The 113814-nt window shown below is 74.4% G+C and carries 97 protein-coding genes and 3 pseudogenes (1 of these 100 running past the window's edge); 40 read left to right on the top strand and 60 right to left on the bottom strand.

What is annotated here, in order from left to right:
- The 12 genes in view from MF672_RS20880 to MF672_RS20935 are tightly spaced (at most 53 nt apart) and all read right to left on the bottom strand, a layout consistent with a single transcriptional unit that may run on beyond the window.
- On the bottom strand, positions 1-539 hold the 5' portion of the coding sequence (locus tag MF672_RS20880) for an ester cyclase (protein WP_242383252.1). 310 nt of this gene lie to the left of the window's left edge; the window shows 539 of its 849 coding nt (coding positions 1-539); the start codon lies at positions 537-539; its stop codon lies beyond the left edge, outside the window.
- Complete coding sequence (locus MF672_RS20885) at positions 536-1129, bottom strand: holo-ACP synthase (RefSeq protein WP_247815350.1); 594 nt, start codon at positions 1127-1129, stop codon at positions 536-538. The genes MF672_RS20880 and MF672_RS20885 overlap by 4 nt, the downstream gene beginning before the upstream one ends.
- A complete protein-coding gene (locus MF672_RS20890; protein ID WP_242383256.1) occupies positions 1126-2034 on the bottom strand; it encodes an ACP S-malonyltransferase in 909 nt (302 codons plus the stop codon). Before MF672_RS20890 ends, MF672_RS20885 begins: the two co-directional genes overlap by 4 nt.
- Positions 2035-2052: 18 nt before the next feature.
- On the bottom strand, positions 2053-2925 hold the full coding sequence (locus MF672_RS20895) for an alpha/beta fold hydrolase (RefSeq protein ID WP_242383257.1): 873 nt from the start codon (positions 2923-2925) through the stop codon (positions 2053-2055).
- A complete protein-coding gene (locus MF672_RS20900; RefSeq protein WP_242383259.1) occupies positions 2922-4169 on the bottom strand; it encodes an FAD-dependent oxidoreductase in 1248 nt (415 codons plus the stop codon). The genes MF672_RS20895 and MF672_RS20900 overlap by 4 nt, the downstream gene beginning before the upstream one ends.
- Positions 4166-4915, bottom strand: a complete 750-nt coding sequence (locus MF672_RS20905) for a nitroreductase family protein (RefSeq protein WP_242383261.1) — start codon at positions 4913-4915, stop codon at positions 4166-4168. Before MF672_RS20905 ends, MF672_RS20900 begins: the two co-directional genes overlap by 4 nt.
- Complete coding sequence (locus MF672_RS20910; RefSeq protein ID WP_247815351.1) at positions 4912-5100, bottom strand: hypothetical protein; 189 nt, start codon at positions 5098-5100, stop codon at positions 4912-4914. Before MF672_RS20910 ends, MF672_RS20905 begins: the two co-directional genes overlap by 4 nt.
- A 53-nt stretch (positions 5101-5153) precedes the next feature.
- Positions 5154-7184, bottom strand: coding sequence for a beta-ketoacyl-[acyl-carrier-protein] synthase family protein (locus MF672_RS20915; RefSeq protein WP_247815352.1), 2031 nt, complete (start codon positions 7182-7184; stop codon positions 5154-5156).
- A 30-nt stretch (positions 7185-7214) separates the two neighbouring features.
- Positions 7215-8279, bottom strand: a complete 1065-nt coding sequence (locus MF672_RS20920; RefSeq protein ID WP_242381519.1) for an aminomethyl transferase family protein — start codon at positions 8277-8279, stop codon at positions 7215-7217.
- A gap of 2 nt (positions 8280-8281) precedes the next feature.
- The gene (fabZ, locus tag MF672_RS20925; RefSeq protein WP_242381518.1) at positions 8282-8821 is read right to left on the bottom strand and encodes a 3-hydroxyacyl-ACP dehydratase FabZ; all 540 of its coding nucleotides are present in this window, start codon (positions 8819-8821) and stop codon (positions 8282-8284) included.
- Entirely contained in the window at positions 8818-9108 is a 291-nt protein-coding gene (locus MF672_RS20930) for an acyl carrier protein (RefSeq protein ID WP_242381517.1), read from the bottom strand. The genes fabZ and MF672_RS20930 overlap by 4 nt, the downstream gene beginning before the upstream one ends.
- Positions 9109-9157: 49 nt before the next feature.
- Positions 9158-9907, bottom strand: a complete 750-nt coding sequence (locus tag MF672_RS20935) for an SDR family oxidoreductase (protein WP_242381516.1) — start codon at positions 9905-9907, stop codon at positions 9158-9160.
- Positions 9908-10050: 143 nt separating this feature from the next.
- Between MF672_RS20935 and MF672_RS20940 the strand changes: the two genes are divergently transcribed.
- Positions 10051-11673, top strand: coding sequence for an FAD-dependent monooxygenase (locus tag MF672_RS20940; protein WP_242381515.1), 1623 nt, complete (start codon positions 10051-10053; stop codon positions 11671-11673).
- Positions 11674-11735: 62 nt separating this feature from the next.
- Here MF672_RS20940 and MF672_RS20945 read toward each other — a convergent pair whose 3' ends face one another.
- From MF672_RS20945 to MF672_RS20970, 7 genes are all read right to left on the bottom strand, one after another.
- Positions 11736-12173, bottom strand: coding sequence for a lasso peptide biosynthesis B2 protein (locus MF672_RS20945; RefSeq protein ID WP_242381514.1), 438 nt, complete (start codon positions 12171-12173; stop codon positions 11736-11738).
- Positions 12170-12427 carry a lasso peptide biosynthesis PqqD family chaperone gene (locus MF672_RS20950; RefSeq protein ID WP_242381513.1) on the bottom strand — a complete coding sequence of 86 codons (258 nt, stop codon included), beginning with the start codon at positions 12425-12427 and terminating at the stop codon, positions 12170-12172. Before MF672_RS20950 ends, MF672_RS20945 begins: the two co-directional genes overlap by 4 nt.
- 76 nt (positions 12428-12503) lie before the next feature.
- A complete protein-coding gene (locus tag MF672_RS20955) occupies positions 12504-13745 on the bottom strand; it encodes an asparagine synthase-related protein (protein WP_302893239.1) in 1242 nt (413 codons plus the stop codon).
- Positions 13640-14383, bottom strand: a complete 744-nt coding sequence (locus MF672_RS51440) for a macrolactam cyclase family protein (RefSeq protein WP_302893240.1) — start codon at positions 14381-14383, stop codon at positions 13640-13642. Before MF672_RS51440 ends, MF672_RS20955 begins: the two co-directional genes overlap by 106 nt.
- Positions 14384-14443: 60 nt before the next feature.
- Positions 14444-14551: a keywimysin-related RiPP gene (locus MF672_RS20960; RefSeq protein WP_242381511.1), complete on the bottom strand. Its 108-nt coding sequence runs from the start codon at positions 14549-14551 to the stop codon at positions 14444-14446.
- A 222-nt stretch (positions 14552-14773) separates the two neighbouring features.
- On the bottom strand, positions 14774-16222 hold the full coding sequence (locus tag MF672_RS20965) for an AfsR/SARP family transcriptional regulator (protein WP_242381510.1): 1449 nt from the start codon (positions 16220-16222) through the stop codon (positions 14774-14776).
- Complete coding sequence (locus tag MF672_RS20970; RefSeq protein WP_308210508.1) at positions 16207-17409, bottom strand: macrolide family glycosyltransferase; 1203 nt, start codon at positions 17407-17409, stop codon at positions 16207-16209. Before MF672_RS20970 ends, MF672_RS20965 begins: the two co-directional genes overlap by 16 nt.
- A 168-nt stretch (positions 17410-17577) precedes the next feature.
- Between MF672_RS20970 and MF672_RS20975 the strand changes: the two genes are divergently transcribed.
- A complete protein-coding gene (locus MF672_RS20975) occupies positions 17578-18693 on the top strand; it encodes a DegT/DnrJ/EryC1/StrS family aminotransferase (protein WP_242381508.1) in 1116 nt (371 codons plus the stop codon).
- Here MF672_RS20975 and MF672_RS20980 read toward each other — a convergent pair.
- Genes MF672_RS20980 through MF672_RS20990 form a run of 3 tightly spaced genes read right to left on the bottom strand, consistent with a single transcriptional unit; the run spans position 18681 to position 21126 of the window.
- Positions 18681-19250: a dTDP-4-dehydrorhamnose 3,5-epimerase family protein gene (locus MF672_RS20980; protein WP_242381507.1), complete on the bottom strand. Its 570-nt coding sequence runs from the start codon at positions 19248-19250 to the stop codon at positions 18681-18683. The two genes, MF672_RS20975 and MF672_RS20980, sit on opposite strands and share 13 nt — an antisense overlap.
- 3 nt (positions 19251-19253) lie before the next feature.
- Positions 19254-20474 (bottom strand): class I SAM-dependent methyltransferase, encoded by a 1221-nt coding sequence (locus tag MF672_RS20985; RefSeq protein ID WP_242381506.1) that lies wholly within the window; start codon positions 20472-20474, stop codon positions 19254-19256.
- Between the two features lie 10 nt (positions 20475-20484).
- Positions 20485-21126: a DUF1707 SHOCT-like domain-containing protein gene (locus tag MF672_RS20990; protein ID WP_242381505.1), complete on the bottom strand. Its 642-nt coding sequence runs from the start codon at positions 21124-21126 to the stop codon at positions 20485-20487.
- Between the two features lie 169 nt (positions 21127-21295).
- Here MF672_RS20990 and MF672_RS20995 point away from each other — a divergent pair, with 169 nt between their 5' ends.
- On the top strand, positions 21296-22672 hold the full coding sequence (locus MF672_RS20995; RefSeq protein ID WP_302893300.1) for an NDP-hexose 2,3-dehydratase family protein: 1377 nt from the start codon (positions 21296-21298) through the stop codon (positions 22670-22672).
- Here MF672_RS20995 and MF672_RS21000 read toward each other — a convergent pair.
- Together MF672_RS21000 and MF672_RS21005 are read right to left on the bottom strand one after the other, a co-directional pair.
- On the bottom strand, positions 22656-23489 hold the full coding sequence (locus MF672_RS21000) for a TIGR03621 family F420-dependent LLM class oxidoreductase (protein WP_242381503.1): 834 nt from the start codon (positions 23487-23489) through the stop codon (positions 22656-22658). The two genes, MF672_RS20995 and MF672_RS21000, sit on opposite strands and share 17 nt — an antisense overlap.
- Positions 23490-23519: 30 nt before the next feature.
- The gene (locus tag MF672_RS21005; RefSeq protein WP_242381502.1) at positions 23520-24206 is read right to left on the bottom strand and encodes a 4'-phosphopantetheinyl transferase family protein; all 687 of its coding nucleotides are present in this window, start codon (positions 24204-24206) and stop codon (positions 23520-23522) included.
- Between the two features lie 292 nt (positions 24207-24498).
- Here MF672_RS21005 and MF672_RS21010 point away from each other — a divergent pair, with 292 nt between their 5' ends.
- Positions 24499-25464 (top strand): aldo/keto reductase, encoded by a 966-nt coding sequence (locus tag MF672_RS21010; RefSeq protein WP_242381501.1) that lies wholly within the window; start codon positions 24499-24501, stop codon positions 25462-25464.
- Here the strand turns inward: MF672_RS21010 and MF672_RS21015 are convergent.
- The 3 genes from MF672_RS21015 to MF672_RS21025 form a co-directional block, all read right to left on the bottom strand.
- Positions 25440-26108, bottom strand: a complete 669-nt coding sequence (locus tag MF672_RS21015) for a response regulator (RefSeq protein WP_242381500.1) — start codon at positions 26106-26108, stop codon at positions 25440-25442. The two genes, MF672_RS21010 and MF672_RS21015, sit on opposite strands and share 25 nt — an antisense overlap.
- The gene (locus MF672_RS21020) at positions 26089-26799 is read right to left on the bottom strand and encodes a sensor histidine kinase (RefSeq protein ID WP_242381499.1); all 711 of its coding nucleotides are present in this window, start codon (positions 26797-26799) and stop codon (positions 26089-26091) included. Before MF672_RS21020 ends, MF672_RS21015 begins: the two co-directional genes overlap by 20 nt.
- Positions 26800-27271: 472 nt before the next feature.
- Entirely contained in the window at positions 27272-28168 is an 897-nt protein-coding gene (locus MF672_RS21025) for a UbiA family prenyltransferase (RefSeq protein ID WP_242381498.1), read from the bottom strand.
- A gap of 348 nt (positions 28169-28516) precedes the next feature.
- On the opposite strand from MF672_RS21025, the gene MF672_RS21030 reads away from it, so the two are divergent.
- Positions 28517-30370, top strand: coding sequence for a 2-isopropylmalate synthase (locus MF672_RS21030; RefSeq protein WP_247815354.1), 1854 nt, complete (start codon positions 28517-28519; stop codon positions 30368-30370).
- 177 nt (positions 30371-30547) lie between these two features.
- Positions 30548-33262, top strand: a complete 2715-nt coding sequence (locus MF672_RS21035) for a helix-turn-helix transcriptional regulator (protein WP_242383049.1) — start codon at positions 30548-30550, stop codon at positions 33260-33262.
- Between the two features lie 35 nt (positions 33263-33297).
- Here MF672_RS21035 and MF672_RS21040 read toward each other — a convergent pair whose 3' ends face one another.
- Together MF672_RS21040 and MF672_RS21045 are read right to left on the bottom strand one after the other, a co-directional pair.
- Positions 33298-33507, bottom strand: coding sequence for a DUF5988 family protein (locus MF672_RS21040; RefSeq protein WP_242383050.1), 210 nt, complete (start codon positions 33505-33507; stop codon positions 33298-33300).
- 36 nt (positions 33508-33543) lie between these two features.
- Positions 33544-34992: an acyl-CoA carboxylase subunit beta gene (locus tag MF672_RS21045; protein ID WP_242383052.1), complete on the bottom strand. Its 1449-nt coding sequence runs from the start codon at positions 34990-34992 to the stop codon at positions 33544-33546.
- Between the two features lie 175 nt (positions 34993-35167).
- Between MF672_RS21045 and MF672_RS21050 the strand changes: the two genes are divergently transcribed.
- Both MF672_RS21050 and MF672_RS21055 read left to right on the top strand, forming a co-directional pair.
- On the top strand, positions 35168-38377 hold the full coding sequence (locus MF672_RS21050) for a GH92 family glycosyl hydrolase (protein WP_242383053.1): 3210 nt from the start codon (positions 35168-35170) through the stop codon (positions 38375-38377).
- 135 nt (positions 38378-38512) lie between these two features.
- Entirely contained in the window at positions 38513-39469 is a 957-nt protein-coding gene (locus MF672_RS21055; protein WP_242383055.1) for an NAD-dependent epimerase/dehydratase family protein, read from the top strand.
- A 25-nt stretch (positions 39470-39494) separates the two neighbouring features.
- Here the strand turns inward: MF672_RS21055 and MF672_RS21060 are convergent, their stop codons facing one another.
- Positions 39495-40487 (bottom strand): LysR family transcriptional regulator, encoded by a 993-nt coding sequence (locus tag MF672_RS21060; RefSeq protein ID WP_242383056.1) that lies wholly within the window; start codon positions 40485-40487, stop codon positions 39495-39497.
- A 118-nt stretch (positions 40488-40605) separates the two neighbouring features.
- Between MF672_RS21060 and MF672_RS21065 the strand changes: the two genes are divergently transcribed.
- The 4 genes from MF672_RS21065 to MF672_RS21080 all read left to right on the top strand — a co-directional run bounded on the left by MF672_RS21065 (position 40606) and on the right by MF672_RS21080 (position 44471).
- The gene (locus tag MF672_RS21065; protein ID WP_242383058.1) at positions 40606-41097 is read left to right on the top strand and encodes a cupin domain-containing protein; all 492 of its coding nucleotides are present in this window, start codon (positions 40606-40608) and stop codon (positions 41095-41097) included.
- A complete protein-coding gene (locus MF672_RS21070; protein ID WP_247815355.1) occupies positions 41094-42476 on the top strand; it encodes an MFS transporter in 1383 nt (460 codons plus the stop codon). The genes MF672_RS21065 and MF672_RS21070 overlap by 4 nt, the downstream gene beginning before the upstream one ends.
- A 77-nt stretch (positions 42477-42553) precedes the next feature.
- Positions 42554-44173 carry an IS1634 family transposase gene (locus MF672_RS21075; protein ID WP_444861108.1) on the top strand — a complete coding sequence of 540 codons (1620 nt, stop codon included), beginning with the start codon at positions 42554-42556 and terminating at the stop codon, positions 44171-44173.
- A 133-nt stretch (positions 44174-44306) separates the two neighbouring features.
- The gene (locus MF672_RS21080) at positions 44307-44471 is read left to right on the top strand and encodes a hypothetical protein (protein WP_247815357.1); all 165 of its coding nucleotides are present in this window, start codon (positions 44307-44309) and stop codon (positions 44469-44471) included.
- Between the two features lie 39 nt (positions 44472-44510).
- On the opposite strand, the gene MF672_RS21085 is transcribed toward MF672_RS21080, so the two are convergent.
- Complete coding sequence (locus tag MF672_RS21085) at positions 44511-45290, bottom strand: TetR/AcrR family transcriptional regulator (protein WP_242382705.1); 780 nt, start codon at positions 45288-45290, stop codon at positions 44511-44513.
- 53 nt (positions 45291-45343) lie between these two features.
- Here MF672_RS21085 and MF672_RS21090 point away from each other — a divergent pair, with 53 nt between their 5' ends.
- The 4 genes and pseudogenes from MF672_RS21090 to MF672_RS21100 all read left to right on the top strand — a co-directional run bounded on the left by MF672_RS21090 (position 45344) and on the right by MF672_RS21100 (position 54610).
- On the top strand, positions 45344-45685 hold the full coding sequence (locus MF672_RS21090; RefSeq protein WP_242382704.1) for a hypothetical protein: 342 nt from the start codon (positions 45344-45346) through the stop codon (positions 45683-45685).
- 376 nt (positions 45686-46061) lie between these two features.
- Positions 46062-53963, top strand: coding sequence for a polymorphic toxin-type HINT domain-containing protein (locus MF672_RS21095; protein ID WP_242382703.1), 7902 nt, complete (start codon positions 46062-46064; stop codon positions 53961-53963).
- A 44-nt stretch (positions 53964-54007) separates the two neighbouring features.
- A pseudogene (locus tag MF672_RS52190) lies at positions 54008-54106 on the top strand (hypothetical protein); the annotation flags it as partial.
- A gap of 18 nt (positions 54107-54124) precedes the next feature.
- Entirely contained in the window at positions 54125-54610 is a 486-nt protein-coding gene (locus MF672_RS21100) for a HEAT repeat domain-containing protein (RefSeq protein ID WP_242382701.1), read from the top strand.
- Positions 54611-54935: 325 nt separating this feature from the next.
- Here MF672_RS21100 and MF672_RS21105 read toward each other — a convergent pair whose 3' ends face one another.
- Positions 54936-55598 carry a cysteine hydrolase family protein gene (locus tag MF672_RS21105; RefSeq protein WP_242382700.1) on the bottom strand — a complete coding sequence of 221 codons (663 nt, stop codon included), beginning with the start codon at positions 55596-55598 and terminating at the stop codon, positions 54936-54938.
- Positions 55599-55706: 108 nt separating this feature from the next.
- Between MF672_RS21105 and MF672_RS21110 the strand changes: the two genes are divergently transcribed.
- Together MF672_RS21110 and MF672_RS21115 are read left to right on the top strand one after the other, a co-directional pair.
- On the top strand, positions 55707-56651 hold the full coding sequence (locus MF672_RS21110; protein ID WP_242382706.1) for a glycosyltransferase family 9 protein: 945 nt from the start codon (positions 55707-55709) through the stop codon (positions 56649-56651).
- Positions 56652-56705: 54 nt separating this feature from the next.
- The gene (locus MF672_RS21115; RefSeq protein WP_247815358.1) at positions 56706-57734 is read left to right on the top strand and encodes a glycosyltransferase family 9 protein; all 1029 of its coding nucleotides are present in this window, start codon (positions 56706-56708) and stop codon (positions 57732-57734) included.
- A 70-nt stretch (positions 57735-57804) separates the two neighbouring features.
- Here the strand turns inward: MF672_RS21115 and MF672_RS21120 are convergent, their stop codons facing one another.
- From MF672_RS21120 to MF672_RS21150, 7 genes are all read right to left on the bottom strand, one after another.
- Positions 57805-59019: a cytochrome P450 family protein gene (locus tag MF672_RS21120; protein ID WP_242383353.1), complete on the bottom strand. Its 1215-nt coding sequence runs from the start codon at positions 59017-59019 to the stop codon at positions 57805-57807.
- Positions 58976-60271 (bottom strand): cytochrome P450 family protein, encoded by a 1296-nt coding sequence (locus MF672_RS21125; RefSeq protein WP_242383352.1) that lies wholly within the window; start codon positions 60269-60271, stop codon positions 58976-58978. Before MF672_RS21125 ends, MF672_RS21120 begins: the two co-directional genes overlap by 44 nt.
- On the bottom strand, positions 60268-60861 hold the full coding sequence (locus MF672_RS21130; RefSeq protein ID WP_242383351.1) for a GTP-binding protein: 594 nt from the start codon (positions 60859-60861) through the stop codon (positions 60268-60270). The genes MF672_RS21125 and MF672_RS21130 overlap by 4 nt, the downstream gene beginning before the upstream one ends.
- On the bottom strand, positions 60842-61201 hold the full coding sequence (locus tag MF672_RS21135) for a DUF742 domain-containing protein (protein WP_242383350.1): 360 nt from the start codon (positions 61199-61201) through the stop codon (positions 60842-60844). Before MF672_RS21135 ends, MF672_RS21130 begins: the two co-directional genes overlap by 20 nt.
- Positions 61198-61638 (bottom strand): roadblock/LC7 domain-containing protein, encoded by a 441-nt coding sequence (locus MF672_RS21140; protein ID WP_242383349.1) that lies wholly within the window; start codon positions 61636-61638, stop codon positions 61198-61200. Before MF672_RS21140 ends, MF672_RS21135 begins: the two co-directional genes overlap by 4 nt.
- Positions 61635-63176: a histidine kinase gene (locus tag MF672_RS21145; protein ID WP_242383348.1), complete on the bottom strand. Its 1542-nt coding sequence runs from the start codon at positions 63174-63176 to the stop codon at positions 61635-61637. The genes MF672_RS21140 and MF672_RS21145 overlap by 4 nt, the downstream gene beginning before the upstream one ends.
- 170 nt (positions 63177-63346) lie before the next feature.
- A complete protein-coding gene (locus tag MF672_RS21150; protein ID WP_242383347.1) occupies positions 63347-63976 on the bottom strand; it encodes a TetR/AcrR family transcriptional regulator in 630 nt (209 codons plus the stop codon).
- A gap of 91 nt (positions 63977-64067) precedes the next feature.
- Here MF672_RS21150 and MF672_RS21155 point away from each other — a divergent pair, with 91 nt between their 5' ends.
- A complete protein-coding gene (locus tag MF672_RS21155; protein ID WP_242383346.1) occupies positions 64068-65300 on the top strand; it encodes a cytochrome P450 in 1233 nt (410 codons plus the stop codon).
- Between the two features lie 58 nt (positions 65301-65358).
- The gene (locus MF672_RS21160) at positions 65359-65874 is read left to right on the top strand and encodes a hypothetical protein (protein WP_242383345.1); all 516 of its coding nucleotides are present in this window, start codon (positions 65359-65361) and stop codon (positions 65872-65874) included.
- 9 nt (positions 65875-65883) lie between these two features.
- On the opposite strand, the gene MF672_RS21165 is transcribed toward MF672_RS21160, so the two are convergent.
- The 4 genes from MF672_RS21165 to MF672_RS21180 all read right to left on the bottom strand — a co-directional run bounded on the left by MF672_RS21165 (position 65884) and on the right by MF672_RS21180 (position 69549).
- Positions 65884-66291 carry a hypothetical protein gene (locus tag MF672_RS21165; protein ID WP_242383344.1) on the bottom strand — a complete coding sequence of 136 codons (408 nt, stop codon included), beginning with the start codon at positions 66289-66291 and terminating at the stop codon, positions 65884-65886.
- 84 nt (positions 66292-66375) lie between these two features.
- Positions 66376-67101: a L,D-transpeptidase family protein gene (locus tag MF672_RS21170; RefSeq protein WP_247815359.1), complete on the bottom strand. Its 726-nt coding sequence runs from the start codon at positions 67099-67101 to the stop codon at positions 66376-66378.
- Positions 67102-67186: 85 nt separating this feature from the next.
- Complete coding sequence (locus tag MF672_RS21175) at positions 67187-68686, bottom strand: aminotransferase class V-fold PLP-dependent enzyme (RefSeq protein ID WP_302893302.1); 1500 nt, start codon at positions 68684-68686, stop codon at positions 67187-67189.
- A 338-nt stretch (positions 68687-69024) separates the two neighbouring features.
- Positions 69025-69549 carry a hypothetical protein gene (locus MF672_RS21180; protein WP_247815360.1) on the bottom strand — a complete coding sequence of 175 codons (525 nt, stop codon included), beginning with the start codon at positions 69547-69549 and terminating at the stop codon, positions 69025-69027.
- A 675-nt stretch (positions 69550-70224) separates the two neighbouring features.
- On the opposite strand from MF672_RS21180, the pseudogene MF672_RS52195 reads away from it, so the two are divergent.
- The 6 genes and pseudogenes from MF672_RS52195 to MF672_RS21210 all read left to right on the top strand — a co-directional run.
- Positions 70225-70773: pseudogene (locus MF672_RS52195) on the top strand (histidine kinase); the annotation flags it as partial.
- 197 nt (positions 70774-70970) lie between these two features.
- Complete coding sequence (locus MF672_RS21190) at positions 70971-71234, top strand: sensor histidine kinase (protein WP_247815362.1); 264 nt, start codon at positions 70971-70973, stop codon at positions 71232-71234.
- Entirely contained in the window at positions 71231-71866 is a 636-nt protein-coding gene (locus MF672_RS21195) for a response regulator (protein ID WP_242384177.1), read from the top strand. The genes MF672_RS21190 and MF672_RS21195 overlap by 4 nt, the downstream gene beginning before the upstream one ends.
- Before the next feature lie 84 nt (positions 71867-71950).
- Positions 71951-72466 carry a hypothetical protein gene (locus MF672_RS21200; protein ID WP_247815363.1) on the top strand — a complete coding sequence of 172 codons (516 nt, stop codon included), beginning with the start codon at positions 71951-71953 and terminating at the stop codon, positions 72464-72466.
- On the top strand, positions 72463-72921 hold the full coding sequence (locus MF672_RS21205) for a hypothetical protein (RefSeq protein WP_242383008.1): 459 nt from the start codon (positions 72463-72465) through the stop codon (positions 72919-72921). The genes MF672_RS21200 and MF672_RS21205 overlap by 4 nt, the downstream gene beginning before the upstream one ends.
- A gap of 1 nt (position 72922) precedes the next feature.
- Positions 72923-74377 (top strand): multicopper oxidase family protein, encoded by a 1455-nt coding sequence (locus MF672_RS21210; protein ID WP_242383006.1) that lies wholly within the window; start codon positions 72923-72925, stop codon positions 74375-74377.
- A gap of 16 nt (positions 74378-74393) precedes the next feature.
- Here MF672_RS21210 and MF672_RS21215 read toward each other — a convergent pair whose 3' ends face one another.
- Entirely contained in the window at positions 74394-75401 is a 1008-nt protein-coding gene (locus tag MF672_RS21215) for a LacI family DNA-binding transcriptional regulator (RefSeq protein ID WP_242383004.1), read from the bottom strand.
- Positions 75402-75604: 203 nt separating this feature from the next.
- On the opposite strand from MF672_RS21215, the gene MF672_RS21220 reads away from it, so the two are divergent.
- Together MF672_RS21220 and MF672_RS21225 are read left to right on the top strand one after the other, a co-directional pair.
- Entirely contained in the window at positions 75605-77896 is a 2292-nt protein-coding gene (locus MF672_RS21220; RefSeq protein WP_242383003.1) for a beta-xylosidase/alpha-l-arabinosidase, read from the top strand.
- Positions 77897-77898: 2 nt separating this feature from the next.
- Positions 77899-79923 (top strand): beta-galactosidase, encoded by a 2025-nt coding sequence (locus MF672_RS21225; protein ID WP_242383001.1) that lies wholly within the window; start codon positions 77899-77901, stop codon positions 79921-79923.
- Between the two features lie 46 nt (positions 79924-79969).
- Here MF672_RS21225 and MF672_RS21230 read toward each other — a convergent pair whose 3' ends face one another.
- The 5 genes and pseudogenes from MF672_RS21230 to MF672_RS21250 all read right to left on the bottom strand — a co-directional run bounded on the left by MF672_RS21230 (position 79970) and on the right by MF672_RS21250 (position 85535).
- The gene (locus MF672_RS21230) at positions 79970-80440 is read right to left on the bottom strand and encodes a hypothetical protein (RefSeq protein ID WP_242383000.1); all 471 of its coding nucleotides are present in this window, start codon (positions 80438-80440) and stop codon (positions 79970-79972) included.
- Positions 80441-80658: 218 nt separating this feature from the next.
- A pseudogene (locus tag MF672_RS21235) lies at positions 80659-81618 on the bottom strand (RNA polymerase sigma factor); the annotation flags it as partial.
- A gap of 205 nt (positions 81619-81823) precedes the next feature.
- Entirely contained in the window at positions 81824-82972 is a 1149-nt protein-coding gene (locus tag MF672_RS21240; RefSeq protein WP_242382998.1) for a winged helix DNA-binding domain-containing protein, read from the bottom strand.
- A gap of 16 nt (positions 82973-82988) precedes the next feature.
- Positions 82989-84419 carry a WS/DGAT/MGAT family O-acyltransferase gene (locus tag MF672_RS21245; protein WP_247815364.1) on the bottom strand — a complete coding sequence of 477 codons (1431 nt, stop codon included), beginning with the start codon at positions 84417-84419 and terminating at the stop codon, positions 82989-82991.
- Between the two features lie 69 nt (positions 84420-84488).
- Positions 84489-85535 carry a winged helix DNA-binding domain-containing protein gene (locus tag MF672_RS21250; protein ID WP_242383366.1) on the bottom strand — a complete coding sequence of 349 codons (1047 nt, stop codon included), beginning with the start codon at positions 85533-85535 and terminating at the stop codon, positions 84489-84491.
- A gap of 9 nt (positions 85536-85544) precedes the next feature.
- Between MF672_RS21250 and MF672_RS21255 the strand changes: the two genes are divergently transcribed.
- Positions 85545-86723, top strand: a complete 1179-nt coding sequence (locus tag MF672_RS21255) for a cysteine desulfurase-like protein (protein ID WP_242383367.1) — start codon at positions 85545-85547, stop codon at positions 86721-86723.
- Between the two features lie 98 nt (positions 86724-86821).
- A complete protein-coding gene (locus MF672_RS21260) occupies positions 86822-87796 on the top strand; it encodes a tyrosine-type recombinase/integrase (RefSeq protein WP_242383368.1) in 975 nt (324 codons plus the stop codon).
- A gap of 639 nt (positions 87797-88435) precedes the next feature.
- On the opposite strand, the gene MF672_RS21265 is transcribed toward MF672_RS21260, so the two are convergent.
- Both MF672_RS21265 and MF672_RS21270 read right to left on the bottom strand, forming a co-directional pair.
- A complete protein-coding gene (locus MF672_RS21265) occupies positions 88436-90118 on the bottom strand; it encodes a SulP family inorganic anion transporter (RefSeq protein ID WP_242383369.1) in 1683 nt (560 codons plus the stop codon).
- Between the two features lie 223 nt (positions 90119-90341).
- Positions 90342-91004 carry a TetR family transcriptional regulator gene (locus tag MF672_RS21270; RefSeq protein WP_242383370.1) on the bottom strand — a complete coding sequence of 221 codons (663 nt, stop codon included), beginning with the start codon at positions 91002-91004 and terminating at the stop codon, positions 90342-90344.
- A 67-nt stretch (positions 91005-91071) separates the two neighbouring features.
- Between MF672_RS21270 and MF672_RS21275 the strand changes: the two genes are divergently transcribed.
- Together MF672_RS21275 and MF672_RS21280 are read left to right on the top strand one after the other, a co-directional pair.
- Entirely contained in the window at positions 91072-93099 is a 2028-nt protein-coding gene (locus MF672_RS21275) for a HelD family protein (protein WP_242383371.1), read from the top strand.
- Between the two features lie 30 nt (positions 93100-93129).
- A complete protein-coding gene (locus MF672_RS21280) occupies positions 93130-93573 on the top strand; it encodes a hypothetical protein (protein ID WP_247815365.1) in 444 nt (147 codons plus the stop codon).
- Positions 93574-93589: 16 nt separating this feature from the next.
- Here MF672_RS21280 and MF672_RS21285 read toward each other — a convergent pair whose 3' ends face one another.
- From MF672_RS21285 to MF672_RS21300, 4 genes are read right to left on the bottom strand one after another with little or no spacing between them, the layout of a single operon-like run.
- Positions 93590-94810 (bottom strand): ABC transporter permease, encoded by a 1221-nt coding sequence (locus tag MF672_RS21285; RefSeq protein ID WP_242382577.1) that lies wholly within the window; start codon positions 94808-94810, stop codon positions 93590-93592.
- On the bottom strand, positions 94807-95541 hold the full coding sequence (locus MF672_RS21290) for an ABC transporter ATP-binding protein (protein ID WP_242382578.1): 735 nt from the start codon (positions 95539-95541) through the stop codon (positions 94807-94809). Before MF672_RS21290 ends, MF672_RS21285 begins: the two co-directional genes overlap by 4 nt.
- Positions 95538-96605 (bottom strand): efflux RND transporter periplasmic adaptor subunit, encoded by a 1068-nt coding sequence (locus tag MF672_RS21295; RefSeq protein WP_242382579.1) that lies wholly within the window; start codon positions 96603-96605, stop codon positions 95538-95540. Before MF672_RS21295 ends, MF672_RS21290 begins: the two co-directional genes overlap by 4 nt.
- On the bottom strand, positions 96602-97138 hold the full coding sequence (locus tag MF672_RS21300; protein WP_242382580.1) for a hypothetical protein: 537 nt from the start codon (positions 97136-97138) through the stop codon (positions 96602-96604). Before MF672_RS21300 ends, MF672_RS21295 begins: the two co-directional genes overlap by 4 nt.
- A gap of 140 nt (positions 97139-97278) precedes the next feature.
- On the opposite strand from MF672_RS21300, the gene MF672_RS21305 reads away from it, so the two are divergent.
- The 5 genes from MF672_RS21305 (at position 97279) to MF672_RS21325 (ending at position 102355) form a co-directional block, all read left to right on the top strand.
- On the top strand, positions 97279-97932 hold the full coding sequence (locus MF672_RS21305; RefSeq protein WP_242382581.1) for a response regulator transcription factor: 654 nt from the start codon (positions 97279-97281) through the stop codon (positions 97930-97932).
- Complete coding sequence (locus MF672_RS21310) at positions 97929-99131, top strand: sensor histidine kinase (RefSeq protein ID WP_242382582.1); 1203 nt, start codon at positions 97929-97931, stop codon at positions 99129-99131. The genes MF672_RS21305 and MF672_RS21310 overlap by 4 nt, the downstream gene beginning before the upstream one ends.
- A gap of 36 nt (positions 99132-99167) precedes the next feature.
- Complete coding sequence (locus tag MF672_RS21315; protein ID WP_242382583.1) at positions 99168-99764, top strand: NUDIX hydrolase; 597 nt, start codon at positions 99168-99170, stop codon at positions 99762-99764.
- 243 nt (positions 99765-100007) lie between these two features.
- Positions 100008-100715 (top strand): lysophospholipid acyltransferase family protein, encoded by a 708-nt coding sequence (locus MF672_RS21320; RefSeq protein ID WP_242382584.1) that lies wholly within the window; start codon positions 100008-100010, stop codon positions 100713-100715.
- A 65-nt stretch (positions 100716-100780) separates the two neighbouring features.
- Positions 100781-102355: a penicillin-binding transpeptidase domain-containing protein gene (locus MF672_RS21325; RefSeq protein WP_242382585.1), complete on the top strand. Its 1575-nt coding sequence runs from the start codon at positions 100781-100783 to the stop codon at positions 102353-102355.
- A gap of 24 nt (positions 102356-102379) precedes the next feature.
- Here the strand turns inward: MF672_RS21325 and MF672_RS21330 are convergent, their stop codons facing one another.
- The 3 genes from MF672_RS21330 to MF672_RS21340 form a co-directional block, all read right to left on the bottom strand.
- The gene (locus tag MF672_RS21330; RefSeq protein WP_242382586.1) at positions 102380-103264 is read right to left on the bottom strand and encodes an alpha/beta fold hydrolase; all 885 of its coding nucleotides are present in this window, start codon (positions 103262-103264) and stop codon (positions 102380-102382) included.
- A gap of 137 nt (positions 103265-103401) precedes the next feature.
- Positions 103402-104046: a PadR family transcriptional regulator gene (locus MF672_RS21335; protein ID WP_242382587.1), complete on the bottom strand. Its 645-nt coding sequence runs from the start codon at positions 104044-104046 to the stop codon at positions 103402-103404.
- Between the two features lie 77 nt (positions 104047-104123).
- Positions 104124-104552, bottom strand: coding sequence for a hypothetical protein (locus MF672_RS21340; RefSeq protein WP_242382588.1), 429 nt, complete (start codon positions 104550-104552; stop codon positions 104124-104126).
- A gap of 219 nt (positions 104553-104771) precedes the next feature.
- On the opposite strand from MF672_RS21340, the gene MF672_RS51445 reads away from it, so the two are divergent.
- The 3 genes from MF672_RS51445 to MF672_RS21355 all read left to right on the top strand — a co-directional run bounded on the left by MF672_RS51445 (position 104772) and on the right by MF672_RS21355 (position 109818).
- Positions 104772-108707 (top strand): ATP-binding protein, encoded by a 3936-nt coding sequence (locus MF672_RS51445; RefSeq protein WP_302893242.1) that lies wholly within the window; start codon positions 104772-104774, stop codon positions 108705-108707.
- A 17-nt stretch (positions 108708-108724) separates the two neighbouring features.
- Complete coding sequence (locus MF672_RS21350) at positions 108725-109054, top strand: hypothetical protein (RefSeq protein WP_242379318.1); 330 nt, start codon at positions 108725-108727, stop codon at positions 109052-109054.
- A 164-nt stretch (positions 109055-109218) separates the two neighbouring features.
- A complete protein-coding gene (locus MF672_RS21355) occupies positions 109219-109818 on the top strand; it encodes a hypothetical protein (protein ID WP_242379316.1) in 600 nt (199 codons plus the stop codon).
- 21 nt (positions 109819-109839) lie between these two features.
- Here MF672_RS21355 and MF672_RS21360 read toward each other — a convergent pair whose 3' ends face one another.
- Together MF672_RS21360 and MF672_RS21365 are read right to left on the bottom strand one after the other, a co-directional pair.
- Positions 109840-111270: a glycosyl hydrolase gene (locus MF672_RS21360; protein WP_242379314.1), complete on the bottom strand. Its 1431-nt coding sequence runs from the start codon at positions 111268-111270 to the stop codon at positions 109840-109842.
- Between the two features lie 13 nt (positions 111271-111283).
- Complete coding sequence (locus MF672_RS21365; protein WP_242379312.1) at positions 111284-113755, bottom strand: cellulase family glycosylhydrolase; 2472 nt, start codon at positions 113753-113755, stop codon at positions 111284-111286.
- Positions 113756-113814: the final 59 nt, after the last annotated feature.

The raw sequence follows: 113814 nt of genomic DNA on the forward strand, positions 1-113814 counted from the left end.
CTGAGCAGGTCCACCTCGGCGGCCTCGGCGTCGTCGCGGACCTCCAGCCAGGTCAGGACGAGCGCGCCGGGCCGCTCGGTGCGGGCGGTGCCGGCGCGGGCGCTGACGCCGAACTCGCGGACCTCGTCGGCGGCGGGCACGAACCGCGCGCCGTAGCCGAGGGATGCGGCGAGCGCCAGCCGGTCGTAGGTGCGGCGCACGTGCGCGCCGCGCTCGTCCACGGTGACCAGGTCGGTGCCGCCGACCTCGGCGCGCCCGCCGGTGGCGGGCATGCCCAGGTACGGCTCGCGGTGGTCGGCGCGCAGGCTCCAGCCGAGCGCGGCGGCGTCGGCGTCGCCGATCAGCCGCTCGGTCTCGAAGGCGGGGGCGCGGAAGCGGGCCAGCGTGGCGGCGGCGTGCGCGGCGAGCGCGGGGCCGGTCAGGACGCCGCCGGAGTCGGGGTCGGCGTAGCTGGCGGCGGTGGCGGCGACCGCCTCGGGGTCGCCGTCGCGCCAGGCCTGCAGGTGGTCCTGGGCGAGCTTGCGGGCGTCGCTGGTCATGGTGCCTGGTCCTCCGGCGGGGGCGGCGCGTGCAGGGCGACGGCGAGGGCGTGCCGGGCGGTGTGGCTGAGCGAGAGGCGGATGTGCTCCCCCGCTCCGGCCAGCCCGGACAGCTCGCCGGTGAGGCGGACGGCGGGCGGGTGCCCGTCGAGGCAGGCGGCGTCGCCGCGGCAGGCGGCGGTGGGCCGGGGCAGCACCTCGACCTGGCCGAGCGCGGCGGGGGTGGCGGGCAGCCCGAGCAGGCGCAGCACGGCCTGCTTGGCGGCCAGCCGGCCCGCCCAGTGCTGCAGGGTGCGGCCGCGGGCGGAGCGGACGCGTTCGGCGGGGGTGAAGACGTCCTCCACGGCGACGCCGGCGGCGAGCAGGTCGCCCGGCCGGGCGAGCCCGGCGTGGCCGACGACCGCGCTCCCCCACCGGTGCGCCGCCGCCGGAGCGGAGGCGGGCCCAGGAGCAGGGGCGGGCCCAGGAGCAGGGGCGGGCCCAGGAGCAGGGGCGGGCCCAGGAGCAGGGGCGGGCCCAGGAGCAGGGGCGGGCCCAGGAGCAGGGGCGGGCACGGCAGCGGGGGCGGGCACGGCAGCGGGGGCGGTCACGCGGCCACCGCCTTGGCCAGGCGGCGCAGCGTGCCGGGGTCGGACATCGACAGGCACCGGGCCTCGGCGCGCCGCGACAGCCCGGTGAGCACCTTGCTGTCGCCCACCTCCACGCCGGCGGCGGCCGCGTCGACGGCGGCGACCGTGCGGGTCCACAGCACCCGGCCGGTGAGCTGCGCGATCAGGGCCTCGCGCAGGGCGGCGACGTCCGTGGTGGGCTCGCCGGTGACGTTGGGGACGACGGGCACGCGCGGCTCGCGCATCGGCGTGGCCCGCACCGCCGCCGCCCAGCCGGCCACGGCGGGGGCCATGAGCGGCGAGTGGAAGGCGTTGCCGACCTGGAGCGGGACGACCTTGCTCGCGTCGGTGGCGAGCGCGCTCACCCGGTCCAGCGCGGCCGGGGAGCCGGAGACGACCACGTGGCCGGGGGCGTTCTCCAGCGCCACGACGACCGGCTCGCCGGGCGCGGCGGCGGCCGCGGCCAGCTCCTCGACCCGGTGGACGGGCAGCCCCATGACGGCCCGCATGCCGCCGCGCTCGCCGACCGCGGCCATCAGCGCGGCCCGCGTCTCGACCAGCCGGACGGTGTCGGCCAGCTCCAGCACGCCGGCCGCGTGCAGCGCGCTCAGCTCGCCCACGCTGTGCCCGGCGACGACGGCGGGCGCGTGGCCCTCCTCGTCCAGGACGGCGAGCGCGGCCAGGTTGCACGCCGTGACCGCGATCTGGGCGTGCTCGGTGGCGACCAGCCGGTCGAGCGGCCCGCGGGCGCACAGCGGCGTGATCGGGCGGGCCAGCAGCGCGTCCACCAGGTCCAGCCGGTCGCGCGCGACGGGCCGGCGGCGCAGCCACGCGCCCATGCCGACGCGCACGGTCCCCTGGCCGGGGAAGAGATAGCCGAGCTTCACGATGCGTCTCCCGGGGAGCTAGAGGCGGCGGCGCGGCCGTCGTTCCTCGTGGGCGGGCCGCTCGGTGCCGAGGAAGCCGAGCAGCAGCTTGTTGACCTGGTCGGGGGCGTCGAGCGGCAGCCAGTGCCCGGCGCCCTCGACGCGCTCGTAGCGCCAGGGGCCCTTGACGAACTTGCCGGAGCCGGTCATGCCCTCCTCCAGCAGCGCCTTGTCGCCGTCCCCCCAGATGCCGAGCGTGGGGGCGAGCACGGGCGGGAAGGGCCGCGAGGGCCGCAGCTCGGCGGCCGGGGAGCGGTTGGCGCGGTACCAGTTGAGGCCGGCGGTGAGCGCGCCGGGGCGGGCCAGGTCGCGCAGGTAGCGGTCGTGGTCGCCGTCGCGGCCGATGATCTCCTTGAACAGCCGCCAGCCGTTGCGCCGCAGCAGCTCCTCGCTGACGCCGGGGAACTGGTAGAAGAGCATGTACCAGGAGGCGGCGCGCTGCTCGATGGACGGGGTGGCGAAGACGCCGGGGTGGCCGACCGACAGCACGGCGAGGTGGTCGATCCTGCGGGGCATGAGGAAGGCGTACATCCAGGCGATGGCCGCGCCCCAGTCGTGCCCGACGAGGTGCGGGCGCTTGACGCCGAGCTTCATGGTGAGGGCCACGACGTCGTTGACGATGGTCTGCATGCCGTACGCCTCGATCTCCTGCGGCTTGCCGGAGTCGCCGAAGCCGCGCAGGTCGGGCGCGATGACCCGGAAACCGCCCTCGACGAGGGCCGGGATCTGGTGCCGCCACAGGTAGGAGGAGTCGGGGAAGCCGTGGAGCAGGATGACGGGGTCGCCCTCGCCCTCGTCCACGTAGGCCAGGTCCACGTCGTTGACGCGGACGACTTTCTTCTCGGTGGTCATGCTGTCTCCCTGAACAGCCGCTCAGCGAAGAACTCGCTGAAGCCGAACTCCGGTACGTCCTCGGGGGCGACCATGTTGAGCAGCCCGGTGACCTGGGCGGCGAAGTTGCGCGCCATGAGCCGGCGGACCCGGCGGCGGCGCTCCAGCGCGGCGGGGCCGAACTCGACGTGCAGCCTGCTGACGATGGAGGCGCCGAAGTCCAGCCGTTCCAGCCGGAAGTCGCGCTCCTCCACGTACGGGGTGAACGCCTCCGGCGACCAGTCGTCGGAGGCGAGCAGGATGTCGCAGACGGTGCGGGCGTCGCGCATCGCGCACGACAGGCCGGTGCCGAGCACGGTGTCGGCGTTGCCGGCCTCGTCGCCGATCAGCACCACGCCCTCGGTCAGCGGCGGCCCCTCGGGGACGCTGGAGACCGACGGCCACACCGACAGCGGGCCGGCCGGGATCGCCGCGGTGACGGCCTTGCCCCGGTCGGGCAGGCAGTTCAGCTCGAACGCGGCGAGGAAGCGCTCGACGCCGCCCGGCCCCCGGTAGCGGTGCTTGTTGACGGTCGGGAAGTTGAGGTAGAGGCGGGCGCGGCCGTAGCCCTGGGGGAACACCATGAACATGACGTCGCCCTCGGTGCCCATGGCCTGGACGTCCTGCGGCCAGTCGTCGAGGCCCTCGACCATCATGCCGCCGCCCCAGTGGTGCATGGAGTTGCGCATGGTGACGCCGATCTGGCGGCCCACGGTGTTGCCGCGGCCGGTCGCGCCGAGCACCAGGCGGGGGCGCAGCTCGTGCTCGCCTTCCGGGGTGCGGTAGGTGACGACCGGCCGCGGCCCGGCCGTGACGGTGATCTTGGCGGCGTCCATGACCAGCTCGGCGCCGCCCGCGACGGCCTGCTCGGCCATCAGCTCGCACACCCGGTGGTGGGGGAAGGAGTACGGGCCGCCGATGCCGGGGATGAAGCGGGTCATGTCGACCGCCTCGACCTCGTCCTCGCTGACGGCCTCGTCCCAGGTCATCCACTCGCGGATCTCCCAGGCGCCGCCGGCGGCGAAGCAGTCGTGGACGCCGAGCCGCTGGGCCTCCCTGATGCCCCAGGGTGCCAGCCACTCGCCGCGCACGAGGTCGCGGTAGGCGTCCTGCTTCTCCAGCAGCGTCACCGACAGCCCGCCGGCGACCAGCCGGCAGGCGGCCGACGCGCCGGAGATGCCGCCGCCGACGATGACGACGTCGGGCTGTTCTGGTCGTCGGGTCACGTGCCCCACCTCTCCCAGTAGGTGCGCTCCTTGGCGCTGTAGCGGTCGGCGGGGCGGAAGTCGGTGCCCACCGTGTAGGCGACCGGGATCATGCACACCTGCGTGACCCCGGAGGGGATGCCGAGCAGCCGCCCCACCTCGCGCTCGTGGGGCACGTGCAGGCAGGTGATGGTGCTGCCGAGGCCGCGGCTGCGCAGCGCGAGCTGGAAGGACCAGACGGCCGGGAAGATCGAGCCGTAGAAGATGCTGGCGCGGGTCTCGCCGTGCTGGACGAGGTGGCCGGGGTCCTCGGCGACCTTGTCGGCCATGCGCCGCCGCCACGCCTCGTTGATCGCCGTGATGTCCGGCGGGCGGCCCAGCACGCACGGGATCACCAGGGCGGGCACCGCCGCGATGGTCTCGGTCAGCGCCTGCGCGGAGGCGTGGTTGCGGCGGGCCTGGGCGTCGTGGCGGCGGCGGCCGGCCCTGGTCCAGATGTCGTTGAGGTGGAACTGCCAGGAGGAGCGGATCAGCTCCGCCAGCTGGGCCTTGGTGGCGGGCTCGGTGAGCACCAGCCAGCGCCAGTTCTGGTGGTTGTTGGCGGTGGGCGCCTGGACGGCGACCTGCAGCGCCTCCTGGATGACCTCGCGCGGGACGGGCCGCTCCAGGTCGAGGCGGCGGCGTACGGACCGGGTGGTGGTCAGCAGCCGGTCGGTCTCGGCCACGTCGAACGGCGTGCCGGTCTCGGGCGCGCGGACGGCGGTCATACCGCCTCCAGCAGGACGGCGCCGCGCACCGAGCCGGGCGCGGCGGTCAGCGCGAGCGCGCGGCGCGCCGGGCCGGGCAGGCCCGGCTTGGTGAGGTAGGCGGCCAGGTCCCCGGCGAGCGGGGCGGTGAGGCCGGTCAGCGCGGGCGCGGTCCCGTCGCGGACGGCGAGCGCGGCGAGCGCCACGTTGAGCGCGCCGGTCGCCGCCTGGCAGTCGCCGGTGAGCGCGGCGGTGCTGGTCAGCGGCGCGCCGGGGCGGCGTCGAGCACGGCGGCGGCCTCCTCGGCGTCCTGCGGGCGGCCGGTGGCCGCGCCGACGACCAGCTCGGGCGGGCGGCCGTCGAGCAGCGCGAGGCTGCGCGCGAGCGGCCCGGCGCCCTCGCCGGCGGCGTGGCGGGTGGCGGCCACCTTCGCGTACGGGGTGCCGCCGCGCTCCGCGCAGTGCCCGGCCGACTCGACCACGAAGGCCACGGCGGCCGATCCGGCGACGGGCCCCTCGGGGTTGTCGCCGTACGGGACCGGGCCGGGCCCGTCCGCGCCGAACCCGGCGGCCGCGCCACCGGGCCTCTCGTCGGCGGCCACCACCAGGACCACCTCGGCCTTGCCCGCCCGGATCAGCTCCAGCGCGCAGTCCAGGGCGATCGAGGCCGACGCCCCGCCGTTGCAGATGGTGGTGGTCGGCCCGCGCAGGCCCAGCGTCTGGCAGACCGCGCCGCCGGTGGCGTTCAGCACGACGTTGGAGAAGCTGAGCACGGCCGGCTTGTTGGGGTTGACCGCGATGCTCTCGTCGAAGCCGCCGGTGCTCTCGGCCGACCCGGCGCCGGTGGCGAAGACCAGCGCCACGTCGTCGAGCGCCTTCCTCGGCAGCTTCAGCCCCGAGTCCTCCCAGGCCAGCCGGGAGGCGGCGATCGCCATGCGGGACAGGTGGTTCATGTGCCGCCACAGCGAGCGCGGCGCGTACGTGCGGCCCTCCAGCGACGGCGGCGCGCCCGGGGCCTGGCGGCCGGCGGCGACCGCCTCGGCCACCTCGGCGATGCCCGCGCCGACGCCCGTCACCGGGCCGAGGCCGGTGATGACGGCGTCCCGTCCGGGCAGTTCCTCGTACGGGCGGGGGCCGCCCGGCGCGGTCAGCACGAGCGAGACGTTGTTGCCGCCGAAGGCGTAGTTGTTCGACACGACGGTGCCGATCGGCATCGGCCGCGCCTGGTTGGGCACGAAGTCCAGGTCGCCGGTCACCTCGTCGCCGTCGAACCCGATGGTCGGCGGGGCGGCGCCGTTGCGCAGCGCCAGCACGCTCGCGACCGCCTCCACCGCGCCGGCCGCGCCCAGCGTGTGGCCGACGAACGACTTGATGCTGCTGGTCGGCACCTGTCCGGCCCGCTCGCCGAAGACCAGGCGCATGACCTTGGCCTCCATGGCGTCGTTGGCGGGCGTGCCGGTGCCGTGGCCGCTGACGTAGTGCACGTCGGCGGTGGTGAGCCCGGCGTCGGCCAGGGCGCGGCGCACGGCGCTGGCCCCGCCGCGGCCGGTGGGGTCGGGGGCGGTGGCGTGGTAGGCGTCGGCGGACAGGCCGTAGCCCGCGACCTCCGCGAGCGGGGTCGCGCCGCGGGCGAGCGCCAGGTCCAGCGGCTCCAGCAGCAGGAAGGCGGCGCCCTCGCCCAGGTTGAGCCCGTCGGAGTGGCTGTAGGGCCGGCACGGGCCGGTGCTGAGCGCCTGGAGGCCGGCGAAGCCCGCGTACGTGCCGAACAGCAGCGGGTCCACGCCGCCCGCGAGGACGGCGTCCGCCTCGCCGGTGAGGATCTTGTCCTTGGCCAGGCCGACCGCGTTGCCCCCGGCGGCGCAGGCCGTGGAGACCAGGACGCGCGGCCCGCCGAGGCCGAGCCGGGCGGCCACCACGTCGGCGGTGCGGTGCATGGGCTGGTAGCGGCCCGCCGCGTCGGGGGTGGCCTGGCATTTGCCGAGGATGATGCCGAACCGCTCCGGGGCGGGGCCGCCCGCTGTCAGGCCCGCCTGGGCGATCGCCTGGCGGGCGGCGACGAGCGCGAGCCTGGCCGTGCGGTCGTACCCGGTGTCCTCAGGGGGGAGCTGGGCGTCGATCCACGCGTCCGGCACCTGGCCGGCGTGCCTGGCCGTGAACACGGCGAACGCCTCGTCCTCGATCGGGGTGAGTCCGCCCTGGCCGGCCAGCAGCCGGCTCCAGAACTCGGCGGGGTCGCGCCCGGCGGCGCAGATGATGCCCAGGCCGGTGACCACGACGGGCCGCAGCGCCATGCTTGTCTCCTTCTCCAGCGCACCGGACGATCAGATGATCGGGATGCTCCAGCTCTTGGGCACGATGTACGGGCTGGTCAGCGTGGTCACGCTGAGGCCGCCGACGGTGAGGTCCAGCCCGGCCGCGGCCAGGTCGGCGTCCACCCGGGCCAGGCCGAGCGTGGCGTCGAGCCCGACGCTGTGCACGGCGTGCACGATCTCGCCGACGTCCTGGCCGCCCGCCTGCACGCGGGTGCCGGGCGCGGGGACGCCCGCGCAGCCGGTGAAGCCGACCGTGCGCCGGCCGCCGCCGCCCTCGAACGCCTCGACCACGGCGTCCTTGCCGACGAAGTCGTCCTTGGTGATGTCGACCAGCCAGTTCGCGCCGATCTCGATGACGGTGGCGCCGGGCGTGGCCTCGTGCCGCGGGATCGGCTGGCGGACCTCCAGCATGGCCAGCTCCAGCGCCTCCAGGCCGGCCGGGCTCGCGTGCTCCAGCGCGCCGGTCCACAGGGCGGCGGCGGCTTCGATCGGGACGATCATCTGGTAGCCGTACTCGCCGGTCAGCCCGGTGCGGGCGAAGACGATCTCGACGCCGTCCCAGGTGGCCTCGGCGACCGACTCGAACGGCAGCGAGGCCAGCTCGGCGTCGATCAGGCGGCCCACGACGCCCCAGGCGTACGGGCCCTCCAGGCCGATGACGGTCAGGTCGCCCGAACGGTCGGTGATCTCGACGCCGTCCTCCTGGTGCGCCCGCAGGTGCGCGAGCAGCCGCGCGCCGGCGCCGCACGAGCTCTCCAGGAGCAGGCCGTCCTCCCGGCCGAAGGCGACGACCTGGTCGACGACCTGGCCGTCCTCGTCCAGGACGAGGCTCATCATGCAGCGGTCGGAGGTGAGGTACTCCACGTCGCGGGCCAGCAGGCGCTGGGCGAAGTCGACGGCGGCCGGGCCGGTGATCTCGATGAGGCCGTGGCCGCCGAGGTCGATGACGGCGGCGCGTTCCCTCAGCACGCCGTACTCCTCGCTCGTCGAGGAGAAGCGCAGAGGCACGGTGGCGTCGCCCACCTCGCCGTACACGGTGTCCGTCGGATGCGTGGTCGCGAGGACGCTTGCCATGTTCACACCTTTCGCGAAGAGCGTTGCGACGCCGGGTCGGCGATCGTGAGGTTTCCTTCGGCGGCGACCTGGCCCTCGACCCGGGCCGCGACCCGGAACTCGGCGAAGCCGCCGCCGCCGGCGGTCCGCTCGGCCGTCAGGGTCACCTGGTCGCCCGGGACGATCGGGCGGCGGAAGCGCATCGAGCGGACCCCCGCCAGGTAGCTGATCTCGCTGGCGCCGGCCAGGGCGAAGACCACGCCCGAGAGCTGCGCCATGGCCTCGACGATCACGACGCCGGGCAGCACGGCCTCGCCGGGGAAGTGGCCCTGGAACCACAGCTCGGTGCCGGCGACGTTCTTGGTGGCCGTGCCCTTGACGCCGGGGACGACCGGGCCGACCCGGTCGAGCAGCAGCATGGGCCAGCGGTGCGGCAGCACCTGCCGCACCTGGTCGTGGGTGAGCCCGGCGACCGGCTCCGCCTTCCCCGGGACGCCTGGCTTCCCCGGAGCGGCCTCCTCCTCGCCGGAGGTGGGGGCGGGCGCCTGCTCGGCGATCGTCATGCCGTCGCCCGCAGGGCCGGGTTGACCTCGTCGGCCAGGCGCGACACCGAGCCGAACACCGCCATCTCGCTGTCGTAGAGCGCCACGCCGAACTCGGCCTCGATGGCCACGTACAGCTCCAGCACGTCGAGGCTGTCCAGCTCCAGGCCGCGGCCGAACAGCGGCTGGTCGTCGGTGATCCAGTCGGGCTCGATCTCCAGGTCCAGCCTGGACACGATCATCTTCTTGATCTGGCTGCAGGTCTGCTGCCGCTCGGCGGCCTTGGCGCGCAGCTCGTCGATGGTCATGGCGATGCTCCTTGTGCGGGGGGCGGGGGCGGGAGGGGACGGGGGGCGCTCAGCCGAGGCCGCCGCCGTGGGCGACGACCACCGAGCCGGACATGTAGGAGGCCTTGTCCGAGGCCAGGAAGCTGACGATGGAGGCGATCTCCTCGGGCCGGCCCATGCGGCCCAGCCGGATGCGGGACTCGTACTGCTTCTTGAGGTGGCCGGGCACCTTGCGGGTCATGTCGGTGGCCACGAAGCCGGGGCACACCACGTTGGCGCGCACGCCGTGCGGGGCCGCCTCGTTGGACAGCGCGTGGGTGAAGGCGACGATGGCGCCCTTGGAGGCCACGTAGTTGGTCTGGCCGGGGAAGCCGCCGTCCAGCCCGCTGGAGGAGGACAGCGTGACGATCGAGCCGCTGCGCTGGTGCTGCATCAGCTTCAGCCCTTCGCGGCAGGCCAGGAAGGTGCCGATGAGGTTGGTCTCGACGGGCGCGCGGAACTGCTCCAGGCCCATGGCGATGAGGTAGCGGTCGGCCGTGATGCCGGCGCTGGTCACCAGCACGTCGAGGCGTCCGTGGTCGGCGCGGACGGCGCGGAACATCGCCCGTACGGACTCCTCGTCCGTCACGTCCGCCTGGACGGCCGCCGCGCTGCCGCCCGCCTCCTCGGCGAGCGCCACGACCTCCTTGGCCTCGCGCTCGGAGCGCGCGTAGTTCACCAGGACGTGGGCGCCCTCCCTGGCGAGGTCGAGCGCGACGGCCCGGCCGATCCCGCGCGACCCGCCGGTCACCAGCGCCACGGTGCCCTGCGCAAACAGCATGATGGACTCCAGAAATTCGACATTCGCCGGTCGGCGCGAATCTGAATCTGCATCCACAAGCTACTAAGCCGCGTTATCACGCCTGTATCACGCGGTTATCCCGGCATTGACCGGACCATTCTCGATATATGACTCTGGGCCTCATGAAAGAGCTCGAGGTCGAGGTTTTGGTGGTCGGCGGCGGACCGGTGGGGCTGTGCGCCGCCATCGAGCTCTCCCGTCTCGGAATATCGGCCCTGCTGGTCGAGCGGCACTCGGGAACGTCGATTTTCCCGAAGGCGAGGCTCGTCACCACCAGGACGATGGAGCTCTTCCGCGCCTGGGGGATCCAGGAGGAGGTGGAGTCGGCCGGCATGCCGCGCGAGGAGTACCTCGCGGTGGGCGTCGGCAGCTCGCTGAGCGCGCCCGACTTCGTCCGCTCGGCCGCCGAGCTGGACCGGGACGCCCCGCAGAGCCCCACCTACACCTTCCTGTGCGCGCAGGACGTGCTGGAGGTCATCCTGCGGCGGCTCGCGGCGTCGCGCGCCGACGTGCGGTACGGCACGGAGATGACCTCGATGCGGCCCGGCCCGGACGGCGTGACGGCCGTGGTGTCCGGCCAGGACGGCGAGACGCTGGTGCGCTGCCGCTACCTGGTGGCCGCCGACGGCAGCCGCAGCGGCGTGCGCGACTGCCTCGGCATCGCCTGGGAGGGCCCGCCGACGCTCGGGCACATGATCAGCATCATGTTCGAGGCCGACCTGGGTTTCCTGCCCGCCGACCGGCGGGCCGCGCTGTCGTTCCTGACCGACCCGCCGTGCGCGGTGGAGGCCGTGGACCACCGCCGGCGCTGGATGGTGCAGACCGGCTACGAGCCCGACCAGGGCGGCAGCCCGGACGACTTCACCGAGGAGGTGTGCCTGCGCGCGGTGCGGGACGCCGTCGGCGTGCCCGACCTGCCGGTCCGGCTGCTCGGCGTGATGCCGTGGCTCCAGCAGGCCATGCTCGCCGCCGCCTTCCGCGCCGGCCCCGTCTTCCTCGCGGGGGACGCGGCGCACGTGGCCACGCCGCAGGGCGGGTTCGGGATGAACTGCGGCATCCAGGACGCGCACAACCTGGCCTGGAAACTGGCCGCCGTCCTGCGGTGGGGCGCCGGGGAAGCGCTGCTGGACACGTACGAGGCGGAGCGGCGGCCCATCGCCGGGCGCACCGTGGACGAGAGCCTGGCCAACGCGCTCATCACCTGGCAGATGATGGAGGGCCGGCTGCCGATGGCCGAGGCCATCCAGCGGCAGGCCGACCGGCGCAGCTCGGAGGGGCTGGTGCTGGGCTTCCACTACGACTCGGCGGCCGTCGTCCCCGACGGCACGGCGCCGCCGGCGGTCGCGGACCCGTACCGGACGTACGTGCCGGCCGCCCGGCCCGGCCACCGCGCCCCTCACGTGTGGCTGTCCGCCGATGGAGGGCCGGTGTCGACGCTCGACGTCCTCGTCCCCGGTTTCACCCTCCTGTCCCCGGCCGGCTCCGGCTGGGCCAACGCGGCCACCGCAACCCCCGCCTCGGCGGCCGTCGTCGCGGGCGTTCCGCTGACGGCGGTGGAGATCGCCGACGGCGACACCGCCGGCGCGCTGTCCTCCCCCACCTGGGCGAAGGAGTACGGGCTCGGGCCGAAAGGCGCGGTCCTCGTCCGGCCGGACGGTCACGTGGCGTGGCGGGTCGCCGACGCCGCCCCGTCACCGGACGCCCTCGCCGCGGCCCTCGACACGGTCCTCGCCCGCCACCCCTGACCCCCTGCCGGTCCGGCAGCGCGAGGCCACCAGCCCGGCCGGCCGCAGGCCGCCGTCAGCCGTCAGTGCGGCCGGTGCCGCCGCGGGGCGGTGACCGCGATCAGCGGGATCAGGTAGCCCTCGGGCACGGACTCCTCCACCGGCCGGCCCTCCGCCTCGACCCAGGCGTGCGCCCCGAACGGCGGCCGGGTCCGCGTCCCGGCGCACCAGTCCGGCCACGACCCCCGCATCCGGCACAGCAGGACGGTGGCCAGCGACCGGGGCAGGCAGCCGTGCACCCCGAGGCAGGTCAGGCTGACCGCCAGGACGGCGTCCTTGGCGGCCTTGGCCTCGGCGTACCCGGCGGGCCTGGCGCCCCGGCTGACCAGCGCGAGCACGGCGCGCAGCCGCCGGGGCGGCAGCAGCGTCAGCGGGAACGCGGCGGCCACCGCGAGCCGCGCCGCCGCCCGCGCCCGCCAGGGAACCCCCTGGGGACGTTCCAGCGCGCTGGGGACGCTCACGACACCACCAGCCCGGCCGCCTGAAGCTGCTCCAGCAGCTCCCGCACGTCGCGCAGGGCCTCCTCCGGCGTGACCTCGAACTCGGCGTTGAGCGCCGCGGCGGCCCGCTCGGGGCCCCCGCCGCCGAGCAGGTGCCGCACGGCCAGCGCGGCGCTGGGGTTGAGCTGCCAGAAGTCGCCGCTGCGCTGGTCGAGCAGCACGACGCCGTAGTCGGTCTCGGCGGTGGACACGTCGGCGCGCAGCCGGAGGTTCATCGGTGCTCTCCCTTGCTGGAGTTCGTCGGGTGCGGGCTCTTGGCGGCGAGCCGGGCGCGGGGTCCGGCCGGCGTATTCATCGCTGCGGTCCGCCCGCGGAGGGCTCCAAGGTGCGTAGCCACACCTCGCAGGCGATGGTCGAGTAGAGGACGGCCGTGCGCAGCTCGGGGCTGTCGGGGCGGCCGGTGAGGTCCTTGAGCATCGCGGTGTCCACCAGCCCGAGCCGGGCCAGCCGGGAGTCGGCCCAGAGCTCCTGCAGGTCGGCGGCGTGCCGGCGCAGCCCCTCGGCCGCGTCGAGCGAGGCCTCGGCCTTGCTGGTGCGGCGCAGGCACTCCGCCGGCACGACGCCGCGCATGGCGGCCTTGAGCAGCGGTTTGTACTGCCAGGGCGTGACCCGGTCCTGCGGGCGCACCGACAGGCACGCCTCGATCACCCGGTCGTCCAGGAAGGGGTGGCTCATCGGCAGGCCGGCGCGGGCGCTCATCTGGTCCCACTGCCGGATGACGCGGCAGGTGTCGTGGATGGCGTACAGGTCGGCGTGCCGGCCGCGGTCGGGGCCGAGCGGCCGGGCCTGCGCAAGCGCCTCGGCCAGCGCCTCGGCGGCCAGGGCGGCGGCCTCGTCGGTGACCCAGGGGAACAGCCGCGGCGGCGCGCCCCAGCCGAGGGCGGCGGCCACCGGCGGCGCGGCGGGCTCGCGGAGACCGGCCGCCGCGCCCGCCAGCCAGCGGCGGTAGGAGCGGCCGTCGGCCAGCGTCCTGAGCATCGGGCCGTACGGCCAGTGGAACAGCGCGCGGAACCCGCGCAGCCGCGCCGCCGCCGACAGGGGACGCGTGCGCAGCAGCCGGTGGTAGTGCGCCTCGGAGCACCAGGCCACGTGGTCGCCGCCGATGCCCGTCAGGTGCAGCCTGCTGCCCATGGCGGCCAGCCGCGGCAGGTGCGCCAGCACCCGGGCCCGGTCCATGACGCCGATGCCGGGCTCGTCGAGCGTGTCGTCGACGCGCAGCAGGTCCTCGTAGACCAGCGGGGACTCCTCGGCGGGCCAGATCACGTGCTCGGCGCCGGGCAGGTGGGCGGCGGCCCGCCGGGCCCACTCCAGATCGTCGTCGGCGGGGTCGCGGCCGGGCCAGGTGGAGGCGATGACCCGCGCCTCGCCGCGGGCGGCGGCGAGGAAGCACAGCGAGGTGGAGTCGAGCCCGCCGGACAGGTCGAGGCTCACGGTGCCGCCCGGCCCGGTGCGGACGGCGACCGCCTCGTCGAGCGCCCGCCGCACGTCGGCGGCGGCCTCGGCCAGCGGGCGCACCGGCTCGGGCGGCTCCACCAGCGCCCGTGCCGTACGGCGCCGCCGGCCTCGACGGTCACGTGGTGGCCGGGCGGCACGGCGGTCACGCCCGGCCAGAGCGGCAGGTGGTGCAGCGGATGCGGGACCGGCCACAGCAGCCGCGCGGCCAGCCGGCGCGGCTCGACCTCCGCACCCGCCGCCGGGACCGGCATCCCGGCAGGATCGGCGGCCGACGGCGCACCGGGTCGGTCGGCGGCCAGGATGTCGGCGTGGCCGGCGGCCAGGACGTCGGCGCGGTCGGCGGTGACGGTGAGCCCGGCGAGCCGGGCGTGGAAGACCAGCCGCAGCCCCGAGGCCGTGCCGAGGGCGCGGATGCGGCCGTCGTGGGCGGCCACCAGGTGGAAGCTGCCCGGCAGGGTGCGGGCCAGCCGGTCGAGGTGGTCGAGGCGGTCGAGGTCGTGCAGCCGGGCGGCCTCGGCGGCCAGCCGGGCGGCGCCGATGGGGCAGCGGCCGATGACGGCGAGCCGGGTCGGGCCGGCGGCGGCCACGGTCAGCTCCTCGTCGAGCCAGTGACCGACCAGCCAGGGACGGCCGGAGGCGTGGGTGAGGGTGCGGGCGGTGGGGGTGCGGAGAGCCGCCGCCACGGCGGGCGCACGCTCGTGATCGGGCAGGACCACGAAGTACGCCTCGCCGCGGTGGGGCCGGCTCAGTGGTGGCCGGGCCAAGAAGGGCCTCGGTCAGTTCTTGCTGAGGATGAGGCGGTCGTTGCCGGCGCGTCCGAGGAGGCCGGTGACCTTGCGGAAGGATCCGGTTGCCGTCAGGCGGGGTTTCTCGTAGCGCTTCACGCTTCTTCCCTTCGTCGTGCTCAGGAATGACAACGACGACTTTCGCCCAGGTCCGGGAGTTCGTCCAGGTCAGAAGGTATGGGCCGCTATAACGCTCTTTTCCCGACGAATCGCGGTAAAGAGGGGGTGGGACAAAGCCGCGAATGCCCGCAATTCTCGGTTCAACCGCGCCCTGCCGACACAACTGTCTCGCCGGTGCGCACCCGGGCGTTCACCCCGGGGTCAGGCGGCCGGGGGCCGGGAGTGGAGGCGGGCGGCGGCGAGCCGCAGGGAGAGCGGGTTCCCGCAGGAGGCGGTCACCAGGTCGCGTACCGCCTCGTCCCCGTGCGCCGACGCGCCGACCAGCAGCCCGGCCAGCTCCCGCGCCGCCTCCTCGGGCAGCGGCCGCAGGAACGCCCGGTGCGCCCCCTGCCGGGCCACCAGGTCGTCCAGGGGGTCGGCGGCGGTGACGACGACGCGGCAGCGCGCGCCACCCGGCAGCAGCGGCAGCACCTGGTCGCCGTCCTCCGCGCCGTCCAGCACCACGAGCAGCCGCCGGGAGGCGGTGCAGCTCCGGTAGAGCGCGAGCTTCTCCTCCGGGTCGGCGGGCAGGTCGGGGGCGGGCACGCCGAGCGCGCGCAGGAAGCGGTCGAGCACGGCGTCCGGTCCGGCGGCCCCCGCCATGTCGGCGTGGAGCTGGCCGTCGGGGAAGGCGTCGATGCGGGCGTGCGCCCAGTGCAGGGCCAGGCTGGTCTTGCCGACCCCGGACGGGCCGCTGATGATCATGAAGGGGGCGCTCCGGTCGTCGCCGAGCAGGGCGGCGTCCAGGGCGGCGAGCTCGCGCGCCCGCCCCACGAACGGCAGGACCTGCGGCGGGAGCTGGCACGGCACCACCCCGGCCGCGCTCGGCACGGCGGCCGGCGGGCGCATCAGGTGGGACTCGTCGCGCAGGATCTGCTCGTGCAGCCGCCGCAGCGCGGGCCCGGGCTCCAGGCCGATCTGCTCCAGCAGGTAGCGGCGCGTCTCCTGGTACGTGCGCAGCGCCTCGGCCCGCCGCCCCGCCCGGTACTGGGCCAGCATGAGCTGCGCCCGCACCCGCTCGCGCAGCGGCCACTCCGCCACCAGCGCCAGCAGCTCGGGGATGACCTGGTGGTGACGGCCGAGCCCGATCTCCAGCTCCAGGCAGGTCTCCAGCGCCTCCAGCCGCGACTCCTCCATGCGGGCCGCGTCGTAGCGCAGCCCCCTGATGTCCTCGAACGGCCGCCCCTGCCACAACGCCAGCGCCTCGCGCAGCAGCAGCACGGCCGGCTCGGCCTGCCCGCCGCCGGCCAGCGCGCGGGCGCGCGACACCATGGAGGTGAAGCGCAGCCAGTCGATGCTGCCGGGCGTGGCCCGCAGCAGGTAGCCGGGGCTGGAGGTCTCGATCAGCCCGGCCCCGAGGGTGCGGCGCAGCCGGGAGACGCAGATGGCGACCTGCCGCCACGCGCTCGGCGGCGCGGACCCGGCCCACACGGCCTCGATGAGGCGTTCGACGCTCATCACGCGGTTGGCGTTGAGCAGGAGGCTGGCCAGGATGACCAGCTCGCGGTTGGCGCTCATGGGCAGCTCGACGCCGTCCTTGACGACCTTGAGCGGCCCCAGCACGTGGAAGGCGAACGCGGACGCCGGCGCCGCCATCACGCCGCCGTCCACGACGGGAGGCGTTCCAGCACGTCGGCGGCGCGGGCGGCGCCGCCGGAGGCGCGGATCTCGGCGCTCATGGCGCGCCGCGGCCCGCCGCGCGGCCGGGTGGCGGCCGCGACCGCGGCCACCTGCTCGGCGACCCGGGCGGCGGTGAGCCGGCCGGGGTCGAGCACGCGGCCGAGGCCCAGCTCGGCGACGCGGCGCGCGACCGGCCGGTCCATGGCGGTGGTCGGGACGACCACCAGCGGGCAGGCCAGGTGCAGCGCCTCCATGATGGTGCCGAGGCCGCCGTGGGTGACGGCCACGCTCGCGTGGCGCAGCACGCTGAGGTGCGAGACCCCGTGGCGCGGCTCGACGGTGGGCGGCAGCGGGCCGAGGACGGCCGGGTCGGTGCCGCCGGGCAGCGTGACCACGGTCCGCCAGGGCAGCTCGGCGAGGGCCTGGGCGCAGGTGCGCAGCAGCTCGGGCCGGGTGGTGCCGACGCTGCCGAACGACAGCAGCGCGACCGGCAGCCCGTCGCCCGGCGGCGCCCACTCCGCCAGGAAGCGCCGCTCCCCGAGGCAGGGCCCGACGAAGGTGAACCGCTCGTCGAAGGTCTCCCCGGCGAACTGGAACGAGCGCGGCAGCGCGACCAGGTTGGAGTCCTGGACCTCCCACCACAGCGCGGCCGGGTCGTCGGCCACGCCGTACGCCCGCGCGAGCGCCCCGATCCTGGCCAGCATGCCGTCCACCCAGCCGGGCAGCTCCCGGTCCAGGCGGCCCGCGTCCCCGCCCTCGTAGGTGGCGGCGAGGACCGAGAAGTGGGCGTTGGAGGCGAAGATGGGGATGAGCTGCGTCGCCGGCAGGCCGGTGGTCCTGGCCAGGATGCGGCCGGCGTGCAGGGTCGAGATGTCGTAGGCGACGGCGTCGGGCCGCTCCGGCAGGGCGGTGGCGGCGGCGAGCATGGCCTCGCTCTCGTCCAGCAGCAGCGACAGCAGCGCGAGCGGGTCGTCCTCGGCGGCGCGGGTGCGCACCCGCTCGTACGGCGAGTCGTAGGTGACGACCTCAGCCCCGGCCGCGGCGACCGCGGCCGCCGTGCTCGCCCCGGTGAGATAGGTGACGCGGTTTCCCCGTCGCGTCAATTCGGCGACCACGGCGAGCGTCGGAATGACATGGCCGTGGTCGGGAAAACACATAAAAAAGTGATGCCCCGTCATGTGAATTCTTTCGGCTCATTCGCATGATCTGTGCCAGTGCCACGGTAATGAGCGCCGCCGCCGGGCGTCACCCCCTACCGGTCCCCTCAACGACGCGGCCGTATCTAGGGGTTTCCCGGGCGCGCCGGCAGGGCGTTCACTGGGGCCGGAGTCTCTAGGAGGACGACGATGCCCACCCGTGTCTGGGACTATCTGCCGGAATACGATTCAGAGCGCGCCGACATTCTGGACGCCGTCGAGACCGTCTTCCGCTCCGGCCAGCTCGTGCTCGGCCGGAGCGTGCGCGGCTTCGAGGAGGAGTTCGCCGCCTATCTCGGCGTGCGCCACTGCGCCGGCGTGGACAACGGCACCAACGCCGTCAAGCTGGCCCTGCAGGCGCTCGGGGTCGGCCCCGGCGACGAGGTGATCACGGTGTCCAACACCGCCGCGCCGACCGTGGTGGCGATCGACGCCGTGGGCGCGACGCCGGTGTTCGCGGACGTGGACGCGGAGACGTACCTGATGGACGTCTCCCAGGTGGAGGCGCTGATCACGCCGCGGACGCGGTGCCTGCTGCCGGTCCACCTGTACGGCCAGTGCGTGGACATGGCGCCGCTGGAGCGGCTGGCCGCCGCGTACGGCCTGGTGATCGTGGAGGACTGCGCGCAGGCGCACGGCGCCCGCCACCACGGCCGCACGGCCGGCTCGATGGGCCACGCCGCGGCGTTCTCCTTCTACCCGACGAAGGTGCTCGGCGCGTACGGCGACGGCGGCGCGGTCGTCACCGGCGACGACGGCACCGACCGGGCGCTGCGCCGGCTGCGCTACTACGGCATGGAGCAGACGTACTACGTGGTGGAGACGCCGGGCCACAACTCCCGCCTGGACGAGGTCCAGGCCGAGATCCTGCGGCGCAAGCTGACCCGCCTGGACGCCTACCTCGCCGGCCGCCGGGCCGTCGCCGAGCGCTACGCCGAGGGCCTGGCCGGCACCGGGCTCGTGCTGCCCGTCACCGCGCCGGGCAACGAGCACGCCTACTACGTGTACGTGGTGCGCCACCCCCGCCGCGACCAGATCATCGAGGCCCTGCGCGCCCACGACATCCACCTCAACATCAGCTACCCCTGGCCGGTGCACACGATGTCCGGCTTCGCGCACCTGGGCCTGGCCCCGGGCAGCCTGCCGGTGACCGAGGCCCTGGCGGGAGAGATCTTCTCGCTGCCGATGTACCCGTCGCTGCCCGCGGGGCTGCAGGACAAGGTCATCGCGGCGCTGCGCGACGTGCTCGCCGCTCAGCCGTCGTAGCGGGGCAGCAGCCCCTGGGCCGCCGCCTCGGCCAGCGTGGGGGCCCGCCGGTCGCGTTCCGACAGCACCGGCGGGCCCGGCGGCAGCCGCAGCCCGAGCTCGCGGTCGAAGACCGACAGCGCCAGCTCGTGCTCCTTGCGGTACTCCTCCGACAGCAGGTAGCACACCACCGTGTCGTCCTGCAGCGCGGCGAAGGCGTGGCCGACGCCGGGCGGCAGGTAGACGGCGGCGCCGCCGCGCGGATCGAGCTCCAGCGACTCCCACCGGCCGAACGTCGGCGACCCCGCCCGCAGGTCCACCACGAAGTCGAGGGCCCGCCCGGCGGCGCAGTAGACGTACTTGGCGGTGCCGGGCGGCACCAGCGTGTAGTGCACGCCGCGCACCACCCCGCGCCGCGACACGCTCCTGCTGGCCTGCGCCACGGGGAACAGCCGCCGGCCGGTCGCGGCCAGGAACGCGTGCTCCTGGTACGGCGAGGCGAAGTCGCCCCGCTCGTCGGCGAAGACCTCGGGGAAGAAGGCGTAGGCGCCGGCGACGGCCAGCTCACGGTGCTCCATCGGTCAGGCCCGCACCAGGTGGACCTCGGGCACGTACAGGATCCAGGTGCCGCCGGCCGCGGCGAAGCCGGTCTCCTTCGCCATGATCTCCTCGGCGTGGTTCCACGCGAACAGCACCGCGTAGTCGGGGTAGGGGTCGGCGAACGCGCCGGGGTCGCGGACCGGGATGTGCGAGCCGGGCGTCAGCCGGCCCTGCTTGGCGGGGGTCGTGTCGCTGACGAACGTGATCAGGTCGGGGCCGATGCCGCAGTAGTTGAGCACGGTGGCGCTCTTGGCGGTGGCGCCGTAGCCGTAGACGCGGGCGCCCTGCTCGCGCAGGCCGGTCAGGAGCGCGACCAGGCGCTCGCGGGTGGCGGCGACGCGGTCGGCGAAGCGCTGCAGGGTCGCGGGGTCGTGCAGCGCGGCGGCCCGCTCGGCGGCGAGCAGCTCGGCGACGGCGGGGGCGGGCGTCCGGGCGCCCCGGCGGGCCAGGGTGTAGCGGACCTCGCCGCCGTGCACGGGCAGCCGTTCGACGTCGACCAGCTCGAAGCCGTGCCGGTGGGCCAGGCCGCGGACGGAGGTGGCGCTGAAGTAGTAGAAGTGCTCGTCGTAGATCTGGTCGAAGGAGGCGCGCTCGACGATGTCGCCGAGGTACGGGTCCTCGAAGACGAACACGCCGCCGGGCCGCAGCAGCGTGTCGAGCCCTTCCATGATCGAGTCGAGGTAGGGGATGTGGCACAGCGTGTTGGCGGCGTAGACGACGTCGGCGGGCCCGTCCGCGGCCAGGACGGCGGCGGCGGTGGCGGCCTCGAAGAAGTCCTTGCGCACCCGTACGCCCTTGGCCGCGGCCACGTCGGCGACGCCGCCGGACGGCTCGACGCCCAGGTGCCGCACGCCGGCGTCGGCGATGACCGACAACATGGCGCCGTCGTTGCAGCCCAGCTCCACCACGAACGGGTCGGGCCCGCTCAGCTCGGTGGCCAGCAGCCGCTTGGCCAGGCTCTCGAAGTGCCCGCGCATGACCGACGACCCGGACGACAGGTACGGGTAGCCGGCGTGGAACATGCGCTCGCGCGGCACCTCCTCAAGGAGCTGCACCATGGAGCAGTCCGCGCACACGCCGACGGCGAGGTCGAAGGCGAACGGGTCGGCCGGGCCGCCGGGGGCGGCGAAGGCGTCGGAGAGCGGCTGGCTCCCGAAGTCGGCGAACGGGTGGAGACGGCCCGAACAGATGCGGCACGCCATGCGATCCTCCTCAGGTCAGTGGGCGGCGGTACCTCACCCAGACGTCGCCGGTCTGCACGTAGCCGGTCAGGCGCACGGTCACGCCGTCGGGGGCGAGCGGCACGGACGGGTGATTGTGGACGGCGCCCATCCAGCGGCGCACGACGTCCTCGTCGCGGACCCGCCAGCCTCGCGGGACCAGGACGACGATGTCGCCGAACCAGGAGGTGATCTCGACGTCGAGCACGACCTCGCGGTGGGGGCAGTCGGCGCGGGTGAAGTCGACGCGCACCGTGCCCCACCGGCCCGCCCTGGCGCTCAGGCGCGCCGGGACCGTCCAGCGTCCCGCCTGCTCGATCCGCCCGCTGACGGTGTGCAGCTCCAGCACGTCGCCGTGGGGGACGGCGGGCAGGGCAGGGGACACGGCCGCGGGCGGCGTGGCGGGCAGGGCGGCGGGCAGGGCGGCGGGCAGGGCGGGGTCGGGGACGCCGGGGACCGGGAGGTCGGCGACGACCTCGTCCAGGTCGCCCAGCGTGCGGGCGGTGTAGGCGCGGTCGATGCGCTCGTGCAGCTCCTCCAGGGTGATGCGCCCCTCCGCGACGGCGACCCGTAACAGCTCGGCCACCCGCTCGCGGTCACGGTCGCCGGCCCGCACTTCCCGATGATCGGTCATGGCGTCCACATTAGAAGGCTACGAAGATCCGGCCCAGCCGAAGAACCCCTAACCGGCGGGCAGGGGGCGCGGCCGGGACGGGCAGGGGTTGAGACCCCCGCCGTGCCCGTGACAGCTTCGGCGGCATCGGACCTCGAACGACCGGGCGCTTGGTGAGGGGTGTGTCATCATCGACGTTCACGACTGGCTGCGGGAGGTCGCCGGGCTGACGGCCATGCGGGTCACGCCGGTGCCGCTGGAGGAGCTGGCGGGCTGGCGGGCCGACCCGGCGACGGGCGACCTGCGCCACGCCAGCGGCGGCTTCTTCACCGTCGAGGGCCTGGACGTGCGCCGTCCCGGGTGGGCGGTGCCCGGCTGGACCCAGCCCATCATCAACCAGCCCGAGGCGGGCATCCTCGGCATCCTGCTGCGCCGGCGCGGCGGCGAGCCGGAGCTGCTCATGCAGGCCAAGAACGAGCCGGGCAACCCGGAGGGCGCGCAGCTCTCCCCCACCGTGCAGGCCACCAGGAGCAACTACACGCGGCTGCACCAGGGGCGGGCGGTGCCCTACCTGGAGCTGTTCCGCCGCCCGCGCGGCCGGGTGCTGGCCGACGTGCGGCAGTCGGAGCAGGGCGCGTGGTTCTACCGCAAGCGCAACCGCAACATGGTGGTGGAGGTGGACGGCCACGTCGAGGCCGCCGAGGGCTTCCGCTGGCTGCCGCTGCGGCTGGTGCGGGAGCTGCTGTCGGTGCCCGACCTGGTCAACATGGACGCCCGCACGGTGCTGGCCTGCCTGCCGCTGCTGGGCGGCGAGCCGGAGCGGGCCTGGGACGGCGGCGGCTTCGGCGCGGCGGTCGCCCGTTCGCGCGACCCGCGCGCCGGGGCCCGGCACGGCCTGCCCGAGCTGCTGAGCTGGCTGAGCGGCATCCGGTCCACGGTGGACGTGCACGCCCGTCCCGTCCCGCTGAACCAGGTGCGGCAGTGGCGGCGGGCCGACGGCCGGATCGCGCACGAGAGCGGCCGCTTCTTCGAGGTGATGGGGGTGCGGGTGGAGGCCGGCGGCCGGGAGGTGACGTCCTGGAGCCAGCCGATGCTCGCGCCGGTCGGCACGGGCGTGGCCGCGTTCCTGGTGCGCCGCATCGGCGGCGTGGTGCACGCCCTCGCGCACGCCCGCGTCGAGCCGGGCTACACCGACGTGGTGGAGCTGGCGCCGACCGTGCAGTGCACGCCGGGCAACTACGACGTCCTGCCGCGCGCGGCCCGCCCGCCGCTGCTGGCCGAGGTGCTGGGCGCACCGGCCGGCCGGATCAGGTTCGACACGGTGCTGTCGGAGGAGGGCGGGCGCTTCTTCCACGCCCGCAACCGCTACCAGGTGATCGAGGTGGAGGAGGACCCGCTGCCCGGCCACCCGGCCTTCCGCTGGATCGCCCTGCACCAGCTCGACGAGCTGCTGCGGCACAGCTACTACCTGAACGTGCAGGCCCGCACGCTGAACGCCTGCCTGCACGCCCTGGCGCAGCGGCCCGCCAGCGCGGCGGTGGGCGCGCCGATCAGCGCAGCAGCGTGATGACCTTGCCGAAGTCCTCCATCGCCGCGTCCATGACGGTGACGTAGGAGAAGCCGAAGCGCTCCTCGCCGGCGCGGACCTGCTCGGCGATCTGCGCCGGGGTGCCGGCGAACAGGGTGGGCACCTCCAGCAGCTCGTCGGTGGTGAGGTCGGGGGCGTAGCGGCGCAGGCTCTCCACGCCGGCGCGCCGGTCGCGGGTCAGGACGGTGGCCTTGGACAGCACGTTCAGCTCCATCCGCGCGGCCCGCGCGCCCGCCGCCGCCCGCAGGTACGCCACCCGCTCCAGCAGCGCGGCGGCGGTGACGAGCGCGGTGCGGCCGTACTCGGGGCGGTGCGCGGCGCCGGTGAAGCCGGCGACGTCGGCGTGGCGGGCGGCCAGGCGCAGCACCCGGTCGCCGTGGCCGCCGATCATGAGGGGCGGCCGGGCGGGCAGGGTCTCCACCGCGCGGGCCAGCCCGGCCAGGCGGGCGATCCGGGTGGCCGGGTCGAACGGCAGGCCGGCGGCGGTGAACTCGGCCTCGACGTAGCCGGTGCCGAGGCCCAGCTCGAAGCGGTCGCCGAGGAGGCCGGCGGTGGTGGTGACGTCCCTGGCGAACAGGGCGGGGCGGTGGAAGCTGGCGTTGAGCACGTACGTGCCGATCCTGGGGCGCTCGGTGGCCTCGGCGGCCAGCACGGCGGTGGGGAAGGGCGACAGGAGGTTGAGGTGGTCGGGCACCGCGATCACGTCGTAGCCGAGGGCCTCGGCGCGGCGGCAGCGGTCGAGCCACTGCTTCCTGGTGGCGCGCTCGGCGATGAGCACGACCCCGAATCTCGTCATGGTCGGTCGGCCTTCCTGGCGTCAGGCGGGTCAGGCGGCGGGGCGGGTGGCGGGGCGGGCGCCGGGCGGGGCGGTCACGGCGATGGCGGTCAGCACCAGGCCGCGACCGGCCATCCAGCGGCCGGTGAAGCCGCTCACCCGCCGCCCCTGCCACCGGGGCCCGGTGACGAGGAGGCGGGCCTCGAAGGTGCCGCGCACGGGGTCGAGGTCGATCACCGCGTCCTGGAAGTCGAGCCAGCGCCGGGCCAGCGGGTACCACGCCTTGTACACCGACTCCTTGGCGCTGAACAGGATGCGGTCCCAGCTCGTCCCGGGGTGCTCGGCGGCCAGCCGGCGCAGCTGCTCGCACTCCTCGGCGACCGCGACGGCCTCCAGCACGCCCGGCGGCAGCGGCCCCTCGGGCTCGGCGTCGATGCCGATGGCGCCGGGCGCTGCGCTCACGGCGGCGGCGCGGTAGCCGGCGCAGTGGGTGATGCTGCCGACCACGCCGGGCGGCCAGGCGGGCTCGCCGTGCGCGCCGGTCAGCACCGGCGACGGCGGCACGCCGAGGCGTTCCAGCGCCCGGTGCACGCAGTGCCGCGCGGTGGTGAACTCCCTGCGGCGCTTGTCGGCGGCCCGCCGGACCAGCTCGGCCTCCTCGGGGAAGAGGACGGCCTCGGGCGGGTCGGTGAAGGTGTCGAAGGCCATGACGGTGGCGGGCAGGATCTCCTCGATCACCCCGGCCCCCTCACGTTCGGCTGCTTGGAACACCGGCACAGTAACCAAATCGGATATTTGGCGAAAAGAGCAATCCGGGAGTTCTGTGGGCCGCGCGCCACAAATTAGGGGTTCGCATAGGGGCCGGGAACGCATACCTTCTTGTCGGAACCGTCCCTCGATGTCCTACCATCGCGTAAGGGTTTGCTGTGATTCGCCGCACACCCCTTTACCACTGTCGCTGGTTGACAGTAAATTTGCTCGAACCTGACTGGTCCTGTTGAGGGACAGCCCGCGGCGCGAAGGGGATTTCGTGCGGTACACGAGGTTGGGTCCCGCGGGGCCGGTGGTCTCCGTCATCGGGCTCGGCTCGCTGGCCCTCGGCGGCGCCTACGGCCAGGTCGACCAGGGCGAGGCCGCGCGGCTGGTCCGCAGAGCGATCGACGCCGGCGTCACGCTGGTCGACACCGCCGACTTCTACGCCGGCGGCGCGGTGGAGAGCCTCATCGGGCGCGCCCTCGCCGGCCGGGCGGGCGAGGTGGTGATCAGCACCAGGGGCGGCGTGCGCTCGCCCGGCCCGGCCGGGCCGGTGGTCTACGACGCCGACCCCGACTTCCTGGAGACCTCCTGCGACGCCTCGCTGCGGCGGCTGCGCGCCGACTGCATCGACCTGTACTACCTGCACTGCCAGGACGAGCGGGTGCCGCTGGAGGACAGCATGGCCCGGCTGTCGGAGCTGGTGAAGGCCGGCAAGATCCGCCACCTGGGCCTGTCCGGCGGCACGCCGGAGCAGATCAAGCGGGCGCACGCGGTGCACGAGGTGTGCGCGGTCGGCGTCGAGTTCTCCCTGTGGGGGCCGCCGCCGTCCCCCGTCCTGCTCGACACCGCCCGCGAGCTGAACCTCGCCGTGGTCGCCGCCCGCCCGCTCGGCCGGGGCTTCCTGACCGGGCGCATGCGCCAGCACGCCCGGCTGGCCCCCGCCGACTGGCGGCAGGCCGACCCGCGCTTCCGCCCCGAGCACCGGCGCTTCGCCGACCGGCGGCTCCGCGCGCTCGAGGACGTCGCCGCCCAGCTCGACCTCGGCACCGGGCGGCTCGCGCTGAGCTGGCTGTTCTCCCAGGGCGAGCACGTCGTGCCGGTCCCGAGCACCCGCGACCAGGTGCACCTGGAGATGAACCTGGCCGCCGCGTCGGTCCGGCTGCCGCCGCACATCCTCGACACGCTGGCCGGGCGGCTGCCCGCCGGCCACTACGCTCAGTCGCCCTCGACCCTGCTGTGAGGCTGGATCAGCGACGCGGCCACGGCCTTGTTGACGGCGTCGATCCTGGAGACCGCGTTGAGCTTGACGAAGATGTTGCGCATGTGCCGCTTCACGGTGGCCTCGGCGACGCCCAGGCGGCGGGCGATCTGCACGTTGCTGAGCGCCTGGGCGGCGAGCTGCAGCACCTCCACCTCCTTGTCCGACAGCACGCCGGCGCGCGGCGACTCGACGTGGGCGAGGCTGTTGGTGGAGACGGCCAGCACGACGCGGGAGGCGTCCTCGTGGACGCTGTGCACGGCGGCGATCAGCTCGTGCCGGTGCACGCTCTTGAGCAGGTAGCCGCGGATGCCGGCGACCAGCAGCCGGCTGAGGAGCTGGGGCCCGTCGTACATGCTGAGGATGATGATCCGGGTCTGCGGCGAGGACGTCCGCATGCGGGCGACGGTCTCGGTGACCTCGTCGCCGGGGATCTCCACGTCCAGCAGCACGACGTCGGCCTGGGTGCGCGCCACCTCGGAGACCGCGCCCTCGGAGTCGCCCGCCTCGCCCACGATGGAGATCGCGCGGTCGGACTCCAGGATCTCCCGCAGCCCCTCGCGGAACAGGGCGTGGTCGTCGACCAGGACGACGGAGATGGGCGCCTCAGACGTCGCCGGGACCACGTGGCTGCCTCGCGAGGGGGATGAACAGCTCGACGAGGCACCCCTGCCCCGGCTCGCTGGAGACGACGGCGCGGCCGCCGAGCAGCTCGGCGCGCTCGCGCATGGAGGTCAGGCCGACGCCGCCGTGGCCGCGCACGGCGGCCTGGTCGAAGCCGCACCCGTTGTCCTGGACGGAGGCGAACAGCTCGTGGGGGGCGATGTTGACCCGGACCAGGATCATCGCGGGGCCGCCGTGGCTGAGCGCGTTGCGCACGGCCTCGCGCACGATGAGGAAGGCCTCGTCCAGCACGCGCGGCGCGGCCCAGGACTCGTCGCCGTTGACGGTGAGCGCGACGTTGACGCCGTCGTCCTCGACCGCCTCCAGGAAGCCCATGAGCGCCTTCTCCAGGCCGCGCAGCGGGGTCTGGGGGTGCAGCTCGGAGGTGAGCTGGCGCAGGTTCTCCATGGTCTCCAGGATGGCCTGCTGCACGACGCTGATCTTGGCCGAGGCGCGGGCGCTGTCGGCCACCCGGTAGGCCTCCGACAGGGCGAGCTGCTGGTGCGCGACGCTGATGCCGTGGCCGATGCGGTCGTGCAGCTCGCGGGCGATGCGCCGGCGCTCCTCCTCCTGGGCCCGGTTGACCTGGTTGAGCAGGAAGCTGTGGTAGCTCTCGGCCGACTCGCGGATGCGCCGCGACAGGCTCTCCTCCATGCCGGAGACGGCGAGGACGAACAGCTCGGCGGGGGTGTCGGACTCCTCCGCTATTCGACGGGCGATATGCCGCAGCGCGCACCGGAAAAAAAGTGAGCCCGCCTCAAGTGAGGCCTTCGGATGAGCGCCTTCGGCGGCCCGGATATTGCCGACTTCCCATGCTTGAAATTTGTACTGTTCGCTTACCAGAACCTTCCCGGCACGTAGCGTGGCCGCGACGTCGTCCAGGACATGTCCTGCGGTGGAGAGAGCCTGCTCCCTGGCCCGCTGATCTGCGAAAACGACGCTACCGGCGGATTGGAGGACGGTCGCGAACTCGGCGAGGATTTCGTCACGACATAATTCGACAAATCTCGCCGGGCCGGCCGCCGCCCCGTGAACCGAGCCCAATGTCCCCCCTCCGCCGCCGCGGGACGAGTGTTCGAACGCCCCTAACTATCCCCTGCCCTGAGCAACGGCGCAACATTTGTGGTCATATATGGCACACAAGCGCGGTCAGGTGAACCAGGTGTTGCGTCCCCATGAACGCCCCGTAAGAGCGCCGGCGCGTACTTCGTCCCACTGGCGCGTCCGGCGCGGGAGCGCCGACCCCGGTCGCCGTCACAGCGGCCGCGCCCACGGCCATCGCCAGGGAGACGCCCACGAGCGGCACCCTCAGCAGCACGACCGTCAGCGCGAAGACGACGAGGAGCACCAGCGCCGCCACGACCATCACCCGGCGTGAGCGCCGCTCCCCCACCCGCACGCCGAGCGTGCGCCGGCCGGCGGCCGCGTCGCCCTGAATATCGGACAGGTCCTTGGCCGGCACGCCGACGAACACCATCCAGCAGATGGCCGCCGCGGCGAAGACCATCAGCGCGGGCGGCACGCTGGCGTGCGCGCCGGCGGTCGCGACGACGAACCCGCCCAGGTAGGCGAGCATGCCCGACAGGCACAGCACCGCCATCGTGCCGCCCGCGCTGCCCTTCAGCGGCAGCGGCGGACCCGAGTAGAGGTAGCCGAGGACGAGGTTCGCGGCGACCACCCACAGCATCGGGCCGGGCAGTCCCACGGTGGCCAGCAGCGCCAGCCAGGCCGCGACGGCGGCGGCGGCCATGGCGTGGGCGGGGTCGAGGTCACCGCGGGCGATCGGCCGGCGCGAGCCGTTGATGCGGTCCTCGACGACGTCGGTGACGCCGTTGAAGAGGTAGACGGCGAGGATGGACAGGACCCAGGCGGCCGCGCCCCGCAGGATCACCAGCGGGTGGGCGGCGGCGGCGACGGGCAGGGCGAGGGCGACCCCGGTCAGGAAACGGAGCAGGGAGACCCCCAGCACCAGCGGGCGCGCCTCGGCGACGCAGAGCACGGCAGCGCGAAGGATGGCCGTCATGAGCGGAGTGTGAACCGCCGTCCGGATCAAGGTAAGAGGCGGGAGCCGAAAGCGGTACCCGGCATACTCCTTTCGATACCCCCGTGGTGCTCACCCCGGATATCCTGCCCGAACTCCTGACCCCCCGTCTTGTCCGGCCTCCTGGCCGTCTATAGCTTCGGCCAGTGTCAGCCAGATTTCCACCGGGGACGGACCCGGCCGCCGTGAAAGCCACGGCGGATTCGCGTTTCCGCACCCCGACGCGCCGCGCGTCGCGCTCGTGAAAATCCCCGCCGCAGCCGGCGGGGAATTCGGCGGCCGATGCACGTCATCCGACGACGAGGTCATTCAGGGAAAGGAAATCCGAAGATGCACGGCGCCGAACGTTACGCAGAATTCCGGCCGATCGACCTGACCGACCGCGCCTGGCCCTCCCGGCGGCTCCGCGCCGCCCCGCGCTGGCTGTCGACCGATCTGCGCGACGGCAACCAGTCGCTGGCCCGGCCGATGTCCCCCGAACGCAAGCTCCGGATGTTCGAGCTGCTGGTGGGCATGGGGTACAAGGAGATCGAGGTCGGCTTCCCCGTCGCCAGCCAGGACGACCGCGACTTCGTGCGGCTGCTCATCGAGCGCGACCTCATCCCCGACGACGTCCGCATCACCGTGCTCACCCAGGCCCGCGAGGACCTGATCAAGGCCACCCTGGACACGCTGCGCGGCGCGCCGCGCGCGATGGTCCACATCTACAACGCCACGTCGCCGCTGTTCCGCAGGCTCGTCTTCGGCATCGGCCGGGACGGCTGCCGCGACCTGGCGGTCCGCGCCACCGAGGTGATGATGGAGCACGCCGAGCGCGCCCTGCCCGGCTGCGACCTCGGCTACCAGTACTCCCCCGAGCTGTTCAACGAGACCGAGCTGGACTTCACGCTGGAGGTCTGCGCGGCCGTCATGGACGTCTGGCAGCCGGGGCCCGGCCGCGGCATCATCCTGAACTTCCCCACCACGGTCGAGCGCTCCCTCCCCAACGTCTTCGCCGACCAGGTCGAGTGGCTGGACCGCAACCTGCCGCGCCGCGAGCACGTCTGCCTGTCGGTGCACCCGCACAACGACCGCGGCACCGGGGTGGCCTCGGCCGAGCTGGCGATGCTGGCCGGGGCCGAGCGCGTCGAGGGCTGCCTGTTCGGCAACGGCGAGCGGGCGGGCAACGTGTGCCTGGTGACGCTCGGCATGAACCTCTACGTGCAGGGCGTGGACCCGGGCATCGACTTCTCCGACCTCGGCGCGGTGCGCGACACGGTCGAGCGGTGCAACCAGCTCCCGGTGCACCCGCGCCACCCGTACGGCGGCGACCTCGTCTACACCGCCTTCTCCGGCTCCCACCAGGACGCCATCAAGAAGGGCTTCGACGAGCGCGAGCGGCGGGCGGCCGCGTCCGGGACGCCGGTGGGCGAGCTGCCGTGGACGATGCCGTACCTGCCGGTCGACCCCAAGGACGTGGGCCGCACCTACGAGGCGGTCGTGCGGGTCAACAGCCAGTCGGGCAAGGGCGGCGTGGCGTACGTGATGAGCGCCTGGCACGGGCTCGACCTGCCGCGCGGCCTGCAGGCCGACCTGGCCGTCCGGGTGCAGGCCCGCGCCGACGCCGAGGGCGGCGAGCTGTCGCCGGAGCGGATCGGCGCGCTGTTCCGCGAGAGCTACCTCTACCAGGGCGACCCGTCCGGGCCGCTGCGGGTGGGCGCGGAGCCCATCCGGGCCATCCTGCACGTGGACTTCGGTCCCGGCGGCGAGAGCGGTCGCGGCGGCGACGAGCGGGCGGCGGCCGTGCGCGGGCTCGGCGCGGTGCTCGGCCCCTGGGGCATCCAGGTGGTCGCGGTGCACACGACCACGCCGGTCGGGGACGTCGCCGACGCCGCCACCGCGCCCACCGCGTTCACCGGGCCTGCCGCATCCGCCGGGCCCGCGCGCCGCTCGGCCGGCGAGATCGCGATCTACGCCGAGTGCGCCACCGGCGCGGGCGAGCGGGACGTGGCCTGGGGGGCGGCGGTCGGCTCCGACGTGGCCGCCTGCGCCTTCTCCGCCGTCCGCGCCGCGGCCGGCACCGTGACCGGCACCGTGACCGGCACCGTGACCGGCACCGTGACCGGCACCGTGACCGGCACCGTGCCCGGCGACCGGCCGCAGCCGAGGCCCGCGCCCCGGCCGCGCCTGGCGGCGGCGGGCTGACCGCGGGCCGATGAGCGTGCGGCCGGCCCTCGGCCGCCGGCAGAAAGGAGACCCCGATGCTCCGCATCAGGACCGTACGGGAACGTCCGCGGCGCGCCCGCCGGCTCACCCACTGGCTGGACCTGCGAACCCCCGCGGGACGCCCGCTTCCCTACTGACGTACCAAGGAGGGCCGTCATGGCCGAGCACAACCAGCGGCAGGGGATGGCCCTCCTGCGCGAGCTCCTGGACGACGCGGTCGCCGGCCGGGGCCGCATCGCGGTCGTCACGGGCGCCATCGCGACCGGCAAGAGCCACCTGCTGTACGGGCTGACCGAGCAGGCCTTCGACCACGGGGCGCTGCCCCTCGTCGCGACCGGCTCGCGCGCCGAGCGCGACCTGCCGCTCGGCGTGCTCTCGCAGCTCGTGCACAACACACCGATGATGGAGCAGCACCGCGCGGTCACGCTCGGCCTGCTGCAGGAGGGCGCTCGCGCCGAGCTGGCCGGCGACACCCTCGACCACCTGGACGTGCAGATCGTGGACGCGCTCTGCACGATCCTGCTGGAGCTGTCGGAGCGCTGCCCGCTGCTGATCGCCGTGGACGACGCCCACCACGCCGACCGCGCCTCCCAGCTCTGCCTGACCTACCTGGCGCGGCGGATCAAGTACGCCAAGATCATGCTGGTCTTCGCCGCGCCCGACCACGCCGCCCACCAGCGTTCCCTGCTCCACTCCGACCTGCTGCGCCAGCCGCACTGCCGTCCGGTCCGGCTCGCGCACCTGACCGCCGAGGCGGTGCTGCGGCGGGTGGCCGAGCGCGCCGGCCCGGAGGCGGCCGGCCGGTTCGGGGCGGCGTGCCATGAGCTGAGCGGCGGCAACCGGCTCCTGGTCGACGCCCTGGTGGAGGACTTCCAGGCCGGCGGCGGGCCCGGCGAGCGGTACGCGGAGGCCGTCCTGACCTGCCTGCACGGCACCGACCCCGACCTGCTGCTGACCGCCCGCGGCCTCGCGGTGCTGGGCGAGCCCGACGGCGTGGCGCGGCTGCTGGGCCACGGCCCGGCGGCCGTCGCGCAGGCGCTGCAGGCGCTGAACCGGGCCGGGCTGCTCGCCGGCGGCCGGTTCCGGCACGAGGGGGCGCGCGCCGCGGTGCTGGCCGCGCTCGACGCCACCGACCGCACCGGCCTGCACCGCCGGGCCGCCGAGCTGACCCACGACGAGGGCGCCCCGGTCGCGGTGGTGGCCGAGCACCTGCTGCTGGCCGGATGCGCCGACGACCCGTGGGCGCTGTCGGTGCTGGAGGACGCGGCGGGCCAGGCGCTGCGCGACGGCGGCGTGGAGGCCGCGATCGAGTACTTGAAGCTGGCCTGGCAGGGCTGCGGCGACGAGCGGCGGCGGGCCAGGATCGCCACCAAGCTGGTCCGCGCCGCCTGGCGGATCAACCCGAGCACCCCCGCCGGGCACCTGGCCGAGCTGACCGCGGCCCTGCACAAGGGCCACCTCGGCGGCGGCGACGCGGTGGTGCTGGCCAAGGCGCTGCTGTGGCACGGTCACGTGGCCGACGCCAAGGACGTCCTGCACCACCTGCGGGAGCTGGGCGGCCTGGACCGGGAGGGCCTGGCGGAGCTGGCCGTGGCGCGGGCCTGGCTGCGCGGCGCGTGCCCGTCGTTCCTGGCGCACCTGCCGGAGGCGGGGCAGGAGGAGAGCAACAGCGCGGCGCACTCGCTCGGCGTCAGCCGCCGCATCGAGTCGGCGAACGCGCTGGTCAGGGCGCTGACGGAGGCGCCGCGGCCGGAGACGACGGCGGTCGCCGAGCGGGTGCTGCGCGGCTCGCGGCTGGATGAGATGTCCATGGACACGGTGGAGAGCGCGCTGCTGACGCTCACCTACTCCGGCCGTCCCGACCGGGCGGCGCCGTGGTGCGACGCCTTCGTCGAGGAGGCCGCCTCCCGCCAGGCCCCGAGCCGGCAGGCCCGGCTGTCGGCGATCCGCGCCGAGATCGCGCTGCGCACCGGCGACCTCGCGGCGGCGGCCAGGGACGCCCGCCGCGCCCTGGAGATCATCCCGCCGGGGAGCTGGGGCGTCGCGGTCGGCGGCCCGCTGGGGGCGCTGCTGCTGGCCGGGGCGGCCATGTCGCGGCACGAGGAGTGCCTGCCGTACGTCACCCAGCCGGTGCCCGAGGCCATGCTGGAGACCCGCTTCGGCCTGCTCTACCTGCACGGCAAGGCGCGTTACACGCTCACGGCCGGCCAGGCCGAGCAGGCGCTGCGGGACCTGCGGCTGTGCGGCGAGCTGATGGGCCTGTGGGGGCTGGACGCGCCGGAGTTCATCCCCTGGCGGGTGGACGCGGCCGAGGCGCTGGTCCGGCTCGGCGACCACGAGCAGGCGCGGCTGCTGCTGGAGGAGCAGCTGCGGCGCAGCGACCGGCGTTCGCGGCGGGTGCACGGCATGGCGATGCGGGTGCTGGCCGCCACGGGCGAGAGCCGCCACCGGGTGATGCTGCTGCGCCGTTCGGCCGAGCTGCTGCAGACCGGCGGCGACCGCTACGAGCTGGCCCGCACGTTGTTCGACCTCATCGAGGCCTACCACACGATCGGCGAGTACCGCCGGGCCGGCATGCTGACCCGGCGGGCCCGCTCGCTGGCGGTGGAGTGCTCGGCCGACGGGCTGAGCCAGGCGCTGTCGCCGGACGGCGAGCACGACGGCGACGCCTCGGGCGTGCAGCCGATCCTCAGCGACGCCGAGCGGCGGGTGGCGGCGCTGGCCGCCGACGGCTACTCCAACCGCGACATCTCCGCCAAGCTGTACATCACGGTCAGCACGGTGGAGCAGCACCTCACGCGGGTGTACCGCAAGCTGAACGTCACGCGCCGGTCGGACCTGCCGGCCAGGCTGGTCGGCGAGCAGTCATGAGGTCCCGGGGTCCCCGGGCGGGGACCCCGCCCTCCTCACTCGGCTATGGCGGTGTGCATCACCCATCGGTAGACGAGCGCCTGCTCGCCGTCGAGGGTGGTGCTCTCGCCCTGGTGCCGGAAGTGCTCGTAGCCGGCGCCGAGCGGCAGCTTGACCGTCTCGCCCGCGGAGCGCACGCTCTGCACGCGCCGCTCGGCGGGCAGCCCCGACGGGCCGCCGACGAGGACCACTCTGATCTCGGACATGATGCGCCTCCTGACCATCGGTGTTCACAGCGGGGGTCACAGGGGGATGTTGGAGTGGCGTCCCCGGGCGCGCGGCGCGCGGGCCAGCGCCTCGGCGACGCGCAGCCGCGAGGTCTCCGGCGCGATGACCTCGTCCACGACGCCGATCGCCATGGCCCGCTCGACGCCGCCGGCCAGCCGCCGGTGCTCCTCGGCGAGCCGGGCGCGCAGCGCCTCGCGCTCCTCCTCGGGGGCCGCCGCCAGCGCCTTGCGGTGCAGCACCCCGACGGCGGACTCCGCGCCCATGACCGCGACCTCGGCGCCCGGCCAGGCGAAGGTGGTGGTCGCGCCGAGCGAGCGGGAGTTCATGGCGATGTACGCCCCGCCGTACGCCTTGCGGGTGATGAGGGTGACGCGGGGCACGACCGACTCGGCGAAGGCGTGCAGCAGCTTGGCGCCCCGGCGCACGACGCCGCCCCATTCCTGGCCCACGCCCGGCAGGTAGCCGGGCACGTCCACCAGCACCACGAGCGGGACGCCGTGCGAGTCGCACATGCGCACGAAGCGGGCGGCCTTCTCCGCCGACAACGAGTCGAGGCAGCCGCCCTTGTGCAGCGGGTTGTTGGCGAGCACGCCGACCGTGCGGCCGCCGAGCCGGCCGAGGCCGGTCAGGATGTTGGCGGCCCAGCGCGGCTGCAGCTCCTCGAAGCCGTCGGCGTCGAGCAGCCGGCGGACCAGCGGGCGCACGTCGTAGGCGCGGCGCGGCGAGTCGGGCAGCAGGGCGCGCAGGTCCCGCGGCTCGGCCAGCGCGGCCAGGTCGGACACGCCGCGGTGGGTGAACAGCCCGGTCAGGCGGCGGGCGCGGAGCAGCGCGTCGTCCTCGCCGGCGGCCAGGACGTGCGCCACGCCGGACCTGCGGCCGTGCGCCTCGGGCCCGCCGAGCCCGGTCATGTCGATGCTCTCGCCGGTGACGCTGCGCACGATGTCGGGGCCGGTGACGAAGACGCGCCCCGCCTCCGCCATGATCACGAGGTCGGTGAGGGCCGGGCCGTAGGCGGCCGCGCCGGCCGCGGGGCCGAGGATGACCGACAGCTGCGGCACGACGCCGGAGGCCCAGGTCATGGCGGCGAACATGCGGCCCACGCCGTCCATGGACTCCACGCCGTCGGCGAGGCGGGCGCCGCCGGAGTGCCACAGGCCGATCACCGGGCAGCCCTCGCGCACCGCCGTCTCGATGCCGGCCACGATGCGCGCGGCCCCGGCGGCGCCGAGCGCGCCGCCCATGCGGCGGGCGTCGGTGCAGTACGCGACCACGGGGGCGCCGCCGACCGTGCCGTGGACGGCCAGCACGCCGCTGTCGTCGCCGTCCTCGCCGGCGGGGTGCAGCGGCACGGCCGAGCCCGCGTCGAGCAGCCGGGCCAGCCGCGATGAGGGGGCGCGCGGGTCGGGGTCTGCGGGGCTCTCGGCGGTCACGTCCTTCACGGGCACCGGGGACACGATGGTCATCGCACTTCCTCACGCCGGCTGACACGGGTACTCCCGAATGTGGCAACCGCGCGCCGGCCGGCCAACCCCTATCCGGGCCGCCCCCAATGGCAGCTTCCGGCCGTCGTTTCTGCTCGTTGACCCCCGCCTGCCACCCCGGTTTCGTGGCCTCGATCACACCCATTGGAGGGCTGTCGTGTCTGTTTGGTCCTTACCCGTCGTCGCCGCGCTCGTCGCGGGCGCGGCGTTCCCGCCAGGGCTGGCGACCCTGGCCGCCCAGGACGTCGACATGGTGCGCGATCCGGCCGCGCTGGTCAACGTCTTCCACGGTACGAAGGAGGCCGCCACCGACTTCGGCCACGGCGGCGGGGGCGGGATGACCTTCCCCGGCGCGGTGCTGCCGTTCGGGATGATGCAGTGGAGCCCCGACACGGTGGCCGACGCCGGCGGCGGCTACCGGTGGGAGGACAACCGGCTGCGCGGCTACTCGATGACGCACATCTCGGGGCCGGGCTGCACCGGGGCGCAGGACTTCCCGGTGATGCCGTTCTCCGGCGCGATCGGCCGCTCGCCCGCCACGCACGGCGAGGACTACGTCCAGACCTTCAGCCACGCCAACGAGCGGGCCGCGCCCGGCTTCTACAGCGGCACGCTGGACACCGGCGTCAAGACGGAGCTGTCGGTCAGCACGCGCGCCGGCGTGGCCCGTTTCACCTTCCCGCAGGGCAAGCCCGGCACGGTGCTGCTCAACACCAGCGGCTCGATCAACGGCGTCGACGACGGCGAGACCAGGATCAGCGGCAACACGGTCCAGGGCTGGGTGCAGACGGGCGGCTTCTGCGGCCCGCCCATGCGCTACAAGGTGTACTTCCACGCCGTCTTCGACCAGCCGGTCACGGCGTACGGCACCTGGAAGGACGACGAGGTGCGGCCCGGCACGCAGAGCGTCGCCAACGCCGGCGAGGCGCGCGTGCAGGGCGACGTGGTCACCCAGGACGACGTGGTCGTCAACGGGCCGGGCTCGGGGGCGTACCTGCAGTTCGACCCGGCGCGGCCGGTGCAGATGCGGGTCGGGCTGTCGTACGTGAGCATCGACGGCGCGGCGAAGAACCTGGCCGCCGAGATCGCCGCCAAGAGCCTGGACCAGGTGCGGTCGGAGGCCGCGGCGGTGTGGGACCAGCGGCTCGGCCAGGTGCGGGTCGGCGGCGGCACCGACGCGCAGCGGCGCACCTTCTACAGCAACCTCTACCACGCGCTGCTGCAGCCGTACGTGTTCGAGGACGTGGACGGCGCCTACACCGGCATGGACGGCAAGCCGCGCACGGTCGCCGCGGGCCGGCACCACTACGCGACCTTCTCCGGCTGGGACATCTACCGCAGCGAGGTCCAGCTCCTGGCCCTGCTCGCGCCCGACGTGGCCGGCGACATCGCCCAGTCCATGTACGACAACGCGATGGCGCTCGGCAACGTGTGGGACCGCTGGTCGCACCAGACGGCCGTCACCGGCGTCATGGTGGGCGACCCGTACCACGTGATCCTGTCCACCATGTACGCCTTCGGCGCCCGCGGCTTCGACTACTCCTCGGCGCTGAAGGCGATGGCGGAGGCCGCCCGCCGGGTCGGCCCGATGGACATCGGCCACCCGCTGCTCGGCTACGACGAGCGACCCGGCAACGCCGCCTACATGAGCAAGGGCTACGTCCCCGTCGACCCGTCCGCGACGCTCGAGTACGGCGCCGCCGACTTCGGCATCGCCCAGCTCGCCACCAGGCTCGGCGACCGGGCGACGGCCGGCGAGTTCATGAAGCGGGCGCAGGCCGCCTGGCAGAGCATGTACAACCCGGGCGAGGACTGGATCCAGCCGCGCATGGGCGACGGCTCGTTCAAGGCGCCGTTCGACCCGGCCGCGCCGGACGTCTACATGGAGGGCAACGGCGCCCAGTACCACTGGATGGTGCCGTACAACCCGGCCGGCCTCTTCACCGCGATGGGCGGCGCGGCCAAGGTGGAGGCCCGGCTCGACGGCTACTTCAAGGAGCTGAACGCCGGCCCGGCCGAGCCCTACTCCTACCTGGGCAACGAGCCGGGGCTGGGCTCGCCGTGGCTGTACTCGTGGCTGGGCAAGCCGTACAAGACGCAGGAAGTGGTGCGCAGGGCGCAGAAGGAGCTGTTCGGGCCGGGCCCGGACGGGCTGGTCGGCAACGACGACCTCGGCGCGATGGGCTCCTGGTACGTGTGGTCGGCGATCGGCCTGTACCCGGCGATCCCGGGCCGCGCGGAGCTGTTCGTCAGCACGCCGCTGTTCGACCGGATCACCATCGACCGGCCGGCCGGCGACATCGTGGTCAGCGCGCCCGGCGCGGCCGGCGGCTACGTGCGGGCGCTGCGGGTCAACGGCGCGGCGACGACGAAGGCGTGGCTGCCGGAGTCGTTCGCGACGGCGGGCGGGCAGCTCGACGTCACCGTGGGGACCACGGCGAGCACGTCGTTCGGCGCCGCCGCGGCCGACGCGCCGCCCTCGTTCGGGACGGGCTCGCGGGCCTACCTGGCCGGGATGGCGCCGGGCAGCGGCCCGGTGGAGCCGGGCGCGACGTTCAAGGCCGAGCTGGCGGTGCGCTCCCTCGGCGCGGCCGCGTCGGTCGCCTGGCAGGCCAGGCCGCCCGCGGGGATCACCGTGTCGCCGGCGAGCGGCACGCTCAACGTCACCGCCGGCGGCCAGGCCCGGGTGGCGCTCACCGTCACCGTGTCCGGCTCGCTCGGCACCGGATTCCAGACGGTCCCGGTCACGGTGGGCGACACGCAGGCGTCCGTACGGCTGAACGTGGCCCGGCGCGGCACCCCCGAGTGGCACCACAACAACGCCGGCATCGGCGACGACACCAGCCAGGGCGAGGCCAACCTCGACGGCACCGGCTTCAGCTACTCCGGCCAGCAGCTCGCGAACGCGGGCCTCGCCCCGGGCGCGACCGTGAGCTGGAAGGACTTCCGCTTCACCTGGCCGAGCCGCAGGAAGGGCGAGTGGGACAACCTCCGGCCCGGCACCCAGCCGCTGGAGGTGGCCGCCCCGGCCGGCGCGACCAAGATCGCTTTCCTCGGCTCGGGCACGCAGGGCGACCCGCAGTCCAAGGTGACGGTCACCTACACCGACGGCACGACGAGCACGGCCACGCTCGGCTTCAGCGACTGGATCCTCGACTGGAACCAGGACCAGCCGAGCTTCGGCAACGAGATCGTGGCCACCACGCCGTACCGGCTGTACTGGGGCTCGTGGGCGCTGCACCCGATCAACGCCTACGTGTACGCCTCCCAGCCGATCGCGCTGGACCCGGCCAAGAAGGTCAAGAGCCTCACCTTCGCGCCGGTGGACGAGGGCCAGATGCACATCTTCACCTGGGCCTTCGCCTGACCGGCCACTGATCGGCCACTGATCGGCCGCTGAACCCCCGTCCGCCCCCGGCTGCCATGGTCCGGGGGCGGACGGTTTTGCGCTGGGAGTGAAGAGGCGCGATCCGGCCGGGCCCGATGGCCCAGGATGGACCGCATGCGGACACTCGTTCTAGGCGGTACCCGGTTCCTGTCCAGGGAGATCGCGCGGCAGGCGCGCGAGCGCGGCCACGAGGTGGTGTGCGCGGCGCGCGGGCAGGCCGGCGACCCGCCGCCGGGGGTGGAGTTCGTCCGGGTCGATCGCGGCGCGGACGGCGGGCTCGCCCCGGTGCAGGGCAGCTTCGACCTGGTCGTGGACGTCGCCCGGCAGCCGAGCCAGGTGCGGCGGGCGGTGACGGAGCTGGCCGGCCGGGCCGGGCACTGGACGTTCGTCTCCTCGTGCAGCGTCTACGCCGACACCGGCGAGGCCAACCGGGTGCTGCACGAGCCGCTGCCGGCCGGCGCCGACGAGGGCGACCCGGAGAACTACGGGCCGGCCAAGGTGGCGTGCGAGCGCGTCGTCGGCGACGGCGCGCTCCTCGTCCGGGCCGGGCTGATCGTCGGCCCGGAGGACGAGTCCGACCGTTTCACCTACTGGGTCGAGCGGCTGGCGCGGGGCGGCCCGGTCCTCGCGCCGGGCTCCCCTGACGACCTCGTGCAGCTCGTCGACGTCCGCGACCTGAGCACCTGGATGCTCGACGCCGCCGAGAAGGGGCTCACCGGCCCCTACGACGCGACTTCCCTCCCCTTCACCAGGGGCGAGCTGCTGGCCAGCATCGCCGAGGGCCTGAAGGTGAAGCCCGAGCTGGTCTGGGCGGGTCAGGAGTTCCTGCTCGGCCAGGAGGTGCGGCCGTGGGCGGGGCCGCGGTCACTGCCGATGTGGCTGCCCCTCCCCGAGTACGCCGGTTTCATGGCCCGCGACACCTCGCCCACGCTGGACGCCGGGCTGCGCATCCGGCCGGTCGCCGAGACCGCCCGCGACACGCTCGCCTGGCTGCGCGCGTCCGGCCACCCGGTGAGCCGCGCCGGCCTCACCCCCGCCGAGGAGACGGAGCTCCTGAGCCGCCTCCGCTGACGGCCCGGGGCGTGCCGCCGCCGGGTCAGGTCACCACGTGGGCGAGGGCGGCCAGCAGATGACGGACGGCGGGCGCCGGCGGTCCGGGCAGGACCGCCAGCGACGTCGTCAGCGACGGCCCGGCCAGCGGTCGCACCGCCACGCGGGGCACCTCGGGCAGGCCCGCCACCTCGTAGAACACCGTCCAGGAGGGCGCGCTCACGCCGATGTCGGCGAGCGTCTCCTGCAGCGTGGTGAACGGTGGGCCGGGCGCCGGCGCCACCCCGGCCGCCCGGCAGGCGTCGGTCAGCAGGTCGTAGAAGGGCGGGTTGTCCGCCCGGGGCGCCCGCCGCAACGGCAACGCCCCCAACTCCGCCAGCCCCAGCGGCCGCGCCACGTCCTCCGCGCCCGGCAACGGCGGCACCTCGGGCCCCGCACCCCGCGGGGACAGCACATCCGGGGCGGACCCGGCGGTCTCAGCGGACCGGGCGGATGCGGCGAGGCCGGTGGCGCGGGCCAGTGGGTGGTCGGCGGGCAGCGCCACGTACAGCGGATCCGTCCAGATCGGCAGCAGCTCCAGACCGGGTGCCGTGGGGAGCGCACGCACCAGCGCCGCGTCCAGTTCGCCGGCGCGCACGGCCGCCAGCCGCTCGGGCAGCGGCAGCCGCCGGGGCCGGACCTGCAGCCGCGGCGCGACGCCGGCCAGCGCGTTGAGCGTCCGGTACAGCCGGTCGCCCGGCCCCTGCACGACGCCGAGACGCAGCACGCCCTCGGCGCCCGCACGCACGTCCGCGGCCACCCCCCGGACGTGGTCGGCCGCCGCCAGGACGGCCCGCGCCTCAGGCAGCAGCCGCTCACCCGCGCCCGACAGCCGCACGTGCCGGGTGGAGCGGCTGAACAGCGGCACGCCGAGCTCGCGTTCCAGCCGGCGCACCTGCTGGCTCACCGCCGACTGGACGATCCCGAGCCGTTCGGCGGCCCGCCCGAACCCGCCCTCCTCCGCCACCGCGACGAAATACGCGAGCTGCCGCAATTCCACCCGTACTCCCCCGTCTCATCTCGATTCGCGATAACTGCCGATCACAACCGCTCCTGGTTCCCCTCTTCTTCCCACGCTGCAATGGACTGCGATCCGCAAGCGCAAGGAACGGAGAACCATGACCAGCACATCGAAGGCCTTCGTCATGCCCGCGGCGGCAGCGGAGGTCGTCGCCCTGCCCGCGGGCGGAGCCTTCACCCTGCTCGCCGACGCGAGCGACACCGCCGGCGCGCTCGGCGCGAACCGGCTCGTCCTCGGGCCTGGCCGCGACGGCGCCCGCCCGCACTACCACGCCCTGTCCACCGAGCTGTTCTACGTCCTGGACGGGCAGGTGGAGTTCCTGCTCGGCGAAGAGCCGGTGACCGTCTCCCGCGGCGCACTGGTGACCGTCCCCCCGGGCCTGCCGCACGCCTTCGGCGCCGCACCGGGCTCGGCCGCGGACCTGCTGGCCGTCCTGACGCCCGGCGTAGACCGTTTCGGCTACTTCCGCCGCCTCGGCCGCGTCCAGCACGGCCTGGAACCCTTCGACGACCTCCTCCCCGACCAGGACCGCTACGACGTGCACTTCACGACCACCACCCGCTGGTCGTCCCTGCGGACCGCCCGATGAGCGCGGTCCGCCCAGCCGGGACCACGCCTCCTTCGGCACTCGGCGGGACCGGACGCGGACGGCGGCCGAGCGATCGGATCGGGCCGGTCTCGACCGCTCTCCGGCTCGGCGGGCTCTTCGGCCCGTCGGTCTTCGGCATCACCTCCGCCGCCGTCGCGCTGCCGCAGGTGGCCGCCGCGCTCAAGGCCGACACCGCGCAGGTCGCCTGGGTGCTCACGGCGCACGCCCTGGCGCTCGGCGTCGGCACGGCCGTCCTCGGCCGGCTGGCCGACTCCCGGGGGCCGCGAACGGCGTTGGCGGCAGCGGTGCTGCTGCTCGCCGGCGGCGCGCTGGTGTGCGTGGTGGCGCCCTCCCTCGGCGTCCTGGTGGCCGGGCGGCTGCTGCTGGCCGCCGGGTCGGGCGGCACCGCGGCGGTCGGCGCGGCGCTGCTCGCCGGGGTGACCGGGCCGGCCCGGCCGCGCGTGCTCGCCGGGTACGGCACGGCGGTGGCGGTGTTCGCCTCCGCCGCCACGCTGCTCGGTGGCCTGGTGACCGCCTGGCTGAGCTGGCGCGTCACGCTCGCGCTGCCGGCATTGTCGATCCTGGCGGCCCCGTCATGCCTGTCGCTCGCCACTCGCCCGGGCTCGCGCCGCCCGATCGACGTCCCCGGGGCGGCCGCACTGACAGTGGCCGTCGCCACACTGCTGGTGCTCGTGCAGGTCCGCACACTCCGGCTCGGCGCCCCGGTGGCCGTGACGCTGGCGGCGGGGTTCGTGCTCGCCGCTGGGGCCGTGGCCTGGCGGGCCACCCGGCGGCCGGACGGCTTCGTCCCGCGTGCGCTGGTCGCCGAGCCGGCCTGCCGCTCCGGGGCCGTGACCGGCGTCGGCGTGTTCGGCGGCCTCTTCGCCGCCATGTACACGATCCCGCAGATCCTGACAGGCACGCACGGGTGGGACGTGCTCGCGGTCGGCGTCGCGCTGCTCCCGGGCGCCGCGGCCGGCGCGCTCCTGTCGCGCCGAGCGGGACGGCTCGGTCCGGCCGGCGGCCGGCTCGTGCTGGCCGGCACCTCGCTGGCGGCGGCGATCGCCCTGGCCGTGACGGCGACGGAGTGGGGAGGCCCATGGCCGGCTGTGGTCGCGGCCTCGCTGTGTCTCGCCGCGTTCGCCGTCACCCAGGTCGTGATCACCGGCGAGGTGTCGGCGAGGTTGCCTGCCGCGTCGCGCGGGGCGGGCATGGGCCTGCTGAACCTGGCGTTCTTCGCCGGGGGCGGCGTGGCCTCGGCCGTCGTCGCCACCTGCGCCGCCGGGCTGGGCTTCTCCCGGGCGACGGCGGTCGTGGCGCTCTTCCCGCTCGCCGCGGCCGTCCTGGCCGTCGGGACCCGGAATCGCGGCGGCCGCTAGCCCCGTTTTCCGCACGTGCGGGTGTTTGAAGATCGCGGGGTTGCTGTGGTGATCGTCATCACGGTAGGACGTGGCGGGTGAGACAGCATGCGCAGTGGGGCCAGGCCAGTGTCGAGAAGATGCTCGGAGCATTACCGGTGATCGCGGGGTTCTGCTCGCGGCTGCGGATTCGGGAGCTGGTGGATGCGGCCTGCCCGGTGCGTGATGTCGCGCAGCTGACTCATGGTCAGGTGATCGAGGTGCTGGTGGCCAACCGGCTGACCTCGCCCGCGCCGCTGGTGCACGTGCAGGACTGGGCGCGCGCCTGGGCGGTGGGTGAGGCGTTCGGGACCGATGCCGAACTGCTCAACGATGACCGGATCGGCCGCGCGCTGGATGCCATCGCCCCGCATCTGGACCAGCTGGCCGGGTCGGTCGGGCTGGCCGCGATCGAGGCGTTCGGCATCGAGGTGACCCGCCTGCACTGGGACATGACCTCGATCTCGCTGCACGGCGACTACCCCCAGCCCGAGCCCGGATACGCGACGCCGCGTTTTGGTCACCCCAAGGACCGGCGGCCGGACCTGAAGCAGGTCCAGGCCGGGATCGCGGTGGCCGCTGATGGCGCGATCCCGGTCTTCCACCGCGCCTACGACGGCGCGGCCGGTGAGGTCGGGCAGGTCATCGGCGCCATGCAGGGCCTGCAGAAGCTGGCCGGCCCGCACCGCATGCTGATGATCGGCGATTCCAAGCTGATCTCGTATGCCAACCTGGCCGCCATGGACAGGGCGGGGGTGTCCTTCATCGCGCCGGCCTCCAAGCAGTACGTCAGCGCCGCGGCCCTGGCCGGTCAGAAGCTCGCCGACGCGACCCGGGTGGACTACGTCGCCGCCCGGGACGAGCGCAAGAGCGCCGACCGGCGCGGCCTCTGGCACGTGCACGAGGACGACGCCATGACGCTGGCCGGGCCGCGCAAGAAGGACCCGATCCTGACGCTGCGGCGCATCTTCGTGCACTCCTCCGCCCGCGCCCAGGCCGCCGCCACCGCCCGGGCCAAGAAACTCGATCGCGCCCGCGACGACCTGGCCCGGCTGGAACGCGGCCTGGGCAGCCGCCACTACCCCACCGAGCAGGCCGTCGCCGACCGCCTCGCCGCGATCGGCCGCGACCGCCGGGTCAGCCCCTACCTGACCGCCCAGGCCGGCACCGACCCCGACACCGGCAAACCCACCCTGGTCTGGCACTTCGACCAGAGCGCGATCGACGCCGACGCCGCCACCGACGGCTGGTACGCCCTGCTCACCAACCTGCCCCCCGAGGCCGCCGACGCCGAACAGGTGCTGCGCCACTACAAAGGCCAAGAAGCCGTCGAACGCCGCTACCAGGCCTTCAAAGGCCCGCTGGCCGTCACCCAGCTGTATCTGAAGAACAACCGCCGCATCCACGCACTGATCACCGTCATCTGCCTGGCCCTGCTCATCTTCTGCCTGATCGAACGCCAGGCCCGCCAGGCCCTCACCGCCCGCGGCCAGACCAAGGTCAACGGCCTGTACGCCGGACGGCCCGCGATCCCCACCGGCAGGCTCATCCTCGACGCGCTGGCCGGTATCCGGCTGATCCCGGGCACCGGCCAGTCACCCCCGACCATCCCGCAACCCACCGACCTCCAACTCCATCTCCTGGACCTCCTCGACATCGATCCACGAGACCTCCGCTGAAGATCACGCACGTGCGGAAAACGGGGCTAGCGTGCGGCGCGGAGGACCTTAAAACCAGGGTGACGTGGTAGCCGAGCTCTATCGCGAACTTCGCGGTGGACTCGACGCAGGTGTTCGCGAGCACGCCGGTTTCATGGCCCGCGACACCTCCCCTGCGCTGGACGCGGGGCTGCGCATCCGGCCGGTCGCCGAGACCGCCCGCGACACGCTCGCCTGGCTGCGCGTCTCCGGCCGCCCGGTGAGCCGCGCCGGCCTCACCCCCGCCGAGGAGACGGAGCTCCTGAGCCGCCTCCGCTGACGGTCGCACCGGCCGCCGCCCGGCAGGCGTCGGCCCGGTTCAGGCCCGTACGGCGCGGCAGAACGCGGCCGCCAGGTCCGCCGCCAGTTGGGCTCGCGCGGCCGCGGTCAGGCGTTCACCCGTGGCCAGCGCCGCGACGCTCCGCGCCAGCACCGGCCCGGCGAACTGGCTGAGCAGCGTCTTGTCCGGCAGGTCGCGGACCACGCCGGAGTCGACGTACCCCCTCAGCCAGCCCGTCATCAGGCCGGCGAAGCGGGGCGCGTAGCGCTGCCGCACGTGCGCGGCCAGCGCGCCCGCCGGCCTGGAGGCGATCTCGGCGAACATCGCGGCCATCACCCGTCCCTCGCCCAGCAACGCGTCGAGCACCTGCGCGTAGAGCAGGCGCGCGCCCCGCTCCAGGTCCGCGGGCGGCTCGGCCAGCACCTCCGCGACGCCCGGCATCGGGCTGTAGCGGTCGAAGACCGCCGCGAGCAGGCCGTCGCGACCGCCGAGCTGTCCCTGGATCGCCTGCACGGTGCATCCCGCCTCGGCGGCGACCATCTCCAGCGTCACCTCGCCCACCCCGAGCTCGCCGTAGAGCCGGGCCGCGGCCCGCACCGCCCGGTCCCCCGCGGACCGCCGGGACGTGCCCGCGCCGTGCCTGGCCAGGATCTCGTCGAGGTGACGCCGGTGACCGATGCGGCGGATCAGCGTGCTCCGCGAGATCCCCAGCACGGCGGCGATGTCCTCCAGGCTCAGCTCGCCGTACTCCGCCCCGGTCCCGGCGAGGTGGCTCCGCAGGACCCTCGCCACTTCCTCCAGCCGCGCGCCGCTCTCCACCCGCTGAAACTTACACTTGTCTTTAATACAAGACAAGTGTCATGCTCAGGTTCATGTACGCATTCATCCGCAGGTACCGCATGGGCACCGGCTCCGTCGACGACCTGATGCGCAAGGTCGACCGGCAGTTCGCGAGCCGGATCGGGACCGGCGCCGACGACCCGTCCGGCGTGCCCGCGGGCATCGTCAGCTACCAGGCGATCGACACAGGTGACGGCACGATCGTCACCGTGACGCTGTTCGAGACCGAGCAGGCCTGCCGCCGGGCGGCGCAGGGAGCGGAGAACATCCGCCTCGCCCTGGCCGAGTTCCAGGTGGAGGAGATCGGCACCTTCACCGGCCCGGTCATGCTGTCCCGGGCCGACGCCACGCTCCTCACCCCGATAATGCACTGACCCTCGTCTTGTAGCGCACAAGCGCCACCGATCAGCGAGACGAGCACCCGACGCCGCACGCAGGAACCGCAGTCACGCAGCTGGCATATCTCACCCCATCATTGGGCTCCCTGACTCGGGAAGCACCTCTGGCCGGAACTCCGATCCACAGCACCAACCGATCCGGTGACATTTGTCCGGTAAGCGACACTCCGTGCTCATTTAGTGGCTGAATTAGATCTTGTTGCCTGATCATCGCGAAGTTACGCTTTGCCCGTTTGGTCAGATGCTCCGAGCCGCACGAGCCGGGAACCTGTTTCCCGTCGGGTGGGTGGAGCGACGTCCGGCATTCGCCTCGCGTGAGTGCCCCTCGTTGTGGGTCGGAGCGTGACGGCGTATGCGCCGCTATTCGGCATGGGCTCGTTCGCCCTTCGCGGTGGGTTCGCTGCTGGCCGTTCTGTTGCCCGGCCTGCTCGGGCTCGCCGCCGGGCCGGCGCAGGCCCAGCCGCGGACCGCCCAGGCGCTCGCCGGTGCCGTCTCGCTCGATGACATCCCGCGGCAGGCGCGCGGGTCCGCGGCCCCGCTGCCCGCGTTGGTGGACAGCGCGGTCACGCGGACCTCCGCCGACCCCGGCACCCCAGGCCGGAGCGCGAAGCCGCCGAAGAACGCGATACCGAGGGAAGTGGTCACCGGCAGCAGGAGCCGCCAGACGTCACCTGCGGCGGCCGTCCCATCCGGTGGCGGCGGTTCGGCGATCATGGCCCAGCTGGCCGCCGAGCCGCCTTGCGGCAATGTACAGCCGTGGCAGGCCAGCTACGCGGTCTCGGCCGGCGCGCAGCGGCATTACCAGCGCATCATCTACCGCGCGAAGATCAGCATGACCGGCCCGGCCAACACCACCCCGCCGCCGCAGAACACCTCGGCCTGGGCGAAGGAAGGCCCCTGCCCGCCTCCTGCCGCCCCCACCGTGACGCAGATGAGCCCGGACGACCGGGCGCAGGTGACCACCGCCGAACCGGTCCTGTCGGCCTCGGCCAGTACCTGGGACGGCGGCACGGTCGGGTTCGACTTCGAGGTGTGCACCGGCCCCGACATGAACGAGTGCACCACCGGCGAGGACTGCTGCGCGCTGTCCGGTACCTGGACCCTGCCCCAGGGGACACTGACCTGGGGCCGGCAGTACTGGTGGCGGGTGAAGGTCTCCGACGCCTCCACCATCGGCGGCCAGAGCGCCTACTCCCAGACCCGCACCTTCGTTCTCGGCGTGCGCCAGCCGGCCATCACCTCGCGGCTGTCCACCCGCGGCGCCGACGGGCAGGAGTTCGACGAGGCGTCCGGCAACTACACCACGACCTTCACCGATGCGCAGGTCGCGGCCGTCGGGCCGCCGCTGAGCGTGGTGCGCTCCTACAACAGCCTGGACCCGCGCCGGGACGGTGCGTTCGGCGCGGGCTGGTCCACCCGCTGGGACATGCGCCTGGTCGAGGAGAGCGTACGCGGGCGGGCGGCGGCGCTCGTCACCTACCCGGACGGGCGGCAGGTGCGCTTCGCCAAGAAGAGCGACGGCGGCTACCAGCCGCCGCCGGGCATGTACGCCACGCTGGCCAAGAACACCGACGGCAGCTGGCGGCTGATGGACAAGTCGGCCACCTCCTATCTGTTCGACAGCACCGGTCGGCTGGCGAAGGTGAGCGACCAGCGGGGCCGCAGCCAGGTACTCACCTACGGCAGCGACGGCAAGCTCGCCACGGCCACCGCCGTCGGCGGCCGTTCCCTCACCTTCACCTGGACCGGTGCCCACGTCACCACGGTGAGCACCGACCCTGTCGACGGCACGGCGCTGGCCTGGAGCTACACCTACGACGGGGACGTACTGATTAAGGTGTGCAACCCACGCCAGGAATGCACCCAGTACGCGCACAACCCGGGATCGCTGTATCGCAGCACCGTGCTGGACTCCGACCCCATCGGCTACTGGCGCCTCGGCGAAAGCTCCGGCTCGGTGTCGAAGGACCTGGGCTGGCTCGGCGACGCGCACTACAACGCCGGCTACACACTGGGCCAGCCGGGCGCCCTGGCCGGCACCGCCGACACCGCGGCGGGCATCCCGGCCGCCCGGACGGACGCGATCAACCTGCCGGCGGGCATCATCCCCACCGTCGGCGCGTGGGGATCGGTGGAGACCTGGTTCAAGACGACCGGCACCGGCAGCATCATCACCGTCGGCGGCACCTGGGGCTCCATCACCAACGCGTTGCTGCAGGTGACCACGGACGGCAAGCTGTCAGCGGCCTACCACTACGACTCCGCCCGGATCACCTCGGCCCAGAAGGTCAACGACGGCGCCTGGCACCACGCGGTGCTGACCGCCGCCGGCGACCTGCAGACGCTGTACGTCGACGGCACACCCGCCGCGACCCGGGCCGCGGAGATCCGCTACACCGAGCCGGAGTACAGCCAGTACATGAACCTCGGCGGAGTCACCGCCGCGATCGACGAGGTCGCCGTCTACGACCGGCCGCTGACACCGGCGGAGATCAGCCGCCACTACGCCACACGTGCCGCGGCGCCGAACCGGCTCACCAAGATTACTCTTCCGTCCGGGCGGGTGTGGGCCGACAACACCTACGACGGCTCCACCGACCGGATCAAGACCCACACCGACAACAACGGCGGCACCTGGCAACTCAGCGAACCGGTCAACAACCACGACACCGGCACCTCCACGGTCACCGTCACCGACCCCATGAACGAGAAACTGACCTCCGTCCATGACGGCTGGCGCGGCTACCGGCTGACCTCGCACACCGACCAGGAGAACAAGAAGACCGGCTACGACTACGACACCGCGGGCTTCGTCTCCCAGATCACCGACGCCAACACCAACAGCGTCACCCTGACCAACGACGAGCGCGGCAACCCGCTGACCTACCGCACCTGCCGGGACACCACGACCTGCCAGACCACCCACTACGAGTACTACCTCAACAAGGACGACCAGTTCGACCAGCGCAACGACCGCGTCCTGAAGATTCGCGACGCCCGCTCGACCGGCGCGACCGACAACACCTACGCCGTCAGCTACGACTACAACGCCTTCGGCGAGCAGACCAAGCAGACCACCCCGGCCACCCTCGACTTCCCCAACGGCCGCTCCATCAGCACGGCCTACACCGACGGCACCGAGCCCGCGACCGGCGGCGGCACGACTCCGCCCGGCCTGGTCAAGACCAGCACCGACGCCAAGGGCAATTTCACCGCCTACACCTACACCGCCGCAGGAGACCTGGCCGAACAGACCGCCCCCACAGGGCTGGTCATCAAATACGGCTACGACGCGCTCGGCCGGGCGACAAGCGAGACGCAGGTGTCGGACGCCGAGCCGAACGGGGTGAGCACCGGCTACACCTACGACGCTGTGGGCCGGCTGGCGACAGTGACCGCGCCCGGGGTGAAGAACGAGATCACCGACGTCGTCCACACCGCCAGGACGACCTACACCTACGACGCTGACGGCAACCAGCTGTCGGAGACCGTCACCGACCTGACCGGCGGCGATGCCGAGCGCACCACCAGCTACACCTACGACGCCCACGGCCTGCAGGAAACCAGCACCGACGCCGAGGGCGGCGTGATCCACACCACCTGGAACCCGCTCGGGTTGCAGGCCACTCTCACCGACGAGCTTGGCGCGGTGTTCGGCTACACCTATACCAAGCGCGGCGAACTGGCCTTGCGCACGCTGAAGAACTGGACTGGCAGCCCGGTCAACCCGCAGCCGGCCACGACGATCACCCTGGAGTCGTTCTCCTACGACCCGGCCGGGCGGCTCGCCGCGCAGGTCGACGCGATGAACCGCAAGATCTCCTACACCTACTACGGCGACGACCTGCTGGCGCAGGTGATCGCCGATGACGTCCGGCTCAACGACCCCGCCGCTGCCCTGCGTGATGTGGTGCTGGAGGACTACACCTACGACGCGACCGGCAACCTCACCAAGCTCGACACTCCCGGGCCGACCATCGGCAGCTCGGTGACCAGCGCGTACGCCTGGGACGCCGCCTCCCGCCTCACCTCCGCCACCTTCGACACCGCCACGCTCAAGCGCAAGACCGTCTACGACTACGACGCCAACGACCAGGTGACGAAGGAGACCCGGACCGCAGCGGGCAGCAGCCGCGCCGAGACCACCAGCTACGCCTACAACCCGGCCGGCATCATCACTCGCCAGACGGTGGAAAACGGCGCCGAGGACCTGACCACCACTTGGGAGGTCGACGACCGCGGCCTGGTCACCGCGATCACCGACCCGCGCGGCAACACCGACGGCGCCACCGCTGCCGACTACACCACCCACCAGCGCTACGACGCCGTGGGCCGACTGGTCGAGATCAAGGTACCCAGCGTGCAGATCGACAAGGCCGGCACCGCGGCCGCCGGTCGTCCGGTGAGCCGGATCGGCTACAACACCTCAGGCTGGCAGACCCACGTGCTCGACCCCGAGGGCCGGCTGGCCACCTCCGGCTTCGACCGCAACGGCCGCCGCACCTCGCTGACCGCGATGCCCTACACCCCGCCCGGCGGCACCGCGCTCACCCCGAAGATGGGCTACGCCTATGACCCTGCCGGCCGCTTGATCAAGGTCACCGATCCGCGGGGTTACGCCACCGGCATCGACTACGACGCGCTCGACAACGCGGTGCGGGTCACCGATCCGCCGGCCGCGGCCGGGCAGCCGGCCGGTCAGTGGATCTCGGAGTACGACCTGCTCGGCGAGGAGACCGCCGGCGTCGACCCGACCGGCGCCCGGACCCAGGCCACCTACGACGACCTCGGCCGCCAAATCACCCAGACCGTCATCGAGCGCAAGCCCACCAGCGCCGCCTACGTCACGAATTTCGAATACAACGACGCCGGCTACCTCACCAAGCAGATCCGGCCGGGCAACAAGACCACCGGCTACACCCTGCACCCCGACGGCCAGGTCAAGACCGAGACCAGCCCGGCCGGCAACGCCACCAGCTATGACTACGACCTGGCGGGCCGCCCGGCCAAGATCACTAACGCGCTCGGCAATACGCTGACCGGCGCCTACGACCTGGCCGGCCGGCTGACCGGTCTGACCAGCTCGGACAACACCGGTGCGACGGTGCGCACCCGTGCCTTTGGTTACGACGCCGCCGACAACCTCATCACTTCCACTTCCGGCGAGGGCCGGATCACCCGCCGCGAATACGACGCCATCAATCAGCTGACCAAGCTGGTCGAACCGGTCACCGCCAGCAAGTCGATCACCACCAGCTTCGGCTACGACGCCTCCGGCGCCCCTACTCGCACCACCGACGGCCGCGGCAACGCCACCTGGACCGGCTACAACAGCCTCGGCCTGATCGAAACCCTCACCGAGCCGGCCACCACCGCCCACCCGGACCTGGCCGACCGCACCTGGACGCACGTCTACGACGCCTCCGGCAACGAGACCGCGCTCGTCCAGCCCGGCGGGGTCCGCCTGGACCGCACCTACGACGCCCTCGACCGGGTCACCAAGATCAGCGGTTCCGGAGCCGGGATCGTCGCCGCCGACAAGACCTACGGCTACGACCTGGCCGACCGAGCCACCACAGTGGGCGACCAGAGCCTGGAGTACAACGACCGCGGCCTGCTCACCAAGATCACCCCGCCCACCGGAACAGCCAGCACCTTCGCCTACGACGCCGTCGGCAACCCCACCCAGCGCATGGACGCCACCGGCACCACCACCTACACCTGGGACGCCGCCGACCGGCTCAAGACCGTCACCGACCCGGTCAGCGGCCGCACCAACACCTACGACTACGACCAGGCCGACCGGCTTTCCACCATCACCTCCGCCAACCCGGTCAACACCCAGGTCTACACCTACGACGCGCTGGACCGGCCGCTCACCCACACCCTGAAGACCAGCAGCGGCGGCCAGCTCGCCAAGATCACCTACGGCTGGGACAAGGACGACAACCTCACCTCCAAGAAGACCGAAGGCCTGGCCGGCGCCGGCGACAACACCTACACCTACGACCACGCCGGCCGGCTGACCTCCTGGACCGGCCCCGACGGCACCACCACCGGCTACGAGTGGGACGACTCGGGCAACCGCACCAAGGCCGGAGACAAGACCTACACCTACGACGAACGCAACCGGCTCACCGAAGGCGACGGCAGCACCTACACCTACACCCCGCGCGGCACCCTGGCCACCCAGACCAAGAACGGCGCCACCCGGCACCTCACCTTCGACGCCTTCGACCGGCTGATCAACGACGGCGAGGCCAGCTACACCTACGACGCCTTCGACCGCGTGGCCACCCGCCAGAAGTCCGGCGGCGCCCAGCAACGCTTCGCCTACGCCGGCCTGGACAACGACATCGTCGCCATCACCGACGCCGCCGGCGCCGTCCAGGCCCGCTACGGCCGCGACCCCTTCGGCGCCCTGGTCAGCGTCCAGGAAGGCACCGCCCCGGCCGCCGGCGGACTCACCGACCTGCACGACGACCTGATCGGCACCTTCACCGGCACCGCCCTGTCCAGCACCACCACCTACAACCCCTACGGCGAGGTCACCGCCCAGGCCGGTACCAAGCCCAGCCTCGGCTACCAGAGCGAATACACCGACATCGACACCGGCACCGTCAACATGCATGCCCGCTGGTACCAACCCAGCACTGGAGGCTTCGTCTCGCGCGACAGCTGGAATCTGGAGCCGGACCCTTCTCACCGGATGAATCGATATGGCTATGCGCAAGCCAGTCCACTGATCCACACCGATCCATCGGGCCACGCACCTAATCCAAGGTGCTATCGGCTGGTGAGCGTCCCTGTCGCGGGCGTCCCATTGGCTGCTGCCTGTGATGTGCTCACCGATGCGAAGCCGACCGCATCAGATGATGTCGCGAAAGGCTCATGCAAATGGTCAGATCCGCGGCCGGAGTGCAATAAACCCGCCGCCAAGAAGGATCCGTGTGCCGAATTCAGCAACAGATGCCCAAACAATAACCGAGGAAACCATCAGGACAGCACAGGACCTGAGCGGAAACGGAACCCTCAGCCCCAGACGCCTACTTCCGGCCCTCGAGGCGGCAACCCTCAGCAGAAACCGACTACCAAACCCAAAGCACCAGGAGACAAATTCCCGCAGGTAAACGTACATACACCTAACTGTAAGACGTGCTTCATAGATGGTCACGAGCCAGGCATCGAATGGCCTGAGACAGAATTTCTGACAGACGGCGACATCTTCCTTGGCCCCATACTGCCATTAATTCCAATAATCGCCCTGCCGGTGCTGACTGTCCCTCCGGCGGCGGTCGCTATTCCTGTAGTCATTGGCCCTCCTGCCACTAGTCTGCCCGTCGATCCACCACCACCGCCGCCTACGTCAGATACGGCTCCCTCCACCCCGAAGCGCTCGACTTCGCGGCCTTGCATCGCAGGGAACAGCTTCATCGCTGGAACCCCTGTACTCATGGCCGACAGCAGCACCAAAGCCATCGAGGACATCAAGATCGGCGACCGCGTCGTCGCGACCGATCCTGCAAGTGGCCGTACCGAACCTAAGCAGGTCACTGCATTGATCACAGGGCAGGGTGATAAGACCCTTAGTGAGATCACCCTGGATATCGACGGGGGCCACGGCGACAAGACCGGCATTATCACGGCAACCGATCGGCACCCCTTCTGGGTGCCCGCCCTCAGCGAATGGTTGGGTGCCGGCCAACTCAAGCCGGGCATGTGGCTGCAAACTTCTTCGGGGACCTACGTTCAGGTAGTCGCGATCCGACTGTGGACGTCGGTAAGATACGTCTACAACCTAACCACAGAGGGTCTGCACACCTATTACGTGCTCGCAGGTGGCGCGGCCGTCCTCGTCCATAATCAGAATCCAGACGGTTGCCAGCCTCCGTTATTCGTACTCAGAGATGGCGAGGGGTCACCCGCAGCGGACATTGCCAAGAGCAGGGGCGGCCCTACTGGCGGAAGGCCTGTACCCCGATCAATAAGAGACAGAATGCTTCAAGAGGAGGCCAACAGGACGGGCGGCGAATATCAGTGTTGGCGCTGCGGGCAGCGATCCTCGAATCCGGATAACATGCAGATTGGTCATCGAAATGTGCCCAGGAAAAGCAACGGAAATCTGGATCCCGCTAATCTGTGCGTGGAAGGGGCAGCCTGTAACAGCAGTGCCCAAAATCGCGGGTTCGTTACAACGGGCATGTCCTGCGCCGAACGCGGTGGGTGTGGAGCTGGTTATGGCCGTTTCGACTAAATTCCAGTCCGGGAGAGGTAATGGCACTCAATCTTCACCAGGCGATGGAGCAGCTCGGAGATCCCTCATCGGCACGACGGCGTAGCGCGGCCAAGAGGCTGAGGAAGCTACAGGATCCCTCCGCTGGGCCGGCTCTCTTGGATGCGCTGCAGCGAGAGGTCGTGAGAGAGCAGACCTGGGAAACGCAGTACCAGATGATTATGGCACTGGGGATGTGTGGGTACACACCCGCCCTGCCGACGCTGCAGAATCTGGCGACCTCTCCCGACATGCATCTCGAGGCCACCACTGTTACAGCCCTAGGAGATGCCATCGTTCGATTGGGGCGATCTTCCGCGGATGACGCATCCCCCATTTTGTGGTGCCTGGAGTCAAATAACGATGACCTGATCAATGGCGCACTTCGAGCCATGGCAACGCTACAAATGGTGCCGAACGACGGAGCCGTGGACACGATAATCAGTTCTGTATCAGAACGCGACCCACTAGATATGCTTCGCTTCTGGACAGCCGTAGCTGCAGCCGGCTGGCCAAGGGAGAGGGTGCGCGACTTCCTGGTGCAGTGCACGATGAGCGGCCGCACGGATACTTCAGAAGCAGCCAAGGCTGCACTGGCCGAGAAATACTACACCTATCGCGTCCTTTAGCTACAGCGACTGTTTGTAGAGGCTCTAGGGGCTGTGGCAGTCGATGCGATATAGGTCTGCAGTAGGAGCGACGGACGTAGTGGGGACTATGCGGTGGCTTGACGCCGCGGTCTTGCCACGCCGGAACACAGCAGCACCTACACGATCCCGCTGCGCGTCCTTACGCCGGCTCCGGCACGGACGCGCCGTCAGATGCCCGCCGAGCGCCAGAGACCAGCGTGGGATCGTTTTGAGGATCTGAAGGCTCGGAGCCTCTACTTGACGAACGGCCTGTTCCCGGCCGCCTCAGAACCACGGTGACCCTGCGACGCGGCCTTCTGGCGGGTCAGCGTGCGGCGCGGAGGGCCTTGAGGAGGTCGGCCGTGGTGAGGATGGCGTGGGCGAAGGTGGGGCCGCTGAGGTCGTGGGCGGCGTGCAGGAGCTCCGGGCTGTAGGCGGCGGTGGCGTCGCGGACCAGGGTGACGTGGTAGCCGAGCTCCATCGCGAACTTCGCGGTGGACTCGACGCAGGTGTTCGCGAGCACGCCGGTCGCGATCACGTGGGTGATGCCGTGCTGGCGGAGCAGCAGGTCGAGGTCGGTGTTGGCGAAGCCGCTCTGCGCCCAGTGCTCCTTGGCCACGACGTCGTCGCCGTCCGGCGGGACGAGGTCGGTGCGCCACTCGCCGCCCCAGGTCCCGGCCGCGAAGGAGTGGCGTTCCTGGATGCCGCGCTGGGTGGGGTTCGGGTGGTCCCAGTCGTCGTAGTCGCCGGGGCGCCACTGGCGGTGCGGCGCGATGAACACCCGGATGCCGGCCTCCCGGGCCGCGGCGGTCACCGCGCGGAGGTTGTCGAGGAGCTTGACCCGCTGGGCCACCTCCTTCAGCCGGGGCCAGATCTTGCCGCCCTCGGACAGGAAGTCGTTGTAGGGGTCGATGAGGAGGACGGCGGTCCGGCGGGGGTCGTACGACGGCGCGGCGGCTCCCCCGGCGGCGGGTGTCTGGGTGCTCACGCCCGTGGTGTACCCCGGTGCGGTTCTCGCGGCGCGGGGGCGGGGCTCTCTTGGCGCGGGGGCGGGACTTTCTTGGCGCGGGGGCGGGCAGGGGAGGGTGTGAACGTCATGCCGGAGGCCGCGCCCACGTTGCTGGCGTTGCGGGCGCTGAATCTCGGGGATCTGCTCGTCACCGTCCCGGCGCTGCGCGGGCTGCGCCGCCGCTATCCCGGGCATCGGCTGCTGCTGGCCGTCAATCCGGCGCTCGCGCCGCTGGTCCGGCTGATCGGGGCGGTGGACGAGGTCGTGCCGCACCGCGACCTGCGCCCGCCCCCGGTGCGGGCGCCCGACGTGGCCGTGGACCTGCACGGCGTGCTGCCCGACAGCGTACGGGCGCTGCGCGGCACCCGGCCCGCCCGCCTGGTGGCCTTCGCCTGCCCCGAGGCCGGGCATCCGCACGGCCCCGCCGTGCGGGACGTGGAGCACGAGGTGGCCAAGTGGTGCCGGCTGGTCCGCTCCGACGGCGGCGAGCCCGACGAGGGCGACCTGCTGCTCGCTCCCCCGGACGTCCCGAGCCCGCGGCCGGGCGCGGCGATCGTGCATCCCGGGGCGGCGTACGGCAGCAAGCGGTGGCCCGCCGGGCGGTTCGCGGCCGTCGCGGCGGCGCTCGCGGCCGGCGGCCACGACGTGGTGGTCACCGGTTCGGCGGCCGAGCGGGACCTGGCGGCCCGGGTGGCGGGCGAGGCCGGGCTGCCTCCGGAGGCGAACCTGGCCGGGCGGACCGGCCTGGCCGCGCTCGCGGCCCTGGTGCGCGGCGCGGCGCTGCTGGTGTGCGGGGACACCGGCGTCGCGCACCTGGCCAGCGCGTACGAGCGTCCGTCGGTCGTGCTGTTCGGCCCGGCCTCGCCGCGCATCTGGGGCCCGCCGGGCAAGCCGGTGCACGCCGCGCTCTGGCACGGCGACGGCGAGCGGGAGGTGCAGACGGACGTCCCGGACCCGGCGCTGCTCCGGATCACGGTCGAGGAAGTGGTGCACGCCGCCTCCGCAGTGCTCCATTGCTCCTACTCTGCGTAGTTTGGGCTGGTGAGGGGCGGGCACGACCTCGTCATGACGGGGATCCTGGAGGGCGTGAGGAAGATCGCGGTACTGCGGGCCAACGCGCTCGGCGACCTCATCGTGGCGCTGCCCGCGATAGCGGCGGTGAAGGACACCTACCCCGACGCCCGGCTCGTCCTGCTGGGCAGCGCCTGGCACGCCGACTTCCTGCGCGGCCGGCCAGGCCCGGTGGACGAGGTCGTCGCCATGCCGCCCATCACCGGCCTGACCACCCGGCCGGAGGCCCGCCCGGCGCCGGAGGAGCTGATGGGACGGCTGCGCGAGCGGCGCTTCGACCTCGCCGTGCAGATCCACGGCGGCGGCCGGCACTCCAACCCGTTCGTGCGGCGCCTCGGCGCACGGGTCACCGCCGGCTTCCGCACCCCGGACGCCGAGCCCCTGGACCTGTGGCTGCCCTACGTCTACTACCAGCACGAGACCCTGCGCTACCTGGAGGCCGCCGCGCTGGTCGGCGCCCGCGCCCGCGAGGTAGAGCCGCGCGTGGCCGTCACCGCCGCCGACCGGGCCGAGCTGCGGGACGTGCTCGGCGAGCCGCCGCCCGGCCTGGTGGCGCTGCACCCGGGCGCGACCGACCCGCGGCGGCGCTGGCCCGCCCGCCGGTTCGCGGCCGTCGCCGACCGGCTCGGCCGCCCGGTCGTGGTGACCGGCACGCCCGAGGAGGCCGGCCTGGTGGCGGAGGTCGTCGCCGCGATGCGCCGGCCCGCCACGCCGCTCGTGGGGGCGCTGAGCATCGGCGGCCTGGCCGCGCTGTACCAGCGCTGCGCCCTCGTCCTGGCCAACGACACCGGGCCGCGCCACCTGGCCGCGGCCGTCGGCGCCGCCACGATCGGGCTGTACTGGTGCGGCAACCTGGTCAACGCCGGCCCCCTCACCCGCGCCCGGCACCGGCCGCTGGTCTCCTGGACCACCGCCTGCCCGTGCTGCGGCGCGACCGGGGTGGACCTGCGGGCGGGGCGCTGCGCGCACGACGACTCGTGGATCGCCGCCATCACCGTGGACGAGGTGATCGAGCAGGCCGAGCTGCTCCTCGGCCGGAGTTGAGCGGGGGTGGACGCGGGCCGGGCGGGCGGCTGATCCGCCCGGCCCGCGCGGTCCTTCCCGGCACCCCGAGCTAGGCGACGGCGGCTCCGAGGACGACCGGCAGCTCGCGCACGTCGTTGCTGATGAACGACGGCTGCGGCGCCAGCGACGCCACCGGCCGCGCCAGTGCCAGCCGCGGGAACCGGGCGAACAGGGCGGGCAGCGCGATGCCCGCCTCCAGCCGGGCCAGCGGCGCGCCGAGGCAGAAGTGCATGCCGTGCCCGAAGGCGAGGTGCTGCCGGTCGCGCCGGTCGATGTCGTAGCGGCCGGGGTCGGGGTTGACGGCCGGGTCACGGCCGTGCGCGCCGAACCCGATGAGGATGAGGTCCCCCTTGTCGATGGTGACGTCCTCGCCCAGGTCGATCGCGGCGGTGGCGTAGCGGAGCGGCAGGTGCATGATCGGCGGATGCAGGCGCAGGCTCTCCTCGATCACGTCGGCCCACCGCGAAGGGGCCGCGCGCACGGCCGCGAGCTGGTCGGGGTGGGTGAGCAGGGCGACGACGGAGTGGTCGATGAGGGAGACGGTCGTCTCGCTGCCCGCCCCGATCATCAGGATCAGCGTGCTGACCAGCTCGTCCATGCTGAGCCGGTCGTCCTCGCGCCGCTGCGTGGACAGCAGCAGGCTGGTCAGGTCGTCGCCGGGCCGCTCGCTCTTGGCGGCGACGAGCCGGTGGATGCCGGCGTACATGTCCCGCTGCACGGCGGCCGCCTGGTCGGGGCCGAGGGTGGTGTCGAGGACGCCGTCGATGGCCGCCAGCATGGCGGGCCGCTGGACGTCAGGGACGCCGAACAGGTCGCAGATGACCCGGCTGGGGATGCGGTAGGAGAAGCGGGAGCGCAGGTCGAGCGGCCGGTCGGCGGGCTCGGCGGCCAGCTCGTCGAGCAGCGAGGCGACGATCGCCTCGATCGCGGGCCGCATCGCCTCGATGCGGCGGCCGGTGAAGGCGCGGCCGACCAGGTCCTTCAGCCGCTTGTGGTCGTCGCCGTCGGCGGTGAACATGCTGACCACGTCCACCCAGGCGGTCAGCCAGGCGACGGCGAAGGGCCGGTAGCCCGGCCAGGACTTGCGGGCGTCCTTGGAGACGTCGGGGTGGGTGAGCAGGCGCTTGACCACGTCGCCCCTGGTCACCGACCAGGCGACGAGGTCTCCGGGGAGCAGGACGCGCACGGCGGGGCCCGCGGCGCGCAGGTGGTCGGCCTGTTCATACAGGCGGGTGCCGGTGGTGTCGAGGGGGGTTGGTGCCATGGTCACGGAGACCTCCAGCGTTCGGCAAGGACGGTGCGGTGGGGGTGTCTGCCGTATGGGGGCGGAAGCGGATTCCGAGGCTGGCGGGGCATTGGTGGAACGGGCCGGGCCGGTTGGGCGCGAACGGGTCGATGAGGTCGAGGTCCCACAGGCGGTCGAGCAGCGTCTCGATGCCCGTCTGGGCGATGATCGAGGCGTGGCTCACGGCCGGGCAGCGGTGCGGCCCGGCCGACCAGGCCAGGTGGGAGCGGTTGCCGTAGCCGGGATGCGGCACGCTCGGGTCGGTGCCGGTGGCGGCGTGGCTGACGAGCACCGGCACGCCGGCCGGGATCGGCACGCCGTGCAGGGCGGTGTCGTAGCGGGCGTAGTGGACGGCGAAGTTGGCCATGGGCGAGTGCGTCCACAACGCCTGCTCCATGGCCCGCCGCACGGTGACCGCGCCGCCCGACAGGTCGCCCGCGTAGGTGGCGTCGGTGAGCAGCAGCCGCAGCGTGGCGGCGATCCAGGCGGCGGTGGGGATGGTGCCGGCGCCGATGAGGACGACGAGCTGATGCAGGATCTCCTCGTGGCCGAGCCGGGCGGGGTGGGCGAGCATCCAGGTGGTGCAGTCGTCGCCGGGCCGGCCGCTCTTGAGCTGGATGATCTCGGCGAGGACGGCGGCGAGGTCGGCCGCCGCCTGCTCGGCCCGCGGGCCGGCGTCGATCATGCCCTGGCAGGCGGTGACCATGCGCTCGACCATGGCCGCGGGGCAGCCCATCAGGTCGGCGAAGACCAGCAGCGGCAGCAGGTCGGCGTACTGGCTCATCAGGTCGGCGTGGCCGTCGCGGGCGAAGCGCTCGATCAGGACGGCGGCGTGGCCGCGGGTGCGGTCGCGCAGGTGGTGCAGGTTGATCCGGGCCAGGCAGTCGTCCATGGCGTGGCGGAGGCGGGCGTGGCGGTCGCGGTCGGCGTACAGGAGGCTGGGGCGGAAGGCCATGAGCGCCAGCACGGGGCTGTCGCGCGGCACCGCCCCCCGGGCCAGGTCGCCCCACAGGCGGCTGTCCTTGCTGTAGGTCTCCTCCTCGTTGAGCAGGTCGCGGGCGGCGCGCCGGCTGACGACGACGAGCGCGCGCACGCCGGGGGCGAGCTCCGCCCAGGCCACCGGGCCCTCGGCGCGCAGCTTGTCGTAGGCGGCCTCGGGGCGGGCGGCGAACTCCTCGCCGTACAGGCGCACGCCGCCGGCGGCGGGGCCGCTGCTGGTCGGGACGGTCATCGGGCGGGCTCCAGACGGGACTGCGTGATGATGGCGGTGACGAGGGCGATGAGGCCCTGCTTGGCCGAGCCGAGCTCGCGGGCGTCGAGGCTGACCAGGGAGCGGTCGTGGGGCAGCGCCAGGGCCTCGCGCAGGTCGGCCTCGCGGTGCAGCGGCGCGCCGGCGAAGTGGTTGATCGCGACGGTGTACGGCAGGCCCGCCTGCTCCAGCAGGTCGATGGCGGGGAAGCTCTGGTCGAGCCGGCGGGTGTCGGCCAGCACGAGCCCGCCGAGCGCGCCCTCCATGAGGCAGCGGACCATGCCGCTGAAGCGCTGCTGCCCGGGGGCGCCGAACAGGTAGAGCACGATGTCGGGGGTGAGCGTGAGGCGGCCGAAGTCCATGGCGACCGTGGTGGTGCTCTTGTCGCGCAGGTCGTCGAGGTCGTCGACGAGCTGACCCGCGCGGGTGAGCTGCTCCTCGGTGTGCATCGGCCGGATCTCCGACACGGTGCCGATGAACGTCGTCTTGCCCACGGCGAACGGCCCCAGCACGACGATCTTGACGGGCCGGGCGGCGGCGGGCACGTAGCGGTCAGAGTTTGTGTAGGGCATCCAGCACCTGCTGCAGGAATTCGAGGTCGTACTGACCGGCGGCGGGCACGTAGGGCGCCCGGGCGCCGAGGTGGCCGCTGTCGACGAGCCGGGCGACGATCGCCTTGACCACCGCGCCGGGCAGCCGCAGGTGGTAGGCCACCTCGGCCACCGACAGCACGCCCGGCCGGCACAGCGCCATCGTCCGCTGGGCGTGCGCGCCGAGGCCCGCGCACGGGCGGTGCGGGTCGGCGATGAGGAGGGTGGCCTCGTCCAGGGCGGAGCGGGACGGCACGTCGCCGCCGTCGATGGCGGCGTGCGAGCGCACCATCCCGGCCCGCCGCTGCCGTGGCCCGGTCACGACGGCTTGCCCCGCTCCCGGGCGCCCAGCACCGGCTGCAGGCCCCTGATCGTCTTCATGATGGCCGCGATGGCGACGGCGACCGGTCCCGTGGTGGAGCCGCCGCGCACCGCCGCGGCGAGCCCGGTGCGCTCCCCCGCGGCGAACAGCAGCACCGTCACGTCCGACAGGTCGCTGATCATGTGCCGCCAGGGCGCCGACAGCTCCTGCTCGGCGGGCATGCCGCAGAAGCCGGCCAGCTGGCGCTGCAACGACTGCAGGCCCGCCATCATCGCGGCGGTGCGCTCGGCCTCCTCCCGGCTGAGGCCGTGCGAGCGGGCCAGCAGCAAGCCGTCGGTGGTGAACAGCATCGCGTTGATGAGGCCGTCGTTGTCGCTGACGAGGCGGTTGAGGTGGCCCGTCATGTCGATGGTGTCGGCGGTGTGCTGGGTGGTCATGGCTGGGGTTGTCCTTGGTCGGTGTCACGGTCGGCGTACGCGGCCCGCAGCGCCTCGAAGATCGACCCCATGCCGGCGTCCAGGTCGTCGGCCGGCACGGCGTCGGTCATCGGACGCTGAGCCGCCGCCGGGGCGGCAGGGCGGCGCACCGGCTGCTGCGCCCGGCGCTTGGGCAGGCCGGAGGCGGTGGTCAGGGGCACGTCGGCGGCGGCCGGCCGCTGCGCCGGGGGCTCCTCGCGGGGCTCGCCCGGCTCGCCCGGCTCGCCGGCCAGGGGGACGGCCGGGGCGGGCGGGAGGAACTGGTCGGGCAGGGTGGCCCAGTCGGGGTGGCCGGGGCCGTACGGGACGCCGTCGCCGGTGCCGGCGCCGGTGCCGGCGCCGGCACCGGCCGGGCCGGGGCTGGTGAACTCGGTGCTGAACGGGTCGGCGGCGTCGGCCGGGACGCGGATGATCATGTGCGTCGGGACGAGGCAGACCGCCTTGACCCCGCCGCTGCTGGAGGGCGCGCTCACGTCCACGCGGAAGCCGTACTCGTGCGCCAGGCGGCCCGCCACGGCGAACCCGAGCCGGCGCTCGTCCCTGAGGGCGGCGGCGTCCATCGGCGTGCCGCTCGACAGCAGGTGCTCGGCCTCGGCCCGCTGGAAGCCGTTCATGCCGAGCCCGCGGTCCTCCACGACGACGCGGTAGCCCGCCTGGACGGCCTGGACGTAGACGTCGACCCGGTCGTCGGAGTAGCTGGTGGCGTTGTCGAGGAGCTCGGCCAGGGCGACGATGATGGGCTCGGCGACCCGGCCCTCGACCACGACCTCGCCGACGTCGGCCTGGTAGGTGTGGTCGACCCGCAGGTACGGCCCGATGCGGCCGCGGGCGCTCTCGACGATCTCGCGGAAGGTGCAGTCCTCGCGCTGGACGCCCGGCCAGGACCCGGCCAGGATGCGCAGCCGCTGGAGGCTGTGCAGGGCCTGGGTGGCGAGGTGGTCGATCTCGACCAGGCCCTGGTGGTAGGCGTGGGCGCCGGCGTGGTCGTCCAGCTCCTCGTCGATCTTGATCTGCAGCCGGGTGAGTGCCGCCTGGGCGGTGTCGGCCACGCCGCGCACGCCCGAGCGGGCGGCGGCGGAGACGTCGGCGCGGATGGCGGCGGCCCGGTCCTTGAACAACTGCTCGGCCTCCTTGCAGCGGACGGCCACCGCGGTCTCGGCCAGGCATTCGTGCAGGAGGCCGGGAAGCTCGACGGAGGGGTGCCCGGCCTCGATGTCGGCGACCGCGCGCAGCCGCTCGACCAGGCGGCCGAATTCGCCGGCCGCGGCGTCGTACCACTGTTTATTGATCTCGGCCTGTTGCGCGGCGGTGTCGGCATTCTTGCGCGCCGTCTCGGCCTTCTGTTCCGCGGCGCGGGCGTCGCGGCGGGCGACGTCGCGGGCCCGTAGGGCGGCCCGCTTGGCGCGGGCCTGCCAGAGCAGGGCGCCCGTCAGCGCGAACACGGCGGCCGCGAGCACGGCGCCGAGCAACGCACCGACCAGGAGATCCGGTGTGATCATGACGAGTCCTTGGTCGTCGGGACTGCCTTGACTTCACTTTTACCAGTTCTCCACGTTGACTCCACGGTAAATCGGCGGGCAAATTCCCCGGCGAAAGGTGAATAAAATTCAGGAGGTTATACGAGGATTATTCATAATTGCCGCCGAATAAACGGCGGAAGGGAGACCGCTCAGGCCCGGCCGCGGTCGCCGCCCGCGTGGAGGGCCACGAGGAGGGGCCAGGTGAGGGCGGCCATCTCGGCGGGCGGCCGAGGGCAGCCGCGCTGCAGCCAGTCGGTCGCGACGCCGAGGAGCGCGCCCGCGGTGAAGGCCGCCGGCACGTCGTGCGGAGTGGCGGCGTCCGGGCCGGGGGCCGGGCCGCCGGCCCGGCAGACGCTCGCGTACGAGGCGACGGTGGCGCGCCGGCGGACGTGGTCGATGACGCGGGCGCTGCCCTGCGGCCCCAGCACGCCCCGGTAGAGGCGCGCGTGCTCGGCCAGGTGCGCGAAGAACGTCACCAGGGTGCCGGACGGCGCCCCGGCCGGGCCGGGGGCCGCCGCCGGCCCCATGGGGATCGAGTCGACCAGTTCGTCGATCATCGACGTGCAGGCGGCCTCGGCCAGCTCGTGCACGTCCCGGTAGTGGTCGTAGAAGGTGGACCGGCTCACCCCGGCGCGCCCGGCGACGTCGGCCACGCTGATCCTGGACAGCTCCCGGTCCTGGACGAGCTCGATCAGCGTGCGCCGCAGGGCCTCCCGGGTCCGGCGCACCCGCCGGTCGCCGGGCTCGCCCGCGCGCTGCCCGGTCGTCGTCGTCGCCACGGCCTCAGTGTACGTTCCCGGACATCTGTCGGTTAGCCTGCAACTGTAGGGAAGCTGTGCGGTCGGACACCACACTCGAATGGGGAGAGCCTTGACCACTGACGCCGCCGACACCACCGACACCGGCTCCGCCGGGACGCTGCAGGTCGCCCGGGGTTGCCCGTTCGCCCCGCCGGAGCAGCACATGCGGCTCCTGCGCGAGCGGCCCGTCGCCAAGGTCACGCTGCCGACGGGACGGGACGCCTGGGTGGCCTCCCGCTACCAGGACATCAGGACGGTCCTGAGCGACCCGCGCTTCAGCGCCAACCGGCGGCACCCGGGCGCGCCGCGCCTGGTGAACGGGCCGGACAACGAGATGGCGATGTCGCCGCTGCCGAAGATGATGCTGGAGATGGACGGGGCCGAGCACGCCCAGGCCCGCCGCGCCGTGGTCGGCGAGTTCACGGTGCGGCGCATGGCGGCGCTGCGCCCGCGCATCCAGCAGTTCGTGGACGAGCACCTCGACGCCATGCTCGCCGGCCCCCGCCCCGCCGACCTGGTGACGGCGCTGGCGCTGCCGGTCCCGTCGCTGGTGATCTGCGAGCTGCTCGGCGTCCCGTACGCCGACCACGACTTCTTCCAGGTCAACAGCGCCCAGTTGCTCAACCGGCGGGCGACGGAGCAGGAGCGGCAGCACGCCGTCCTGGAGCTGGCGATCTACCTGGACAAGCTGATCGCCGCCAAGGAGCAGGAGCCCGCCGACGACCTGCTGGGCCGCCAGATCGCCAAGCAGCGCGACAACGGCGGGGTGGACCGGCCGGCGCTGCTCAGCCTGGCGTTCCTGCTGCTGATCGCCGGGCACGAGACGACCGCGAACATGATCTCGCTGGGCACGTACACGCTGCTGGAGCGGCCCGAGGCGCTGGAGGCGCTGCGCGCGGACCCGGACCGGTGGGGCGGCGCGGTGGAGGAGCTGCTGCGGTACTTCACCATCGCCGAGTTCGCGATGGCGCGGGTGGCGCTGGAGGACGTCGAGCTGGGCGGCGCCGTGATCCCGGCCGGGTCGGGCGTGCTCATGCTGGCCAACGCCGGCAACCGCGACCCCGAGGTGTTCGAGGACGGCGACCGGTTCGACCCGGCCCGCGACGACCGCAGCCACCTCGCCTTCGGCTACGGCCCGCACCAGTGCCTGGGCCAGAACCTGGCGCGGGTCGAGCTGGAGATCGTCTTCGAGACGTTGTTCCGGCGCGTGCCTGGGCTGCGACTGGCGGTGCCCGCCGACCAGCTCACGTTCAAGGACGAGGCCGCCGTGTACGGCATGCACGAGCTGCCCGTCACCTGGTGACCGGATCTTCTCCGCCTCCGGGGTGAACTTCGGGGCGTCCCCGGCCGTCGTACCCTGCATGACACGACACACGATGGCCCGGGCGACGCTGGCGACGGCGCTGGCCGCGGGGCTCCTGGCCGGCGCCGTCCCCGCCGCGCAGGCTTCCAGCGCGGCGGGCGGCACGTTCGGCCCGTACGGGTACGGGGGCGTCAAGCTCGGCATGAGCGCCAAGGCCGCCAAGGCCACGGGCCTCATCAGGCACAAGGGCGGCCTCGACTCCGGCACCTGCACGGGCTGGGAGCTGAAGGCCCACCCCGTCGGCCGCGACGCGGTCGGGCTCTACATCTCGAAGAAGCGCGGCGTCGCGATGATCTTCGCGCCGAAGGGCGCCAGGACGCCGGCCGGCATCGGCGTGGGCTCCACCCGCACCCAGCTCAAGAAGGCCTATCCGAAGCTCAAGACGGCCGCCAGCGGCTATCCGTACATCAAGGCGCCGGGCAACCCGAAGGCGTACTACGCCTTCCTGGTCAACGGCAAGGGCCGCATCTACGAGATCGCGCTGGCGCTGAACACCCAGGACTGCGCCAACTAGCCCGGCCGGTCAGCGTCCGGGGAAGAACGCCAGCGCGTTCGCCACCAGGACCGCCGCCACGGCCACCCCGCCCACCCAGGCGGGCACCATCGCGGCCCTGCGCCCGCCACGCAGGGCCCGCAGCCCGTGCCGGACGGCCTCCTCCTCGGGCGCGAGCAGCACCAGCAGCGCCGGGATCCCGGCCAGCAGCGCCGCCCCCGCCGGCAGCGCGGCGTTCACCCCGTCCGCGTGGCCGAGGACGCCGAGCAGCGCCTGGCCGACCACCACGGCGAACAGGTACGCCACCGGCAGCAGCAGGAGCGCCAGCCAGGCGTCGCGGTAGTCACGCCCGGCGTCCGCGCCGGGACGGCCCGGCCGGATGCGGGTGTCGCCGGAGGACCGGGTGTCGCCAGAGGACCGGGTGTCGTCAGAGGACATCGTCGTCGCCTCCTCCCTGACCCTTCCACCGTCCCTCCGGCCGGCGGGCGCCGGCCAGAGGCTTTCGGCCCGTTCCCGGGCCGCTCAGTGGACGACGACGGTGTCGCCGACCTTCAGCCAGCCGCTCGCCCACAGCCAGTCCATCGCGCCGGTGCTCACCCGCACGCAGCCGTGCGAGGCCGGGTAGGGCGGGACGGAGGCGTAGCCGTGCACGGCGATGCCGCCGTTGAAGTAGCGCGGCCGGTAGAGCAGCCCGAGCGGGCCGCGGTCCCAGCCGTTCACCTGCCGCTGGACGCGGAACGTGCCGCGCGGGGTGACCGCCCGCTTGGTGACGCCGCCCACGGTGTAGAGGCGGCCGGTGCCGGTGGAGGTGTTGAACACCTGGCGCACCCGGCCGCCGTCGGCGAGGACGAGCAGCTGGCGGGCCAGGTCGATCTCGGCGCGCCGCCCCGAGGCGGTGTACGGGCGGGGCAGCGCGCCCCGGTCCAGGGCGGCCCACGTCCGGGGGCCGACGACGCCGTCGCGGGGCAGCCCCGCGGCCTTCTGCAGGGCGTACACCGCCTGGGTGGTGTACCCGCCGAACCGGCCGTCGGCGGCGCCCGTCCAGTAGCCGAGCGCGGCCAGCCGCCGTTGCAGCGCGAGCACGGCGGCCCCGGTGGCGCCGGCCGCAGCACCGGCCGCGAGCGCCGCCGGGGTGGGAGCCGCCTGGGCGGGAGCCGCCCGCGACGCGGGCACGAGGGCGGCGGCGGGCGCGCCCGCCGCGCAGACGGCCAGCGCCACCCCCGCCGCCAGGAACGCATGGCGGATCATGATGGCCTCCTGAGATCCTCACCTCCATGATCCGGCGGCGTCCCCGCCTCCGGCAGGGTCTTTGGGCCTCTGGGACGCCCGCCGCTCAGGCCAGGCAGGCGGCGGGCAGCGGGAACCAGCGCAGCCGCTCGAAGTCGTCCGGCAGCCCCGCCGGGGCCGCGCCGGACGGCTCCGGCCGGGACTCCAGCAGGGCGCGGGCCTGCTCCAGGTAGCCGGGCAGGGCGTCCTCGCCGGCCCGCTCGCGCGGCACCGCCGTCCCGTACGGGTCGTCGAAGCGCAGGTCGGACAGGTGCAACGGCGGGTCGGCCGGGGCGTCGCGGTGCCGCCACAGCCCGTCCGCCGGGTCGAAGCGGTAGTCGGGCAGCAGCCGGTGCCCGAGGCGGGCCAGCAGATCCACGGCGTCGATGAGGTAGTCGCACACGGCGTCGGAGATGAAGTAGTGGAAGTTGACCCGCACCCAGCCCGGCTTGATGCCCTGGCAGCCCTGCCCGATCTCCTCCTCGAACGCGCGCGAGCGGGCCGCGTCGATGGCCAGCAGCCGGTGGCCGTACGGCCCGGCGCAGGAGCAGCCGCCGCGCGCCTGCACGCCGAACAGGTCGTTCAGCACCGCCACCACGAAGTTGTGGTGCAGGAACAGCCCGCCCGCCGCCCGGATCCTGATCGAGACGATGGACAGCCGGCGCGAGTGCCGGTCGCCGAGGATCTCGACGGCCGGGTTGCGCTCCCAGCGGGCCAGCGCGCGCTGCCAGAAGCGCTCCTCCAGCGCCTGGATGACGTCGGTGCCGATGGCCTGCTTGAGCCGGAAGACCAGCCCGGCGCGGATCGACTCGACGATGGCGGGAGTGCCGGCCTCCTCGCGGGCGACCGGGTCGTCGAGGTAGCGGTGCCCGACGGGGTCCACGAACAGCACGGTGCCGCCGCCCGGCGCGGTCGGCACCGGGTTCCTGACCAGCTCGCGCCGGACGACGAGCACGCCGGGCGTCTGCGGGCCGCCGACGAACTTGTGCGGCGACAGGAACACCGCGTCCTTGTGGTCGTCCGCGCCGGGCGCGCTCGCGGCCATCCTGATCGGCACGTACGGGGCCGCCGCCGCGTAGTCCCAGAACGACAGCGCGCCGTGGGCGTGCAGCAGCGCCGCGATGCGCTCGGTGTCGGTGAGGATGCCGGTGACGTTGGAGGCGGCCGAGAAGCTGCCGATCAGCAGCGGCCGGTGGGCGTGCCGGGCGAGCTGGGCGGCGAGGTCGTCGCAGTCGATGTGGCCGGCCGCGTCCTCGCCGATGGCGACGGTGTCGGCGATCGACTCGCGCCATGGCAGCTCGTTGGAGTGGTGCTCGTACGGGCCGACGAACACCACCGGCCGCTCCCGTTCCGGCAGGGGCCGGGCGTGGCGGGCGGGGACGCGCAACTCCAGGATCGCGACCAGCTTGTTGACCGCGGCGGTCGCGCCGGAGCCGCAGAAGACGACCAGGTCGTCGGGGCCGCCGCCGACGCCCTCGTGCACGGCGCGGCGGGCCTCCTCGCGCAGCCGGCCGGTCTGCAGGCCGGTGCCGCTGCTCTCGGTGTGGGTGTTGGCGTAGCGGGGCAGGACGTGGTCGCGGACGAAGTCCTCGGATGAAGGCCAGCGACCGGCCGGAGGCGGTGTAGTCGGCGTAGGTCACGCGGCGGGGGCCGTACGGGCCGGGCAGCACCTCGTCGTCGCCGATGATGGCGGCGCGGAGACGGTCGAGCAGCGGCGAGGCCGGCGGCGCCTTGGGGGTGGGCATGCCCCCAGCATCCGCCGTCCGGTCGCGCCCGTCACGTGCGCACCAGGCGCGGCGCCTCCGCCTGGAGGCGTCAAGAACCGTAGGCGCGCGAGTGATGGTGATCTGGGCGGACGTCGGCCAGGATGGGGCCATGCCCGCCTGGCGGTCACGCAGAGTACCCTCACGGCGACCGGGCACGGGCCCGGCGGCGGTGGCGATCGCCTTGGTGGTGCTGGGCGTGGTGGCGACGGCGGCGTCCCTGGACGCGCCCTCGGACGGGACCGTCGTCCGGCTGGGCTGGCGGGCCTCCGGCGTGGTGGTGGACGTCCCCGGGCCGGGGGCGGGGCTGCGCGCCGGCGACCTGGTGACCGGCGTGGGCGGGCACCGCCTGGCCGAGGGGCCGGGCAGCGTCCCGCGCCCGGCCCTGGGAACGGTCCTGCCGTACGCGACGGCGCGCGGCGTCGTCGCCGTCAGGGCGGTACGGCCGGACCCGTACCGGCTGGCCCTGGAGGGCTGGGGGAACCTCGTCTTCGTGGTCGCGCTCGCCGGCCTGGCCGCGGCGCTGCGCCTGCGCCGCCCGGAGGAGCCCGCCACGGGCCCGCTGCTGGTGGTCGCGGCGGCGCTGCTGGGCAGCACGGTCACGGTCGCCGCCGGGCTGCCGGTCCTCGCGCTGGCGACGGGCGGGCCGCAGCTGTGGCTGTTCCATCTCAGCGCGGTCGGCGCGTACGCGGTGGGCTGGGGCGCGCTGCTGGCCTTCGCGGTGGCGTTCACGGCCCGCGCGCCGCACTCGCCGGGCCGCCGCCGGGCGGTCGCCGTCGCCTACGCCCTGCCGCCGGCCGCGACCGCGCTGTGGGCCGTGGCGGCCGCGCCCCTCTCCGCCGGCGTGTTCGGCTGGCTCGGCCTGCTGCACGCCGGGCAGACCGCAGTGGTGGCGCTGTCGCTGGTGGCCTCCGCCGTCTGGGGCGTGCTCGCCTACCGCCGCGACGCCGACCCGCTGGTGCGCGGCCGGCTGCGCTGGGTGCTGGGCGGCGGGGTGGTGACGAGCGTGCTCGGGCTCGCCGGCTGGCACCTGCCGGAGCTGCTCGCCGGGGCGCGCCCGCTGCCGTGGGGGGCGCTGGGGCTGTCGGGGCTGCCGTTCGTGGCGAGCGTCGGGGTGGCGCTGCGCCGGCACCGGCTGTTCGACATCGAGCGGCTGGCCAACCGGTCCCTCGTGTACGCCGCCGTGGTCGCCGTCCTGGTCGCCGGGTACGCGGCCGTGGTGGCGTTCCTGGTGGGCGGCCTGCGGCTGTCGCAGCCGGTGGCCGCCGCGCTGACCGCGGCCGGCGCGGCGCTGGCCCTCGCGCCGCTGCGCAACCTCGCGCAGAGCACCGTCAACCGGGTCATGTACGGCGACCGGCACGACCCGGCGGGCGCCCTGACCCGGCTCGGCGCCCGGCTGCAGGCCGCGCCGCTGCCGGCCGACGTGCTGCCCGCCGTCGTGGAGACCGTGGCGCGCTCGCTGCGGGTCCCGTACGTGGCGATCGACCTGGTGGACGGCGCGGGCGGCAGCCACGAGGCGGCCCGGCACGGCGAGCCGGCCGGGCCGGTGCACGCCGAGCCGCTGCGCCACCACGGCGCGCTGATCGGGTGGCTGCGCGTGTCGGCCCGCGAGCCCGACGACCCGCTCGAACCCGTGGACCTCGTCCTGATCGGCTCGCTCGCGCAGCAGGCGGGCACCGCGGTGCAGGCGGTGCGGCTGCACGAGGACCTGGCCCGCTCCCGCGCCGAGGTGGTCGCCTCGCGCGAGGACGAGCGCCGCCGGCTGCGCCGCGACCTGCACGACGGGCTCGGGCGCAGCCTGGCCGCGATCGGGCTGAAGGCGGGGCTGGCCGCCAGGGCGGTGCCGGGCGGCTCGCCGGCGCGGCCGCTGCTGGAGGAGATCGCGGCGGAGGCGGCGGCGTCGCTGGCCGACGTGCGGCGGCTGGTGGAGGCGCTGCGCCCGCCCGCGCTGGACGAACTGGGCGTCGTGGCGCGGTCCGGGCCCGGGCGGCGGCCCTGGCGGGCGACATGCGGGTCGAGGTCACCGGCCCGGCCGCCGGGCTGCCCGCGCTGCCGGCCGCGGTCGAGACGGCCGCGTACCGGATCGCGGTGGAGGCCGTCACCAACGCCGCCCGGCACAGCGGCGCCACGGCCTGCACCGCGACGATCGCGGCGGCGGCGGGCGGGGTCGAGGTGGTGGTGCGCGACGACGGCCGGGGGCTGGACCCGGCGCGGCCGCCGGGGGTGGGGTTCCGCTCGATGCGGGAGAGGGCCGCCGAGGTGGGCGGCACGTGGTCGGCGCGGTCCGGGCCGGAGGGCGGGACCGTGGTCCGCGCCTTCCTGCCGGTCGCGCCCGGGAAGGAGGGCTCGTGATCCGGGTGCTGCTGGCCGACGACCATCCGCTCTTCGTCGCGGGCCTGCGGGCCGTGCTGGACGCCGAGCCCGGCCTGGAGGTGGCCGCCGTGGCCGTCACCGGCGAGGACGCCGTCCGCCTGGCCGCCGAGCACAGGCCGGACGTCGCCGTGCTGGACGTCAGCATGCCGGGCGGCGACGGCATCGCGGTCACCGCCCGGCTGCGCGCCGCCGGGCTGCCGTGCCGCGTGCTGATCCTGACGATGTACGACGACGACGAGAACGTCGTCGCCGCCCTGCGCGCGGGCGCCCACGGGTACGCGCTGAAGGGGTCGGGCGGCGAGGAGATCGTGGCGGCGGTGCGGGCGGTGGCGCGCGGGGAGGCGGTGTTCGGGGCGGGGGTGGCGGCGCGGCTGCTGGCGCACTTCGCCCGCGCCGCGGCGGTCGCGCCGTTCCCGCAGCTCACCGAGCGGGAGCACGAGGTGCTGGGGCTGGTGGCGCGGGGGCTGGGCAACGCGGCGATCGGGCAGCGGCTCGGGCTGAGCGCCAAGACGGTGCGCAACCACGTGTCCAACATCCTCGCCAAGCTGCACGTCGCCGACCGCGCGGCCGCCATCGTGCGGGCCCGCGAGGCGGGCCTCGGCGGGAGCTGACCGGCCCGTCCCGGCGCGGATCCCGGACGGGGCGGGACGGATGCCTCATGACGGCGGGACACCGGGCCGCGCATCCTGACCGGCATGAGGACGCGGACGGCCGGCGCCGGGCTCGGCCTCCTGGCCTCGGCGCCGGTGTGCCTGCTCGGCACCTGGGAGGGGACGGCGCCGTGCGGCCTGTGGTGGAGCGCCGGCGCCTGGCTGGCCGTGGCGGCGGCGGCCCTGGCCTACCGGGACGTCGCCGCGCACGGCCGCCGCGCCCTGCCCGCGGCCGCCATGGCGCTGCTCGGCGTGGTCGCCTCGGCGGGGACGGTGGAGGCGACGCTGCGGGCGGCGGGCGAGCACCTGCTCGCCGGGCAGCCGGGGTTGCTGCTCGCCCTGGTGTGCGGGGCGGCGGCGGGCGTGGCGGGGCTGGCGTGGGCGGGCGGCCGGGCGGGGCTCGTCCCGCCGCCGGCCGCCGTGCTGGCCACGGCCGCGACGCTGCTGAGCACGCTCACCGCCGACCCCGCCGCCCCCTATCTCCTCGGCGCCGGGCCGCTCGGCGCCGTCCTGCTGGTCGAAGCGCTCCGACCGGGCGCACGGAAGGGACAAGCGACATGAGAACGGTGTACAAGGTGCTCGCGTACGCGATCGCCGTGGAGGTCGCCGTGCAGGCGATGGCGATCGTGCTCGCGGTCGCGGGCCTCGGCAAGTGGGTGTCGGCGGGCAACGTGTTCGACAAGTCGGTGATGGAGAGCGACCAGTTCGCCTTTCCCGAGGTCATCGGCATCATCGTGCACGGGCTCAACGGCGGCGTGGTGATCCCCGCCCTGGCGCTGATCCTCCTGGTGGTCTCCTTCTTCGCCCGGGTGCCGGGCGGGGTGAAGGTCGCCGCGCTGGTGCTGGCGCTGGTCGCCGCGCAGGCGATGCTCGGCTACGCCGGGCACGACCTGCCGATGCTGGGGGCGCTGCACGGCCTGAACGCGATGGTGCTGTTCACCGCCGCCCTGGCGGCGGGCCGCCGGGCGCGCAGGCCGGCCGCCGTGGCGGGGACGCCGGCCGGCACCGCGGTCTGAGATGGCGCTCCCCCGCCGGCTCCGGCTCGCCGTGTCCGCCGGCGCGGCGCTGGCCGTCGTGGTGCCGCTGGCCTGGCTGTGGCGGGCGAGCCTGCTGCCGCCGGCGTACTCGGTGATGAGCATGGGGTACGCCGACGACGGCGGGGCGCGGGCGCACCGCCCGGCGGCCGTCCGCGACATCAGGAGCCTGGTCGCCGACCCGCGCCGCGCGCCGGACGTCCAGGTGACGCTCACCGCCCGCAGGGAGCGTTTCCGGCTGGCCTCCGGGCGCGAGAGCGACGGCTACACGCTGAACGGCCGCTCCCCCGGCCCCGAGATCACCGCCGTGCGAGGGCAGCTCGTGCAGGTGCGGCTGGTCAACGCCTCGGTGCCCGGCGGGGTCACGCTGCACTGGCACGGCGTGGACGTGCCGGGCGCCGAGGACGGCGTGGCCGGCGTCACCCAGGACGCGGTGCCGCCCGGCGGCTCGTACGTCTACCGCTTCGTCGCCCGGCAGGCCGGGACGTTCTGGTACCACTCCCACCAGCTCTCGCACGAGCAGGTGGCGGGCGGGCTGCTCGGCGCGCTGGTGGTCCGGCCCGCGGCGGCGCCCGGCCCCGGGGCCGATGTGGTCGCGCTGACCCACCTCTACGACGGCGTCCGCACGGTGAACGGGTCGGCGTCCGACCTGCGGATCACGGGCGCGCGGGCCCGGGTGCGGGTGATCAACACCGACAACGGCCCGATGCCGGTCTGGGTCACCGGGGGCGTGGCCCGGCTGGTCGCCGTGGACGGCACGGACCTGCACGGGCCGGGCCCGATCGGGCGGGCGGCGGTGCTGGTGACCTCGGGGGGCCGCGCCGACCTGGAGGTGGCCGTGCCGGCCGGCGGGGCGGCGCGGGTGCAGATCGGCGGGCCGCTGTCGGTGGTGGTGGCCGCGTCCGCCGCCGTCCGGCCGCCGCCCCCGGCGCCGCGCCCGCCGGCCACCCTGGACCTGCTGGCCTACGGCACGCCCGCGCCGGCGCCCTTCGACGCCTCCCGGCCGGACCGGGTCTTCCGCTACGCGATGGGCCGCCGTCCCGGCTTCCTGGACGGGGTGCCGGGCCTGTACTGGACGGTCAACGGCCACCTGTTCCCCGACGTGCCGATGTTCGTGGTGGCCGAGGGCGACCTGGTGCGCATGACGGTCGTCAACGACAGCGGCGAGGTGCATCCGATGCACCTGCACGGCCACCACGCGCTGGTGCTGTCGCGCGACGGCGTCCCGGCGACCGGCGGCCCGTGGTGGGTGGACTCGCTGAACGTCGAGGACGGCGAGTCGTACGAGCTGGCCTTTCGCGCGGACAACCCGGGCGTGTGGGTCGACCACTGCCACAACCTGCCGCACGCCGTGCAGGGCCTCATGGTGCACCTCATGTACGAGGGCGTCGCCACGCCGTTCGTGGCCGGCGGGCCGGCGGGCAACGCCGCCGAATGACGCCGGACAGGGCGGCTCAGCCGGGCGGGGCGGTGCTGGCGCGCAGGATGAGCGTGGTGGCCAGCTCGATGCGGGTGCCCGCGGGCCCGCGCGGGTGGGTCAGCTCCTCGCTGATGAGCCGCACGGCCTCGTTCGCCATCTCGTCGAGCGGCTGGCGGACGGTGGTGAGCGGCGGCGACATCGTCTCGCACAGCGGCGAGTCGTCGAACCCCACGACCGACAGCTCGCCGGGCACCCGCACCCCGCGCTCGGCGGCGGCCTGGTAGACGCCCGCGGCCTGGAGGTCGGAGCCGGCGAAGACGGCGCTCGGCGGGTCGTCGCGGTCGAGCAGCTCGGCCCCGTTCCGCTTGCCGCCGGAGACGAGGAAGTCGCCGTAGCGGGTCAGCCCGGGGTCGGGCTCGATGCCGAACGTGCGGTGGGCGGCGAGGTAGCCCTCGTAGCGGTCGAGCGTGCACTGCACGTCGAGCGGGCCGCCGATGAAGCCGATCCGGGTGTGGCCGAGCTCCAGCAGGTGGGTGGTGGCGAGCACGCCGCCGTTCCAGTTGGTGGCGCCGACGGTGGACAGGCGCGGGTCGCGCTGGCCGACCGGGTCGAGCAGGACCAGCGGGACGTGCAGCAGCTCCTCGATGGCCCGGATCTCCTCGGCGTTGGCGCGCGAGAGCACCAGCACGATGCCGTCGGTGCCGCGCTTGCGCATGATGCCGATCCAGCGCCGCAGGTCGAAGTCGGGCCGCGCGGAGGAGGTGATGACCAGCGAGAACCCCCAGCGGGCGGCCGCCTTCTCGGCGCCGCCGACGACGACCTGCGACCACGGCGAGCCGAGCCCGTCGATGAGCAGGTCGACGATGCCCACCCGGGGGGTGGTGGGCGGGCGCGGGGTCTCGTAGCCGAAGGCGCGCACCGCCTCCAGGACCTTGTCCCTGGTGGCGGCCGAGACGTGCTTCTTGCCGCTCAGCACCTTGGACACCGTGGGGACCGACACTCCGGCTGCCGCCGCGACGTCCGCGAGCGTGGCTCGGCGCACGGAAATCTCGCACCTCCACAACTTTTCGGAAAGTATCGGAAAGCCTGGTAGCCCCGTTGAGCTGGGACAACCGCGGCCATGCCGCTCCCGTACTGGATCTGTTGACATTACTACGAGCGGCAGCCTACCGTAACGCTTCGGCAATGTCACGGTAATATTTCGGAAAGTTAGCCGGAAACTTTCTGTCGGGGTTGGTGATGGTCATGCTTGAGGAACGCCGGGAGCGGCGGGTCAGGGAACTGGTCGCGGAGATGACGCTGGAGGAGAAGCTCGCCCAGCTCGTGGGCGTGTGGCTGAACGTCAACCGCGACGAGGGGGTGGTCGCGCCGCTCCAGGACTCGATGCAGGGCGAGGAGGTGGCGTTCGAGGAGTTCGCCCGGCAGGGCCTCGGTCAGATCACCCGCCACTACGGCACCCGCCCGGTCGAGCCGCTGCGGGCGAGCGGCGCGCTGGCCGCCCGCCAGCGGTGGCTGCGCGACAAGACCCGGCTCGGGATCCCCGCGCTGGCCCACGAGGAGTGCCTGACGGGGGTGGCCGCCTGGCGGGCCGCGGTCTACCCGGTGCCGCCCGCGTGGGGGGCCTCGTTCGACCCCGGGCTGGTCGAGCGGATGGCGGCCGCGATCGGCGCGGACCTGCGGCTGCTCGGCGTGCACCAGGGCCTCGCGCCCGTGCTGGACGTGATCCGCGACCAGCGGTGGGGCCGGGTCGAGGAGTGCGTCTCGGAGGACCCGTACGAGGTGGCCACCATCGGCGCGGCCTACGTGCGCGGCCTGCAGTCGGCGGGCGTGATCGCCACGCTCAAGCACTTCGTCGGCTACTCCAACTCCCGGGCCGGCCGCAACCTGGCGCCGGTGCACGCCGGGCCGCGCGAGGTGGCCGACACGCTGCTGTTCCCCTTCGAGGTCGCGGTGCGCGACGCCGGCGCCGGCTCGGTCATGAACTCCTACGCCGAGATCGACGGCGTCCCGATGGCCGCCGACGCCCACTACCTGACGCGTGTGCTGCGCGAGGAGTGGGGCTTCGAGGGCACCGTCGTCGCCGACTACTTCTCGGTGGCGTTCCTGCACACCCTGCACGCCGTCGCCGAGGACGCCGAGGACGCCGCCGTGCAGGCGCTCACCGCGGGCATCGACGTCGAGCTGCCGACCGGCGTGGCGTACCTGGAGCCGCTGCGGGACGCCGTCGGCTCCGGCCGGGTCGACGAGGCGCTGGTGGACCGGGCGCTGCTGCGCGTGCTGCGGCAGAAGGCCCGGCTCGGGCTGCTCGACGACGACTACGAGCCGGCCGAACCCGGCGGGCCCGTGGACCTCGACGGCCCCGGCGCGCGCGAGGTCGCGCGGCTGCTGGCCGAGGAGTCGGTGGTGCTGCTGGCCAACGACGGCGTGCTGCCGCTCGGCGACGCCGCCGGCCGCCGGCTGGCCGTGGTCGGGCCCAACGCCGACGACGTGGCCGCGCTGTTCGGCTGCTACTCCTTCGTCCAGCACGTGCTGCCGCACTTCCCCGGCGTCGAGCCGGGCATCGCCGCGCCGACGCTGCTGGAGGCCCTGCGCGCCGAGTTCCCCGGCGCGGTGATCGAGACGGCGCGCGGCACCGGCGTGGACGACGGCGACCGGTCGGGCATCCCGGCCGCCGCCCGCCTGGCCGCCGGCTCGGACGTGGCGATCGTGGTGCTCGGCGACCGGTCGGGGCTGTTCGGGCGGGGCACGTCCGGCGAGGGCTGCGACGCGGAGAGCCTGGAGCTGCCCGGCGCGCAGCGCGAGCTGGCCGAGGCGGTCATCGCCACCGGCACGCCGACCGTGGTGGTGCTGATGACCGGGCGCGGCTACGCGGTGCCCGGCCTGCTGCGCGACGCCGCCGCCGTCGTGCAGGCGTTCTTCCCCGGCGAGGAGGGCGCGGGCGCGATCGCCCGGGTGCTGAGCGGGGCGGTCAACCCGTCCGGGCGGCTGCCGATGAGCCTGCCGCGGTCGGCCGCCGGGCAGCCGTACAGCTACCTGCACCCGAAGCTGGGCGGGGCCGGGTCGGTCAGCAACGTCGATCCCGCGCCCGCGCTGCCGTTCGGGCACGGGCTCAGCTACACCTCCTTCGCCTACGGCGGCATGACCGCCGCCGCAACGGCCCCCACCGGCGGCTCGATCACCTGCTCGGTGACGGTCCGCAACGCCGGCGACCGGCGCGGCGCCGAGGTCGTCCAGCTCTACGCCGCCGACCGCGTCGCCTCGGTGACCCGCCCGGTCGCCCAGCTCGTCGGGTACGCCCGCGTCGAGCTCGGCCCCGGCGAGAGCGCCAGGGTCGGCTTCGAGGTCCCGGCCCGGCTGCTGGCCTTCACCGGCCGCGACGGCCGGCGCGTGGTGGAGCCCGGCGAGGTCGGGCTGTCGGTCCGCCGCTCGGTGGCGGACGTCGTCGAGGAGCGGACGGTGACGCTGACCGGCCCCGTCCACGAGATCACCGGCGCCGAGCCGCGCCTGACCGCCGTGACCGTCGAGCAGGAGCTTTGAGCATGACCCGCATGGACGCCTTCCGCCGCCGGATGCAGGGCCTCGCCTACGGCGGCGACTACAACCCCGAGCAGTGGGACCGCGAGGTCTGGCTGGAGGACGTGCGCCTGATGCGCGAGGCCGGGGTGAACATCGTCTCGCTCGGCGTGTTCGCGTGGGCGTCGCTGGAGCCGGAGCCGGGCAGGTACGAGTTCGGCTGGATGGACGAGGTCATGGACCTCCTGCACGCCCACGGCATCAGCGTCAACCTGGCCACCCCCACCGCGGCCCCGCCCGTCTGGCTGACCCACCTGCACCCCGAGGTGTTCCCGATCAGGGAGGACGGCCACCCGTTCGGCTTCGGCAACCGCCTCCAGTACGACCCCTCCTCCCCGATCTACCGCGAGTACGCGGCGAACATCACCACCAGGCTGGCCGAGCGCTACTCCTTCCACCCGGCCCTCGCGATGTGGCACATCAGCAACGAGTACGGCCCGACCGCCTACAACGAGGCGGCCGCGGTCAGCTTCCGCCGCTGGCTGCGCCGCAGGTACGGCACCCTCGACCGGCTCAACGAGGCGTGGACCACCCGCTTCTGGGGCCAGGTCTACACCGACTGGGAGCAGATCGACGTCCCGCACATCCCGCGCACCTGGATGAACCCCACCCGCCGCCTCGACTTCAAGCGCTTCACCTCCGACGCGCTGCTGGAGTGCTATCTGGCCGAGCGCGACATCGTCCGCTCCTTCCGCGACGACGTGCCGGTGATGACCAACTTCATGCGCTTCTACCGGCACGCCGACTACTGGAAGTGGGCGCCGGAGGAGGACGCGGCGGCGCTCGACATCTACCCGAACCCGGCCGACGCCGACTCCCACGTCTCGGCGGCGTTCAACTTCGACCTGTTCCGCTCGCTGAAGGGCGGGCAGCCGTGGATGCTGATGGAGCAGTCCAGCAGCGCCGTCAGCCAGTGGCGGCTCAACGTGGTCAAGGAGCCGGGGCGGATGCGGCTCGGCTCGCTGCAGGCGCTGTCGCGGGCCTCGGACTCGGTGATGTTCTTCCAGTGGCGGGCCAGCCGGGGCGGGCAGGAGCGCTTCCACTCGGCGATGCTGCCGCACTCGGGGCCGGACTCGCGGACGTTCCGCGAGATCAAGGACCTCGGGCGGGAGCTGAAGCTGCTGGCGCCGCTCGCGGGCACCACCTCCCGCGCGGAGATCGCGATCCTGTTCGACTGGGACGGCTGGTGGGGGCTGGAAGAGGTCTTCGGCCTGCCGCGCAGCGACTTCAGCTACACCGACACGGTGATGCGGCACTACACGCCGCTGTGGGAGCGGCACCACGCGGTGGACGTGGTGTCGGCGGCCTCGCCGCTGGAGGGGTACAAGGTGCTGGTGGTGCCGAACGCGTACCTGATCGACGACGAGGGCGTGCGGCGGATCACCGAGTTCGCCCGCTCCGGCGGCACCGTGCTCATGTCGTTCTTCTCGGGCGTCGTGGACGGCGACAACCGGGTCCGCCTGGACGGCTACCCGGGGGCGTTCCGCGAGCTGATCGGCGCCAAGATCGACGAGTACTGGCCGGCCCGGCCGCACGAGAGCTTCACCGTCGAGTTCGCCGACGGCTCCGCCTGCACCTCCACCTGGTGGCGGGAGGACCTGCACCTGGAGAGCGGCAAGGCGCTGGCCACCTACCGGGACGGGCTGCTGGCGGGCCGGGCCGCCGTCGTCGAGAACCGCTACGGCGCCGGCCGGGTCGTCTACGTCGCGACGCTGCTGGCGGAGGCGGCCTTCGACGACCTGGTGGCGGACACGGTCGAGACGGCGGGCGTGCGCCCGCGCTTCCCCGGCGTGCCCGCGCACGTGGAGTGCGCGGTGCGGGGCGACGAGCGGCACGAGTACGTGTTCCTGCTCAACCACAGCGGCGAGGAGGGCGCGTCGGTGCCGCTGGCCGGCGAGGGCACGGACCTGCTCACCGGCCGGGAGGTGCGCGGGCGGGTGGAGCTGGCGCCGCTCGGCGCGGCGGTCGTCCAGGTGGCCCGCCCCGCCTGACCAGGCGCCCGGCGGCGGGGAGCGCTGCGCCTGAGCGTCCGGGAGGTCAGGCGAGGCGCAGCGACACCGCGGAACCCGGCATCAGGGCCAGGAACGCGCACAGCGCCACGTACAGGCCGAGCACCAGCCCGCGGCGCCACCATTCGACGCCGCGGGCGGTGGCGAGGACCGCGAACGGGTAGGCGAACACGCCCGCCAGCAGGATCGCCACGCCCACGAGGTCGCCGACGAGCACCCGCACGGGCAGCAGGAAGACGGGCGCGGCCAGGGCGACCGGCCAGGCGGGGCGCACCCGCAGCAGGTGCAGCAGCGGCCAGGCCAGCACGAGCGTCGCCCACCACCCCGGCTCCGCCACGCCGGGCGACGCCGGCGGCGCGGCGTCGCCGCCCAGGGCGAACAGGAGCAGCGTCCATCCGGCGTACGCCAGCGGAAGGACGGCCCCGGCCAGCCCCGCGAGCGCCACCTGCTGGGCCAGGCGCTCCCGGGCGGACTCCTCCAGCGACGTCGCCAGGTTCACATTGTCAACATTGCAGCACGACATGCCCGATGACCAGATGCGCGCGCAAGACGCGCGCGGAAGAACACCGGCCGCGGGCCGGCCGCCGGTGCGATCAGCGGGCCCGTGCGGCGCATCTCGGCGCCCGTGTGCGCGGCCCTTCTCACCACCGGCGGAACACCCCCCACCTCATGCCCGGTACGGCTGAATGCCCGGTGCGTCTTGGATGCCCGGTGCGGCTAGCTCAGGTAGTCGCGCAGCGCCAGCGAGCGGGACGGGTGGCGCAGCTTGGACATCGTCTTGGCCTCGATCTGGCGGATGCGCTCGCGGGTGACGCCGTAGACCTTGCCGATCTCGTCGAGCGTGCGCGGCTTGCCGTCGGTCAGGCCGTACCGCATGCTGATCACGCCCGCCTCCCGCTCGGACAGCTGGTCGAGCAGGCTGTGGAGCTGCTGCTGGAGCAGCGTGAAGGAGACCGCGTCGGCCGGGGAGACGGCCTCGGTGTCCTCGATGAGGTCGCCGAACTCGCTGTCGCCCTCCTCGCCGAGCGGCGTGCTCAGCGAGATCGGCTCGCGCCCGTAGCCCTGGACCTCGGCCACCCGGTCGACGTCGAGGTCGGTCTCGGCGGCGATCTCCTCGGGCGTGGGCTCGCGGCCGAGGTCGCTCTGCAGGCGGCGCTGCACCCGCGCCACCTTGTTGATCAGCTCCACCATGTGGACGGGAATGCGGATGGTGCGGGCCTGGTCGGCCATGGCCCGGGTGATCGCCTGCTTGATCCACCAGGTGGCGTAGGTCGAGAACTTGTAGCCGAGCCGGTAGTCGAACTTCTCGATCGTGCGGATCAGCCCCAGGTTGCCCTCCTGGATGAGGTCCAGGAAGAGCATGCCCCGGCCGGTGTAGCGCTTGGCGATGGACACCACCAGCCGCAGGTTGGCCTCCAGCATGCGGCGCTTGGCCTCGACGCCGTCGGCGGCGACCCACTCCAGATCGCCCCGCAGCTCGTCCGACAGGCCGGACTCGGTGTCGAGGCGTTCGCGCGCGAACAGCCCCGCCTCGATGCGTTTGGCCAGGTCGATCTCCTGCTCGGCGGTGAGCAGGGGCACTCGGCCGATCTCCTTGAGGTAGGCCTTGACCGAGTCCGCGCCGACGGGCGCACCACCGTCGGCGCTGTGGTTGTCGTCCAGTTCTAGAACCTCTGCTGCTTCGGACAAAACACTCTCCTCGCTCGCGTTGGACGGACGCACGGAACACGTGTGGAGGATGTGACTACGGCATCGCCACCTTTGCGAACGAACGGCGCACAAACGGGTATATCGCGGAGAAACAAGTGGCCGGGTGGCCGCCATTACCACGCTACCCAACCGGGGTGGGTCACCGGCACGTTCGGCCCGCCGGAGGGCGTGTTCAGCGCGACGCGGACCGCGCCGGGAATCGCGGCGGCAGCCAGGCGAACCTCCCCTCCTCGACGCCGGCGAAGGCCATCAGGCGCGCCCCCTCGGCGGCCAGCTCGTCCATCACGCCCCCGGGCAGCGGGTGGAAGGGCTCGGCCGTCAGCACGCCGTTCTTAAGGTCCCACACGCCACCGACAGAACCGTCGACGAGGAAGGTCGGGTAGACGGCCGCGCCGACGCACACCGCCTTGCGCTGCTCGGCCGTCATGAGCCGGCTCCGGTCGGCGTAGGCGACCATGAGGTTGTCGAACCAGGGCAGGAAGCGCACCGGGGCGGGCGTGCCGGGGTCGGCGAGCGGCGCGCCGGGCAGGTCGTACAGGACGCGGCCGTCCTCGTCCCGGTAGGTGCGCAGGTCGCGCATGCCCTCGACGACGGGGCGCAGCCGGGTCAGCCCCGACCACGCCTGCACGTCCATCACCGACGCGGGGCCGAAGGCCGCGAGGTAGCGCCGCACCAGCCGCTCGACAGCGGGCCCGGCGGCGGGCCCGGCGGGGGACCCGGCGGGGGGCTGCGCCTCCAGCGGGCGCTCCAGCCACTGCTCGGCCAGCGTGAACGGCGTCGCGCCGCCCTGCCCCCACAGGCCGTTCGGCGGGGTGTGCACGATGGGCAGCAGCGTCTGCGCCGAGTAGGCGAGCGCCACCGGGTCGGCCTGCGGCCACCGTTCGAGCAGCAGGTCGCGGAGCTGGGGGCGGGTGAGGGTGCGCCCGTCCCGGTGGGCGCGGGCCAGGTGGGCGCGGATCAGGCCGGCGCACTCCGCCGCGTCCACCCCGGACAGGGCGCGCGCGAAGGCGCCGCGCCGGATCCGGTCGAGCACCGGTTGCAGCAGCGGGCGGATCCACACGTAGTCGTCGGCCAGGGCCAGGTGCTGGGTGCCGCGCAGCAGCGTGCCCCGGACGACCTGCTTGCCGCGCAGCAGGGCGGCGAGGTCGTCCTGGGTGAAGGAGGCCAGGCGGGACCAGAGGCCGAGGTAGGGCGCGCCGGTGTCCTGCCCCTGCAGGGCGACCAGCCGGCCGACGGCCTCGGCGGGCGTGACGGCGGCGCGGTCCAGGAGGAGCTGGCGGTCCAGGGCGGTGCGGTTGAGCACCCGGCGGTCGAGGATCATGCGCCGAGCGTAGGCGTCAATGCGGCAAGGTTGTTTCCGCGTTCAGGAGGTCGTCGAGGGCGGTGCGCAGGTCCCCGGCGAGCTCCCAGGCGTCGGGCACCATGCTGCGGTCGGTGACGACGCCGATGTCGAGCGAGCCGTTGTAGGAGAACGCGGTGATGTTGACGCCGCCGCTGACGTCGGTGATCACCGAGACCGGGTAGTGGGTCAGCAGCAGGCCGCCGCACACGTACAGCGGGAGCTGCGGCCCCGGCACGTTCGAGATGATCACGTTGATCGGCGGGACGGTCTCCCCCACCAGCGAGAACGCCGAGCGCGAGGCCAGCCCCATGAGCGCCGCCGGCATCGACTCGCTGAACTCGCGCAGCCAGCGCGCCGGGGCCAGCGAGAACCGGTCCTTGATCAGGTGCATGGCCCGCCGCACCTCGCCCAGCCGGGCCACCGGGTCCTCGACGTGCACGGCGAGCGGCGCGGTCATGATCGTCACCTGGTTGCCCTGACCGGTCACGCCCGCCTCGCGCAGCGAGAACGGCACCCCGGCCACCAGCGGGTGGTCCGGCACGCCGCCGTGCGCGGCCAGCCACTCGCGCAGCGCGCCCGCGCACACGGCCATGACGACGTCGTTGACCGTCACCCCGAACGCCTTGCGCACCGCCTTGACCTCCTCCAGCGGCAGCGACACGAACGCGAAGCGGCGGTGCTGCGAGACCGGCCCGCTGAACGGCGTCCGCGGCGCGGGCAGCGGCGGCAGCCCGGGCGCGCCGCCGGCGCCGGCCAGCCTGCGCGCCAGCCCGGACAGCAGGCGGCTGCCGGGCAGCCGGGACACGACGGGGATCTCGTCCAGGTGCGGCACGGCCGCCGCCGCGAACCGGACCGCCTGCGCCGGGTTGAGCGCCAGCCTGGCCAGCCCGCGGGCCAGCATCTCCGCCGGCGCGGGCGGCGGCTCGTCCCGCTCGGGCGCGGCCGGGGGCGGCGGCGCGGGCTCGGGGGTGGTGTCGAGCAGCGCGGCCAGCACGTCGGCGCCGCCGATGCCGTCCACGGCGGCGTGGTGGATCTTGGTGTAGAGGCCCATGCGGCCGCCGGACAGGTTGTGGATGAGGTAGATCTCCCACAGCGGGCGGCTCCGGTCGAGGCGGCGGGCGTGCAGGCGGGAGACCTGGTCGGCGAGCTGCCGGTCGTCGCCGGGCGGCGGCAGGCCGATCTCGCGGACGTGGTAGTCGAGGTCGAGGTCGTCCTCCTGCACCCAGTACGGATGGTCCAGCCCGAACGGCACCGGGGCCAGCCTGCGCCGCAGGGCCGGCACGTACGGGAGCCGCCGTTCGAGCAGGGCCTGCAGGTCGGCGCGGTTGAGGTCGCCCGCGAGGATCGCCAGGCCGGCGATGTTGGCGACGTTCGTGGCCGTCTCGACGTTGAGGAACTGGGCGTCCAGGGCGGTGAGCTGTGGCATGGGGCATACCACCTCCGCCCCGAACAAATCAGACTGCGCGCACGGCGGCAAGGCCACCCGCGCGTGCCCCTACCCCTCCACCCCGAGGTCGTACGCGGCCGCGTCCGGCTCGGCGAAGGCCAGCATCCGCAGCCCCTCCTCCTCCACCTCCGCCCCCGGGGCGGCCCCGAAGGGGGCGAGCAGCAGCCTCGCCTTCCTGCCCGAGCGCTTGACCTGCCACGTCCCCGCCGCGAACCCGTCCACCAGGTAGACCGCCCGCACCCGCAGGTTCTTGGTGGTGACCAGGCCCTTGTGCTCGTCGGCCAGCACCCGCGCGCGGTCGGCGTGGCCGAGGACGAGCGTGTCGAAGTCGGGCAGGAACCGCACGGGCGCGGGGACGTCGCCGCCGGGGCGGGGCGCGCCCGGCAGGTCGAACAGCTCCTTGCCGTCCGGCCCGGCGAGCCGTTCCAGCTCCATCGCCTCCATCACCGGGCGCAGGCCGCGCACCCCCGACCAGGTCTGCGCGTCGGCGGGCGTGGCGGGGCCGAAGGCGGCCAGGTAGCGCTCGACCAGCGCCCGTGGGGAGGGCTCCGGGTCGAGGGCGACGCCGGGCGGGGCGAAGGCGGGGTCGCGCGGGAAGCTCCACCGGTCCTCGGTGGGCACCATGGCGAGCGGCGTCAGCAGGCGCACCGCGTAGCCGAGGGCCCGGTCGTGGCCGCCGGGGAACTCGGCCAGCAGGCGGGGCCGCAGCTCGTTGAAGGTGTGGGGCCGCTCGGCCAGCAGCCGGTCGGCGACGGCCGCCACCGCCGCGAAGTCGATCTCGTCGAAGCGGCGCGCAGCGGCGAGCAGCATCGGCTCCAGCAGCCGCCGGAACGCCGCGAAGTCGGCCGCCGTCACCAGGTGCAGCGTGGCCCGCCACATCGTGGCCCGCAGCACCGCGCCGGCCCGCAGCGCCGCGTGCAGGTCGTCCCGCCCGAACCCCTCCAGCCGCGACCACACCCCCAGGTACGGCGGGCGCGGCTCCTGCGCCTGCAGCCCGGCGAGCCGGTGGACGACGTCCGTCACCTCGCCCTTGTGCCGGCCGAGCAGGTGCTGACGGGCCAAGGTGGCACGGTTGAGGTCGCGGAGGCTGAGCATCTACCTATCATGCCTTTCCCCATCAAAGCGGTACGCGCCTGCTACCCCGCTCTCACCGACGGCTACGCCTACCTCGACGGCGCCGCCGGCACGCAGACCCCCCAGTCGGTGATCGACGCCATCTCCCACGCCTACCGCAGCGGGATCGGCAACGCGGGCGGCGCCTTCCCCGCCAGCCACCGCTCCGACGCGATCGTGGCCGCCTGCCGCGCCGCCGTCGCCGACCTGGTCGGCGGCGACCCGCGCGGCGTCATCCTCGGCCCGAACATGACGACCCTCACCTACCGCCTGTCGCGGGCCCTCGCCGGCCCCGGCGACGAGGTCGTGGTCTCCCGGCTCGACCACGACGCCAACGTCCGGCCCTGGACGCAGACCGGCGCCACCGTGCGCTGGGCCGAGGTCGACCCGGTGACCGGCGAGCTGCCCGTCGAGCAGTACGCCGCCCTGATCAACGAGCGCACCCGCGTGGTGGCCGTGACCGCCGCGTCCAACATCATCGGCACCCGTCCCGACGTCGCCGCCATCGCAGAGCTGGCGCACCGGGCCGGGGCGCTCATGTACGTGGACGGCGTGCACGCCGCCGCGCACGGCCCGGTCGACATGCGGGCGCTCGGCGCGGACTGCTACGCCACCAGCGCCTACAAGTGGTCCGGGCCGCACATCGGGGCGGTCGTCGCCGACCCGGCGCTGCTGGAGACGCTGCGGCCGGACAAGCTCGCCTCCTCGCCCGACACGGTGCCCGAACGCTTCGAGACGGGCACGGCCGCCTTCGCCGACCTGGAGGGCGTGACGGCCGCCGTGGACCACCTGGCGTCCATGGTGCCCGGCACGGGCTCCCGGCGCGAGCGGCTGCTGGCCTCCATGACGGCGGCGGAGGAGCACGAGACGGAGCTGTTCGGGGTGCTGATGGAGGGGCTGGAGACGATGCCGCACGTCACCACGTACGGCAAGCCCGCCCGCCGCACCGCCACCGCCTACTTCAACGTCGCCGGGCACACCCCGCGGGCCGTCGCCGAGCACCTGGCCCGGCAGCGGGTCAACGTCTGGAACGGGCACAACTACGCGTGGGAGCTGACCGGCGTGCTGGGCATCCGCGACTCGGGCGGGGCGGTGCGGGCGGGGCTGGTCCCGTACAACGACCGCTCGGACGTGGACCGCCTCCTGACCGCCGTCGCCGGCCTGGCCTGACCCCGCCCCTCCCGGCACCGGGACGGCAGCCCGGCCCGTCCCTCCCGTCGCGTGGGTCTTCCTGAGGAGGGGCGGGCCGGCACCGTAAGATCGTCCAGGTGAGCCTGCCTGCCGTACCCGGACCGGCGGCGCCGCCGGTCGAGCCGGCGCGAGACCCGTACCACGTCTACCTCGACTCGCTCACCAGCCCCGAGTCGCGCCGCACCATGCGCGGCTGCCTCGACCGGCTGGCCCGCCTGCTCACCGGCGACGACACGGCGACCGGCGAGGGCCAGCCGTGGCACCTGCTGCGTTACGAGCACACCGTCCGCATCCGCACGCTGCTGACCGACCAGGGGTGGTCGGCGGCGTACGTCAACAAGCACCTGGTGGCGCTGCGGCGGGTGCTTAAGGAGGCGTGGCGGCTCGGCCAGGTGAGCGCCGAGGACCTGGCCCGCGCCTCCGACCTGGCCCCCGTACGGCAGCACCGGCTGCCGTCCGGGCACCACGTGCCGCCCGAGGTGGTCGGCGCGGCCCTGTCCGCGTGCGCCGACGACACGCCGGCCGGCGTCCGGGACGCGGCCCTGATCGCCGTCCTGTACTCCACCGGCTGCCGGCGGGCCGAGCTGGGCGGCCTGACGCTGGCCGACTACGACCCGGGGGCGCGTTCGCTGCGGGTGCGCGGCAAACGCGACAAGGAGCGCCTGGTCTACCTGACGGCGGACGCGATCGGCCTGGTGGAGCGGTGGCTCGCGGTGCGCGGGCCGATGCCGGGGGCGCTGTTCAGCCCGATCAGCAAGGCGGGCCGCCTGCGCGTGCGCGACGGCCGCCCCGTCGGGCTCACCGGGCAGGGCATCGCCGACATCCTCACGCGCCGCTTCTCCTCCGCCGGGGCCGCCCGGCGCACCGCGCACGACTTCCGCCGCACCTTCATCGGCGAGCTGCTGGACGCGGGCGTGGACCTGGCGACCGCCCAGGCCCTGGTCGGCCACTCCTCCCCCGCCACCACCGCCCGCTACGACCGCCGCCCGGAACGCACCCGCCGCGAAGCCGTCGACCGCCTCCGCCTCCCCGCCCCACGTCCTTTGGCCTGACCCACCCCAGCCCCGGGGCCGCCACGGCACCCCCGGACACCCGAAGGACAAGCCCACCGGCTTCAGCGCGCGGGCTCAGCGTATGGGCCGACTCAGCTCGGGCCGGTTGAGGGCGGGCCGGCTCAGAGCGGGGCCGGCTCAGGGCAGGTCGGCTCGGGTCGGTTCAGACGGGTCGGTTCAGGGGCGGGTCAGCTCCGGCCTGTGGGTCGGCCGGTACGGGTGACTTCGGCCGCGGGTCAGCTCGGGCCTGTGGGTCGGCCGGTACCGGTGACTTCGGCCGCGGGTCAGCTCGGGCCCGTGGGTCGGCCCGGTGCGGATGGGTTCGGCCATGGGTCGGCTCGGCGTGCGACCGGTGGGGTGCGGGCCGGCTCGGTGGCCAAGGCACAGCGCGCCGAGCCGACCCCGCCTGAGCCCACCCGGCCCTGGACCGACCCGGACGAGCCGACCCGGACGAGCCGACCCGGACGAGCCGACCCGGACGAGCCGACCCCGGCGAGCCGACCCCGGCGAGCCGACCCCGGCGCAGTGTGCCGGCCCGGGCGCAGTGTGCGGCCCGGGCGCAGTGTGCGGCCCGGGCGCAGTGTGCCGAGCCGTCCTCGCGCCGGGCCTCCGGCGGGTCCGGCGCGGGGACGGGCGGGTTCAGCCGGCGAGCCGGGGCAGGATCCCCGAGCTGCGGAGGCGGTCGCGGGCGGCCGCGATGGCCTCCGTGGTGGTGGCGAAGACCTGGCCCGCCTCGTCGAGCCGGGCGATCACCCCCAGCGCCTCCAACGGCTGGTGGTGGCCGTCCGGGATGCCGGACACGTAGACGAGGATGCCGCGGCGTTCCAGCCGTTCGATGGCGTCGCCGAGCACCAGCGCCCCGCTGGCGTCGATGGTGGTGACCCGTGACATGCGCAGGACGACCACGGACACGTCGGTCACCTCCGACAGCTCCAGCAGGAAGCGGTGGGCCGCCGCGAAGAACAGCGGGCCCGCCAGCCGGTAGGTGACGATGTGCTCGGCGAGCAGGGCGTGCTCGTCCTCGGTGTGTTGCAGGTGGGCCTCGTTGCGCAGCGGCTCGGCGTCGAGGCGGACGTTGCGCGCCAGGGTGCGGAGCGCGAGCGCCCCCGCCACGACGAACCCCACGATGATGGCCAGCACGGTGTCGAGCGTGAGCGTGGCCACGGCGGTGAGCACCAGGACCACGGCGTCGGCCCGGGTGGAGCGGAACATGGCGCGGACCGCGTCCACCTCGATCATGCGTATGGACGTGGCCAGCAGCACGCCGGCCAGCGCGGCGAGCGGGATCTTGGAGACGAGCCCCGCCGCGGTGCAGACGATGGCGGCCAGGATGGCCGCGTGCGAGAGCGCCGCCAGCCGCGAGCGCGCCCCGGAGCGGACGTTGACGGCGGTGCGGACCATGGCCCCGGTGCCGGGCATGCCGCCGAACAGCGGCGTGACCAGGTTGGCCAGCCCCTGCCCGAACAGCTCCCTGTCGGGGTCGTGCCGCGGCCCGCGGGTCATGCCGTCGGTGACCGAGGCCGACAGCAGGGACTCGAGGGCGGCGAGCGCGGCCACCGCGACGGCGGGCGCCAGCAGCGACGGCAGCGCGGCCGGGTCGAAGAAGGCGAACGACGGCGCGGGCAGCCCGGCCGGCATGTCGCCGATCCTGGCCAGCGGCAGCTCCGCGGCTTCGGCGACGACGGTGGCGACGACCACGGCGAGCAGCGAGAACGGCACCGTGGGCCGCAGGCTCGCCCCCACGAGCAGCACCGCGGCGACGCCCAGCGTGACGCACATGGCCCACCAGTGCGGACGGGCCAGGAAGTCGAGGAGGGCGTGCCAGGCGACGACGGCGACCTTGTCGTGGCCGCTCGCCTCGACGCCGAGCGCGGACGGCAGCTGCTGGAGACCGATCACGCAGGCCACCCCCACGGTGAACCCGGCGACCACGGGCGCGGGCACGAGCGCGATGTAGCGCCCGGCACGGGCCAGCGCGAGCCCGATCAGCAGCAGCCCGGCCAGCGCGCCCACGGTGAGCACCCCGGCAGGCCCGTGGACGCTCATGATCGGCATGAGGATGACGGTCATGGCCCCGCTCGTGCCGGTGACCTGGACCCGCGAGCCGCCGAAGACGGCGGCCAGCGCGCCGGCGACGACGGCTGTGGCCAGGCCGGACTCGGCGCCCATGCCGGAGCTGATGCCGAAGCCCAGTGCGAGGGGCAGGGCGACGATCGCCACGGTGAGCCCGGCCACGAGGTCGCTGCGCGGGGTGCGGCCCATGGCGGCGAGGTCGGCGGGGTCGGGCAGGACGCCGCGCAGGCGCGCCCGGACGGAGGACATGCGCGCCCCCATCACGAACCGTGATCCTGGACGAACGTACGGTAGTCATACAAATGCGTAATTGGGCCTTCCATTTCTTCTCCTTCTGGTAAAGCGAACCCCGCAATGCCCCAAATTGCATAACTATGCAATTGGCCAAACAGTTGTCAGAATATCAAGGACACCCGGTCCGACCTGGTTGCGCACCGGCGATCTCGCGCAGAGCGCAAAGCAGCATTACGGGTCAAGCCGCACAAATCGCCAACAAGGAGAATGCCCGATTTGCGGCTTGAATAGCCTCCGGTTCGACCTCGCTCAGCGGACGGCCGTCGGCGATGAGCTGCCAGGTGCGGCGCGCGAGCACCCGCTGGGCGGCCAGCACCTGGGCGGCGAGCAGCGCGGCGGTCAGCTCGTCCAGCCCGCCGCCCGTGCCCGCCGGAGCACCGGCGCCGCTTGACGCCCTCCCTGGCAGGGGCTCGGACAGGGCCTCGGCGAGGGCGCGCTCGTCGCGGGAGATCTGCTGGAACAGCCGGGCCTGGAGGCTCGGCGTCGAGAACACCATGCGGTGGAAGGCCACGACCTCGGGGTGGTCGTTGAGGCCGGTGACGGGGTCGCGGCGGGCGAGCCCGTCGAGGAAGTGGCGGCGCAGCGCCTCCAGCGGCGGCTCGCCCGCCGCCCGCCCCCGCACCACGCGGGCCGCCTCGCCCTCGTGGTCGGCGATGCGGTGCAGGACCAGGTCCTCCTTGGCCGGGAAGTACTTGAACAGCGTCGGCTTGGACACCCCGGCCGCCGCCGCGATCTCGGCCACGGGCACCTCGTCGAAGCCGCGCCGCAGGAACAGCGCGACCGCCGCGCCGGAGATGGCCTCGCGCACGCGCAGGCGCTGGAGCTGCCGCAGTCCCGTCATGCCGCCACTCTAGCAAAGTGTTAACCTGGTCAAAGATTTAACCGGGTCAACGCTTTCAGGGGGTGCGATGGGGACGCTCGACGAGGAGCGGCGGCACGTCGAACGCTGCCGGGCCGGGCTGCGCCGGATGCTGGAGGGCGCGCGGGACAACGTGATCGTCGGGGAGACCGTGGCCGGCGACCGCTACAGCGCCGAACGACTCGGCCGCCACCTCAAGAGCCTGGCCAAGGAGCTGAGCGAGGAGCCCGAGGGCCCGCCGTTCTTCGGCCGCCTCGACTTCGGGCCGGGCTCGGCCGAGCACCGGGGGCGCGCGTACCACATCGGCCGGCGGCACATCGCCGGCGAGCACGGCGGCCCGCCGGTGGTGGTCGACTGGCGCGCCCCGGTCGCGCGGGCCTTCTACCGGGCCAGTGCCCGCGACCCGCAGGGCGTCGCGGTGCGCCGCCGCTTCGGCTGGTCGGGCACGACGCTGACCTCGTACGAGGACGAACGACTCGACCAGGGCGAGCCGGGCGGGCAGGGCGGGAGCCGCCTCCTGGCGGCCGAGATCGAACGCCCCCGCGTCGGCCCCATGCGCGACATCGTCGCCACCATCCAGCCCGAGCAGGACGACCTCGTCCGCGCCGGCCTCGACACCAGCATCTGCGTCCAGGGCGCGCCCGGCACCGGCAAGACCGCCGTGGGCCTGCACCGGGCCGCGTACCTGCTGTACGCCCACCGCCGCCGCCTGGAGCGCGGCGGCGTGCTGGTCCTCGGCCCGAACCGGGCCTTCCTCGGCTACATCTCGGCCGTCCTGCCGGCGCTCGGCGAGGTGGACGTCGAGCAGACCACGCTGGAGGGGCTGCTCGCGTCCGTCCCCGTCACCGCGGCCGACCCGGAGGAGGCCGCGCTGGTCAAGCACGACGTGCGCATGGCGGAGGTGCTGCGCAGGGCCCTGTACGGACGCGTCCGCAAGCCGGTCGAGCCGGTCGCCGTGGCCGACGGCTCCTACCGGTGGCGCGTCCCGGAGGACGAGCTGCGCCGCATCGTGGACGACACCCGCCGCGCCCGCCTCCCCTACGGCGTGGGCCGCGAGCGGGTGCACGCCCAGGCGGTCGCCGCGGTCCGCCGCCGCGCCGAGGCCCGCGGCGTGACCGCCACCGCCGCGTGGACCCGCCGCATGGCCCGCGGCCTCGCCCCCGCCCTGGACGCCCTCTGGCCGCCCGTCAAGCCGGAGGAGGTCCTGTACGAGGTGCTGCGCGGCCCCTGCGGCGACGACGCCGACGACCCGGCGCGCGGCGTGCTGAGCGACGCCGAACGGGCCGCGATCACGTGGGCGAGGCCGCCCCGCAGCCACCGGAGCGCCCGGTGGACCGCGGCCGACCTGGTGCTGCTCGACGAGCTGGCCGGCCTCGTCGAGCGCCCGCGCGGCTACGGCCACGTCATCGTGGACGAGGCCCAGGACCTGTCGCCGATGGAGTGCCGGGCGGTGGCCAGGCGCAGCGAGCACGGCTCGCTCACCGTCCTCGGGGACCTGGCGCAGGGCACCACCCCGTGGGCGGCGGCCTCGTGGCCGGAGCGGATGGCGCTGCTCGGCAAGCCGGAGGGCCGGGTGGTGGCGCTGACGACCGGCTTCCGGGTGCCGGCCGCGGTGGTGGAGCTGGCCAACGGGCTGCTGGACGCGCTCGGGGCGGAGGTGCCGCCGACGCGCTCGTACCGGTCGGACGGGCGGCTGCGGGTGACCCGCGTGGAGGACCTGGGGAAGGGGGTGGTGGCGGCGGTGCGGGAGGCGTCGGGGTTCGAGGGGTCGATCGGGGTGATCGCGGCGGACCACGGGACCGCGGCGCTGGAGTCGGCGCTGCGGGACGAGGGCTTCGAGGTCGGCGGGCCCCGGCTGAGCGTGGTGCCGGCGTCCCTGGTGAAGGGGCTGGAGTACGACCACGTCGTGGTCGCCGAGCCGGCGGCCGTCGTCGAGGCGGAGCGGCGCGGCCTCAACCGGCTGTACGTGGCGCTCACCCGGGCCGTCTCCCGGCTGGACGTGGTGCACGCGCGGCCGCTCCCGCCCCAGCTCGCCCGGCTGGCACCGGCTCGACAGGGCGGGGGCGGGGGTGTGTGATGTGGTTCCCGTCCAGAAGGAGCCCGCCCGGTGCCCCACGCGCAGGACCCGCCTCCGCCCTCCCCCGCACCGCCCCCGGACGACGGGTCCGGTGGGCCCGCCGCGTCCGGCGCCGAGAGCGAGGAGAGCGCCCAGGTCGAGCGGGCCGTCCCGGACGAGGACGGGAGCGGCGGCCCCGGGGCGGCGCCGCCGGCCGCCTCCGCGCCGCCCGCCGCCTCGGCGCCGCCCGCCGCGAGCGTGGCCCGCCCGCCGCGCCGCCAGGGCATCGACCAGGTGCCGTCGATCCTCGGGTGCGTGTGCGCGGCGGTGGCCGTGCTGTTCGACCCGGTCCTGTTCGGCCTGGCCGGCATCGTGCTGGGCGTCGCGGGTCACCTGCGCGGCGAGCCCCTGGGCAAGTGGGCCGCCGTGGCGGCGGGCGCCGGCATGGTGGCGGGGACGGTCCTCACGCTCGTCCTGGAGAGCACCATGCCCTGACCGGCGGCCGCGCCGCTCAGCCGGCCGCTAGGGCGACCGTGGGCGACAGGCGGGCGGCCCGCATCGCCGGGTAGATGCCCGCCAGCGTCCCCACCACCAGCGTCGCCGCCACCGCCCCGCCCACCGCCCACGGCGGCACCACGGGCGGCCAGCCGCGCGAGAGGGCGTACCCGGCCGTGGCGAGCGCGCCGAGCACCGCGCCCGCCGCCCCGCCGAGCCCCGACAGCAGCAGCGACTCGGCGAGGAACTGCAGGCGCACCTGCCCCCGGGTGGCCCCGAGCGAGCGGCGCAGCCCGATCTCCTTGCGCCGCTCCAGCACCGAGATGACCATGGTGTTGGCCACGCCCACCCCGCCGACGAGCAGCGCCACCGCGCCGAGCCCGAGCAGCAGGCCGGTGAACGCCCCCGCCGCCGCGGCCTTGGCCGCGAGCGCGTCGGACGGCCGGCTGACCGCCACCTCCTCGGGGTTCTCCGGGTTGACGGTGCGCGGCAGCGCCGCCCGCACCTGCTCCACGGTCGCGTCGGACGAGCGCTCGTAGATCGTCGTCGGGTGGCCGTCGAACCCGAGCAGGTCCGCGGCCGCCGGGAAGCCGACCAGCGCCGACCGCTCGATCTCCGGCGCGAGCGGCATCGGCCCGAGGATGCCGATGACGGTGAACCACCGCCCGCCCATCCACACCTGCACGCCGGTCCTGGCCAGCCCGAGCCGCCGGGCCGCCTCCGCGCCGAGCACCACGGCCGGCTGCCGGGCGGTGGCCTCGTTCAGCCAGGCGCCCCTGGCGACGGCGCCCTCCAGGGTGGTGAGCAGGCCGGTGCTGGCGGCCTGGACGGCGATGCCGCCGGTGACGGCGTCCGGGATGTGGTTGTTGCGCCGGACGGTGGCCTCGACGCCGCCCGTGGCGGCGGCCGTGCGGACCGGTCTGATGCGCTGCACCATGGCCAGGGCGGTGCCGGGCAGCTCGGCCTCCTCCCCGAACATGGTGCGGCCCGGCGACACGGTCAGCAGGTTCGTGCCGAGCCGGTCGAGCCGGCGCAGGAGCTGTTCGCGTGAGGACGACGAGATCCCGATCACCGCGATCATGGTGGCGATGCCGATCGCGATGCCGAGCGCGGACAGGATCACCCGCGCCGGGCGGGCCCGCAGCCCGGCCGCCCCGGTCCGCACGACGTCGCCGGGGCTCAGCCGGCCGGGCGTCAGCCGCTCGCCGCGCGTCGTCCCGGCTCGCGGCGCGCTCATCGTCCCGCTCCTCTCAGCAGCGCGACCGGTCCCCGGTCGTCGTGGTCGTGGCCGTCCACGACGAGCCCGTCGCGCAGCCGCACCTGGCGGCGGCACCAGCCGGCGATCTCGGCGTCGTGCGTGATGAGGGCGATCGTGGTGCCGGCGGCGTGCAGGCCGGCGAGCACGGCCAGCACGTCGGCGCCGGCCGCGGAGTCCAGGTTGCCGGTGGGCTCGTCGGCGAGCAGCAGCGCCGGGTCGCCGGCGACCGCGCGGGCGACCGCCACCCGCTGCTGCTCGCCGCCGGACAGCTCGGCCGGCCGGTGCCCCAGGCGGTGGCCGAGCCCGACCCGGTCGAGGGCGGCGGCGGCGCGCTCGCGGCGGGCCCGCCGGCCCGCGCCGGTGTAGAGCAGCCCGTCGGCCACGTTGTCCAGGGCGGTGACGCCGGGCGCGAGGTGGAAGTGCTGGAAGACGAAGCCCAGGTGGCGCGAGCGCAGCGCGGACAGCTCGCGGTCGGACAGGGCCGCCACGTCGTGCCCGGCCACCCGGACGGCGCCGGTGGTGGGCCGGTCGAGGGTGCCGATCAGGTGCAGCATGGTGGACTTGCCGCTGCCGGAGGGGCCGACGATGGCCAGCAGGTCGCCGCGGGCGACGGCGAGATCCACGCCGCGCAGCGCGTGCACGCCGCCGGGATAGGACTTGGTGACCCCGGCCAGCTCGGCGATCACCGGCGCGGAGGGCTCGGCGGTCATGTGGCGGGCACCCCGACCTTCATCCCCTCGCGCAGCCCCTCGCCCTCGACCTCCACCAGCCCGCCGCCGAACGCGCCCGTCTCGACGGCGACGATCCTGGTGCCGGAGCCGGTCACGACCTCCACCCCGAACCCGCCCTCGCGCAGCGCCAGCAGCGCCTCCACGGGCACGGCCAGCACGCCGGCGTGCCGCGCGCTCTGCAGCTCCACCTCCACGGGCGCCTGGTCGAGCCGGGTGCGCGGCCGCTCGGCCAGGGTGATGTCGACGTCCACGGTGGTGCTGGTGTCCGGCTCCTGGCCGGTGACCTCGGCGACCATCCCGATCGAGGTGATCCGGCCGGCCGCCCGCTCGCCGCCGGGCAGCGTCACGGTGACCCGCGCGCCCTTGCGGGCCAGCGACTGGTCGGCGGTGTCGAGGTCCACGTGCACGAGGCGGCGCATGCCGCTGACCGTGAGCACCTGGCGGCCGGGCGCGACCCGGTCGCCGACGGCGGCCCTGGCCTCGGTGACGCGGACGGCGGCGGGCTGGAAGACGACCTGGGCGGCGTCCACCTCGCCGGTCTCCGGCAGCCCGCGGTCCTCCTGCCAGTCCAGGACGGCCTGGCGGGTGGCGCCGCTGAAGTGCCCGTCCACCGTCAGGTAGGAGCCGTGGCCGAGCGCCTTGAGGTTGCGTTCGAGCTGCTCGACGTCCGGGCCGTCGGACACGCCGAGCCGCAGCGTCCGGTACAGCGGCAGGGCGCCGTACATGAGGACGGTGGGCCGGCGGTCGACCTTGATCAGCGGCCGGCCGCGCCGCACGACGGCGCCCTGCGCCGGGACCCAGGTGACGACGCCGGAGCCGCCCGCCGTGAGCTGCCGCTCCCCCGCGTAGGTGAGCGCGCCGTCCACGGTCTTGGTCTCGACCAGGTCCCGCCGGGTGACCTCGGCGGTGGCCGGGACCGTGGGCGGGGCGGCCGGCGCGGCGGCGGGCGCGGCCGGCCCGTCGTGCAGGACGGCGACGGCGGTCCACGTCCCGGCGACGGCGAGGACGGCGCCGCCGCCCAGCAGCAGGCCCTTGCCCCTCACGAGCCGCCTCCGCCGCCGGCCGGGCCCTTCTTCATGCCGGGCGCGTACTCCTCGCAGGCCTTGTGCGCGGCCTCCAGCTTGTCCTTCGAGCCGCCCTTGGCCATGATCCGCATCGGCTGGCCGGGCTTCGGGTCGGCCACGTCCACGCCGTGCGCGCGCATGCACTGCGCGAACTTCAGCATCTTGTCGTAGTCCTCGGCGCTGGGCGTGCCGGCCTTCACCGCGGACTCCATGATCGGCCCGCACGCCTTCTGCGCCTTGTCCATCTTCTCCTTGGACGCGCCGCGCGGCACCGTGAGGCGGATGTCGCCGCCCTGCGGGTCGGGCATGTCGATCCCGTGCTGCCGCATGCACTGCGCGAACTTCAGCGCCGCCTGCTGCGGGTCCAGCGTCGGGGACGGAGAGGCGGACGCGCTCGCCGTCGCGCCCGTGCGGCTCGCGCTGACCACGTCGTCGTCCGTGGCCGCGGGGCCGCCGCAGGCGGCCAGCGCGAGCACGAGCGGCACGGCGGCCGGCGCCCGTCGAAGGTTCATGGCTCTCGCTCCTCCGCGCCGCCGGGTCACTCGCCCGCGGCGCGGCCCCACTCCAGCCCATCGGGTGCTAGAACCGGATAAGCCCTTACCCGCGGCTAACACGTGATCCGTCACGCTCGTCGCCGAGGGAAGGGGCCGTCATGCGGGTGCTTGTCGTGGAGGACGAGGAACGGCTGGCCGACGCGGTCGCGCACGGCCTGCGGCTGCACGCGATCGCCGTGGACGTGGCCTACGACGGGCAGGACGCGCTCGACCTGGCCGCGTACGTCGACTACGACGTGGTCGTGCTGGACCGGGACCTGCCGGAGGTGCACGGCGACGACGTGTGCCGGCGGCTGCGCGAGGCCGGCCGGCCGGGCCGGGTGCTCATGCTGACGGCCGCCGGGCAGATCCGCGACAAGGTGGACGGGCTGGCCGTCGGCGCGGACGACTACCTGGTCAAGCCGTTCGCGTTCGCCGAGCTGGTGGCCCGGGTGCGGGCGCTGGCCAGGCGCGCGCCGCGCCGCCCTGAGCCGCCGCTGGAGCGGGCCGGGATCAGGCTCGACCCGGCGCGCCGCACGGTCACCAGGGACGGGCGGGCGGTGCCGCTCAACCGCAAGGAGTTCGACGTCCTGCACGTGCTGCTGCGCGCCGGCGGCGAGCTGGTCACCTCCGGCGAGCTGCGCAGGAGCGTGTGGGACGAGCACGCCGACCCCGGCACCGGCGCGCTGCGCGTCACGATCACCGCGCTGCGCAAGAAGCTCGGGCCACCCGCGGCGGTCCAGAACGTGCCCGGCCGGGGGTACCGGCTGTGACCGCCGGGACCGGGCTGTCGCGCCCGAGGGCCTGGTGGGACCGGCGGCGGCTGCGGCTTCGGCTGACCCTGCTGTACGGCGGGCTGTTCTTCGTCGCCGGGTCGCTGCTGCTGGCGCTCACCTACCTGATCACCGCGCAGGCGCTGCGGCAGCAGTTCACGCTGGGCGGGAAGAAGGTGATCGGGGTGCCGCCGCCGGCGATGCCGGCCGACGCGCAGCCGCAGCGCGCGGCGGTGCAGGACGTGCTGTTCCAGGGCGACCTGGTGGCGCGCGCCGACCAGGTGCTCACCCAGGTCGTGCAGTACACCGCGACGGCGATGATCCTGGTCGGCGCGGTCGCGCTGGTGCTCGGGTACGTCGTGGCCGACCGGGCGCTGCGGCCCCTGGACCGGGTGACCGAGACCGCGCAGCGGCTGTCGGAGAGCACCCTGCACGAGCGGATCGGGCTGGAGGGCCCGCCGGACGAGGTCAGGCGGCTGGCCGACACCTTCGACGCGATGCTGGACCGGCTGCACCGCGTCTTCGACGGGCAGCGGCGCTTCATCGCCAACGCCTCCCACGAGCTGCGCACCCCGCTGGCGGTCAACCGTACGGTGCTGGAGGTGTCGCTGGAGGAGCCGGAGGCGTCGGCGGACCTGAAGGCGCTGGCCAGGGCGCTGCTCGGCACCAACGCCCGGCACGAGCGGCTCATCGAGGGGCTGCTGCTGCTCGCGCAGTCGGAGCAGGAGCTGACCGTACGCAGGTGGGTCGACCTGGAGCAGGTCGCGCGGGCGGCGCTGGAGCAGCTCGACCCGGGCGGGCGCAGGCGGGCCGTCACCGTGCACAGGGACCTGCGGCCGGTGCTGGTGGAGGGCGATCCGCTGTTCCTGGAGCGGTGCCTGGTCAACCTGCTGGAGAACGCGGTCACGCACAACGTGCGCGGCGGCGAGGTGTGGCTGGCGCTGCGGCGGGCGGACGGCGGCGGCGCGGTGGTGACGGTGGACAACACCGGGCCGGTGGTGCCGCCGTACGAGGTGGAGGACCTGTTCCAGCCGTTCAGCCGGTTGCAGGGGGAGCGGGTGCGCTCGTACAAGGGGGCGGGGCTCGGGCTGTCGATCGTGCGGGCCATCGTGACCGCGCACGGCGGCGAGGTGGGCGCGGAGGCCAGGGAGGAGGGCGGCCTGCGGGTCACCGTGCGCCTGCCCGCCCGGCTGCCCTGAGCGGACGGGGCGGGCCCGGCGTGAGATCCTGGGAGGGTGCTGCCGCCCATCGACGAGCTGCGTGCCGGGATCGCCGCCCGGCTGACCGCCTTCGACCGGCGGGAGGTGCCGCCCGCAGGGGGCATCCGCCGGGCCGCCGTCACCGTGTGCGTGCTGGAGGACGCGGCGGGCGCCCCGTACACGGTGGTGATCAAGCGGGCGCCGCGCGGCCGCAACCCGGGGCAGTGGGCGCTGCCCGGCGGCCGGCTCGACGACGGCGAGCTGCCGGTCGAGGCGGCGCTGCGGGAGCTGGCCGAGGAGACGGGCCTGACCGGGGTCGAGGTGGCGGGGCTGCTCGACGACTTCGTCACCGACTCGGGGTTCGTGATCACGCCGGTGGTGGCGTTCGGCGGCCGGCAGCGGCCGGTGGCCGACCCGCGGGAGGTGGCGTCGGTGCACGCGGTGCCGCTGGAGCGGTTCCTGGCGCCGGGGGTGCCGCGGTGGCGGGGCGAGCTGCTGCAGATGCCGCTGGGGCCGTCGATCGTGATCCACGCGCCGACGGGGGCGATTCTCTGGCAGTTCGCCGAAGTGGCGTTGCGTGGCCGTGAGCAGCGGGTCTTCGACGTCGCGCAGCCGCACTGGACGCGCACCTGACCCGCCGGTGGAATATCACCCCCCGAACGTCCGTTAGCATCGAGAGGCCGATGTGGTTAGTGTCCCCCGGGCCGCAAATTACCGCCTTCACGGAATACCGTCCGGCTGGAGCCGTGTTGTGCATCTCGCCGAGGAGGCGACCGCCACATCGGCCTAACAGCTCTTTTCCCAGGCGCCCCGCTCACCGGCGGGGCGCCTGCTCTATGGTGGGTGGCCGGACGCCCGATGATCCAGGAGAGCCTGTTGCTTTACGAAGTGGTCAAGTTCGCCGCCGCGCCGCTGGCGCACGCCATGTGCCGGCCGCACATCACCGGCGCGGCGCACGTCCCGAGGACCGGGCCCGCGATCCTGGCCGCCAACCACCTGTCGGTGCTCGACTCGTTCCTGCTGCCCGCGCTGCTGCCGCGGCACGTGACGTTCACCGCCAAGAACGAGTACTTCGACGGCAACCCCGTCTCGGGCTTCTTCATGCGTCTCGGCCGCAGCCTGCCGATCGACCGCGAGAGCGCGCACGCCGCGCAGACCATGCTGGACGAGGCCGCGGCCCTGCTGGAGCGGGGCGAGCTGTTCGGCATCCACCCCGAGGGCACCCGCTCCCCCGACGGCCGGCTCTACCGCGGCAAGATCGGCGTGGCCTGGCTGACGCTCAAGACGGGCGCGCCCGTGCTGCCGGTGGCGCTCACCGGCACCGAGAAGGTGCTCCCGCCGGGCACGAAGGTGCCGCGCCCGGCCAGGATCGGCATCGCGATCGGCGCCCCGATGCGCTTCGAGGGCGACCACCGTGACGCGCGCGACCGGCGGCGCGTCACCGACGAGATCATGGCCGCCGTCCAGCGGCTGTCCGGGCAGGAGTACGTGCCCGTCTACGCCTCCAGCGTCAAGGCGTCCGACGGGGTGGCCGGCATGTCGGTGAAGGAGGCGTCCGAGGGGGCGCCCGGCGGCGGGCTCTAGGCTCGTACGTCTGTCGAGCAGGATCAGGGGGCTGATCAGTGGCGCGGAGCCGTACGATCGCGATCGTGTCCGTCGCCGCCGTGCTCGCGGCGGGAGCCGCGGCCGGTGGCGCCTACTACGTGCTGCACACCCGAGGCACCCCGGCCGCGACCGCGCAGCGCTTCGCCGCGGCCTGGCAGGCCGGCGACACCGCCGCGATGGCCAGGGAGCTGGCCACGGCGCAGCGGCTCGACGTCTACGGCCAGCAGCGCGGCGCGCTCGGCGTGGAGCGCACCTCGGTCCGGCTGGGGCCGGTCGCCCAGGGCGACGACCAGGCCAGCGTCCCCTACACGGTGACGCTCGCGCTGAAGAACGTCGGCGAATGGACCTACGACGGGAAGATCGACCTGGTCGTGGCCGACCGCGCCTGGAAGGTCGCCTGGTCGCCCGCCACCCTGCACCCGCAGCTCACGGCCGGGCAGACGTTCTCCCTCAGGACGCGCTGGCCCGAGCGGGCCGCGATCACCGACGCCGACGGCGGGCGCATCGACGACGGCTCGGGCGGCGGCTCGGTGCAGCAGCTCGTCGGCTACCTCGACAAGGCGAAGAAGAAGGACGTCGCCAAGCTGGGCTCGGCCTACCAGGTGGGGCAGGCGATCGGCCGCGACGGGCTGCAGGAGGCCTTCCAGCGGCGGCTGGCCGGCACCCCGTCCACCGACATCCAGCTCGGCGGCAGGACGCTCAAGACGATCAAGGGGTCGGCGGGCGAGCCGGTCGAGACCTCGCTCGACCGCGACGCGCAGGCCGCCGCGGTGACCGCCGTCAAGGACCTGGACAAGCCCACGTCCATGGTGGCGATCCGGCCCTCGACCGGCGAGATCCTGGCCGTGGTCAACAACCGGGGCGGGTTCAACCGGGCGCTCGACGGGCGCTACCCGCCGGGCTCGACGTTCAAGGCGGTCACCGCGATCGGGCTGCTCGCGGCCGGCATGTCGCCGCAGGACCGGGTGACCTGCCCCGAGTACGCCACGGTGGGCGGGCTGAAGATCCGCAACTCCGACAACGAGGCGTTCGGGTCGTTGTCGTTCCTCGACTCCTTCGCCCACTCGTGCAACACCACGTTCGCGCCGCTCGCCCAGTCGAAGCTGGGCGCGGACAAGCTGGTCAAAGCGGCCGAGAGCGTCGGCTTCAACCAGCCGCTGAACATCGGCGTCCCGGCCACCCCGGCGAGCCTCCCCAGGCCGCAGTCGGACGCCGAGCTCGCGGCCGAGTCGTTCGGCCAGGCCCGCATCACCGCCAGCCCGCTGTCCATCGCGTCGGTGGCGGCCGCCATCGCCGACGGGACGTGGCGGCCGCCCACGCTGGTGCCGTCGCTGAAGCAGAAAGCGGCCGAGCGCGAGCTGCCGGACGGCGTGAAGGACCAGCTCCACGCCATGATGGCGGCCGTGGTCACCAAGGGCACCGCCAAGTCCGCCGGCCTGCCCGCGGGCACCCACGGCAAGACCGGGACGGCCGAGTTCGCCAACGGCGACAAGCTGGACACCCACGCCTGGTTCATGGGGTTCAAGGGGGACGTGGCGTTCGCCGTGGTCGTCGAGGGCGGCGGCGGGGGCGGCGCGGTGGCCGCCCCGGTGGCGGCCACCTTCCTCAAGAACCTGTGACGGGCCTCAAGAACCTGTGACGGATCAGCCCGCGCTCAGCAGGAACCGGCGGATCTCCGCCGCGACCCGGGCCGGCCTGCCGCGCATGGCCGCGTTCGAGGTGGCGCTGTGGTCGAGGCCGGGCAGGTCGGCGCGGCGGCAGCGGGGCAGGACGCCCTGCAGGGCGGTCAGGGCGTCGCGCAGGTAGGCGGGGCTTCTGGTGCCGCCCAGCAGCAGGACCTCGGCGGTGAGCGCGCGGTAGGCGGCGAGGTCGTCGGCGGTCTCGGCGACGAGCTGGGCGTCCTGGCGGAGGGTCGGGGCGAGGGCACGGAACGTGGGCTCGCCCGCCACCGCCACCTTGTCCTGATTTTTCAGCATCGCGGCGGTCATGGCCTCCAGCAGGAAGCGCGGCACCACGGTGAAGACCGCCGGCCCCATGCGCGTCGCCCGCATGCCCGTGACCAGCGCCGCCGGGACGCGGCCCGCCGCGATCTCCCGGTCGAAGCGCGCCAGCCAGCCGGTCGGGTTGGAGCCGTCCAGGTCGAGCGGCGGCTCGAAGGCGACGATCTTGCGCACCGCCGGGCCGCCCGGGACCGCGCCCAGGGCGAGGGCGGTGCGCAGTGCGATGATCGCGCCCGAGCTGACGCCGGCGACGTGCTCGGCGCCGGTCGCGGCCAGCAGCGCGGTCAGGTCCTCGACCTCGCGGGCCAGCCCGTAGCGGGGGCCGGCCGGGCCGCTGCGGCCGCGGCCGCGCCGGTCGGGGACGTAGCAGGTGAAGTCCGCCGACAGGGCCTCGGCCAGCTCGATGTTGCCGTGCCCGGTCTGCATGGCGCCGTGCAGCAGCACCAGGCCGGGGCCGTCGCCGCCGAGGCGGCGGTAGGCGATCGTGGTGCCGTCCCGCGACGTCACGTGGTCCAGAGTGGTGATCATGTTCGCTCCCCATGGGTGGGTACGCGGGGGAGCCCGGCTATTGTTGCCAGTGCCATCTCGTGGCCGGGGTCCGCTCCGCGGGTCTGTCGGTACGAGGTCGTCCGGCGGCGGTGTGCCAGCACCGCCGCCGGATCTTGCTAGTCGGCCGTGCGGCCCCTCTCCGCCGCCTCGGCCACGTCGCCGGGGACCCGGCCGCTCTCGTGGTAGGCGCGCCAGTCGTCCAGGCCGGGGAAGCGGCCCTCCTCCAGCTCCGCCAGCAGGCCGCGGACCCAGGCGGCCTCGGCCTGCCGCATCGCCAGGGCGTACTCGGACTCCAGGAGGAACAGCCGGGGCAGCTCCCGCCCGTCCCGCTCCAGGTCGTCCCGGCCGGCCTCGACCCGCCGCTCCAGCGCGGCCAGCCGGCGCCGCAGCAGCGTCACGACCTCGCCGGGCCCGAGCCCGCCCAGCACCGACAGCCCCGCCTCGAACGCCGACGGCTCGTGGACGGGGGCCGCCAGCAGCTCCCGCGTCCAGTCCGCGGCCTCCGCCAGCCCGGCGTCGGTGAGCCGGTAGACGGTCCGCTCGGGGCGGGCGCCCTGACGGTTGCTCTCGACGGCGGCGATCAGGCCGTGTTTCTCCAGGTTGCGGACGACCGTGTAGAGGGAGCCCCATTTGATCCGCATGTCGTGGTCCTTGCCGCGGGCCCGCAGCACGGAGGCCATCTCGTACGGGTGCATGGGGCGGTGCACGAGCACGGTGAGCACGGCCAGCCCGAGCAGGTTGCGCACCGGACGTCGTTTCACCCTGCCTCCTCCTTGTCGCTCCCTGTTACTCGTATGCGAGTATACGTGCGCGAATATTCGGCGGCAATGGGGTCATTTCAGGCGGCCGCGTCGGCGGCAGGCTGGGCCCCGCCGGAGCCGAGGCCGAGCAGGTCGGCGACCGACCAGGAGCCACCGGTCTCCCCGTCCCGGCGGCAGGTCCCACCGGCGGGCAGCCAGGCCCACTCCCCCACCGCCACCGGAGCGCCGCCCAGAGGGAACCGGCCGGAGCCGGGCGCCGGACCCGCGGGTGGCGCCGGCGGGGTGAGCGCCGGCGCCGCCCAGGAGGCGGCGAGGCACAGCACCGCCACGACCAGCGCCCCCGACACCACGACCCGCCGCCGCCACCGCCTCCCCCGGCGTCCGGCGGCGCGCGCCGCGCCGCGCGGCCCCGCCGCCCGCTCCCACTCCGCCAGCCCGTCGCAGGACCGCCGCCACTCAGAGAACCCGCCACCAGGCCACTCGTCGTCGTCCCGTTCCACGCCCACCCGGCGTCCCCCTCTCGTCGCCCACGAGTGTACGAACGATTACGCTCCGCGTCCGGTCCGCGTCCGAGGTATGTCCCGCGCCGGGTGCGCCTCTGTACCGGCTGACGATCGGCGTCCGCACCCGGCGGAGCCGAAGGAGGCTAAATGCATAGATTGCGGCGCGACGGTGGAGAGAGGATGCCACCGGACGTCCCGTGGCCGCACGGAAGGCGGAGGGGCATGGAGCTGCACGTCCTCGGACCGTTGCAGGTGCTGGAGCAGGGCCGCGCGCTGGCCCTCGGAGCCGTCAAGCAGCAGGTGGTGCTGGCCGTCCTGCTGCTGCACCCGAACGAGGTCGTCTCCCCGGCGCGCCTCGTGGACGAGGTGTGGGGCGAGTCGCCGCCGGCCACCGCGCCCAAGGTCCTGCAGGGCTACATCTCCAGCCTGCGCCGCATCCTGGGCAGCGGCGCGATCATCACCCGGGGCGGCGGCTACCAGGCCGTGGTGCCCGCCGGGGCGCTGGACAGCGTCCAGTTCGACCGGCTCGCGGGCGCCGGGCGGGCCGCCGCCGCGCGGGGCGACCCCGTGCGGGCCGCCGACCTGTTCGCGCGGGCGCTGGCGCTGTGGCGGGGAGAGGCGCTGGCCGGGCTGGAGTTCCGGGCGTCGGCGGCCGGGGAGGTGGAGCGGCTGGCCGAGCAGCGGCTCAGCGTCGCCGAGCAGCTCACCGAGGTGGAGCTGACGCTCGGCCGCCACATCGAGCTCGTGCCCCGGCTGCGCGAACTGGTCGCGGCGCACCCGTACCGGGAGAGGCTGCGCGCCCAGCTCATGCTGGCGCTCTACCGGTCGGGACGGCAGGCCGAGGCGCTGGCCGTGATACGCGACACCCGCCGCCTGCTGGCCGACGAACTGGGCATCGACCCGGGGCCCGAACTGCGGCGCCTGGAAAGCCGGATGCTCGCCCACGCCCCCGAACTCGACCCACCGCCCACGACCTGGGGCCCCCACGAACCCACCCCCGCCCCTGACCCCGAACCCGCTCCCGAGCCCTCCTCCCGGCCCGCGCCGCCGTTGCTTCCGGTGCCGTCCGCCGCGTCGGCGCCGTTCCCCGAGCCCGGGACGCGGCGGCTGGTCACCGTGCTCAGCGCGGAGCTCGCCGCCGAGCCGCCCGGTGGGCTCGATCCCGAGGCGCTGCACCACCTGCTGGACGTCTTCGCCCGCGCCTGCGAGGAGGCGGCCGCCCGGCACGGCGGGACGGTGGAGCGGGCCGGGCAGGCCGCGACCGGCGTGTTCGGCCTGCGGGAGCTGCGCGAGGACGACGCGGCGGGCGCGGTCCGCGCCGCGGTGGCCCTGCGCGACGCCCTGTCCGGGCGGCTGGCGGCCGTGGCCCGCGATCACGACGTCGTCCTGCGTCTCCGCACGGCCGTCGAGTCCGGCGAGGTGTACGTCGCCCCGGACGAGCCCTCCCCCGCCGGCGTCCCGCCGCGCGCGGCCGGGCAGGTGTTCGAGGTCGCCGCCCTCCTGCGGCAGGCCGCTCCGCCGGACGCCGTCCTGCTCGGCGACCGCGCCCGCCGCCTGCTCGGCCCGGCCGCGCGGGTGGAGCCGTACCCGGCGGCCGGGGGCGAGCGGGCCTGGCTGCTGGGCGCTCTCGACGCCGAGCCGCCGCCGCTCGCGTCGTTCGTGGGCCGCCATGACGAGTTGCACCGGCTGCGCACGGCGCTGGAGCAGGCGTCCGGCCGGCGGGCCTGCCACCTGGTGACGGTGCTCGGCCCGCCGGGCATCGGCAAGTCCCGCCTGGCGGCCCAGCTACGCGACGAGCTGCCGCCCGACGTCACCGTCGTCACCGTCCGCTGCGGCGCCTACGGGGCAGGCGAGGGTCCCCTCGCACAGCTCACCGCCGCCCTGATCGGCGACGCGCGCACTTCGGCGGGCGATGCTCACGACCCGGCCGGCGACGATGCCCCGGCCCGTCACACCGACGACCCCACCCGCGAGGCAGAGGACGAAACGGGTGTGGCGGAGGGCCTGGCGGGGTGGTTGCTGGGGGAGACGCAGGCCGGGCTGGTGCGTCGGCGGCTGCTGGCCGCGCTGGGCCTGTCGGGTGAGCCCGCGCAGGCCGACGAGACGTTCTGGGCCGTCCGCCGCATGCTCGCGCACGCCGCCCGCCGCCGCCCGCTGCTCGCCGTCCTGGACGACCTGCACCGCGCCCAGCCCGAGCTGCTGGACCTGCTGGACTACCTGGTGGCCTGCGGCGGCGGCGCGCCGGTGCTGCTGCTGTGCCTGGCCCGTCCCGAGCTGACGGAGGACCACCCCGCCTGGGCCGCCCCGCACCCCGGCAAGGCCGTGCTGGCGCTGGGCCCGCTGCCGGACGCCGAGGCGGCCAAGCTGGCCGAGATGGTCGCGCGGGGCCCGCTCGGGCCGGCCGCGACCAGGGAGATCCTGGCGGCGGCCGAGGGCAACCCGTTCTTCGTGGAGCAGCTGGTGGCCGCCCGGGCGGAGAGCCCGGAGGCGCGTCTGCCGCTGACCGTGCAGGCCGTGCTGGCCGCCCGGCTGGACCGGCTCCCTCCGGGCGAGCGGGCGGTGCTGCGGCACGGCTCGGTCGAGGGCCCCGCCTTCCACCGGGGCGCGCTGGCCGCGCTGCTGCCGCCCGCCGTCCGGCCGGAACTCGGTACGCACCTGGTGTCCCTCGTCCGTAAGGGCCTGATCCGCGCCGAGCGTCCCGAGTTCGCCGACGAGGACGCCTTCCGCTTCGCCCACGCCCTGATCGGCGAGGTCGCCTGCGCGAGCCTGCCCAAGGCCACCCGCGCCGGCCTGCACGAACGCCTGGCCGCCTGGCTCAAGGGCAAGCCGGCGGCGCACCCGGCCGCGATCGGGCACCACCTGGAGACGGGCCTGCGGCTGCGGGCGGAGCTGGGCCCGCCGGGCGAGCGGGAGCGGGCACTGGCCGACGAGGCGGCCGCGTACCTGGCCGAGGCGGCCCCGGCCGCGCTGCTGCGGGGCGACGTGGCGGCCGCGCGGGCGTCGCGCCTGTGGGAGCGGGCGGCGGCGCTCATGCGTCCCGGCGACCCGGCGCGAACCGCGATCCTGCCCCGGGTGGGGGCCGCGCTGCACGAGGCGGGCCGGTTCGCGGCGGCGGCCCGCGTCCTGGAGGAGGCGGCAGGGACCGCGGCCGACCCGCGGGTGCGGGCGCTGGCCGAGGTCGAACGCGAGCGGCTCCGCCTCCAGACCGGTGCGGGGCGGGTGCTCGGCGAGGCCCGCCGGGTCGCCGGCCGGGCGCTTTCCGCGCTGGACGGCGACGACCGGGCGTTGTGCCGGGCCTGGTGCCTGCGGGCGTCCATCGCCTGGACCGAGGGCCGCGCCGCGGCGGCCGACGACGCCTGGCGGCAGGCCGGGCGGCACGCCCGCCGGGCCGGCGACGACCGCGAGCACCACGAGATCCTGGGCTGGCGGGCCTCGGCCGCCGCCTTCGGCCCGACGCCGGTGCCCGAAGGGCTGGCGCGGTGCGCGCGGAGCCTCGCCGTGGTGGCGGGCAACCCGGCGGCGACGGCCGTCGTGCTGCACCCGTACGCGCTGCTCCAGGCCATGCACGGCGACCTCGCGCAGGCCCGGGAGAGCGTCCGGCGGGCCAACGAGATCCTCGGCGACCTCGGCCGCCTGCAGTCGGCGGTCTCCCACCACGAGGCCATGGTGGAGCTGCTGGCCGGCTGCCCGGGGGCGGCGGAGCCGGGGTTGCGGGCGGGCTGCGACCGGCTGGCCGAGCTGGGCGAGCGCACCCTGCTGGCCACCACCGCGGCGATGCTCGCCAGGGCGCTGCTGGAGCAGGGCCGCGAGGAGGAGGCCGAGCTCGCCTGCCGGCTCAGCGAGGAGCACGCGGGGGCGGAGGACGTCCCGACGCAGGTGATGTGGCGCGGCGTCCAGGCGCGGCTGCTGGCCGCCGGCGGCCAGCCGGGCGGCGAGTCGCTGGCCCGGCAGGCGGTCCGGCTGGCGGGGACGACGGACCTGCTGCCGTTCGTCGCCGCGGCCCGGCTCGACCTCGCCGAGGTGCTGGACGCGGCGGGCCGCCACCGGGAGGCCCGTGAGGAGGCCCGCCGCGCCCTGGCCGGTTACGAGCGCAAGGGCGACGTCGTGTCGGCGGGGCGGGTGCGGAGCCGGCTCGCGGCGCTGGGCCGCGGGCACTGAGTGAAGGGAGGAGCGCCATGTCGTTGTCGCTGATCGTGCGGGTGGAGGTCACCGGGACGCAGGCCGTCGTGGTGGGGACGCACAGCCCGTCGCCTGGGGAGGAGGGCGCCGAGATCTACTACTTCTACGTGCTGAGCAGGGACGGCCAGGTCGTGCTGCGCGGGGACGTGCGGAGCGTGCTCGACCCGGTCAAGCCCGAGTGGCGGGGCGCGCCGCATCCGCGCCCGGCCGAGCTGGCCGACGGGGAGACGGTGCAGGCCACGGCGCTCGGCGTCATCCAGGTCGCGGACCGGGCCGGCTTCCAGACGCTGGTCTGGGCGCAGGACATCCCGGTCGTCCCGGTCTGAGGCGAAGGGCTCTGACCGGCGATCGGGCCTGAGGCGAAGGGCGCCGACCGGCGATCCACCCAAGCTGCACCGGGAGCGAACCGGGCCCCCGCAGGATCGGGGCGTGACCCGCGGACGCCCGTTCAGGCGTCCGCCGCCTCGATTCCCGGAAGGACCGAGCACCCATGCGCAGATCTTCTCTCCTCGCGGCCCTGGCCGCCGCCGGAGCCCTCGCCGTCACGGCCGCCGGGCCCGCGACGGCGGCCGTCCCCACGCCGGGGACCGCCGCCGTCGCGGGCCGCACCCTCGTCTACATGGCGGGGACGCAGGTCGCCAACAACGTCTCGATCATCGAGCGGGTGTTCATCGTCGGCGGCTTCCGCCAGCTCTTCTACGTGGTGGACGATAGCTTCCGGCTGAACCCGGGCGCCGGTTGCGCCCGTTTCGACGCCGACCTGACGAAGGTCCGCTGCCGGGGCGCGACCGGCATCGCCGCGATCAGCGTCAACGCCCGCGACGGCAACGACCGGGTGAGCGCCCCCGTCGGCGTGCCGGCCACGATGCGGGGCGGCGCGGGCGCGGACGTCCTGACCGGCGGCCGGGCCCGCGACGTGCTGATCGGCGAGCGCGACGCGGACACCCTCCAGGGCGGCCTCGGCGACGACGTGCTCAGCGGCGGCGCCGGGCGCGACACCCTCAACGGCGGCCCGGGGACGGACCGCGCCGACGGGGGCGCCGGCTTCGACCGGTGCTTCGCCGAGGTGCGGGTCTCCTGCGAACGCTGACCCGCGCGCCCCCGTGGACGGTCAGGCGGGCAGGGTCCACTTCTGGTTGGCGTTGCCGGTGCAGGTCCAGATCTGCAACGGGGTGCCGGCGGCCTGGCTCTGCCCGGTGGCGTCCAGGCACCTGCCGGTGGCGGGGTTGACCAGCCGCTGCGTGCCGGCGTCGTAGCGCCACTGCTGGTTGGGGTTGCCGGCGGCGCAGTCCCAGATCTGGGTCCTGGTGCCGTCGGCGTTCACGCCGCCGGCCACGTCGAGGCACTTGCCCAGGGCGCGCAGGGTGCCGTCGGCGGCGACCGTCCACGCCTGGGCGGTGCCGTTCGCGTCGCAGGTGTAGAGCTGCACCTTCGTGCCGTTGGCCGGGTTGGCGGCGGCGACGTCCACGCACGTGCCGCCGAGGCCCTTGATCTTCCCGGTCCGCGTGGCGGTGGTGCCGCCGCCGACGGTGAACTCGCCCCGGTTGAGCACGCGCGGCCCGAAGTAGCTGGCCTGCACGCTCGCGTTGGTGTTGTACGCCGGGTCGGTCAGCCACTCGGCCCACACCATGAACCAGGTCCAGCGCGGCTGGGCGTCGAGCAGCGCGGGGCCGGGGGCGCGGCCGACCTCGGCCAGCGCGATCGGCTTGCCGCCCGCCACGTCGAGCATCGCCTGGTGGTCGGCGGCGGAGGGCTCCATCTTGACCCAGACGTCGAGCGAGGCGACGTCGGCGTACCCGGCGCCGGGCCAGTAGTCGCCGATCGAGCTCATGGCGAGGTCCTTGACGTTCCAGACCCACACGAGGTTCGTCAGGCCCTGCGCGGTGAGGTAGTCGTGGGTGATCTGGTAGAGCCTGCGGCTGCCGTTCGCGCCGGGCCGGCCGCCCCACCAGGACCAGCCGTCGTTCATCTCGTGGACGGGCCGCCACAGCACGGGCACGCCGGCGTTCTGGAGCTGGCGGAGGTAGGGGACGGCCTCGGCGAGGCGGCTCTTGAAGGCGTTGTTGAGCGCGGTGCCGTCGGTGACGAGCTGGCTCCACTGGCTGTCGGACAGGTGGGCGAGCACGCCGTTCGCGTCCCAGCCGCAGGTGGGGCCGGTGGTGGGCGGGCACATGTGCCAGGTCAGGGCCACCACGGAGCCGCCCTGCCACTGCCGGACGGCCTCGTTGACCATGGTCTGGCGGGCGGCGACGTCGGCGGCGGAGAACAGGAGGTCGCCGCCCCACAGGCCGGGCGTCTGGCCGGTGATGCCCTGGGCGAGGCGGGTGTACGTGGTGGGGTCGCTGTTCGGCTCGCGGTTGTGCTGGCCGGACAGCGTGGCGCGGCCGGAGATGCCGGTCAGGAACGCGATCAGCTCGGCGCGGGAGGCGGCGGGGAAGGCGAGGGCGGGCGGGGCGAGGGCGGGCAGGGGGAGCGCGGGCAGGGCGAGGCCGATGACGACGGCCAGGGCGAGCGCGAGGCTCCGCCGGCGGGGGGTGCGCATGGGGTCGTCCTCTCTACGGGCCGGGGTAGGCGGTGACCTGGCCGACGGTGAGCGTCCCGGCGCCCGGGCCGCCGCCGACATAGATCGACAGCTGGTCGAAGCGGGTCAGGTCGAGCGGGCCCGCGCCGGCCCAGCTCGGGTGGTCGAAGCCGGCGAAGGGGATGCGCGCCGCGCCGCCGGGGACGGCGTCGAGGGTGTGCTCGAAGTAGACGCCGCCGGTGACGAACTGCACGGTGACCTTGACGGGCCGGCCCGTCCCGGTGAGCCGCAGCTCCAGGCCCTTCAGCCCCCACAGGTCGAGGGACGGGGCGAAGGCGCGGGTCACGCCGGCGTACCCGGCCGCGCCGAGGGTGTAGTCCAGCCGCATGGCCGGCCCGGCGTCGAGGACGGGCGTGATCGGGTCGCCGTTGGGGTTGCGGACGTAGGCGCTCGCGAGCCCGCCGGTGTCGGCGTAGCCGGTGAAGTCGTCCACGACGGCGGGCCGCGTCGGCAGCGGCCGGGTGGTGAAGCTCGCGACGGGGCCGGCGGTGCTTCCGGCGGCGTTGACCGCGGTGACCCGCCAGTGGTAGGTGGCGCCGGGGTCGAGCGCGGCGGACGGGGTGTGGCTGGTGCCGGTGATCGCGGTGCCGGTGATCGCGGTGACGGTCAGCACGGGGTCGCTGAGGTCGGCGTTCCTGGAGACGGTGAGCGTGTAGCAGCCGGCGCCCGCGGCGGGGCTCCAGGTGAACGCGGGGGCGCCCAGCACGTCCCGGGACCCGGGGGCGGGGGTGAGCGGCGCGGGGGCGGCCGGGGGCGCGGTGACGGGGGCGGGGTCGGCCGCCCACAGGGTGGCGCGGGTCAGCGTGCCGCCGCTCCAGAGCACGCGGACGTGGCCCGCGCCGCCGGCGTCGGCGCTGACCTGCCCGTCGCCGCCGTCGTGCCGGACGGTCCGCCAGCCGGCGCCGTCCTGCGACACCTGCACCCGGACGCGCGGCCGGCCCGTCAGGTCGAAGCGCACCCGCCGCAGGCCGGGGCGGCTCCACGACACCCGGCCCGCGCCCTGGGCGGTCGCGCCCGCGGGGGTGAGCGTGATGCCGGCGTGGCCGTCGGCCAGGTCCGTGGTCTGCAGCGGGTCGGCGAGGACGATCTGCGTCCGGCCCGCCCGGACCGGCTCGGACGGCGTGCCGCGGCGGCCGTCCCTGCCGATCGGGACGACCCGGTAGGTGACGTCGCCGCGCGCCTCGGTGTCGAGCCACGGCGTGCTGCCGTCGCCCAGCGTGCCCTGGTGCGCCGGGGTCCAGCCGCCGTGCGCCGCGCGTTCCACGACGTAGCCGTCCGCGCCGGCCGCGCCGCGCCAGCGCAGCTCGTTGAGCCCGCCGCGCTTGTCCACCTGGGTGATCAGCGGCGGCCCGACCCGGGTGGGGCGCGCCGAGGCCGGGGAGACCTGCCCGGCGAAGGCGATCTGCGCCTCGACCGAGGCCCGCATGCGCTCGTCGTCGCCCGGGTAGTGCAGGGTGAAGCCGTCGTCGTGCTGGACGAACCCGCCCCGGTCGTGGTGGCCGAACAACGACCACGACATCATGCCGGTGACGGCGGGGTCGGCGGCGAGCGGGGTGAGCAGCTCCGCGCCGGCGGCGGTGGAGGCGTACTCGCCGGCGAGGTAGACCTTGCCCGCGCCGGTGACGGTGGCGGCGTCGGCGGCCACCCGTGCGGCGGTCGGCGGGTAGTAGTGCACGTCCACGATGTCGACGCCGGGGGCGGCGAGGGTGTCGGGGTCGATGTCGAAGCGGCGGCCGGCGGCGATGAGCTGGCGCGGCGCCCACTGCCGGAACACGGCGGCGTTGGCGTTGATCCAGCCCGGCGTCATGCCCTCCAGCTCGTTGCCGAGCTCCCACGCCATGATCGTGGGGTCGGCGTTGTAGGCGCGGCCGGTCAGCGGGTTGACCCGGCGCATGAGGTGCCCGGCGTAGGCCTGGTAGTCGGCGATCACGCGCTGGTCGGTGTAGAACGCCTCCGGCGGCAGCCCGTACGGGTCGGTGAAGTCGTGGTGGCCGCCGTGGTAGTAGGACCACTCGTCGGTCAGCGGCAGGACGAGCCGCAGGCCGATCGAGCCGGCGTAGGCGATCGCGTAGTCGACGGTGGCGAAGGCCGCCTCGTTGAAGCCCTTGTCCTTGGCGGGCAGGATCGACAGCGGGTTGCCGGTGGAGGTCAGCATGTGCGAGCGCACCACGGTCATGCCCATGGCCTTGGCGGTGTCGAGCGCGTCGCGGATGCGGAAGAACGTCGGGTAGGCGACGCCGCCGACGTTCTCGTCGAGGCCGAGCCAGTAGATGTTGGTGCCGGCGAAGCGGAACGGCTCGCCGTCGAGGGTGAGCCGGCTGCCGTCGCGGGTGACGTAGCGGGTGTTCCGCGTGGGGAGGTCCGTCGCGGGCGAGGCGTGGGCCGGCGGGGTCAGGGTGAGCGCCAGGACGATCGCGGCGAGGCTCGCCCATCCGATGGATCGCATGTCAGCACCTTTCTCGGGACGTGCGGGGACCGCGTGCTGAACGCTTGCTTTACCGGATA

The sequence above is a fragment of the Actinomadura luzonensis genome, assembly GCF_022664455.2.
Taxonomy (GTDB): domain Bacteria; phylum Actinomycetota; class Actinomycetes; order Streptosporangiales; family Streptosporangiaceae; genus Nonomuraea; species Nonomuraea luzonensis.

What these genes read in the sequence shown, in the direction of transcription:
- MF672_RS21160 (WP_242383345.1), top strand. Translation starts at nt 65,359, where the DNA reads ATGACACGACACACGATGGCCCGGGCGACGCTGGCGACGGCGCTGGCC.
- MF672_RS51445 (WP_302893242.1), top strand. Translation starts at nt 104,772, where the DNA reads ATGGAGCTGCACGTCCTCGGACCGTTGCAGGTGCTGGAGCAGGGCCGC.
- MF672_RS21055 (WP_242383055.1), top strand. Translation starts at nt 38,513, where the DNA reads ATGCGGACACTCGTTCTAGGCGGTACCCGGTTCCTGTCCAGGGAGATC.
- MF672_RS21030 (WP_247815354.1), top strand. Translation starts at nt 28,517, where the DNA reads ATGCACGGCGCCGAACGTTACGCAGAATTCCGGCCGATCGACCTGACC.
- MF672_RS20905 (WP_242383261.1), bottom strand. Translation starts at nt 4,915, where the DNA reads ATGACCGCCGTCCGCGCGCCCGAGACCGGCACGCCGTTCGACGTGGCC.
- MF672_RS21180 (WP_247815360.1), bottom strand. Translation starts at nt 69,549, where the DNA reads ATGGAACAGCCACAGCTGCGGCCCGCCCGTCGCCAGCGCGAGGACCGG.
- MF672_RS21145 (WP_242383348.1), bottom strand. Translation starts at nt 63,176, where the DNA reads ATGATCACACCGGATCTCCTGGTCGGTGCGTTGCTCGGCGCCGTGCTC.
- MF672_RS21095 (WP_242382703.1), top strand. Translation starts at nt 46,062, where the DNA reads ATGCGCCGCTATTCGGCATGGGCTCGTTCGCCCTTCGCGGTGGGTTCG.
- MF672_RS21130 (WP_242383351.1), bottom strand. Translation starts at nt 60,861, where the DNA reads ATGCCCTACACAAACTCTGACCGCTACGTGCCCGCCGCCGCCCGGCCC.
- MF672_RS21140 (WP_242383349.1), bottom strand. Translation starts at nt 61,638, where the DNA reads ATGACCACCCAGCACACCGCCGACACCATCGACATGACGGGCCACCTC.
- MF672_RS20990 (WP_242381505.1), bottom strand. Translation starts at nt 21,126, where the DNA reads ATGACCGATCATCGGGAAGTGCGGGCCGGCGACCGTGACCGCGAGCGG.
- MF672_RS21305 (WP_242382581.1), top strand. Translation starts at nt 97,279, where the DNA reads ATGCGGGTGCTTGTCGTGGAGGACGAGGAACGGCTGGCCGACGCGGTC.
- MF672_RS21065 (WP_242383058.1), top strand. Translation starts at nt 40,606, where the DNA reads ATGACCAGCACATCGAAGGCCTTCGTCATGCCCGCGGCGGCAGCGGAG.
- MF672_RS21210 (WP_242383006.1), top strand. Translation starts at nt 72,923, where the DNA reads ATGGCGCTCCCCCGCCGGCTCCGGCTCGCCGTGTCCGCCGGCGCGGCG.
- MF672_RS21365 (WP_242379312.1), bottom strand. Translation starts at nt 113,755, where the DNA reads ATGCGATCCATCGGATGGGCGAGCCTCGCCGCGATCGTCCTGGCGCTC.
- fabZ (WP_242381518.1), bottom strand. Translation starts at nt 8,821, where the DNA reads ATGACGATCGCCGAGCAGGCGCCCGCCCCCACCTCCGGCGAGGAGGAG.
- MF672_RS21290 (WP_242382578.1), bottom strand. Translation starts at nt 95,541, where the DNA reads ATGACCGCCGAGCCCTCCGCGCCGGTGATCGCCGAGCTGGCCGGGGTC.
- MF672_RS20940 (WP_242381515.1), top strand. Translation starts at nt 10,051, where the DNA reads ATGAAAGAGCTCGAGGTCGAGGTTTTGGTGGTCGGCGGCGGACCGGTG.
- MF672_RS21025 (WP_242381498.1), bottom strand. Translation starts at nt 28,168, where the DNA reads ATGACGGCCATCCTTCGCGCTGCCGTGCTCTGCGTCGCCGAGGCGCGC.
- MF672_RS21125 (WP_242383352.1), bottom strand. Translation starts at nt 60,271, where the DNA reads ATGACCGTCCCGACCAGCAGCGGCCCCGCCGCCGGCGGCGTGCGCCTG.
- MF672_RS21355 (WP_242379316.1), top strand. Translation starts at nt 109,219, where the DNA reads ATGCGCAGATCTTCTCTCCTCGCGGCCCTGGCCGCCGCCGGAGCCCTC.
- MF672_RS20970 (WP_308210508.1), bottom strand. Translation starts at nt 17,409, where the DNA reads ATGACGGGGCATCACTTTTTTATGTGTTTTCCCGACCACGGCCATGTC.
- MF672_RS21225 (WP_242383001.1), top strand. Translation starts at nt 77,899, where the DNA reads ATGACCCGCATGGACGCCTTCCGCCGCCGGATGCAGGGCCTCGCCTAC.
- MF672_RS21120 (WP_242383353.1), bottom strand. Translation starts at nt 59,019, where the DNA reads ATGGCACCAACCCCCCTCGACACCACCGGCACCCGCCTGTATGAACAG.
- MF672_RS21170 (WP_247815359.1), bottom strand. Translation starts at nt 67,101, where the DNA reads ATGATCCGCCATGCGTTCCTGGCGGCGGGGGTGGCGCTGGCCGTCTGC.
- MF672_RS20920 (WP_242381519.1), bottom strand. Translation starts at nt 8,279, where the DNA reads ATGGCAAGCGTCCTCGCGACCACGCATCCGACGGACACCGTGTACGGC.
- MF672_RS21045 (WP_242383052.1), bottom strand. Translation starts at nt 34,992, where the DNA reads ATGACCATCGTGTCCCCGGTGCCCGTGAAGGACGTGACCGCCGAGAGC.
- MF672_RS21360 (WP_242379314.1), bottom strand. Translation starts at nt 111,270, where the DNA reads ATGCGCACCCCCCGCCGGCGGAGCCTCGCGCTCGCCCTGGCCGTCGTC.
- MF672_RS21240 (WP_242382998.1), bottom strand. Translation starts at nt 82,972, where the DNA reads ATGATCCTCGACCGCCGGGTGCTCAACCGCACCGCCCTGGACCGCCAG.
- MF672_RS21330 (WP_242382586.1), bottom strand. Translation starts at nt 103,264, where the DNA reads ATGATCACCACTCTGGACCACGTGACGTCGCGGGACGGCACCACGATC.
- MF672_RS20950 (WP_242381513.1), bottom strand. Translation starts at nt 12,427, where the DNA reads ATGAACCTCCGGCTGCGCGCCGACGTGTCCACCGCCGAGACCGACTAC.
- MF672_RS20980 (WP_242381507.1), bottom strand. Translation starts at nt 19,250, where the DNA reads ATGGAGCACCGTGAGCTGGCCGTCGCCGGCGCCTACGCCTTCTTCCCC.
- MF672_RS21070 (WP_247815355.1), top strand. Translation starts at nt 41,094, where the DNA reads ATGAGCGCGGTCCGCCCAGCCGGGACCACGCCTCCTTCGGCACTCGGC.
- MF672_RS20935 (WP_242381516.1), bottom strand. Translation starts at nt 9,907, where the DNA reads ATGCTGTTTGCGCAGGGCACCGTGGCGCTGGTGACCGGCGGGTCGCGC.
- MF672_RS21205 (WP_242383008.1), top strand. Translation starts at nt 72,463, where the DNA reads ATGAGAACGGTGTACAAGGTGCTCGCGTACGCGATCGCCGTGGAGGTC.
- MF672_RS21200 (WP_247815363.1), top strand. Translation starts at nt 71,951, where the DNA reads ATGAGGACGCGGACGGCCGGCGCCGGGCTCGGCCTCCTGGCCTCGGCG.
- MF672_RS21080 (WP_247815357.1), top strand. Translation starts at nt 44,307, where the DNA reads ATGGCCCGCGACACCTCCCCTGCGCTGGACGCGGGGCTGCGCATCCGG.
- MF672_RS20895 (WP_242383257.1), bottom strand. Translation starts at nt 2,925, where the DNA reads ATGACCACCGAGAAGAAAGTCGTCCGCGTCAACGACGTGGACCTGGCC.
- MF672_RS20930 (WP_242381517.1), bottom strand. Translation starts at nt 9,108, where the DNA reads ATGACCATCGACGAGCTGCGCGCCAAGGCCGCCGAGCGGCAGCAGACC.
- MF672_RS20915 (WP_247815352.1), bottom strand. Translation starts at nt 7,184, where the DNA reads ATGGCGCTGCGGCCCGTCGTGGTCACCGGCCTGGGCATCATCTGCGCC.
- MF672_RS21220 (WP_242383003.1), top strand. Translation starts at nt 75,605, where the DNA reads ATGCTTGAGGAACGCCGGGAGCGGCGGGTCAGGGAACTGGTCGCGGAG.
- MF672_RS21165 (WP_242383344.1), bottom strand. Translation starts at nt 66,291, where the DNA reads ATGTCCTCTGACGACACCCGGTCCTCTGGCGACACCCGGTCCTCCGGC.
- MF672_RS21350 (WP_242379318.1), top strand. Translation starts at nt 108,725, where the DNA reads ATGTCGTTGTCGCTGATCGTGCGGGTGGAGGTCACCGGGACGCAGGCC.
- MF672_RS21000 (WP_242381503.1), bottom strand. Translation starts at nt 23,489, where the DNA reads ATGACGAGATTCGGGGTCGTGCTCATCGCCGAGCGCGCCACCAGGAAG.
- MF672_RS21285 (WP_242382577.1), bottom strand. Translation starts at nt 94,810, where the DNA reads ATGAGCGCGCCGCGAGCCGGGACGACGCGCGGCGAGCGGCTGACGCCC.
- MF672_RS21275 (WP_242383371.1), top strand. Translation starts at nt 91,072, where the DNA reads ATGGGGACGCTCGACGAGGAGCGGCGGCACGTCGAACGCTGCCGGGCC.
- MF672_RS21020 (WP_242381499.1), bottom strand. Translation starts at nt 26,799, where the DNA reads ATGGAGGAGAGCCTGTCGCGGCGCATCCGCGAGTCGGCCGAGAGCTAC.
- MF672_RS20985 (WP_242381506.1), bottom strand. Translation starts at nt 20,474, where the DNA reads ATGGCGTGCCGCATCTGTTCGGGCCGTCTCCACCCGTTCGCCGACTTC.
- MF672_RS21270 (WP_242383370.1), bottom strand. Translation starts at nt 91,004, where the DNA reads ATGACGGGACTGCGGCAGCTCCAGCGCCTGCGCGTGCGCGAGGCCATC.
- MF672_RS21090 (WP_242382704.1), top strand. Translation starts at nt 45,344, where the DNA reads ATGTACGCATTCATCCGCAGGTACCGCATGGGCACCGGCTCCGTCGAC.
- MF672_RS21265 (WP_242383369.1), bottom strand. Translation starts at nt 90,118, where the DNA reads ATGTCCTCCGTCCGGGCGCGCCTGCGCGGCGTCCTGCCCGACCCCGCC.
- MF672_RS21300 (WP_242382580.1), bottom strand. Translation starts at nt 97,138, where the DNA reads ATGAACCTTCGACGGGCGCCGGCCGCCGTGCCGCTCGTGCTCGCGCTG.
- MF672_RS21245 (WP_247815364.1), bottom strand. Translation starts at nt 84,419, where the DNA reads ATGCCACAGCTCACCGCCCTGGACGCCCAGTTCCTCAACGTCGAGACG.
- MF672_RS21255 (WP_242383367.1), top strand. Translation starts at nt 85,545, where the DNA reads ATGCCTTTCCCCATCAAAGCGGTACGCGCCTGCTACCCCGCTCTCACC.
- MF672_RS21110 (WP_242382706.1), top strand. Translation starts at nt 55,707, where the DNA reads ATGCCGGAGGCCGCGCCCACGTTGCTGGCGTTGCGGGCGCTGAATCTC.
- MF672_RS21035 (WP_242383049.1), top strand. Translation starts at nt 30,548, where the DNA reads ATGGCCGAGCACAACCAGCGGCAGGGGATGGCCCTCCTGCGCGAGCTC.
- MF672_RS21040 (WP_242383050.1), bottom strand. Translation starts at nt 33,507, where the DNA reads ATGTCCGAGATCAGAGTGGTCCTCGTCGGCGGCCCGTCGGGGCTGCCC.
- MF672_RS21250 (WP_242383366.1), bottom strand. Translation starts at nt 85,535, where the DNA reads ATGCTCAGCCTCCGCGACCTCAACCGTGCCACCTTGGCCCGTCAGCAC.
- MF672_RS20975 (WP_242381508.1), top strand. Translation starts at nt 17,578, where the DNA reads ATGCCCACCCGTGTCTGGGACTATCTGCCGGAATACGATTCAGAGCGC.